This window comes from Sphingopyxis sp. MC1, assembly GCF_000371385.1.
Lineage (GTDB): Bacteria > Pseudomonadota > Alphaproteobacteria > Sphingomonadales > Sphingomonadaceae > Sphingopyxis > Sphingopyxis terrae.
The window spans coordinates 1-115,343 of sequence record NZ_AOUN01000008.1 but is presented as its reverse complement, the minus strand read 5'-3'; the positions used below and the strand labels follow the sequence as shown (position 1 = coordinate 115,343).

At 64.6% G+C, this 115,343-nt stretch carries 92 protein-coding genes, 1 tRNA gene and 1 pseudogene (1 of these 94 running past the window's edge); 52 read left to right on the top strand and 42 right to left on the bottom strand.

Features of this window, described 5'->3' with window-relative positions; all coding sequences use genetic code 11:
* Positions 1–567: the 3' portion of a hypothetical protein gene (locus EBMC1_RS11520; protein WP_040590210.1), read on the top strand. It extends 177 nt beyond the left edge of the window; 567 of the gene's 744 nt are visible here — the last part of the coding sequence; its start codon lies beyond the left edge, outside the window; it ends in the stop codon at positions 565–567.
* Between the two features lie 18 nt (positions 568–585).
* On the opposite strand, the gene EBMC1_RS11515 is transcribed toward EBMC1_RS11520, so the two are convergent.
* Both EBMC1_RS11515 and EBMC1_RS11510 read right to left on the bottom strand, forming a co-directional pair.
* Positions 586–1,359 (bottom strand): LytR/AlgR family response regulator transcription factor, encoded by a 774-nt coding sequence (locus EBMC1_RS11515; protein WP_040590248.1) that lies wholly within the window; start codon positions 1,357–1,359, stop codon positions 586–588.
* A complete protein-coding gene (locus EBMC1_RS11510; protein WP_003046607.1) occupies positions 1,356–2,447 on the bottom strand; it encodes a sensor histidine kinase in 1,092 nt (363 codons plus the stop codon). The genes EBMC1_RS11515 and EBMC1_RS11510 overlap by 4 nt, the downstream gene beginning before the upstream one ends.
* A 152-nt stretch (positions 2,448–2,599) precedes the next feature.
* Between EBMC1_RS11510 and EBMC1_RS11505 the strand changes: the two genes are divergently transcribed.
* From EBMC1_RS11505 to EBMC1_RS11485, 4 genes are all read left to right on the top strand, one after another.
* The gene (locus tag EBMC1_RS11505; RefSeq protein ID WP_081611195.1) at positions 2,600–3,097 is read left to right on the top strand and encodes a helix-turn-helix transcriptional regulator; all 498 of its coding nucleotides are present in this window, start codon (positions 2,600–2,602) and stop codon (positions 3,095–3,097) included.
* 631 nt (positions 3,098–3,728) lie between these two features.
* Positions 3,729–6,584 carry a TonB-dependent receptor plug domain-containing protein gene (locus EBMC1_RS11500; RefSeq protein WP_051066414.1) on the top strand — a complete coding sequence of 952 codons (2,856 nt, stop codon included), beginning with the start codon at positions 3,729–3,731 and terminating at the stop codon, positions 6,582–6,584.
* 345 nt (positions 6,585–6,929) lie between these two features.
* Positions 6,930–13,472, top strand: a complete 6,543-nt coding sequence (locus tag EBMC1_RS17880) for a putative Ig domain-containing protein (protein WP_156001170.1) — start codon at positions 6,930–6,932, stop codon at positions 13,470–13,472.
* A 107-nt stretch (positions 13,473–13,579) separates the two neighbouring features.
* Positions 13,580–14,854 (top strand): tetratricopeptide repeat protein, encoded by a 1,275-nt coding sequence (locus EBMC1_RS11485; protein WP_003046594.1) that lies wholly within the window; start codon positions 13,580–13,582, stop codon positions 14,852–14,854.
* Between the two features lie 51 nt (positions 14,855–14,905).
* Here the strand turns inward: EBMC1_RS11485 and EBMC1_RS11480 are convergent, their stop codons facing one another.
* Both EBMC1_RS11480 and EBMC1_RS11475 read right to left on the bottom strand, forming a co-directional pair.
* Positions 14,906–15,361, bottom strand: coding sequence for a hypothetical protein (locus EBMC1_RS11480; protein ID WP_040590209.1), 456 nt, complete (start codon positions 15,359–15,361; stop codon positions 14,906–14,908).
* Positions 15,362–15,659: 298 nt separating this feature from the next.
* Positions 15,660–16,679 carry an SHOCT domain-containing protein gene (locus EBMC1_RS11475; RefSeq protein WP_003046586.1) on the bottom strand — a complete coding sequence of 340 codons (1,020 nt, stop codon included), beginning with the start codon at positions 16,677–16,679 and terminating at the stop codon, positions 15,660–15,662.
* A gap of 188 nt (positions 16,680–16,867) precedes the next feature.
* On the opposite strand from EBMC1_RS11475, the gene EBMC1_RS11470 reads away from it, so the two are divergent.
* Positions 16,868–17,479 (top strand): hypothetical protein, encoded by a 612-nt coding sequence (locus EBMC1_RS11470; RefSeq protein WP_003046583.1) that lies wholly within the window; start codon positions 16,868–16,870, stop codon positions 17,477–17,479.
* A gap of 43 nt (positions 17,480–17,522) precedes the next feature.
* On the opposite strand, the gene EBMC1_RS11465 is transcribed toward EBMC1_RS11470, so the two are convergent.
* On the bottom strand, positions 17,523–17,993 hold the full coding sequence (locus EBMC1_RS11465; RefSeq protein ID WP_003046580.1) for an Lrp/AsnC family transcriptional regulator: 471 nt from the start codon (positions 17,991–17,993) through the stop codon (positions 17,523–17,525).
* Positions 17,994–18,090: 97 nt separating this feature from the next.
* On the opposite strand from EBMC1_RS11465, the gene putA reads away from it, so the two are divergent.
* Positions 18,091–21,183, top strand: coding sequence for a bifunctional proline dehydrogenase/L-glutamate gamma-semialdehyde dehydrogenase PutA (putA, locus tag EBMC1_RS11460; protein WP_156001168.1), 3,093 nt, complete (start codon positions 18,091–18,093; stop codon positions 21,181–21,183).
* A gap of 64 nt (positions 21,184–21,247) precedes the next feature.
* Here putA and EBMC1_RS11455 read toward each other — a convergent pair whose 3' ends face one another.
* Complete coding sequence (locus EBMC1_RS11455; RefSeq protein WP_196795414.1) at positions 21,248–22,174, bottom strand: tetratricopeptide repeat protein; 927 nt, start codon at positions 22,172–22,174, stop codon at positions 21,248–21,250.
* A 166-nt stretch (positions 22,175–22,340) separates the two neighbouring features.
* Here EBMC1_RS11455 and gdhA point away from each other — a divergent pair, with 166 nt between their 5' ends.
* The 5 genes from gdhA to EBMC1_RS11430 are packed head-to-tail and all read left to right on the top strand — an operon-like array spanning position 22,341 to position 33,451.
* Positions 22,341–23,696 carry an NADP-specific glutamate dehydrogenase gene (gdhA, locus tag EBMC1_RS11450; RefSeq protein ID WP_003046570.1) on the top strand — a complete coding sequence of 452 codons (1,356 nt, stop codon included), beginning with the start codon at positions 22,341–22,343 and terminating at the stop codon, positions 23,694–23,696.
* Between the two features lie 37 nt (positions 23,697–23,733).
* Entirely contained in the window at positions 23,734–25,173 is a 1,440-nt protein-coding gene (locus EBMC1_RS11445; RefSeq protein WP_003046568.1) for a multiheme c-type cytochrome, read from the top strand.
* Positions 25,174–25,177: 4 nt separating this feature from the next.
* On the top strand, positions 25,178–27,157 hold the full coding sequence (locus tag EBMC1_RS11440) for a heme-binding protein (protein ID WP_003046565.1): 1,980 nt from the start codon (positions 25,178–25,180) through the stop codon (positions 27,155–27,157).
* Between the two features lie 3 nt (positions 27,158–27,160).
* The gene (locus EBMC1_RS11435; protein ID WP_003046564.1) at positions 27,161–29,119 is read left to right on the top strand and encodes a hypothetical protein; all 1,959 of its coding nucleotides are present in this window, start codon (positions 27,161–27,163) and stop codon (positions 29,117–29,119) included.
* A 3-nt stretch (positions 29,120–29,122) separates the two neighbouring features.
* Positions 29,123–33,451, top strand: coding sequence for a hypothetical protein (locus EBMC1_RS11430; protein ID WP_003046563.1), 4,329 nt, complete (start codon positions 29,123–29,125; stop codon positions 33,449–33,451).
* Between the two features lie 7 nt (positions 33,452–33,458).
* On the opposite strand, the gene EBMC1_RS11425 is transcribed toward EBMC1_RS11430, so the two are convergent.
* A complete protein-coding gene (locus tag EBMC1_RS11425) occupies positions 33,459–35,552 on the bottom strand; it encodes a RelA/SpoT family protein (protein WP_003046560.1) in 2,094 nt (697 codons plus the stop codon).
* A 141-nt stretch (positions 35,553–35,693) separates the two neighbouring features.
* Positions 35,694–36,029 carry a CC_3452 family protein gene (locus EBMC1_RS17875; RefSeq protein ID WP_003046557.1) on the bottom strand — a complete coding sequence of 112 codons (336 nt, stop codon included), beginning with the start codon at positions 36,027–36,029 and terminating at the stop codon, positions 35,694–35,696.
* A 122-nt stretch (positions 36,030–36,151) separates the two neighbouring features.
* On the opposite strand from EBMC1_RS17875, the gene EBMC1_RS11415 reads away from it, so the two are divergent.
* From EBMC1_RS11415 to EBMC1_RS11405, 3 genes are read left to right on the top strand one after another with little or no spacing between them, the layout of a single operon-like run.
* Positions 36,152–36,661, top strand: a complete 510-nt coding sequence (locus EBMC1_RS11415; protein WP_003046553.1) for a winged helix-turn-helix transcriptional regulator — start codon at positions 36,152–36,154, stop codon at positions 36,659–36,661.
* Between the two features lie 48 nt (positions 36,662–36,709).
* Entirely contained in the window at positions 36,710–37,855 is a 1,146-nt protein-coding gene (locus tag EBMC1_RS11410) for a sensor histidine kinase (RefSeq protein ID WP_003046552.1), read from the top strand.
* Positions 37,852–38,658, top strand: coding sequence for a LytR/AlgR family response regulator transcription factor (locus EBMC1_RS11405; RefSeq protein WP_003046549.1), 807 nt, complete (start codon positions 37,852–37,854; stop codon positions 38,656–38,658). Before EBMC1_RS11410 ends, EBMC1_RS11405 begins: the two co-directional genes overlap by 4 nt.
* A gap of 108 nt (positions 38,659–38,766) precedes the next feature.
* Here EBMC1_RS11405 and ribA read toward each other — a convergent pair whose 3' ends face one another.
* The 4 genes from ribA to EBMC1_RS11385 form a co-directional block, all read right to left on the bottom strand.
* On the bottom strand, positions 38,767–39,837 hold the full coding sequence (ribA, locus tag EBMC1_RS11400) for a GTP cyclohydrolase II (RefSeq protein WP_003046546.1): 1,071 nt from the start codon (positions 39,835–39,837) through the stop codon (positions 38,767–38,769).
* Positions 39,834–40,628 (bottom strand): exodeoxyribonuclease III, encoded by a 795-nt coding sequence (locus tag EBMC1_RS11395; RefSeq protein ID WP_003046544.1) that lies wholly within the window; start codon positions 40,626–40,628, stop codon positions 39,834–39,836. Before EBMC1_RS11395 ends, ribA begins: the two co-directional genes overlap by 4 nt.
* A 387-nt stretch (positions 40,629–41,015) precedes the next feature.
* A complete protein-coding gene (locus EBMC1_RS11390) occupies positions 41,016–41,672 on the bottom strand; it encodes a LolA family protein (protein WP_003046541.1) in 657 nt (218 codons plus the stop codon).
* A gap of 112 nt (positions 41,673–41,784) precedes the next feature.
* On the bottom strand, positions 41,785–44,100 hold the full coding sequence (locus EBMC1_RS11385; RefSeq protein WP_003046537.1) for an FtsK/SpoIIIE family DNA translocase: 2,316 nt from the start codon (positions 44,098–44,100) through the stop codon (positions 41,785–41,787).
* A 139-nt stretch (positions 44,101–44,239) separates the two neighbouring features.
* Here EBMC1_RS11385 and EBMC1_RS11380 point away from each other — a divergent pair, with 139 nt between their 5' ends.
* Complete coding sequence (locus EBMC1_RS11380) at positions 44,240–45,469, top strand: FAD-dependent monooxygenase (protein ID WP_003046535.1); 1,230 nt, start codon at positions 44,240–44,242, stop codon at positions 45,467–45,469.
* A 93-nt stretch (positions 45,470–45,562) separates the two neighbouring features.
* Positions 45,563–46,270 (top strand): sigma factor, encoded by a 708-nt coding sequence (locus EBMC1_RS11375; RefSeq protein ID WP_003046532.1) that lies wholly within the window; start codon positions 45,563–45,565, stop codon positions 46,268–46,270.
* Between the two features lie 4 nt (positions 46,271–46,274).
* Here EBMC1_RS11375 and EBMC1_RS11370 read toward each other — a convergent pair whose 3' ends face one another.
* Positions 46,275–46,925, bottom strand: a complete 651-nt coding sequence (locus tag EBMC1_RS11370) for an LON peptidase substrate-binding domain-containing protein (RefSeq protein ID WP_003046528.1) — start codon at positions 46,923–46,925, stop codon at positions 46,275–46,277.
* Positions 46,925–47,836 (bottom strand): tetratricopeptide repeat protein, encoded by a 912-nt coding sequence (locus EBMC1_RS11365; protein ID WP_040590233.1) that lies wholly within the window; start codon positions 47,834–47,836, stop codon positions 46,925–46,927. The genes EBMC1_RS11370 and EBMC1_RS11365 overlap by 1 nt, the downstream gene beginning before the upstream one ends.
* 225 nt (positions 47,837–48,061) lie before the next feature.
* On the opposite strand from EBMC1_RS11365, the gene EBMC1_RS11360 reads away from it, so the two are divergent.
* Positions 48,062–48,136: transfer RNA gene (locus EBMC1_RS11360), tRNA-Gly, on the top strand.
* Positions 48,137–48,331: 195 nt separating this feature from the next.
* Here the strand turns inward: EBMC1_RS11360 and EBMC1_RS11355 are convergent.
* The 6 genes from EBMC1_RS11355 to EBMC1_RS11330 form a co-directional block, all read right to left on the bottom strand.
* Positions 48,332–48,928 carry a cation transporter gene (locus EBMC1_RS11355; RefSeq protein WP_003046522.1) on the bottom strand — a complete coding sequence of 199 codons (597 nt, stop codon included), beginning with the start codon at positions 48,926–48,928 and terminating at the stop codon, positions 48,332–48,334.
* 117 nt (positions 48,929–49,045) lie between these two features.
* Positions 49,046–52,207 (bottom strand): efflux RND transporter permease subunit, encoded by a 3,162-nt coding sequence (locus EBMC1_RS11350; RefSeq protein ID WP_037553392.1) that lies wholly within the window; start codon positions 52,205–52,207, stop codon positions 49,046–49,048.
* A 17-nt stretch (positions 52,208–52,224) separates the two neighbouring features.
* Positions 52,225–53,487 carry an efflux RND transporter periplasmic adaptor subunit gene (locus tag EBMC1_RS11345; protein WP_003046516.1) on the bottom strand — a complete coding sequence of 421 codons (1,263 nt, stop codon included), beginning with the start codon at positions 53,485–53,487 and terminating at the stop codon, positions 52,225–52,227.
* A complete protein-coding gene (locus tag EBMC1_RS11340) occupies positions 53,484–54,719 on the bottom strand; it encodes a TolC family protein (protein WP_003046513.1) in 1,236 nt (411 codons plus the stop codon). The genes EBMC1_RS11345 and EBMC1_RS11340 overlap by 4 nt, the downstream gene beginning before the upstream one ends.
* 65 nt (positions 54,720–54,784) lie before the next feature.
* Positions 54,785–55,123 carry a hypothetical protein gene (locus EBMC1_RS11335; protein WP_003046510.1) on the bottom strand — a complete coding sequence of 113 codons (339 nt, stop codon included), beginning with the start codon at positions 55,121–55,123 and terminating at the stop codon, positions 54,785–54,787.
* 49 nt (positions 55,124–55,172) lie between these two features.
* Positions 55,173–55,547: a DUF3703 domain-containing protein gene (locus EBMC1_RS11330; protein WP_037553271.1), complete on the bottom strand. Its 375-nt coding sequence runs from the start codon at positions 55,545–55,547 to the stop codon at positions 55,173–55,175.
* Between the two features lie 446 nt (positions 55,548–55,993).
* Here EBMC1_RS11330 and EBMC1_RS11325 point away from each other — a divergent pair, with 446 nt between their 5' ends.
* The 12 genes from EBMC1_RS11325 to EBMC1_RS11270 all read left to right on the top strand — a co-directional run bounded on the left by EBMC1_RS11325 (position 55,994) and on the right by EBMC1_RS11270 (position 71,186).
* On the top strand, positions 55,994–56,356 hold the full coding sequence (locus tag EBMC1_RS11325) for a hypothetical protein (protein ID WP_003046504.1): 363 nt from the start codon (positions 55,994–55,996) through the stop codon (positions 56,354–56,356).
* Between the two features lie 65 nt (positions 56,357–56,421).
* Positions 56,422–57,729 carry a TolC family protein gene (locus tag EBMC1_RS11320; protein WP_037553274.1) on the top strand — a complete coding sequence of 436 codons (1,308 nt, stop codon included), beginning with the start codon at positions 56,422–56,424 and terminating at the stop codon, positions 57,727–57,729.
* 109 nt (positions 57,730–57,838) lie between these two features.
* A complete protein-coding gene (locus EBMC1_RS11315; protein WP_003046498.1) occupies positions 57,839–59,008 on the top strand; it encodes an efflux RND transporter periplasmic adaptor subunit in 1,170 nt (389 codons plus the stop codon).
* A 3-nt stretch (positions 59,009–59,011) separates the two neighbouring features.
* Complete coding sequence (locus EBMC1_RS11310; RefSeq protein ID WP_003046495.1) at positions 59,012–62,254, top strand: efflux RND transporter permease subunit; 3,243 nt, start codon at positions 59,012–59,014, stop codon at positions 62,252–62,254.
* 12 nt (positions 62,255–62,266) lie between these two features.
* Positions 62,267–62,611 (top strand): DUF190 domain-containing protein, encoded by a 345-nt coding sequence (locus tag EBMC1_RS11305; protein WP_003046493.1) that lies wholly within the window; start codon positions 62,267–62,269, stop codon positions 62,609–62,611.
* Positions 62,612–62,692: 81 nt separating this feature from the next.
* A complete protein-coding gene (locus EBMC1_RS11300; protein ID WP_003046490.1) occupies positions 62,693–63,163 on the top strand; it encodes an SRPBCC family protein in 471 nt (156 codons plus the stop codon).
* Positions 63,164–63,353: 190 nt separating this feature from the next.
* Complete coding sequence (locus EBMC1_RS11295; protein WP_003046486.1) at positions 63,354–65,894, top strand: heavy metal translocating P-type ATPase; 2,541 nt, start codon at positions 63,354–63,356, stop codon at positions 65,892–65,894.
* A 44-nt stretch (positions 65,895–65,938) separates the two neighbouring features.
* A complete protein-coding gene (locus EBMC1_RS11290; protein WP_003046483.1) occupies positions 65,939–69,118 on the top strand; it encodes an efflux RND transporter permease subunit in 3,180 nt (1,059 codons plus the stop codon).
* 13 nt (positions 69,119–69,131) lie between these two features.
* Entirely contained in the window at positions 69,132–69,617 is a 486-nt protein-coding gene (locus tag EBMC1_RS11285) for an SRPBCC family protein (RefSeq protein WP_003046480.1), read from the top strand.
* Entirely contained in the window at positions 69,614–70,048 is a 435-nt protein-coding gene (locus EBMC1_RS11280) for a disulfide bond formation protein B (protein WP_003046478.1), read from the top strand. The genes EBMC1_RS11285 and EBMC1_RS11280 overlap by 4 nt, the downstream gene beginning before the upstream one ends.
* Complete coding sequence (locus tag EBMC1_RS11275) at positions 70,045–70,689, top strand: DsbA family protein (RefSeq protein ID WP_003046475.1); 645 nt, start codon at positions 70,045–70,047, stop codon at positions 70,687–70,689. The genes EBMC1_RS11280 and EBMC1_RS11275 overlap by 4 nt, the downstream gene beginning before the upstream one ends.
* Positions 70,690–70,880: 191 nt before the next feature.
* On the top strand, positions 70,881–71,186 hold the full coding sequence (locus EBMC1_RS11270; RefSeq protein ID WP_003046472.1) for a hypothetical protein: 306 nt from the start codon (positions 70,881–70,883) through the stop codon (positions 71,184–71,186).
* A 27-nt stretch (positions 71,187–71,213) separates the two neighbouring features.
* On the opposite strand, the gene EBMC1_RS11265 is transcribed toward EBMC1_RS11270, so the two are convergent.
* The 4 genes from EBMC1_RS11265 to EBMC1_RS11250 all read right to left on the bottom strand — a co-directional run bounded on the left by EBMC1_RS11265 (position 71,214) and on the right by EBMC1_RS11250 (position 75,330).
* On the bottom strand, positions 71,214–71,873 hold the full coding sequence (locus EBMC1_RS11265; RefSeq protein WP_037553277.1) for a class I SAM-dependent methyltransferase: 660 nt from the start codon (positions 71,871–71,873) through the stop codon (positions 71,214–71,216).
* A gap of 47 nt (positions 71,874–71,920) precedes the next feature.
* On the bottom strand, positions 71,921–72,436 hold the full coding sequence (locus EBMC1_RS17870; protein WP_161786522.1) for a helix-turn-helix transcriptional regulator: 516 nt from the start codon (positions 72,434–72,436) through the stop codon (positions 71,921–71,923).
* Positions 72,437–72,736: 300 nt separating this feature from the next.
* The gene (locus EBMC1_RS11255; protein ID WP_003046463.1) at positions 72,737–74,683 is read right to left on the bottom strand and encodes a cytochrome c/FTR1 family iron permease; all 1,947 of its coding nucleotides are present in this window, start codon (positions 74,681–74,683) and stop codon (positions 72,737–72,739) included.
* A gap of 5 nt (positions 74,684–74,688) precedes the next feature.
* Entirely contained in the window at positions 74,689–75,330 is a 642-nt protein-coding gene (locus tag EBMC1_RS11250; RefSeq protein ID WP_003046460.1) for a cation transporter, read from the bottom strand.
* Between the two features lie 70 nt (positions 75,331–75,400).
* On the opposite strand from EBMC1_RS11250, the gene EBMC1_RS11245 reads away from it, so the two are divergent.
* Entirely contained in the window at positions 75,401–75,814 is a 414-nt protein-coding gene (locus EBMC1_RS11245; RefSeq protein WP_003046458.1) for a MerR family transcriptional regulator, read from the top strand.
* Between the two features lie 35 nt (positions 75,815–75,849).
* Here EBMC1_RS11245 and EBMC1_RS18945 read toward each other — a convergent pair whose 3' ends face one another.
* Together EBMC1_RS18945 and EBMC1_RS11240 are read right to left on the bottom strand one after the other, a co-directional pair.
* Positions 75,850–76,077, bottom strand: coding sequence for a GDCCVxC domain-containing (seleno)protein (locus EBMC1_RS18945; protein ID WP_081611194.1), 228 nt, complete (start codon positions 76,075–76,077; stop codon positions 75,850–75,852).
* Positions 76,070–76,327 (bottom strand): hypothetical protein, encoded by a 258-nt coding sequence (locus EBMC1_RS11240; RefSeq protein WP_003046455.1) that lies wholly within the window; start codon positions 76,325–76,327, stop codon positions 76,070–76,072. Before EBMC1_RS11240 ends, EBMC1_RS18945 begins: the two co-directional genes overlap by 8 nt.
* A gap of 174 nt (positions 76,328–76,501) precedes the next feature.
* On the opposite strand from EBMC1_RS11240, the gene EBMC1_RS11235 reads away from it, so the two are divergent.
* Positions 76,502–76,903: a MerR family transcriptional regulator gene (locus EBMC1_RS11235; protein ID WP_003046453.1), complete on the top strand. Its 402-nt coding sequence runs from the start codon at positions 76,502–76,504 to the stop codon at positions 76,901–76,903.
* Positions 76,904–76,987: 84 nt separating this feature from the next.
* Here EBMC1_RS11235 and EBMC1_RS11230 read toward each other — a convergent pair whose 3' ends face one another.
* The 7 genes from EBMC1_RS11230 to EBMC1_RS11200 form a co-directional block, all read right to left on the bottom strand.
* Positions 76,988–77,356 carry a copper-binding protein gene (locus tag EBMC1_RS11230; protein ID WP_003046451.1) on the bottom strand — a complete coding sequence of 123 codons (369 nt, stop codon included), beginning with the start codon at positions 77,354–77,356 and terminating at the stop codon, positions 76,988–76,990.
* Positions 77,353–80,487 (bottom strand): efflux RND transporter permease subunit, encoded by a 3,135-nt coding sequence (locus tag EBMC1_RS11225; protein WP_003046448.1) that lies wholly within the window; start codon positions 80,485–80,487, stop codon positions 77,353–77,355. Before EBMC1_RS11225 ends, EBMC1_RS11230 begins: the two co-directional genes overlap by 4 nt.
* On the bottom strand, positions 80,484–81,710 hold the full coding sequence (locus tag EBMC1_RS11220; RefSeq protein ID WP_003046445.1) for an efflux RND transporter periplasmic adaptor subunit: 1,227 nt from the start codon (positions 81,708–81,710) through the stop codon (positions 80,484–80,486). The genes EBMC1_RS11225 and EBMC1_RS11220 overlap by 4 nt, the downstream gene beginning before the upstream one ends.
* Positions 81,707–82,933, bottom strand: coding sequence for a TolC family protein (locus EBMC1_RS11215; protein WP_003046442.1), 1,227 nt, complete (start codon positions 82,931–82,933; stop codon positions 81,707–81,709). The genes EBMC1_RS11220 and EBMC1_RS11215 overlap by 4 nt, the downstream gene beginning before the upstream one ends.
* Positions 82,934–82,999: 66 nt before the next feature.
* The gene (locus EBMC1_RS18805; protein ID WP_231292908.1) at positions 83,000–83,422 is read right to left on the bottom strand and encodes a hypothetical protein; all 423 of its coding nucleotides are present in this window, start codon (positions 83,420–83,422) and stop codon (positions 83,000–83,002) included.
* On the bottom strand, positions 83,331–83,693 hold the full coding sequence (locus tag EBMC1_RS11205) for a hypothetical protein (RefSeq protein ID WP_003046437.1): 363 nt from the start codon (positions 83,691–83,693) through the stop codon (positions 83,331–83,333). Before EBMC1_RS11205 ends, EBMC1_RS18805 begins: the two co-directional genes overlap by 92 nt.
* A gap of 102 nt (positions 83,694–83,795) precedes the next feature.
* Positions 83,796–84,617 (bottom strand): MauE/DoxX family redox-associated membrane protein, encoded by an 822-nt coding sequence (locus EBMC1_RS11200; protein ID WP_003046430.1) that lies wholly within the window; start codon positions 84,615–84,617, stop codon positions 83,796–83,798.
* 80 nt (positions 84,618–84,697) lie between these two features.
* Between EBMC1_RS11200 and EBMC1_RS11195 the strand changes: the two genes are divergently transcribed.
* Complete coding sequence (locus tag EBMC1_RS11195) at positions 84,698–85,096, top strand: MerR family transcriptional regulator (RefSeq protein WP_003046425.1); 399 nt, start codon at positions 84,698–84,700, stop codon at positions 85,094–85,096.
* A 642-nt stretch (positions 85,097–85,738) separates the two neighbouring features.
* Positions 85,739–87,130: pseudogene (locus tag EBMC1_RS18125) on the top strand (TonB-dependent receptor); the annotation flags it as partial.
* A gap of 8 nt (positions 87,131–87,138) precedes the next feature.
* Here EBMC1_RS18125 and EBMC1_RS11180 read toward each other — a convergent pair.
* From EBMC1_RS11180 to copC, 5 genes are all read right to left on the bottom strand, one after another.
* On the bottom strand, positions 87,139–89,490 hold the full coding sequence (locus EBMC1_RS11180) for a heavy metal translocating P-type ATPase (protein WP_003046419.1): 2,352 nt from the start codon (positions 89,488–89,490) through the stop codon (positions 87,139–87,141).
* A gap of 166 nt (positions 89,491–89,656) precedes the next feature.
* On the bottom strand, positions 89,657–90,334 hold the full coding sequence (locus EBMC1_RS11175; protein ID WP_003046415.1) for a class I SAM-dependent methyltransferase: 678 nt from the start codon (positions 90,332–90,334) through the stop codon (positions 89,657–89,659).
* Positions 90,335–90,471: 137 nt separating this feature from the next.
* Positions 90,472–91,161: a helix-turn-helix domain-containing protein gene (locus EBMC1_RS11170; RefSeq protein ID WP_003046411.1), complete on the bottom strand. Its 690-nt coding sequence runs from the start codon at positions 91,159–91,161 to the stop codon at positions 90,472–90,474.
* A gap of 32 nt (positions 91,162–91,193) precedes the next feature.
* Positions 91,194–92,162, bottom strand: a complete 969-nt coding sequence (copD, locus tag EBMC1_RS11165) for a copper homeostasis membrane protein CopD (RefSeq protein WP_003046408.1) — start codon at positions 92,160–92,162, stop codon at positions 91,194–91,196.
* 6 nt (positions 92,163–92,168) lie between these two features.
* Positions 92,169–92,552 (bottom strand): copper homeostasis periplasmic binding protein CopC, encoded by a 384-nt coding sequence (gene copC / locus EBMC1_RS11160; RefSeq protein ID WP_011542702.1) that lies wholly within the window; start codon positions 92,550–92,552, stop codon positions 92,169–92,171.
* Positions 92,553–92,716: 164 nt separating this feature from the next.
* Between copC and EBMC1_RS11155 the strand changes: the two genes are divergently transcribed.
* From EBMC1_RS11155 to EBMC1_RS11115, 10 genes are all read left to right on the top strand, one after another.
* A complete protein-coding gene (locus tag EBMC1_RS11155) occupies positions 92,717–92,962 on the top strand; it encodes a hypothetical protein (RefSeq protein WP_137870392.1) in 246 nt (81 codons plus the stop codon).
* 2 nt (positions 92,963–92,964) lie between these two features.
* The gene (locus EBMC1_RS11150) at positions 92,965–93,402 is read left to right on the top strand and encodes a periplasmic heavy metal sensor (protein WP_003046401.1); all 438 of its coding nucleotides are present in this window, start codon (positions 92,965–92,967) and stop codon (positions 93,400–93,402) included.
* Entirely contained in the window at positions 93,399–93,983 is a 585-nt protein-coding gene (locus tag EBMC1_RS11145; protein ID WP_003046398.1) for an RNA polymerase sigma factor, read from the top strand. The genes EBMC1_RS11150 and EBMC1_RS11145 overlap by 4 nt, the downstream gene beginning before the upstream one ends.
* A gap of 119 nt (positions 93,984–94,102) precedes the next feature.
* The gene (locus EBMC1_RS11140; protein ID WP_374046507.1) at positions 94,103–95,938 is read left to right on the top strand and encodes a copper resistance system multicopper oxidase; all 1,836 of its coding nucleotides are present in this window, start codon (positions 94,103–94,105) and stop codon (positions 95,936–95,938) included.
* Positions 95,935–97,146: a copper resistance protein B gene (locus tag EBMC1_RS11135; protein ID WP_003046391.1), complete on the top strand. Its 1,212-nt coding sequence runs from the start codon at positions 95,935–95,937 to the stop codon at positions 97,144–97,146. Before EBMC1_RS11140 ends, EBMC1_RS11135 begins: the two co-directional genes overlap by 4 nt.
* 92 nt (positions 97,147–97,238) lie before the next feature.
* The gene (locus EBMC1_RS11130; RefSeq protein ID WP_223181178.1) at positions 97,239–97,628 is read left to right on the top strand and encodes a DUF305 domain-containing protein; all 390 of its coding nucleotides are present in this window, start codon (positions 97,239–97,241) and stop codon (positions 97,626–97,628) included.
* Between the two features lie 58 nt (positions 97,629–97,686).
* Positions 97,687–98,154 (top strand): DUF411 domain-containing protein, encoded by a 468-nt coding sequence (locus EBMC1_RS11125; RefSeq protein WP_223181175.1) that lies wholly within the window; start codon positions 97,687–97,689, stop codon positions 98,152–98,154.
* 26 nt (positions 98,155–98,180) lie between these two features.
* The gene (locus EBMC1_RS11120; RefSeq protein WP_003046382.1) at positions 98,181–98,528 is read left to right on the top strand and encodes a hypothetical protein; all 348 of its coding nucleotides are present in this window, start codon (positions 98,181–98,183) and stop codon (positions 98,526–98,528) included.
* 7 nt (positions 98,529–98,535) lie between these two features.
* Positions 98,536–98,694, top strand: coding sequence for a hypothetical protein (locus tag EBMC1_RS18410; RefSeq protein WP_231292907.1), 159 nt, complete (start codon positions 98,536–98,538; stop codon positions 98,692–98,694).
* 75 nt (positions 98,695–98,769) lie between these two features.
* The gene (locus EBMC1_RS11115; RefSeq protein WP_003046379.1) at positions 98,770–101,241 is read left to right on the top strand and encodes a TonB-dependent receptor plug domain-containing protein; all 2,472 of its coding nucleotides are present in this window, start codon (positions 98,770–98,772) and stop codon (positions 101,239–101,241) included.
* 36 nt (positions 101,242–101,277) lie between these two features.
* On the opposite strand, the gene EBMC1_RS11110 is transcribed toward EBMC1_RS11115, so the two are convergent.
* A complete protein-coding gene (locus EBMC1_RS11110) occupies positions 101,278–102,183 on the bottom strand; it encodes a LysR substrate-binding domain-containing protein (protein WP_003046376.1) in 906 nt (301 codons plus the stop codon).
* A 55-nt stretch (positions 102,184–102,238) separates the two neighbouring features.
* Between EBMC1_RS11110 and EBMC1_RS11105 the strand changes: the two genes are divergently transcribed.
* The 7 genes from EBMC1_RS11105 to EBMC1_RS11075 all read left to right on the top strand — a co-directional run bounded on the left by EBMC1_RS11105 (position 102,239) and on the right by EBMC1_RS11075 (position 111,915).
* On the top strand, positions 102,239–103,309 hold the full coding sequence (locus tag EBMC1_RS11105; RefSeq protein ID WP_003046368.1) for an amino acid ABC transporter substrate-binding protein: 1,071 nt from the start codon (positions 102,239–102,241) through the stop codon (positions 103,307–103,309).
* The gene (locus EBMC1_RS11100) at positions 103,306–105,495 is read left to right on the top strand and encodes an ABC transporter permease subunit (protein WP_081611192.1); all 2,190 of its coding nucleotides are present in this window, start codon (positions 103,306–103,308) and stop codon (positions 105,493–105,495) included. The genes EBMC1_RS11105 and EBMC1_RS11100 overlap by 4 nt, the downstream gene beginning before the upstream one ends.
* Positions 105,488–106,732: a cystathionine beta-lyase gene (gene metC / locus EBMC1_RS11095; protein ID WP_003046361.1), complete on the top strand. Its 1,245-nt coding sequence runs from the start codon at positions 105,488–105,490 to the stop codon at positions 106,730–106,732. The genes EBMC1_RS11100 and metC overlap by 8 nt, the downstream gene beginning before the upstream one ends.
* Positions 106,729–107,481, top strand: a complete 753-nt coding sequence (locus EBMC1_RS11090) for an amino acid ABC transporter ATP-binding protein (RefSeq protein ID WP_003046358.1) — start codon at positions 106,729–106,731, stop codon at positions 107,479–107,481. Before metC ends, EBMC1_RS11090 begins: the two co-directional genes overlap by 4 nt.
* Before the next feature lie 284 nt (positions 107,482–107,765).
* Positions 107,766–110,471 carry a TonB-dependent receptor domain-containing protein gene (locus tag EBMC1_RS11085; protein ID WP_003046355.1) on the top strand — a complete coding sequence of 902 codons (2,706 nt, stop codon included), beginning with the start codon at positions 107,766–107,768 and terminating at the stop codon, positions 110,469–110,471.
* An 11-nt stretch (positions 110,472–110,482) separates the two neighbouring features.
* Positions 110,483–111,187: a PepSY domain-containing protein gene (locus tag EBMC1_RS11080; protein ID WP_003046351.1), complete on the top strand. Its 705-nt coding sequence runs from the start codon at positions 110,483–110,485 to the stop codon at positions 111,185–111,187.
* A complete protein-coding gene (locus EBMC1_RS11075) occupies positions 111,184–111,915 on the top strand; it encodes a PepSY domain-containing protein (protein ID WP_003046347.1) in 732 nt (243 codons plus the stop codon). The genes EBMC1_RS11080 and EBMC1_RS11075 overlap by 4 nt, the downstream gene beginning before the upstream one ends.
* Positions 111,916–111,921: 6 nt before the next feature.
* On the opposite strand, the gene hutC is transcribed toward EBMC1_RS11075, so the two are convergent.
* Together hutC and EBMC1_RS18405 are read right to left on the bottom strand one after the other, a co-directional pair.
* A complete protein-coding gene (gene hutC, locus EBMC1_RS11070; protein WP_051066410.1) occupies positions 111,922–112,656 on the bottom strand; it encodes a histidine utilization repressor in 735 nt (244 codons plus the stop codon).
* 182 nt (positions 112,657–112,838) lie between these two features.
* Positions 112,839–113,150 (bottom strand): alpha/beta hydrolase, encoded by a 312-nt coding sequence (locus EBMC1_RS18405; protein WP_196795413.1) that lies wholly within the window; start codon positions 113,148–113,150, stop codon positions 112,839–112,841.
* Between the two features lie 34 nt (positions 113,151–113,184).
* Between EBMC1_RS18405 and chrA the strand changes: the two genes are divergently transcribed.
* Positions 113,185–114,393 (top strand): chromate efflux transporter, encoded by a 1,209-nt coding sequence (gene chrA / locus EBMC1_RS11065; protein ID WP_003046342.1) that lies wholly within the window; start codon positions 113,185–113,187, stop codon positions 114,391–114,393.
* A gap of 189 nt (positions 114,394–114,582) precedes the next feature.
* Here chrA and EBMC1_RS11060 read toward each other — a convergent pair whose 3' ends face one another.
* Positions 114,583–115,101: a DUF305 domain-containing protein gene (locus EBMC1_RS11060; RefSeq protein ID WP_003046339.1), complete on the bottom strand. Its 519-nt coding sequence runs from the start codon at positions 115,099–115,101 to the stop codon at positions 114,583–114,585.
* Between the last annotated feature and the right edge of the window lie 242 nt (positions 115,102–115,343).

Here is a 115,343-nt window from a genome sequence, read left to right as displayed (position 1 = left end):
ACCGCCGCGGGAGGCTTCGACATCTACCGTTTTTTCGACGGGCTGAAAGCAACGGGGTGCGAACAGAAGAGCGGCCCGTTGCAGATCGTCGAGATTCTGGGGCGGCGCCTGATCGGAACCTCCGGCGGGACGCAACTGCTCTATCGTGCGACCCGCCCCGATGGGGCCGCCGTAATCGGGCTCGTCGATGAAGGGGTAAACGACCAGTTTCCCCGCACTTATTTTGCCCGGTGGATGCAACTCCATGCACCGGGCGGTCGGTTGATCGACCGGCAGGGCAACCGGCTCTATCTGTGCCCGTCGCCCGCCGATGCGCAAAAGCTGGTCCACGCGATCCTTCCGATGGGTGAGCCCGGCACTGCCGATCCGCAGCAGATCAAGTCGCGCGACCGGGCCTTTGCCGCGGCTCGCTGCAGGATTGCCCCCGGCGAATATCGGATCACCGCCGTCGGCGACAGCCAGTTCGTCAGTCTGGGACCGGAGGCCGGAGAGGATTGGACGGCGCTGGTTGCGACAGACAGCGACGGCCGCGAAGTCGGGCTGGTTTACGACGCCTCGGTCATGTGACGCTTTGCTCGTTTCGGATCAGGCGCTCAGGGCGCTGCGGATGGCAGGGGTGTAGGTACGGCCCACGCGTACTTCGGTGCCGTCGGTCAGCACCGCGACGAGGGAGGCGAACGGCATCTGCTTGATGCGTTCGATTGCGGAGCGCTGCACGATCGTGCTGCGATGGATGCGCAGGAACCGCGCAGGATCGAGCCGGCGTTCGAGAGAGGCGAGGCTCTCTTGATAGAGATAGTCGCCATCGGCGATGTGCAGGCGCACATAGTCGCGATCGGCCTGGAAGCGGATGATGTCGTCGGCCGGAATGCGCAGATATTCGCCATGGGTGCGAACCCAAAACTCGCCGTTTTTGCGGTTTTCCCGGCCGAGCGCCTGCTTGAGCGCATGCAGCGTTTCCTGCAGTTCGGCGATGCGGTCCGACTGCAGGCGCGCGCCCGCCGCCGCGCGGGCGCGCTCGATGGCCAGATGGAATCGTCCCGGTTCGATTGGCTTGGTCACATAATCGACGGCATTGTTTTCGAACGCGCGCAGCGCATGATGGTCGAACGCAGTGACGAAGACGACGGCTGGGGGAGCCTCGGCAACTGCCGCCAATATGTCGAAGCCGTCGCCGCCCGGCATCTGGATGTCGAGCAGCATGATGTCGGGCGGGCGTGCCGCGACAATCGCCACCGCTTGCGCGACATTGGCGGCTTCGTCCACGCGTCCGACCCACGGATATTTGGCGAGGAGGCGTAGAATACGCCTGCGCGCCAGCGGCTCGTCGTCGATGACCAGAACCGACATTTCGGTCATGCGGGCCGCCAAGGCAGCGCGATTGCCGCGCGAAAGCGACCATCCGCCGTGATCTCTGACGATAGCGACCCTTGCTCGCGAAAGCGCGCGCGCAAGCGATCCGCGACATTCTTCAGGCCCATGCCCATGCCCGGCGGCCGGGGTCGTCCGTCATCCGCCGCGACGTCGTTTTCGACGACGATCTCCAGCGCTTCGTCGCGCCGCGTAGCGCTGACCGCAATTTCGACTGGGCCGGCCGATCGCCCGACGCCGTGCTTGACCGCATTTTCGATCAGCGGCTGCAGGATCAGACTGGGGACCAGCGCGCCGCCCGCTTCGTCATCAATAGCGATGTTGACAGCCATGCGGTCCGAAAAGCGGGTGCTTTCGATGCCGAGATACTCTCGCTGAAGCGCGATTTCTTCGCGCAACGGGACATCGTGAACGGGGTCGAGTTCCAGTGTGGAGCGCAGGAAAGTCGATAGCGACAGCACCATCCGTTCGGCCTGCGTCGCGGCACCCTCTTCGATCAGACCGGCAATGGAGTTCAACGTATTGAACATGAAATGCGGGCTTATCTGATAGCGGAGGGCCTTCATCTTCGCTTCGAGGGCTTCCTCGCGCACCGCAGCGAGGCGTCGTTCACGATCTCCGACCTCGAAGCTGTAGAACATGGCCGTGTGAAGCGCACACCATCCCAATATCTGGCAGAAGCTGGTGATCAGGACGATGCCGGTATAGCCGGGATCGAACTTTATCGGCTGGGGATAGAGGCAGATCATACCGTTGATGAAATCGAGTACGGCGGCGACGGGAGCCATGACCGCGGCAAAAGCGATCCCCCACAGCGCTTTGGGAAGGAAATTCCCGCTCCGTCGATGGAAAAGGAAGATCGCCAGCCGGTAGCCGATCGCCCCGATGATCGCATAGACATAGAGCTTGTAAGGCGCCGATTCGATCGGATCGACGTTGAGGACGACGCTGAACAGGCTGTCGACGAGAAACATCACGAACCAATAGCCAATAATGAGCCAGATCGTCGCGCGCTTGAGACCGCGGGGAAGCGTGCCGCGTGCGTGGGTCCCTCCGGCATTTTCATGATCGCTCATGATGTTGGCCCCTTGTCCCCGCGCGATGCTGCGTGCCGTTCGTCGGTCGCCAGTAGCCATTGGCAGAAAGCCGGTGCCGATGATCCGACGCCGCGCGCCGTCCATAGGAAATAGTATCCAGCACGGTCCGGCAACCACTTAGTTCAGACGGCATGAGCGATATGCAGCCAGTATCGGCAATGTCGGGGACCGCCGCCGTGCGCAATGGCGTAGCGGCCTCGGTCGGCGGCCGCGTGCCCGACAGCGCGTGCGCGCCGGGGCGGGCGGCAGCGGGACCGCCCGCGAGCGAGGCGGTCCGTTTTCTCGTCGAGACGGATGATCTCCAATTTATACGCCGGGTTGCCGCGCTGTTGCCCGAAGGCGCGAAATTGCAGATTCTTCCGGCTGCCGTGCGGATCGATCGCGCTGCCCCGCCGACAGGACGGTCGGCTGCCGGCGGATTGCCCGCGCTGACCGGGCGACAGCAGGACGTTGCGGCGCTGCTCGTGCAGGGGCTTTCGAACAAGGCAATCGCCCGCGAGCTCGGCCTTTCGCATTTCACCGTGCGCAATCATGTGTCGCAATTGCTTCGGATGCTGGGCGCGACGACGCGGCGCGAAGCCGTAACGCGGCTCGCACCATATTTCGAGAGCGTCTCCGCACCCGAATAGGCCGCGATGTCGTCGGGGCGCGACGCCATTGCATATTCCTTTCCCTACCGCAGCCACCCTTGCCGAGTTCTGACGGTTTGTCATCGTGTCCCATTGAACCGGTACATGGCGACACCCTCTGCGAGAGGCGCTTTCGATCGGAGCGTTCTCCGAAAGAGCCGTAAGATAGCCGACGCCCGGAATCCAAAGATGAGAGACCATCCTGGAGCCCGGGCGCCGTGCAGCAGGCGGAACCCGCTTTGTGACCGGACCGGGATGCCTGATCACGGTTCGATGCTAACCAAGAGTGATTTCGCTGGCTATCAAATATAGGAACCGGTTCAAAACGCCATGTCAAATGGCTCTGCTAAATTGAATCAGTCTTCAAAATATCGGATCTAACAATGCCTATGTTGGAAAAGTGATTTCGCATCACCAAATATAACCGGTACAAGAACCGGTACATCGGCTTCATTGCCATGCACTGTCTGTCCCCTCTAGGTCGTCCATCATCCATTATCTCGTGGTTCGAGTGTAAAGCACCGATCGCGATTTTGGCTGGCATGGTCCGAAATAAACAAGGGGAAAAAAATTGGCAAAATCGCGCATCATTCGCTTGAGGCTCGCAACGGCTCCGATTGCCGTTGCGGCTATGGCGCTGGCGCCCTCTGCTTTCGCGCAGGAGGCAGATGACGGAACCGATGCTGGCACGACCGAACTGGTCGTTACGGGGTCGCGCATCGCACGTACCGACGAAGCCGCGAGCCCGGTTCCGCTCGCTGTCGTGGGCAGCGCGGACATTGCGCTCGATGGCGCGCCGAACATCTCTGACATCCTCAACGAAATGCCGCAAACGGCAATCGGGATTACCCGGACGAACACCAACTTCCTGACCTCGGGCACCGGCATCGCGACGGTCAATCTGCGCGATCTCGGCTCCAGCCGCACGCTGGTGCTCGTCAACGGCCGGCGCTTCATTTCGGGCTTTGCAGGCGACTCTGCAGTCGACCTCAACAATATCCCGACCGACTTCATCGACCGCGTCGAAATCGTCACCGGCGGTTCTTCGGCCGTTTATGGCTCGGATGCGATTGCGGGCGTTGTAAACTTCATCCTGAAGGACAAGTTCAACGGCGTCTCCGTACGCGGCCAATATGGCATCACCGAACATGGCGACAATGGGCGCTATCTCGCCAGCATCACCGCCGGCACAAGCTTCGGTGCCGAAGACCGCGGCAATATCCTGCTGAACTTTTCCTACGACAAGGACATGGGACTGCGCTCGCGCGACCGCGCGATTTCCGCGCAGGACTGTTCAGGAACGGCCTGCGGTCTCGGGGCCTTTTCGTCCTATGCGCCGCAGGGGCAGTTCCGTACGGTCAACGCGTCGGGGCAGGCGGTCAACATCCTGCCGGGCGGTCGCAACACCTTCTCGTTCAATCCCGACAATTCGGTTGCCTATCTCGCCGGCTTCGACACCGGCCAATATGGCTTCAACCGGAACGGCGAGCGCTATATCTCGGTTCCGCTCGAGCGCTATCTTGCGAGCGGGGTCGGCAATTTCGATCTCACCGACAATGTCACCGCCTTTGCCGAAGTCACCTATGCGAAGGTGAAGTCGCGTTCGCGCCTCGAACCCTTCGCGCTCGATATTCTGAGCGACGTCTATTATCGCGATATCGATCCGTACGGCATTCCGATCACCAACCCGTTCATCCCCGCGGCAGTCGCCGCGGCGATCGCTGCTGCCAATTCGGATGCCGATCCGACGAACGACGTCGATGCGATCAACGGCCGTCGTCGCCAGAACGATGTGTTCGATCGCTCGAACGTCGTCAGCCGCGACACCTGGCGCGTTGTCGCCGGTTTGAAGGGCGAACTGGGCCGTTTCAAATGGGACGCAAGCTATGTCTACGGGCACCTGCGGGACTATAATGCCAGCGAAGATATCGACAATAACCGCTACCGCAACGCGCTGAATGCGATCCGCGTTGGGCCGGGTAATGTCGTGGGCGTGGATATCGTCTGCGCCGACGCTGCGGCTCGGGCCGAGGGGTGCATCCCGCTGGACATCTTCGGCTACAATACCGCTGATCCCCGCGCTGCCGCTTATGTGAAATCGGTGGTCCCGAAATCGGAGCTCATCACCAACAAGCAACAGGTGTGGTCGGCGAATATTTCAGGTCCGATCTTCGCGCTGCCCGCCGGCGACGTCGGCCTGGCACTCGGGGTCGAATATCGCAAGGAAAGTAGCGTCAGTGACCTCGACATCCTGACCAATACGGGCGGTAACTCGGGGAACGTCATCCCCGACACGCGCGGCGATTTCGACGTTCTCGAATTTTACGGCGAAGTGAATGTACCGCTGCTGTCGGGTAAGCCTTTCTTCGAATATCTCGGGCTGATCGGGGCGGCACGCCTGTCGGACTATTCGACGGTGGGTTCGACGTTCAGCTGGAATGCGGGTGCCGAATGGTCGCCGCTGCCCGGGCTGCGTTTCCGCGGCGTCTATGCCGAAGCGAACCGCGCGCCGAATATCAGCGAATTGTTCACCGCGCCGTCGGAAACCTTCGCGTCGGTCAGCGATCCTTGCGACGGGATCACGGCATCGACGGGGGGCGATTACGGGGCGGCCTGTCGCGCCATTCCGGCGGTGCAGGCGGCGATTACCGCCAACGGCATCTTCAAATATTCGCTCGCCGATCTTCAGGGTATCAACGGGTTTATCGGCGGCAACACCGCGCTGCGTGAGGAAACGGCCAAAACCTACACGCTCGGCATGGTCTATCAGCCCAGCTTCGTGCGGGACCTGCTGCTGACCGTCGACTATTATAATATCAAGGTCGAAGGCGCGATCAGCACGCTCGGGCGCTCCTACTCGATCAGCCAGTGCGTGTTGACCGGCCTGCCGATCTACTGCGACAATGTGACGCGCGATGCGACGACGGGGTTCGTTACCCGCGTCGACGGGCAGTTGCTAAACGTTGCGGGCCTTTGGTCGGAAGGCGTCGACGTCGGCGTCCGGTATAATATGCCGCTCGGCCTCAGCGCCGACGACAGCCTGGGGTTCAGCCTCAACTACACCTATCTGATCGCGTCGAAGCAACAGGGTGACCCGGCCGATGACGTGATCAACTATGCGGGCACGTTCGGCAATCCGCGGCACAACCTGACCTCGCGTCTGACGTATCGCACCGGCGGCTTCAGCATCAGCTGGCAGGCCAATTACCATGGTGGCGGCGACTATATTAAGGACTATTTCAACGCCAATCCCGCTGTTCAGGCGCTGAACAAGATCGACGGCTTCATGCTCCACAATGCCCAGCTTCGCTGGCAGCCGGGTGAAGACAAGAAGTTCGATTTCTATGTCGGCGTCGACAATATCTTCGACAAGAAGCCGCAATATATTCCCGGCTCGCCATTCGGTACGCCGACGGGGCTCGAAACATCGCCGGTGTTCGATCTCTACGGTCGCCGTTTCTATGCAGGTGCCGTGGTCAAATTCTGATCGTCGACGAGACGACGACCTGGGGGCGGAGAGCAATCTCCGTCCCCATTTTTGTTCGAGACGCCGAAACGTACCGGTGCATTGCTGCGCTGGCGCCCCGCTGGTCCGACGCCCAGAACCGCCGTTCCGAATGTACGGGGGATGGGGGCGATGGGATTTTTGACGCTGCGTCGGCCGTGGATGCGCTGGACGCTCCTGGTGATGATAACCGTCGGGGGCCTCGCATTCGGCGGAGCCGCTCAGGCGCAGCACACATCGCCTTATTGTTCGCCGCGCACCGCAACCGTTGCGTCTGGCGGGGTGGTCGAGGTTGACCTCACATCTTGTGACAATACGCAGATAGGCTTGGGAAACGGTGTCGCGGTGACGCGAAACGGTCCGTCCCACGGAACAGCAACGACATCGGAACGCTTTGTCCCGCCGAGCTCGACTGCATCGATCCTCACATACAGCCACAACGGCGATGCGGCGACGCAGGATATATTCGACATTCAGGACAATGACGGATTCTGGATCCAGGTCACCATCACCATCAGCGCGCCGACGTCGTACATTGTCGTGACCCCCGCGTCGCTTCCTTCGCTGAACGCGGGGACCGCACTTAATCAGGCGCTGAGTGCAACGGGCGGCACCGCGCCCTATAGCTTTAGCGTGTCCGGCGGGACGCTGATCCCCGGCTTGAATCTGTCGTCCAGCGGCATACTCTCCGGCACGCCATCGCGCCGCGGAAATTATACGTTCAGTGTCACCGCGCAGGACTCGCTCGGCGCAACTGCGGTGAAGAGCTATAGCGGAACGATCGGCAATCCGTCGCTCTCGCTGGCAACGGGAACGGTAACGCTGGTTCAGGGCGCGGCGGCATCAGCCCAGCTCGCGACCAATGGCGGGGTCGCGCCCTATATCTATGCCACCGAACCTCCCGGCACCCCCATGCCCTTCGGGCTCAGTCTTTCGACAGGCGGCCTTATTACCGGAACGCCTGCTTCGTCGGGAAGCGCGAGCGTCCAGTTGCGCGTCACCGACAGCAGCAGCGGGCCCGGCCAATATTTCGAGCTCGAAACACTGACGATCAATGTCGTGTCGGCACCCAGCGTTTCGATCGCGGTCTCGCCGGCCTCGGTCAGCGAGGACGGCGCGACCAACCTGACCTATACCGTCACCCGCAGTGCGAACCTGTCGTCGCCGACAACGGTCAATATCACGACCGGCGGCACCGCAGCCGCTGGCGTCGATTATACGGGCAATGTAGCCAGCGTGACGATTCCAGCGGGGTCGACGACGGCCAGCATCACGATCAACCCGACCACCGACAGCATCATCGAGCCAGACGAGACGGTTACGCTGAGCGTGGCCGCTGGCACCGGCTATACGGTCGGCGCGCCGTCGAGCGCCACGGGCACGATCCTCAACGACGATGTGCCGACCGCGACGATCGCCGTATCGCCAGCCACAGTGGCCGAGGATGGTGCACCGAATCTTGTCTACACCGTAACGCTCTCCCAGGCGCCGTCGTCGAGCGTGTCGATCAATTATACGGTCGGCGGAACGGCCACTAACGGCACCGACTATGCGGCCATCGCGTCGCCGCTCGTCATCGCGGCGGGCAGCACATCGGGAACCGTCACGGTCAATCCGACGGCCGATGCGACCATCGAAGCCGACGAAACGGCCATCCTGTCGCTCGCCGCCGGCACCGGCTATGTCGTCGGTGCGCCGAACAGCGCGACGGGCACGATCCTCAACGACGACCTCCCGTCGCTCAGCATCAATGATGTGACCGCGGCCGAAGGAAACAGTGGCACAAACAATTTTACGTTTACGGTCAGCCTGTCGGCGCCAGCGGGACCGGGTGGCGTCTCCTTCGATATCGCGACCGCCAACGGCACTGCCGCCGCGGGGAGCGACTATGTCGCGCGCAGCCTGACCGGCCAGACGATCCCGGCGGGCGCGAGCAGCGCAAGCTTTACGGTGACGGTCAACGGCGACACGCTGAATGAAGCGAGCGAGACATTTTTCGCGAACGTCACCAATGTCGTCAACGCGGTCGTCATCGACGGGCAGGGGGTCGGCACGATCACCAACGACGATCCGCTGCCGGCGATTTCCACGTCCGATGTGTCGATCGTGGAAGGGAACAGCGGTTCGTCCAATGCCATCGTCACGGTCACGCTCGACACGGCAAGCGGCCAGACGGTGACGGTAAACTACGCCACGGCAAATGGTTCGGCGACGCAGCCATCGGATTACGGCGCGGTGTCGGGAACGCTGACCTTCACGCCGGGGCAGACCAGCCGGACGATCGCGATTCCCGTCGTCGGCGACACCGTTCCCGAAACAAACGAGGCCTTCTCGCTCGGCCTGTTCAGCGCCGTCAACGCGACGATCGCCATACCGACGGCGTTCATCGCCATCACCAACGACGATGTTCCGGTTACGCTGTCACCCGGCGCCCTTACCGGAGGACAGGTCGCGGCCCCGTACAGCCAGACGGTCTCGGCGACCGGGGGCACCGGACCCTATGGCTTTTCGGTGACGGCGGGCGCGCTGCCATCGGGGCTGACGCTGGCGCTTGGCGGCCTGTTGTCAGGAACGCCGACCGCAGGCGGCACCTTCAACTTCACGGTCACCGCGACCGACAGCAGCGCGGCACCGGGGCCATTTTCGGGTTCGACGCCTTACAGCCTGTCGATCGCGCCGCCGACCATCGTCCTGCCGGCGACCCCGCTGGCGGCGGGGCAGGTCGGTACAGCCTACAGCGCTACGATCACCGCGGCGAGCGGCGGCACCGCGCCCTATGGCTATGCGGTGACCGGCGGCAGCCTGCCCGGCGGGGTGACGCTCGACCCCGCAACTGGCTCGCTTTCGGGAACCCCCACCGCGGCGGGCAGCTTCAGCTTCCGGATTACCGCCACCGACAGTTCGACGGGCAGCGGCCCCTATTCGGCATTCAATGATTATGCGATCGACATCGCGGTGGCGCCCCCCGTCGCCAATGCCGTTTCGGCGACGATCGGCTATGGCAGCGGCTCCACAGGCGTCACGCTCAGCCTTTCGGGCGGCGCGGCGACGAGCGTCGCGATCGTTACCCCGCCGTCACACGGCACCGCGACGGCGTCCGGAACCACGATCTCTTACCAGCCCGTTGCGGGCTATGCGGGCCCCGACAGCTTTACCTACAGCGCCGCGAACGCCAGTGGCACCTCGGCGCCGGCGACCGTCAGTCTGACTATCGCCGACCCGGCGATCGGCGTCGCCGCCACCGGACCGCTCGCCGCGACCGTCGGCACGGCCTACAGCCAGACGTTCACCTTCAGCGGGGGCGCGCAGCCGTTCGGCAGCTATCAGGTGAACAATCTGCCCGCGGGCGTCGCAATCACGGGTTCGGATGCGAGCAGCGTGACGATCGCGGGCACCCCGACCCAATCGGGCAGCTTCAGCCTCACGGTATCGGCCATCGACAGTTCGACGGGCAATGGCCCTTTCACCGCCAGCCAACCCTTCGTGCTGACGGTCGATGCGCCGACGCTGTCGCTCGCGCCCGGCGCGGGGACGCTCACGGCGCCTTATGGCGCGGCCTTCTCGCAAGCCTTTGCAGCAAGCGGCGGGGTTGGCCCGTTCAGCTATTCGGTCATCGGGACGCTCCCTGCCGGACTGGCGTTCGGCGGCAATATGCTGACCGGAACGCCCAGTGCGCCGGGCGTCTATCCGATCACGGTAACGGCAACCGACTCCGGATCGACCGGTCCGGGGGCACCGTTTGCCGTATCGGTGAACTACAGCCTGTCGGTACCCGCTCCGACGATCGTCCTCGGACCAGCGGCGCTTGCCGGCGCGACGGTCGCCGCCAGCTACAGCCAGACGCTCACAGCGTCGGGTGGGGTCGGCGGTTATGCCTATGCGGTGACCACAGGCGCCTTGCCGACGGGACTGACGCTGTCGGGCGGCGGGGGGCTTTCCGGGACGCCGACCGTCGGCGGCAGCTTCGGCTTCACCATCACCGCGACCGACGCGAATGGTCAGGCCGGTGCGCAGGCCTATACGTTGGTCGTCGCCGCTCCGGCGCTGACATTGCCCGCGACCAGCCTGCCGCAGGGCCAGGTGGGGGCCGCCTACAGCGCGACGATCCTTGCGGCGACCGGCGGCACCGCGCCCTACAGCTATGCCGTTACCGGCGGTGCGCTACCGGCGGGCGTTACGCTTTCGCCAACGGGGCAGCTTAGGGGCACGCCTGGCGCCTTCGGAAGCTTTTCCTTCACCGTCACGGCGACCGACAGTTCGGGCGGAACCGGGCCCTATTCGACGTCGCAGGCGTATACACTGACGATCGTCGAACAGACGCCCGTCACCGGAGCAGTGTCGGCGACCGTTGCCTATGGCAGCGTCGATACGGCCATCGCCCTCGCTATCAGCGGAGGGACGCCGGCAAGCGTCGCGATCACGAACGCTCCGTCGCACGGCACGGCGAACGTGTCGGGGACGGCGATCCGCTACACGCCCGCGGCGGGATATGCCGGACCCGACAGCTTTGCCTATACGGCCAGCAATGCCGGGGGCACTTCGGCGCCCGCAACTGCGACGATCCAGGTTTCGGCGCCTACGATTTCCATCGCCGCCGACGGGTCGCTGGCGGCCATTGTCGGAACGCACTTTGACCGGCGCTTCCTTTTTTCCGGCGGCGCCCAGCCTTTCTCGGCCTATCAGGTCACCGGGCTGCCCGCCGGTTTGACCGTTTCGACAAGCGATGCCGGCAGCGTCGGCATATCGGGAACGCCGACTCAGGCGGGCAGCTTCGTCCTGACCGTTTCGGGCACCGATGCCTCGACGGGAACAGGCCCATTTATCAGGTTGCAGGCATTCACGCTGACGGTGGCGGGGCCGACGCTCGCCCTCGCGCCGCCGTCGGCAAGCTTTGCCGCCGCCTATGCTGCCCCCTTCAGTCAACAGATCAGCGCGACCGGCGGCGTCGGTCCCTACAGCTATGCGGTCAGCGGGAACCTGCCCGCCGGCGTCGCGATCGATCCGGCGACGGGCGTGATCGCGGGGACGCCGACGGCGGTTGGCAACTTCGCCTTTTCGGTGACGGCGAGAGATGACGGCGCCACCGGCCCCGGCGCGCCTTTCACCGCGCAGGGAAGCTACAGCCTGACCGTGGCGGCGCCGACGATCCTCGTGACGCCTGCGGCACTCCCCCCGGCCACCGCGGGCGCGTCCTATTCGGCGCTTCTGTCGGCGACGGGCGGGGTCGGGCCTTATTCCTATGCGCTCGCGAGCGGAACGCTTCCCGCCGGGATCGCGCTTGCAGGCGACGGGACATTCAGCGGAACGCCCACCGTGTCGGGCGATTTTGCGATCGGTGTGACCGCGACCGATGCCAATGGCCAGACGAGCGTGGCCGCGCTGACGCTAACCGTCGCCAATGCAGCACTCACGATCACGCCGGCGTCGTTGCCGAACGCGGTGCAGGGGATCGCCTACAGCCAGCAACTGACCGCGGCGGGCGGTGTTGCGCCCTACAGTTTCGCGGTGTCGGCGGGCAGCCTGCCCGCGGGCATTACCATAAGTCCGGCGGGGCTTATTAGCGGTACGCCGACCGGCTCGGGCAACGCCAGCTTCACCATTCTGGTCACTGACAGCACCGGCGGAACGGCCTCGACCGTTTCGGTGAGCTATGTGCTCGCCGTGACCGCACGGCCCAATCCGGCGAACGATCCCGAGGTGCGCGGTCTGGTGCAGGCGCAGGTCGCCTCGGCGCGGCGCTTCGCCGACGTTCAGGTGGGCAATTTTTCCCGCCGGCTCGAAGGGCTCCGCCATGGCGGAGGCGGCGGATTCCGCAACGGGCTGCGGATCAGCGCGTCCGATCCCTGCCTCGACACGCTGACGGCCTGGACCAACAGCCTGTGTGCGAGCAGTGATCCGGCCGGCGGAGGGCGGGCCATCCCCGGCCGGACAGGGCAGCCGCCGCTTGGTGCCGGCGCAGGCTTCGGGGCGGGGACCGGGACGGCGGCGGATGCGGACGACGGGCAAAACGCGTCGGCGTCGAGCGGCCCGATCGACGCACCGCTCGCGATCTGGGCGGGCGGCGCGATCCGCTATGGCGATCGCGACCCCTCGACCGGCCGGCCGTCGGAGCGCTTCGAATCCGAAGGCATCACGCTCGGCGCCGACTATCGTTTCGGTCCGGATTTCGCGATCGGCATCGGGGTCGGGATCGGCCGCGATACGACCGATGTCGGGCGCAACGGGTCGCAAAGCCGGGGCGAGGCCAAGACGATTGCGCTCTACGGTAGCCATCTGCTGGGCGGCGGCTTCTTCGTCGACTGGCTCGGCGGCTATCAGTGGCTGGATTTCGACCTGCGGCGCTACGTCACCGCGACGAGCGCGCTGGTCAATTCGTCGCGCAAGGGGCGGCAGTGGTTCGGCGCGATATCGGCCGGCGCCGATATCGAGACGGGCGATCTGCGCGTCACTCCCTATGTGCGCATCGACGCGCAGCGCGGCCGGCTCGATGGTTATGTGGAAAGCAGCGGCTCGCTGTTCGACCTGCGCTTCCTCGATCAGGATGTGGCGTTCACGTCGCTCGGCCTCGGCGCGCGGCTTGATTATCGCATCGCGGTCGAGAACGGCTATTTCCTGCCGCGCGTGCGCGTCGAATATCAGCGCGACGTCGAACGGCAGGGCGACGCGCTGGTCGCCTATTTCGACCAGACCGGCGGGCCGTTCAACGCCGTTCCGCTCGCGGGCTACGCGCGCAGTCGGCTGCTGCTCGGCCTCGGCCTCGAAATGGCGATCGGCGAGCGGACGTCGTTCGACGTCGAATATAATAATCGCCAGGCAACCGGCGCGGGTTCCGACCAAGGGGTGACCGTCAATCTCAAACAGGCCTTCTAGGCACGGGACGGATCGTCGGCCCCGACGATGAACTGGTACGTCGACGCCTTTGTCGCAGCGAAAGCCGTGGCTTATCCAGCGGGGCAAGCTGCAGGGAAAGGTCCTCGATGATTGCGCGACTGGCGATGGGGCTCGCCCTGCTGTTTCTTCTTCCCTCCGGGCGGGCGCTCGCCGAGCGTCCGCCCGTTCCCGTTACCGTCCCCTCCGAAATCGGCGGCTACGACTATGATCGCGGGCGTGATGCGCTGATTGCGGGCGAGACGGTGATCGCGCTGGCTGCGTTCGATCGCTCCTGCGCCATGGGAAATATGAAGAGCTGTTATAATGCGGGGCTGCTGAACGAAGACTTGTTCAAAACTGATGCTGACAAGACGCGCCGGACGACGGCTCTCGCCAGCTTCGACCGGGCGTGCGAAGGCGGCTTTCAGCGCGGTTGCGTCGCCGCTGCTGGCTATTACCGGTCAGCTCTGTCGGGGGTGCAGGATCTTCCGCGTGCGCTCGTCCTGTTGCGGCGGGCATGCGAAGCCTGGGAAGCGGACGGGTGCGGCGATCTGGCCGAAATGCTGCATCAGGGCGAGGGTACGGCGAAGGACTTCGAAGCGGCCCGGCGCTTCTTTATCCTCGGCTGCGAGCGGGGCGGCCGCGCGCTCAATTGTTTCAATGCTGGCCTGATGGCGCTGAACGGCACGGGCGGTCCACCTGACCGGCTTGCGGGTTTCGACTATTATCACCGTGCGTGCCGACTCGGTTCGGCGAAGGCGTGCGGCAACCTCGCGCTTGAATATGTGCAGAACGACTGGAATCCGGAAGATTTCGCGATCGGCAAGGGCCTGTTCAAAATGGCGTGCGACAAGGGCGAGATGATTGCGTGCAAGAACCTGGGCTATCTTGCCGAGCGTGCCGATCCGGGGGCTGCGGGAAAGAAACAAGCGGCGCGCCTCTATCGCCAGGCTTGCGACGGCGGCGAGGGAGAGGGATGTCGTTCGCTCGGCATTCTTGCCAGTGACGGAATCAGGGCGGCGGGACACAAGCGCGACGCCCTCGGCCTCTATGTTCGGGGATGCAATCTTGGCAGCGGGCGCTCCTGCTACAATGCCGGCCTTATGTACCTGATCGGCTATCGCGCGCCGACGCAGCTGCATACAGGGCTCGGTTGGTTTGCGGCAGGCTGCAAGATTGGCGATGCGTCGAGCTGCGGCGGTGCGGCGCTGGCGGCGCTGTGGCTGGGCGAGCGCGATGCCGCTGGCGGCGCCGACAAGGCCGCGCGATGGGTGCTCTATGGACGCAATCTCGATCCGGCCAGTCCTCTTCTGGATAGTGTGTCCGATTATCTTGCCAAACGCACGGCCGAACCCCCGACCTTACAGCCCGACCGCGGTTGAGCAATCGCCCTGCCTGTCGGGGGCCATGCTAGCCCCAAAATCGCACAGACATCACATCGAGCATCGGACATAGGCGCGTCTGGGTTTGCCTACTTCCTCGACGATCAGGCGACCGCTGGCTTCCGAAAAGCGGAAATGGACAAAGTGGACGGCCTCGCTTCCGGGTCGAACAAGACTGGCGAGCATGTCGCGCGCATCGGCATAATCTGCGGCACGGGGCGGCGCATCATCGTCGCGATCATGCGACGTGCCGGTATCGACGTAAACCGTCCGGACGGTGAGCGCCTCTCCCGCGATAATTGCGAGATCGGGCTTCAATCCCATGCGGTTCTTGTAGGATTGGCCCACGCAGTTGCCCGAACGGGTAGCCCAGTCGCCCAGAAAGTGCGGCAGGATGGCCGAAGGCGCAATCGGGGCATAGACCGCCCGGTCGGTGCCCGTGGCGGGCTGGACGATCTCGCCGACGCCGTCCTGCGCACCGGGCTTTGCGCTGGCGGACAAGGGCATGGCGACACAGAGCAGAATTGCCGACAGGCCGATTCCTGCCAGCGCGCCTCGCGACAGCCCTTCAAAGCATTCCCGCGTAGCCGGACCTGCTTGGGCGCCGCCTTCAGCCCGCGTGACCCTGCCCGCCATATATTTCCTCCGCGCTTCGAATGTCGGACCAATCAATGTTCCTGTTTCCCCCACCGGCGAAGCGCTGCGATGTACCGGTTCCCTTCGGTCCATCGGGCTTTCGCGCGCGCCAGAGCCTCCGGAGGTGCAAATTTCCATCGATGCCCCGCCATACTGCCAAGCCCGGCGATCAGCAGGTCGGGATCGCGCTTTTGCTCTCCTCGCCGTCAGCGGCTGGCAAGCTGACATAGTGCGTGCCTTTGCGGACGAAATGCTGGGTGATGAGCCGGCTGCCGTCGAAGCGGACATCGAACGAGCGATTGCGCACGACGTTGACGATCGTGCCATCATAGGTCTGCCCACCGTCTTCGGTGGCACCGCTGCTGTCATAATGGGAATCGAAGGTCACGAGAGACCTCGGGCCGGTCGGGGTCAATTCGGTCAGCGTCTTGGCGTCGCAGACATAGCCCTGCCAAACACCGCCCGCGGTGGATTCGATGACGAGCCCATCGAGGATGTCGCGCCGGATTTTCCACTGCGGCGGATTGCCCATTATGCTGCCCGTCACGGCGTCAGGCCATCGACCGGTTTCTGCGAATTTGGCACCGTGCATTTCGCGCAGATAGAAGATGCCGAGCGTCCCGAGGCCCGCAGGATAAGGCTCGCCGTTCCCTTCGACAATCAGGACGGGGCCGAATGAAGCCCAGACGAGTTTGCCCTTCGCATAGGTATAGACAGCGTCTTCGGTCACGCGCATTTCCCGCTCGCCGAGTCCGAAGACGGCATCAAACGCCAGATCCATCTGCTTCTCTTCCGGCAGGCTGCGAATGGCCGACGGAGCAGGCTTGGCCGTTGGTGGCGACTGGGTGGCCGACGCTTTGCGAGCGACCCCCGGCGCCGCATCCGCCATGGCCACGGACGATGTCGCGCCGCCCCGATGCGCCAGCGCCCATCCACTCCCGCCCAGCAGCGTCAGTCCCGCGAGTGCCGCAAACGGCCACCGTCGTTTGCCGGGCGCCCTCCCTTCGCCATCTTGGGCCGGCATGGCCTTGTTTTCCGGGTCTTCCGGCGAGCTTGCTGTCGTTACTGTCGCTTCATGCCATTGCAGAAGCTGCGCCTTTTCCCGGTCGAACTCCTCCGCGCTGAGCGCCCCGGCTTCGCGCAGCCGCGTCAATCGTTCAAGGCGGCTCAGATGATCGTCGGTGGCCATGATCCCTCGCGCTGATAATCTCAAGGGCGTCAGCCTACTCCAGCATCCCCGAAGGCGAGAGGAGGCAATCGCGTACCGGTACATCCCGCGCGTTCGTGCGCTATCATCGGCGGGGTAATGTCGACGAAATTGACGGGAGTTCCGATTTGCGACCCAAGTCTGTTACGAACGCGCTCGCCTTGTGCATCATGGCAGTGATCACATTGGCGGCCTGCGATGGCGCAAATGGCGCCGATACGCATCCGAAACAGGGAAGGGTGGTGCCCGCGCAGTATACGCGGGGCACTGCGGCACCGACATCACTCGACGAGCAAGATCGCAACGCGCTGGAGATGGCCGAGCGCGCCTGTGCTAATCGCGACTTTCAGCAACTTTTCACGGCCATTGCGATATCACCGGCCGTCCGGCGCAAATATAGCGCGCCCACCATCACGTCTGCCGTGCTGGACCCTCAGGGCAGGGTAATTTCGTCGCGCGACGTGCCCGCGAATTCCTACGAGGATTTTCCGGTCCGGCAGGTCGACTTCTATTACAAGCCCGCCAAGCCCCGGTCCCCCGGGGATGAGGACGAGTATCTCGATATCCAGTTCAACCAGAGCCAGAGTGACGATTTCTCGGTCGATTGGGCGCGCGTCCACTATGATGGCCAGTCGGAAGGCGGTGACGATCTGGGGAATATCATCGGCCCCGAGGGCAAACCGCTCCCGCCCGGGACACATCCCGATTCGGATGGGCAATTGCTGTTCCGGCCCATCGGAAATTGCTGGCAGTTGCAGGAGGACATCCGTTGGCTGCGATAGCGCAGCGGTTTGAGCTTCAGCGGCTCCAACGACATTCGGCGGCTCAGCGGGCCGATTCGCAGATCGTTTCCATCGCGACGAAGGTCGAGGTGCTAGCGACATGCGGCAGGCTGGAGATTTTCTCGCCCAGCACGATGCGATAGCGGCGGATATCGGGAGTGCGCACTTTCAGGAGATAATCGAAGCTGCTCGCGATCATGTGGCATTCCTCCACCTCGGGAATCCGGCGCACCGCGTCGTTGAAGCGGCGTAGCGCCTCCTCGCGCGTGTCGGACAGCTTGACCTCGGTAAAGGCGACATGGTCGAGCCCCAGCTTGGCGGGGTCGACGATCGCGCGAAAGCCGGTGATCAGCCCGCTGTCGACCAGCCGCTTGACGCGCTGCTGGCACGGCGTCTTCGACAGGCCGACGCGCTGCGCCAGTTCGGTGTAGGTCATCCGCCCGTCGCGGCCCAATATCGCGATGATCTTGCGATCGAACTCGTCCAGATCGACCAAGATTTTCGTATTTGCCATGCGGATTGCCTAATATGACGCCGATAATAGGTCAAAAGATAATCGGTCGAGCGCGATTGAAGGCGGATTGCCTTTTCGCCGCATGCTATCATGCGCCATGACCCAGCCGACCGACCGCGCCGCCATCCGCGCCCTCGCCCGCCGCTCCGAAGCCGACATCGTCGCCGATCTGCGGACCCAGCTTGCCCGCTCGCCCGCCACCCTCGACGCGGTGACGCGGCGCGGACTCGCGCTCATCCGCAAGGCGAAGGCCGAGGGCGAGCGCGAGACGCTCGTCGCGCAGCTCATGAACCGCTACCGCCTGTCGACCGAGGAAGGCGTCGTGCTGATGTGCCTTGCCGAAGCGCTGCTGCGCGTCCCCGATAGCGCGACCGCCAATGCGCTGATCCGCGACAAGATCGCCGGACGCCATTGGCGCGAGGGTGAGGATGAGGATAGTCCGCTGGTCGTCGCGCTGTCGGCGCGCGGCCTTTCGCTCGGGTCGGCGACGCTGATGCTGGGCGCGATGGGGAGCAAGGCGAACCCGCTCACCCTGCTCAAGTCGATGATCCGCCGCTCGGGCGAGCCGGTGATCCGCCAGGCGGCGCTCGCGGCGATGAAGCTGCTCGGCCAGCAGTTCGTGATGGGCGAAACGATCGACGCCGCGGTGCGGCGTGCCGACAAGGACAAGGGCGAACTCGCCAGCTTCGACATGCTCGGCGAAGCGGCGCGCACCGCAGAGGATGCGCGGCGCTATTATGACAGCTACGCCGCGGCGATCGCGCGCATCGGCCGCGATGCGAAGCCGGGCGATCCATTCGCCAACCACGGCATTTCGATCAAGCTGTCGGCGCTTCACCCGCGTTACGAATATCTGCAGGCCGACCGCGTTCGCGAAGAATTGATCCCCGATGTCATCGCGCTCGCCCGCGCCGCGCGCGGCGTCAACATTCCGCTGATGATCGACGCCGAGGAAAGCGACCGGCTCGAACCACACCTCGACGTTTATGGCGCGCTGATCGACGCGGGGCTCGCCGACGGCTGGACCGGGCTCGGCATCGTGATCCAGGCCTATCAAAAGCGCGCGAGCGAGGCGATCCGCTGGGTTGCCGCCAAGGCGCGCGCGCGGGGCGTCACGCTGTCGATGCGGCTGGTCAAGGGCGCCTATTGGGATACCGAGATCAAGCGTGCGCAGACGATGGGGCTGGGCGATTTTCCGGTCTTCACCGCAAAGAACCACACCGACCTCAACTATATGGCGTGCGCGCAGATATTGCGCGAGCATCAGGATTGCATCTTCCCGGCCTTTGCGACGCACAATGCGATGACGCTGGCCTTTATCGCCGAGCTGTTCGACGGCGCCGATTACGAACTGCAGCGGCTGCACGGCATGGGCGAGGGCGCGCATGATGCGATCGTCGCGTTGTCGCCGCCGCCGCGCCCGGTGCGCGTCTATGCGCCCGTGGGCACCCACCGCGACCTGCTCGCCTATCTGGTCCGCCGCCTGCTCGAAAATGGCGCGAACAGCAGCTTCGTGCACCAGTTTTCGGACCCCGACGTGACCGCCGAAGAGCTGGCGGTCGACCCGCGCAGCATCGCGAGCGTGCCGTCGAAAATCCCGACCGGGCTCCAGCTTTTCGATCCCGTCCGGCGCAATTCGCGCGGCTACGACCTTGGCGAACCCGGCGTGCCCGAGGCGCTGGCGGCCGCGATTGCCGGGGCGCGGGACAGCGGCCGTATCGCGGCGCCGATCGTCGGCGGCACGGCAGCGGCGGGCACCGCCGAAGCGGTGCGCAATCCGGCGACCGGCGCGGTCGTCGGTCATGTGATCGAGGCCGATGCCGATATGGTCGATGCCGCCGTCGCTGGCGCGCGCGCGGTGCAGGGCGACTGGAGCCTCGCCGGCGGCGCCTTCCGCGCCGAACGGCTCGAACGCGCGGCCGATCTGCTCGAGGAACGCGATGCTCTCTTTCTGGGGCTGGCGATCGACGAGGCGGGCAAGGCGCTCGTCGATGCGGTGGCCGAAGTGCGCGAGGCGGTCGATTTCCTGCGCTATTATGCCGCCCAGGCGCGCGCCGATTTCACCTACCCCATCGCGCTGCCCGGCCCGACCGGCGAACGCAACGAACTGATCCTCGAAGGCAAGGGCGTCTTCGTTGCCATCAGCCCGTGGAATTTCCCGCTGGCGATCTTTCTGGGGCAGGTCTCGGCGGCGCTTGCCGCGGGTAACGCCGTGCTGGCGAAGCCCGCCGAACAGACGCCGCTGATCGCGCATGCCGCTATCGAATTGCTGCTCGAGGCGGGGGTGCCTGCCGAGGTGCTGGCGTTTCTTCCCGGTCGCGGCGAAACGGTGGGCGCGGCGCTGACCGGTCATGACGATATCATCGGCGTTGCCTTCACCGGATCGACCGAGGTTGCGCGCGCGATCAACCGCAGCCTTGCGGGGCGCGACGGTCCGATCGCGACGCTGATCGCCGAAACCGGCGGTGCCAACGCGATGATCGTCGATTCGACCGCACTTCCCGAGCAGGTCGCGCGCGATGCCGTCGCCAGCGCGTTCCAGTCGGCGGGTCAGCGCTGTTCGGCGCTTCGCCTGCTTTGCGTGCAGGAAGATGTCGCCGAAACCATGATCGACATGGTCGCGGGCGCGATGGCCGAACTCAATATCGGCGACCCGGCGATCCTCGCGACCGACGTCGGTCCGATCATCGATGCCGAGGCGCAAGCGAACATCGCGGCTTATATCGCCGAAGCGCGCGCCGCGGGCCGGGTGATTGCACAGGCGGCGCGCACCGATTGGCCGGCGGGCGGTACCTTCGTGCCGCCGACGATGATCCGCCTCGACCATGTCACCGACCTCAAGCGCGAGATTTTCGGGCCGGTGCTGCATGTCGCGACGTGGAAGGGCGGCGAGCTCGACGCGCTGATCGACGCGATCAACGCTTCGGGCTATGGCCTGACATTGGGCGTCCACACCCGCATCGACGGCGTCGCGGCGCATGTCGCGGCGCGCGCGGCGGTCGGCAATGTCTATGTCAACCGCAACCAGATCGGCGCGATCGTCGGATCGCAGCCCTTCGGCGGCCGCGGCCTGTCGGGCACGGGGCCGAAGGCCGGGGGGCCGCATTATCTGCACCGCTTCGCCGAGGAAAAATCGATCTCGACCGACATCACCGCCGCGGGCGGCAATGCGGCGCTGATGGCGGGGTAATTCCTGCCTCTTTTGTTATTGGCGTATCCCCGCGAAGGCGGGGGCGCACAGGTTGTTCCGACGCCTAAGCCCCCGGCACCCCGAGCATCTGCGCCTGCGCCTTCAGCCGCGGTGCCGCACCCGGATTGGCGGCGAGGGCGTCCTTCAGTGCCTGCGCCGCCTTTGCGGTTTCGCCGAGCGTCATGCGGCTGCGCATCAGCATGATCCAGCGGTCGACGTCCGCCGGATTCGCTTTCAACTTGGCCTCCAGCCCGTCGACCATCCCCGCGATCATTGCGTCCTGCTGCCCCTTGGGAAGCTGCGAGGCGGCTTCCATATCGGCGCGGCTGGGGCCGGGGATCGCCCGCGCGGCGACAGGCATCTCGTCGGCCTTGAGCGCGCGCGGCTGCGTCGCGGCGAGGCGCGCGGCGACGTCGATCTTGTTGATCGCGCCGACCTGTTCGATCGTGCGGCGCAGGTCGGCCTCCCACGGCGCGCCCTGCGGCGTGTCGGCGAGCAGCGCGAACCATTCGTCGATCGCCCCCTTGTGATCGCCGGCGATATCCTTCTTCACCGCCATGAAATAGCGCGCGCGCGGATCCTTGGGATTGAGCGCGATCGCCTTGTCAAAGGCTTCGGCCGCGGCGGGGGGCATCGGATCGCGCGGACTCGCCATGACGCGCGCCTCGCCAAGCGCCGACCATAGCCCGGCCGACTCGGGCGCGATCGCGACCGATTTTTCATAAGCTGCGGCGGCGCCGGGATAATCGCCGAGGTCGAAACGCGCGGCGCCGAGCGCCATCCATGCGTCGGCGCTCTGCGGTTCGCGCCGCGTCCGTTCCTCGATTGCGGCAAGCTGGGCATCGGGTGACGCTGCGGCCGTCGGCGCGGGCGCCGCGGCATTATTGGCGGAATCGCGCCAGATCGCATAGCCGATCGCGCCGGCTAGCAGGAGGAAGGCGGCGATTAGGATCGCACGGTTCGTCGTCGACATACCCTTGGTTTCGCTCATTCCATCCCCCGAATATCCGCCGCGGCGAAATCGCGCGCGACGGTGCCGCGCCATATTGCCTTTGGCGGGCAAAGGTGTAGCCTCTGTCGGGCGAGGTCGGTCAACGATAAAATCGTAAAACAGGGGGTCGCACCGGTTTTCCCAAGTCTTTGCGTGGGAGGGGTGCATGGCGGTAGCGGATCACGTCGATTTTCCGACGTTCATGGAAGGGGTGAAGCGGCGCAACCCGGGGCAGCCCGAGTTCGTCCAGGCGGTGCAGGAAGTCGCCGAGGATATTTTCGACTTCATCGCCGACAAGGAAGAATATCACGCGCAGCAGATATTGCGGCGCATTGCCGAACCCGACCGGGTCGTGTCCTTCCGCGTCTGCTGGGAGGACGACAACGGCAATATACGCGTCCAGCGCGGCTGGCGGGTTCAGAACAACAATGCCATCGGCCCCTATAAGGGCGGTATCCGCTTTCACCCGAGCGTGACCGAAAGCGTCCTCAAATTCCTGGCGTTCGAACAGACGTTCAAGAATGCGCTCACCGGCCTGCCGATGGGCGGCGGCAAGGGCGGATCGAATTTCAACCCGAAGGGCAAGAGCGTGCGCGAGATCATGCGCTTCTGCCAGAGCTTCATGACCGAGCTCTATCGCCACATCGGCGCCGACGTCGACGTGCCGGCGGGCGACATCGGCGTCGGCGGGCGCGAAATCGGTTTCATGTTCGGCCAGTACAAGCGCATTACCAACGAATTTACAGGGGTGCTCACCGGCAAGGGCCTCGAATGGGGCGGTTCGCTGATCCGAACCGAGGCGACGGGCTATGGCGCCGTCTATTTCCTCGCGAACATGCTTGCGGCGAAGGGACAGGATCTCGTCGGCAAGAGCGCGGTGATTTCGGGATCGGGCAATGTCGCGACGCACGCGGCGGAAAAGATCGTGCAGCTGGGCGGCAAGGTACTCACCCTGTCCGATTCGGGCGGCTTCATCCACGATCCCGACGGCATCACCCAGGAAAAGATCGACTGGGTAAAGGCGCATAAGACGCATCGGCGCGGCCGGATCGAGGATTATTGCGCCGAGTTCAAGAGCGCCACCTTTACCGCTGGCAAAACGCCGTGGGCGGTGCCGTGCGACGTCGCGCTGCCGTGCGCGACGCAGAACGAGCTGAATGGCGATGACGCGAAGATGCTGGTGGCAAACGGCTGCATCGCGGTGAGCGAGGGCGCGAACATGCCGACCGACCTTGCCGGTGTTCATGTCTTCAAGGACGCAAAGATCATGTTCGCGCCCGGCAAGGCGGCCAACGCCGGCGGGGTTGCGGTTTCGGGCCTCGAAATGAGCCAGAACAGCGGCCGGCGCAGCTGGAGCGAAGCCGAGCTGCAACAGATGCTCAAGGATATCATGGCGGGCATCCACGAACGCTGCCTGACCTATGGCGATCAGGGCGGCGGCTATATCGATTATGTGAAGGGCGCGAACATCGCCGGCTTCAAGAAAGTCGCCGACGCGATGCTGGCGTTCGGGGTCGTTTAGGGTAAAAGGCCCTCAGGGCAAAAGGGGACTCGTGGGAATGACGACGCACGCTGGCATCGGGCGCGGCGATCGGTCGTGGGCGGCGGTGGCGGCACTGGCGTTGCTGCTTGCCATGCTTGCGATCGCCGCGACGCTTTCGGCGCCTCCGGCGCGCTCGCAGGGCGAAAGCGGCGGGCGTTTCCTGGGTGTTGCGTCCTGCGCGGGATCGACCTGCCACGGCCGGATGGAGGGCGACGGCGTCGTTGTCCGTCAGGACGAGTTGATGCGCTGGCAGGAACCCTCGACCCCCGGCGGCGCGCATAGCCGCGCATGGGCGGTGCTCAACACCAGCCGCAGCCAGTTCATTGCCCGCAACCTCGGCATCGGCGATCCGGCGCGCGCGTCGATGTGCCTCGGGTGCCACAGCGATGCGGCGACGAGCCGCGGTACCGCGCCGATCGAGGACGGGGTCACCTGCGAATCCTGCCACGGCCCTGCGGGGGGCTGGATCGCGAGCCACTATGCCGGGGTCGGCGACAACCCCAGCCCCGGCGGCGAAATGCGCGAGAAGCATCTCGCCAATCTGCGCGCCGGCTTGCGCCGACTGGAGGATCCGGTGGTGCGCGCGGGCGTTTGCGTCGATTGCCATTTCGGGGCCGCGGGCGAGGGGCAGTTCGTCACCCACCGCATCATGGCGGCGGGGCATCCGCGCATTTCGTTCGAGCTCGACCTCTTCTCCTCGCTCCAGGCGCATCATCAGGAAGATGCCGATTATGGCTGGCGCAAGTTCGGCGCGGCGGGCGCGCGCACCGACCATGTGCAGATGTGGGCGGTGGGGCAGGCAACCGCGCTCGAACGCAGCCTCGCGCTGTTCCAGTCGAAACGCGGGACCGAGGGAATGTTCCCCGAATTTTATTTCCTCGACTGCCACAGCTGCCACCGCCGGATCTACGATCAGGCGAAGCCGGTGAAGACCAGCGTCGACAATCCGGCGCGGCCGGGCATTCCCGAAGGCATGCCGCCCTATAATGACGAAAATCTGATCATGCTCTCGGCCGCCGCGCGTATGGCCTCGCCCGCGCTTGCCGAACAGCTCGGCGCGCGCAGCGCCGCCTTCCACCGCGCGATCGCGACCGACCGCCCCGCGGCGGTTCGCGCCGCCGCCGATCTGGCGCAGACGGTCGCGGCGCTCAAAAGCGCCTTCGCGGCGCGCGCCTTTTCGGGCACCGACGCCTTTGCGATGGTCGATGCGATTGCGGGCAAGGCAGTAAACGACCGCTTCACCGACTATGCGGGGTCGTCGCAGGCGGTGATGGGGGTCGACACGCTGCTCAACGCCATGGTTTCGTCGGGGCGGATCACCATCGGCGCTGCGGCGGGAATCCGCGCCGACATCGACCGTGCCTATGCCTCGGTCAAGGATCCCAACGCCTATAAGCCCAGCGATTTCCAGGCCTCCTTCGGCAGCGCAGTGCGCGCGATTCAGGCGCTGCGGTAAGCCGATGCGGACCCGATCGCGCCTCTTTCGCACCGCCGCCCTTGTCGCCGGCCCGGCACTGCTCCTCGCCTCGTGCGGCGGCGGAGGCGGCGGCACGCCGACCCCCTCACCAACTCCCACGCCGACGCCGACTCCCACTCCGACCGGCGGCCTCTATACCCCGCCCGCGAGCCAGTCGCTCAGCGTCGCCGACGTCCAGACCGTACTCGCCGGCGCGATCGCCGAGGCGCAGGCGCGCGGCCTGCCGTCGGTAATCGCGGTGACCGACCGCGTCGGCAATGTCCTCGGCGTCTTCCGCATGAACGGCGCGCGCGCCACCGCGACGACCTCGGCGGCGCCCAACGGCGACAATATCGACGCGCAGAACGTCACCTTCCCTGCAGAAGCGGGCGCCATCGCGAAGGCGATCACCGGCGCCTATCTGTCGAGCGGCGGCAATGCCTTTTCGACGCGTACCGCGAGCCAGATCGTCCAGGAGCATTTCCCGCCCGCGCCGACGACTGCGGGGCTGGAAAGCGGGCCGCTGTTCGGGGTGCAGTTCAGCCAGCTTCCGTGCAGCGATCTTGCCGCGCGCTTCGGCGCCATGGGCGGCGGCGCGCTGATCGGGCCGAAGCGCTCGCCGCTCGGCCTCGCGGCCGATCCGGGCGGTCTGCCGCTTTACAAGAATGGCGTGCTCGTCGGTGGCATCGGGGTGATGGGCGACGGCGTCTATGGCAGCGATCCCAACATCCTCGACATCGACAATGATGTCGAGGAGTTCATCGCGCTCGCCGGGACGCGCGGGTTCGAGGCGCCGGCGGCGATCACCGCCGACAAGATCACCGTCGACGGGACGACGCTGCGCTTTTCGGACGCCACCTATGGCGGCTTGCAGACGAGCGGCGGCGCGAGCTTCGCCAGTCTGAACGGTACCGCCGGCAATCTGGTCGCGGTCATCGGCTATGCCGCCGCGGCGATCGTCGCGGGCACCGCCTATGGCAGCGAAGCGTCGGGAATCCGCGCCTCGACCGCAGCCGAATTTTCCAACCGCGATGCCTTTGTCCTGACCAATGGCAGCGGCACCAACCGCTTCCCGATCCGTGCCGGCACCGATGCATCGACCAACAGCGCGCCGCTGACCCAGGCCGAGGTGCGCGCCGTGCTCGAAGATGCCTTTGCGGTGATGAGCCGCGCGCGCGCGCAGATTCGCCGCCCGCTCGATAGCCGGGCGCAGGTGACGATCAGCCTCGTCGATACGCATGGCGCCGTGCTCGGCATCGTGCGCGCGCCCGACGCGCCGATTTTCGGCACCGACGTATCGCTGCAGAAGGCGCGCACCGCGGCCTTTTTCTCGGGCGCCAACGCCGGAGCGGAACTCAGCGCCAACGCCAGCGCCGACGTGCAGCATTTCGTCCCCGCGGTGCGCAGCTTTCTGAACGATCCGAGCGCGCTCACCGGCACCTTCGCCTTCGCCGACCGGTCGGGGGGCAATCTGTCGCGCCCCTATTTCCCCGACGGCGAGGTCGGGCGGCCCAATGGCCCGCTGTCGCGCCCGATCGCGCAGTTCAATCCCTTTTCGACCGGGCTGCAATCGGCGCTTGTCATCGGCAATATCGGCGCGCACCTCGGCTTCGTATCGGGCGCCAGCGCGACCGACACGCCGCAACGCTGCACGACCTTGCCCGACGTGGCCGCGGGGCAGAACCGCCTGCAGAACGGTATCCAGATTTTCCCGGGTTCGGTGCCCATCTATCGCGGGACGCAGCTTGTCGGCGCGATCGGCGTGTCGGGCGACGGCATCGACCAGGACGATATGATCAGCTTCCTCGGGACGCATAACGGCGGCGCGCGCGTGGGCACGATCGGCAACGCCCCGATCGACAAGCGTGCCGACAATATCGTCGTCACGCTGTCCGATGGAAAGACAGTGCGCCTGCGCTACATCAGCTGCCCCTTTGCGCCCTTCCTCGACACCAGCCAGCAGAATGTCTGCCAGGGGCTATAGGCGATGAGCGCGCTTGGAAGCAGCCTGCTGCCGATCATCGCGACGCTCGCGGCGCAGGGCGCGCCCGCGGCGGGGCAGGCGCTGCCGCCGCCCCCGCCGCCGCCCGAACCGCCCGCGCCCGATGGCGCTGCGTTGGGCGCGGCGCCGGCTGCGATCCCGGCACCCGACGGCGAAGCGCTGATCCCGCCGCCGCCCCCGGTCGACTGGAAGGATGTGTTGAAGGACGATCTGGTCACCCAGATTATCGAAGGCCGCCGCCGCCCCGGCTACACGCCCGATCTGCCCGACCAGATGCGGCAGAACAATGTCGGCGCGCTGCGTCCGCCGCCGCCGCAGGCCTTTCCGGGGATCGAGGATCAACTGCCGGTGCCCGACCGCTGGCGCCTCATCGAATCGCTCGGCGTGGTCAAGGAACGCTGGTTCGATCCCTATCATCAGAACACGCTGAAGGGCGACCGGCCGATCGACCGGTCGAAGGTGCCGTGGCTGCCGATCAGGGGCGACGACTGGTTTTTCGTCGCCAGTGCGGTGTCGGATACGGTGTTCGAACCCCGCACCTTTCCGATTCCGGTCGGCGTCCAGACCACCGAGCGGCCGGGCAGCCTCGACGTGTTCGGCAAGAACCGCAGCTTCGTGCTGTCGCAGACGCTGATCGCGGGCGCCGCGCTCATCAAGGGATCGACCGCCTTCAAGCCGCCCGACGTCGAATATCGCGTTACGCTGGCCTATAATTTCAACTATGTCGACGTGCCCGAACGGCGCGTGCTCGACGTGCGCCCGTCGCAGCCGAGCCATCGTTACGACAATTTCCTGGGGGTGCAGGAATTGTTCGTCGACAAGCATCTGGGCAACGACAGCGACCGTTACGACTTCCACTCGATCCGCATCGGCATCCAGCCCTTCCAGAGCGATTTTCGCGGTTTCCTGTTCAACGACAGCCAACTTGGCATCCGCCTGTTCGGCAACCGCGACAATAACCGCTTTCAATATAATGTCGCGGCCTTCTGGCGGCTCGAAAAGGACACCAACAGCGGGCTCAACGACATCACCCAAAGCCCGCGCGACGATTTCATCTTCACCGCGAACCTCTATCGTCAGGACTTCCCCTTCGTCGGGCTGACGAGCCAGGTCAGCGTCACCTACAATCGAAACCGCGAAAAGAACGACATCCAGATCGACCACAACGGCTTTCCGGTGCGCCCGGCGCTTCTCGGCGATCTGCGCGGCCGCGAATATGACGTGACCTACCTCGGCTACAGCGCCGACGGGCGCATCGGACGGATCAATCTGACCGCCAGCTTCTATGCGGCGCTGGGCGAGGACCGGAACAGCTTCTTCACCAGCAAGCCGGCAAAGATCCGCGCGGGCTTCGGCGCCGCCGAACTCAGCTACGATCACGACTGGATGCGCTTTCGCCTGTCGGGCCTCTACGCCACCGGCGACAGCGATCCCTATAACAATGTCGAGGGCGGCTTCGACGCGATTTTCGAAAATCCGATCTTCGGCGGCGCCGACACCAGCTACTGGATTCGTCAGACGATTCCCTTTGCGGGCGGCGGGCGCGTCATTTCGATCAATGGCCGCAACGGCATCCTCAATTCTCTGCGCTCGTCGAAAGAAGAGGGGCAGTCGAATTTCAACAACCCCGGCACCGTATTCGTCGGCGCCGGCGCCGATTTCGACCTGTCACCCGAAACGCGCGTCAGCGTGAACGCCAATCATCTGTGGTTCGACGATACCGCGGGTTTGCAGGTGCTGCGCAGCGAAGGGTCGATCCCCAAGGATATCGGCTGGGATCTGTCGGTGGCAGGCATCTGGCGGCCCAAGGCGACGCAGAATATCGTCGGCCGCCTCAGCGCCGCGGTGCTGCTGCCCGGTGACGGGTTCAAGGATCTGTTCGAGAATCGCGAGCGCGACCGGGCTTATGTCTCGGTCCTCGCCAATCTGATCGTGAGTTTCTAGACGATGATGCGCAGGCTCCTCGCCCTCCTGATCTTCCTGTTGATGGCGATGACCGCCGGTATGCAGGGCGCGCGCGCGTCGGAAGGCGAAAAGCCGGTCGCCGTCACCTATCGCTTCACGCCGCCGGCGCCGCGCGAACAGAGCGAGGCCGACGTCGAGGCAAAGTCGAAGGGCTGTTACAGCTGCCACACCCAGACCGACCGGCCGTCGATGCACGCGACGCCTGCGGTGCGCCTCGGCTGTACCGACTGCCACGGCGGCGATTCGCAATCGCCCGCGGCGTTCGGGCGCCCCGAACTCGGCTACGACAACCCCTATAATCTGGCGGCGATGAAGCTCGCGCACCCCCAGCCGACGCTGCCCGGGGCGTGGGGCGGCACATCGGCGAACCCGAAGCGCAGCTACACGTTGCTCAACAAGGAAGCGCCCGAATATATCCGCTTCGTCAACCCGAGCGACTACCGCGTCGCGCGCGAGGCGTGCGGGTCGTGCCACCTCGAGATTATCGAGGCGACCGAACGGTCGCTGATGTCCACGGCGGCGATGTTCTGGGGCGGCGCGGCCTATAACAACGGCATTGTTCCCTATAAGCAATATCTGTTCGGAGAGGCCTATACGCGGGATGGCGATCCAGCGTGCGTCCTCTCGCCCTCGTCGCAGCTGACGGCGGAGGAATATAAACAGGCCTGCAAACCCGACTTTCCGTCCGACAAGATATTGACGGCACCGGAGACCAAGCGGGGAGCGCTGGCGCGGCTCTATCCGCTGCCGCGCTGGAATGTCATGCCGCCTAGCGATGTGTTTCGCGTCTTTGAACGCGGCGGGCGCAATATCAACACGCAGTTTTCCGAAATCGGCCTGCCCAACCCGACGGGCAGCATCCAGCGCCTCGAGGAACCGGGACGCCCCGACCTCAAACAGTCGAACCGCGGCCCCGGCACCGGCCTGCGCGTCGCGATTGCGGTGCTCAATCTCCACAAGACGCGCCTCAACGACCCCTATATGTGGTTTATGGGAACCAACGACCAGCCGGGCGATTATCGCCAGTCGGGGTGCGCCGGCTGCCATGTCATCTATGCCAACGACCGCGAACCGCGGCACAGCCTGACCTATGCGCAATATGGCCGCGATGGCGAAAGCGCGACGATCGATCCGACGATCGCGGGGAAGAAATGGAAACCCGATGATGACGGGCATGGCGGCGGACATGGTGGGGGCGCCGGCGACGCGCATGGCGATGCGGAGAAACATGCGCCGTCGCCCGGTGGCCATGGCGCGCTGATCGACCCCGAAGCCGCAAAAGCCGGACCGCAAGCCGCACCCGCGAAGGAGCGGCGCGAATCGGGGCATCCGATCAACCACGCCTTCACCCGCGCGATCCCGACGGCGCAGTGCATGAATTGCCATATGCACCAGCCCAATATCTTCCTGAACTCCTACCTCGGCTACACGATGTGGGATTATGAATCGGACGCGCCGCAGCTATGGCCCGGTCCCGACAACACCGCACCGCGCCCACCGGGGATGAGCGACGAGGAATATCAGAAGAAATACAAGCAACAACGCTATCCGACCGCGGCCGAAGTCCACAAGGTTCTCGAACGCAATCCCGAAGGCGCGAGCCCGCGCGGCCTGTGGGCCGACGTCGAGTTTCTGCGCGACGTCTATGACGTGAACGACAGCAACAAGGACACCCAGTTCGCCGACTATCACGGCCATGGCTGGAACTTCCGCGGCATCTTCAAGCGCGACCGCAGCGGCAATCTGCTCGACGCCGACGGCAATATGTCGACCTATGGCACCGACAAGGCGCACATCGTCGATCCCCAGGATCCCGAAAAATGGCGCAAGAGCTGCGCCAGCTACAGTGACCCGGCGCAGCGCGACCTGTGTCTCGCCAGCGCCGATCCCGCCAAACCCGGTGTCGAGGGCAAGTTCGTGCCGCCCGGCATCAACCCCGGCAAGGCGGTCCATATGATGGACATTCATGCCGAAAAGGGGATGCAGTGCGCCGACTGCCACTTCGCGCAGGATGCGCACGGCAATGGCTATATCCAGGGCGAAGTCGCGAACGCGGTCGAGATCGGGTGCAAGGATTGCCATGGCACCGCCGATGCCTATCCCAATCTGCTCACCTCGAACGTCGCGGCACGGCCGCAAGGGACCAATCTTGCGCTGCTTCGCAATTCGGACGGCCGGCGCCGGTTCGAATTCCAATATGACGACAATGGTGAAATCACGGGGCTGATCCAGCGGTCCATCGTCGATCCGAAGCTCCAGTGGCAGGTCAGCCTGGTCAAGCAGGCGGTGACGCCGGGGCCGCATTTCAACGCGAAAGCGGCGCGCGCCAAACTGATGTCGCGCAGCGGCGCCGACGATGGCAGCTTTGCGTGGGGGCCGGGCGTGGCAAGGGAAGATCGCGCGCACGGCGACGACAAGATGGCCTGCTTCACCTGCCATCTGTCGTGGACGACGAGCTGCGGCGGCTGCCATTTGCCGATCGAGGCGAACTGGAAGACCAGCATGCACCATTTCGAAGGGGAGGAGACGCGCAACTTCGCGACCTATAACCCGCAGGTGGCGCGCGACGAGATGTTCCAGCTCGGCCGGCACATGCTGACCAAGCCCGGCGAGCCCGACGCCGACGGCAATCCGCGCGGGATCATCGCGCCGATCCGGTCGACATCGGCGCTGGTCTTGTCCTCGACGAACCTCAACCGCGAACGCATCTATATCCAGCAGCCGCCGATCTCTGCTGCGGGCTTCTCGAGCCAGGCCTTCGCGCCGCATTTCCCACATACGGTGCGGCGTCAGGAGACGAAACAGTGCACCGACTGCCATCTGTCGCAGGCGGACGACAATAATGCGATCATGTCGCAGCTGCTCCTGATGGGGACCAATTTCGTCAATTTCGTCGGGCTCAATGTCTGGTCGGGGCTGGAGGACGGCTTTCAGGCGACGCGCGTCACCGAATGGGACGAGCCGCAGGCGGTGATCGGCAGCTATCTGCAGAAATATGCCTATCCCGACTATTGGCGCCTGCACGTCGATCAGAACCATCGCGAGCTCAAAAATTGGGTGCGCGGCAAGACCTTCGACAAGAAGGGGTCGGGCGAAAGCCATGCGCTCGAGGAATTCGCCAATATCGTCCAGGGGACGAGCGGCCGGGTCAACTGCCTGCAACTGCGCGGCGAATATATGTATGTCGCCGAAGGCAGGGGCGGCTTTCGTGTCTATGACGTCGCATCGATCGGCAACAAGGGCTTCTCCGAACGCATCACCCGCGCGCCTTTTTCGCCGCTGGGGCACGATACGCATGTCAAAACGACGAACGCGACCTGCATGGCGATCGGCACGACCCAGCCGATCAGCATGGCCCGCAACGAGCATATCCGTAAGGATTTCCCAGAAAATCACGAACAGGCACTGCACCCGCTCTACCGCTATGCCGTCATCACCGACAGCGTCGAAGGCCTGATTCTGGTCGACATCGACACGATGGCGGACGGCGAATTCCGCAACAACAAGCTGACCCGCGCGCTGACGTGGAATCCCGACAATGTGCTTACCGGGGCCCGCCACGTGACGCTTGCGGGCGACTATGCCTATGTTACCACCGATGCCGGGCTCGTCGTGCTCGACCTGTCGACGCCGCTCGAACCGAAGGTTACGGCGCAGCTACCGCTGACCGATGCGCGCGCGAGTGCCGTGCAGTTCCGGTACCTGTGGGTCACCGACGCGGAGGGCGTGAAGCTGTTCGACATCACGCATATGGACCGGCCGGAACCGGTGCCGGCGGGAACGGTGCGGCTCGCCAACGCGCGCAAAATCTATCTCGCGCGCACCTTCATGTACGTCGCGGCCAAGCAGGACGGTCTGGTGATCGTCGACGTGACGCGGCCGATGGCGCCGGCCGTCTGGCCCGCGATGACCTTCGGGGGGGCGCTCAACGATGCAGAGGATGTGATCGTCGCATCAACCAATGCGTCGCTCTTCGCTTATGTCGCCGACGGACGGAACGGCATCAAGGTGCTTCAGCTTACCAGTCCGGACAATCCCGGCCTCTATGGCTTCTCGCCCGCGCCGACCCCCGAACTGATCGCCTGGGCCAAAACTCCGTCGCCGGCGCTCGCGCTGTCGAAGGGGCTCGACCGCGACCGGGCGGTCGACGAAACGGGGGGGCAGATGGCGGTGTTCGGCCGCGTCGGCTCGCGCCCCTTCACCCGGCCCGAAATGGAGAAGCTGTTCCTGAACAGCAAGGGGCTGGTCTACAAGGTCAGCGACACCGTCGATCAGGCGGCGTGGCGGCCGCCCTTGGCCTACCCGAACTGACGTTTCGCTAGAGCCGCTCGGCCTGCACGACGCTGTCCGACGCGCGGAGCGCGGACAGGATACGCATCACATGCTGAACGTCGCGCACCTCGACGACGACGTCATAGGTGTGGAAATCGCCCTCGCGGTTCGACAGCCGCAGATTGGTGATATTCGCCGAATTGGCGGCGAGGATGCCGGACATTTCGGCGAGCGTGCCGGTTTCGTTGAGGATGACGACGCACAGCCGCGCATTGCCGCCTTCGCTGTCCTCCTGCCACCTGAGGTCGATCCAGTCGGCGTCGATGCCGTCGGCCAGGCTGGGGCAGTCGATAACATGCACCTCGATCCCCTCGCCGGGCCGGGCAAGGCCGACGATGCGGTCGCCGGGAACGGGGTGGCAGCAGTCGGCAAGCTTGTAGGCGACGCCGGGGGTCAGCCCCTCGATCGACACCGCGGCGCCCTGGCGCAGCTTGCCCGGCTTCGATTTCATCTCGGCGGTGATGCCGGGAACGAGCGCTTCGAGAATCTGGTCGTCGGACAATCGCCGCCGCGCGATCGCGACATAGAGCGCGCTGTCATCCTCGAGCTTCAGCCGCTCGCGCGCCGCGGCGCGCGCCTTGTCGCCGACCTTGTTGGGCAGGCGGCGGGAGATCTCGTCGTACATCTTGCGACCAAGGGCGGCGAGTTCGACCTTTTCCTTCGACCGGACATGGCGGCGGATCGCGGCGCGCGCCTTGCCCGTCACCGCAAAGCCCAGCCACGCGGGCTGCGGCGTCTGCTTTTCCGATGACAATATCTCGACGGTATCGCCGTTGACGAGCTGGGTGCGCAGCGGCACGAGCCGGCCGTTGACCTTGGCACCGACGGTGCGGTCGCCGAGCCCGGTGTGGACGGCATAAGCGAAATCGACCGGCGTCGCGCCCTTGGGAAGCTGGAACAGGCTGCCCTTCGGGGTGAAAGCGAAGATGCGATCCTGATACATCGCGATGCGCGTATTTTCGAGCAGTTCGTCGGGGTCGTGCGTCTGGTCGAGGATTTCGAGAAGGTCGCGAATCCACCCCGCCTGTCCGTCGGGTGAGCCGCCGCCCTGCTTGTAGGCCCAGTGCGCGGCAAAGCCGAATTCGGACTGCTGGTGCATCGCCTCGCTGCGGATCTGGATTTCGATCCGCATATTTTCATTGTGCATGATCGTCGTGTGCAGCGACTTGTAGCCGTTGCGCTTGGGGGTCGAGATATAATCCTTGAAGCGACCGGGGACCATTTTCCACTTGCGGTGAAAGACGCCAAGCGCGGCATAGCAGTCGGCATCGCTGCGCGTGATGACGCGAAAGGCGATGATGTCGGTGACCTGTTCGAAGCTGACGTGGCGTTCCTGCATCTTGCGCCAGATCGAATAGGGATGCTTTTCGCGCCCCGACACGTCCGCCTCGATCCCGCTTTTCGCGAGCAGCTCCTTGAACTCGCGGCTGATCCCGGCGACCTTGTCCTTGCCGCCCGCGGTCAGTTTGGCGAGCCGGCCGGTGATCGTCGCATAGGCCTCGGGCTCGAGCTCGCGAAAGGCCAGAAGCTGCATTTCGCGCATATATTCATACATGCCGATCCGCTCGGCAAGCGGGGCATAGATGTCCATCGTCTCCTTGGCGATGCGGCGCCTTTTGTCCGGATTCTTGATGAAATGCAGCGTGCGCATATTGTGCAGCCGATCGGCGAGCTTGACGAGCAGCACGCGGATATCGTCGGACATGGCGAGCAGGAATTTGCGCAGATTTTCGGCGGCGCGCTCATTCTCGGTCTGCGCCTCGATCTTGCTGAGCTTGGTGACGCCGTCGACCAGCCGCCCGACGTCGGCGCCGAACAGCCGCTCGATCTCTTCGGGCGTGGTCAGCGTGTCTTCCAGCGTGTCGTGGAGCAGCGCGGTGACGATCGTCTCGCTGTCGAGATGGAGGTCGGTCAAAATGCCCGCGACCTCGACCGGATGGCTGAAATAGGGGTCGCCCGACGCGCGCTTCTGGCTCCCGTGCTTCTGTACGGTGAAGACATAGGCGCGGTTCAGCAGCGCCTCGTCGACGTCGGGATCATAAGCGCGCACGCGCTCGACAAGTTCATACTGCCTCAGCATCGCATCCAATGTCGTTCATGCGATGCCAATTGCAATATATTTGTATCGGTGGACCAGCGAAGCCACGGGCGTCGCCGGCACAACAAAGGGCCGCGCGGAGCAGAGGGGAGAGCCGGCGCGGCCCTTCTTGCGGGCGAAGGGTCAGCCTTCGCCGTTGCAGCGTGCGAGGTCGGCGTCCTCGAGCGGCTTGCCGTCGACGGTGAAGCTCGCGACGCGGCCAGCCTTCTTGGCGAGCGCGGCGCACATCATCAGCGGGCGGCTGGTGCCACGGCCTGCCGTGCAGGTCGTGCCCTCACACACCCAGACGACATCGCGGGCGACGAAGCGCGCGGTCTTCGCCGCGTCGGCCAGTTCGGCGCGATAGAAAGGGCCGCCAGCGGCGGCGGCGGGAACAGCGGGGAGCGCCGCGGCGCCGATCGACAGCGCGCCCGCCAGGGCGAGTATCGGGGTGCCGGGGGAAAGCCGGAAATGGAACATGGGAGCCTCCTTTTTTGACAACCGGAAGGTTGCGCTTCGCGATCTGGTGCGTCCGTTGCGAAATGCAACCGAGGCCCTATATTTTTTTGGCACGGCGGCGATTTTACGTTAGGGCATGGCCTATGGGAAAATTACGCGAAAAACTGAACGATCTTGATGGGGGCAATTGCGCCTTGCCGCTCGCGCTGGAGGCGATGGGCGAACGATGGTCCTTCATGATCCTTCGCGCCGCTTTCAACGGTGTCCATCATTTCGAGGAGTTCCAGCAGGAGCTCAATATCGCGCGCAACATCCTGTCGAACCGGCTGTCGAAGCTGGTCGATCATGGCATCATGGCGCGCGAAGTGATGGCGGAGGATCGCCGCAAGGTTCTGTACCAGCTTACCCAGAAGGGCGTCGAACTGCTGCCCGCGATGATCGCGCTGCGCCAGTGGGGCGAAAAATGGGGGGCGGGAGTTCCCTCGACCCCGGTGCTCGTCGATTCGCATGACGAACAGCCGATCGGCCCGGTGACGATCACCGCGCACGACGGCCGGCCGCTCGAATATGGCGAGCTTGTCTGGAAACATCGTTCGGAACTCCAGCCGCTCGGCCAGGCGCGCGTGCGGATGGCACCGGTCGCGGCCGAATGATCCTCACTTCGCGGACGGCGCGCTCGTCCCCTGATTTCGGCGGCTGACATGGCAAGCCAGACTTCCCCGATTCCGCTGTTCGGCTTTTCCTCGCCCGGGCCGTTTTTCGGGAACAAGGTCCGCGCCTTCTGGAATCTCCAGATCCTCGGCTGGCTCGGCTGGTTCGGGCTGCGCGTCGTGTCGGGGCTGGCGGGCGGCCAATCCTTCGATTTCCTTGTCCTTGTCGTTGTTTCGGCGGTTACGGGTTTTTCGCTGACGCTGCTGCTTTCGGTTTGCTACCGCGCGCTGATCAACCGCCGCACGATCCTGATGTGGGGGGCAAGCTTCGGCCTCCTGGCCTTCGCCACCGCGGTATGGGCATTCATCGACGCCTGGCTTTTCCAGATATTGAAGCCCGACAGCGAGACGAGCTTTACCGGCCTGCTGCTGGTGTCGATCTATATCGACGCGACGACGCTCGCGGCCTGGTCGGCGCTCTATTTCGCGATCAACTATTTCCTGCAGCTCGAGGAACAGAATGACCGCGTGCTGCGGCTCGAGGCGCAGGCCGCATCGGCGCAGCTCGCGATGCTGCGTTACCAGCTCAACCCGCATTTCCTGTTCAACACGCTCAACAGCATCTCGACCCTCGTCCTTTTGAAGCAGACCGAGCCCGCCAATGCGATGCTGTCGCGCCTGTCGGCCTTTCTGCGCTACACGCTCGCCAACGAACCGACCGCACAGGTAACGCTGGCGCAGGAGGTCGAGACGCTGAAGCTCTACCTCGATATCGAGAAGATGCGTTTCGAGGACCGGCTGCGGCCGCATTTCCAGATTGATCCGGCGGTGCAGCGCGCGCGCCTGCCTTCGTTGCTGCTTCAGCCGCTGATCGAAAATGCGATCAAATATGCGGTGACACCGCAGGAAGAAGGAGCCGACATTACGCTGACGGCTCAGCTTGCCGGTCAAAATGTTCGGATTACCGTGTCCGACACCGGCACGGGATTGTCAGCCGATGGCGTCGACCCCACCACCGGGATTGCAACGGAATCGACCGGTGTGGGTTTAGCCAACATCAGGGACCGGCTGGCCCAGGCCTATGGCGACCAGCAACGGTTCGAGGTGCAATCGGGCACCGATGGCGGATTCACGGTGATTATCGAGATTCCGTTTCAGCCCGATGGACAAGCGACGATTGGAACCGAACGCACATGACGATCAGAACCATCCTGGTGGATGACGAGAAATTGGCGACCCAAGGCCTGCAACTGCGGCTTGAAGCGCATAGCGATGTCGAAGTCGTCGACACCGCGCAGAACGGCCGGGAGGCCATTCGCAAGATCAAGACGCACAAGCCCGACCTCGTCTTCCTTGATATCCAGATGCCCGGATTCGACGGTTTTTCGGTGATCCAGGGACTAATGGAAGTCGAGCCCCCGCTCGTCGTCTTCGTCACCGCCTATTCGGACCATGCGATCCGCGCCTTCGAGGCGCAGGCGGTCGATTATCTGGTGAAGCCCGTCGAGCCCGAGCGGCTCGCCGATGCGCTCGACCGCGTTCGCCAGCGCCTCGCCGAAAAGCGCGGCGTGGCCGAGGTTGAGCGGCTGAAGACGGTGCTTGCCGAAGTCGCGCCCGACGCGGTCGAGGAATATGATGCCGAAACGGCGGCCGATGCGCCCGCCGCCGACCGCTACGAAAAGATGATCAACATCAAGGATCGCGGGCAGATTTTCCGCGTCGATGTCGACAGCATCGAACGAATCGACGCTGCCGGCGACTATATGTGCATCTACACCGCCGACAATTCGCTGATCCTGCGCGAAACGATGAAGGATCTCGAAAAGCGGCTCGACCCGCGCAATTTCCAGCGCGTGCATCGCTCGACCATCGTCAACCTCAGCCAGGTGAAGCAGGTCAAGCCGCACACCAACGGCGAGTGTTTCCTCGTGCTCGGTTCGGGCGCGCAGGTGAAGGTCAGCCGCAGCTACCGCGATGTGGTCGCGCGTTTCGTGCACTAACCCCCGACAATAAACATCGTCATTGCGAGGAGCGAAGCGAAGCGGCGATCCGGAGCACGCGTAAACCGCCCTGGATTGCTTCGCTGCGCTCCTCGCAATGACGAGGCTTTACAATTGATGTCCCGTGCGGTCGCGCTTGGTCGCTAGATAGCGTTCGTTGTGCGGGTTCGTCGGCAGCGCGAGCGGGATGCGTTCGACGACGTCGACGCCCTCCCTTTCCAGTCGCGCGACCTTTTCGGGATTGTTGGTCATCAGGCGGATGCGCGGGATGTTGAGCAGCGCGAGCATCTGGCCGGCGATCGCAAAATCGCGCGCCTCGACGGGGAAACCCAGCCGCAGATTGGCATCGACCGTATCATAGCCCTGATCCTGCAGCGCATAGGCGCGCAGCTTGTTGACGAGGCCGATGCCGCGGCCTTCCTGGCGCAGATAGAGCAACACCCCCCATGGGGCGTCGGCCATCGCGTGGAGCGCCGCATGCAGCTGCGGTCCGCAATCGCATTTGAGGCTGCCGAGCACGTCGCCGGTCAGGCATTCGCTGTGCAATCGCACCACGGGCGGATTGCCGTCGCGCTTGCCGATGATCAGCGCGACATGGTCCGACGCTTCCTCGGGGCTGCGAAAAGCAACGATCTCGGCGGTTTCGCTCGCCGCGACAGGCAGGCGGGCGCGCGCCGCGATTTCGAGCCGCGACGGGTCGAGCAGGGCGGCGACGTCGGCGGTAGAACAGGCGGTTTCGGCTTCACCCCCGGCCGCGCGCACGAAAAAGGCGGGGAGCAGGCCCGCGTGGCGCGCCATCGTCATCGCGGTCGCGGCTGCCGCCTCGCCGCCGCTCGCGATCGTGCGGAACGGACCTTTGAGCGGATTGGCGAGGTCGAGCGCCGGGTCGGCGATCGCCAGCGCCGCGGCGACGCTTGCGGCGCCGTCCGCCAGTCGCACCGGCCCCGGCGTCGCGGCGGCGCGCTGGTTGGTAAGCTTCAGCGTGACCGCGCGCTCGCCCGAGATCAGCAGGTCGGCGCTGCCGAATTCGGCCAGCGCCGCATCGCGCGCGCTTTCGACGGCCAGCAGATCGAGAGCCCCGTCGGCGCCTTCGATCCGAAAGGGCCAGCCGCGGCGCAGCGCGTCGATCGCACGCGCGGCGCGGCGGGCGCCGCGGTCGATGGCCGGCGCGTCGCTCAAAATGCGAACTCCGTGACGAGCGGAATATGGTCTGACGGGCGTTCCCAGCTCCGCGCCGGCTGGACGACGCGGTGGCTCTGCGCCGCGTTCCGTATGTCGGGCGTGACCCACATATGGTCGAGCCGGCGACCGCGGTTCGACGCTTCCCAATCTTTCGCGCGGTAACTCCACCAGGTGTAGAGCGGGGTCGGCGGCGCCACGAACTGGCGGCCGAGATCGATCCAGCCGGCCGCGGCCTGGAGACGGGCGAGCGTATCGACCTCGATCGGCGTGTGGCTGACGACGTCGAGCAGCGCCTTGTGGTTCCATACGTCGCTTTCGAGCGGCGCGACGTTGAAATCGCCCGTCAGCACCGTCGGCGTATCGGCGAGCGCGCCCGCCCATTCGGTCATGCGCCCCAGAAAATCGAGCTTCTGCCCGAATTTCGGGTTGAGTGCGCGGTCGGGGATGTCGCCGCCGGCCGGGATATAGACATTGTCCAGCCGCACCCCCGACGGCAGCGTCACGCCGACATGGCGTGCCTCGCCATTGGCTTGCCAATCATATTTGCGCACATCGGTGAGCGGCAGCTTGCTGACGATCGCGACCCCATGGTGCATCCGCTGGCCGTTGGTGACGATGTGACGATAACCCAGGTCTTCGAACATCTGTTTCGGGAACAGCCCGCATTCGACCTTCGTTTCCTGCAGGCAGAGGACGTCGGGCGCCTCTTCGCGCAGGAATTTCTCGACGATGCCGATGCGCGCACGCACGCTGTTGATGTTCCAGGAAGCAATGCTCGTTTGGGTCATGGAGTCCGGCTCTATCGGTGCGAAGCCTTCACTGCAATCGTTGCGGGCTGGTGCCGCCTGCACCGACGCGCCGGACACGCCGCGCATAAACATAAACCCCCGTTCCAGGGGCGGTGGAACGGGGGTTCAAGGTCAGCGTTCGTCACGCTCTTGAATGAAGACACCTGGCAATCCGGTTGGGGCAACAGGGGGAAACCCAAAATCCGGAGGCCGTGTCGGCGCCTTCGAGAGATGAAATAGCCCCTCTTCCCTGTCGCCAAGCTGAACGAAAATCGGCGGCTGTCGGCGACATTTGCAGTTCGTCGATGCCGAACGTCGGTTGGGCGGAAAAAGGGCGCCGAATCCCCTTGGGGAAACGGCGCCCCGTTCATAAAAGTCGCGCTGGCGTCAGACGCGGCCGCGCTGTTTGGGGCGCGGATCGGTCCAGCGGAAAGCCGAATCGGCGACCGGCACGTTGAAGCGCTGGTTCGACAGATCGATCCGCGTCCGGTTGTTCTGCGAATCGAGCGCGACCCAGCCGCGCAGTCGCAATCCGCCCGGCGCCCCCGCATCGCGGATGAACACCATGGTGATCGTCCCATATTCGGGGCGCTTGGGGTCCTTGACCTCGACGCTCAGCACATCGCTGTTTCCGGTCGGGACGACCTTCGCATATTTGGCGAGATCGCGATCGGGATCGAGCAGCGCGCCGAGCGGCGAATTTTTCACCGGCCAGCTCTGCACCTGCTTGACCTCATAATCGATCATCGTCAGGCGGCTGCCGTCGCCGACGATCAGCAGCGGGACGCCCTTCTGATACTGGAAGCGGATCTTGCCCGGACGCTTCAGCGTCAGCTGTCCGCTCAGCCGCTGACCGTTGCGATCCGTCTGCACGAAGTCGGCGGTCATCGAACTGGTCGACTTGAGGTGCGATTGCACCGCGGTAAGCGCGCTCGCCGATTGCGCAATGGCGGGCGCGGAGAGCGTCAGGCCGAGGGCGGCGGCAGGCGCGAGCGCCAGCGCGGCGGCGCGGGTCAGGAAATGGCGGTCGATCGTCAGGGTCATCGGGCTCTCTTGTCTGTTTCGGTCGATGCCGGCTTGTTGCAGGGCGGCATTGAACCCGCCCTGAACCCGGCCTTTAGACGCTGTTCAAGTCGTTGGCGGAGCGAAAGGTTCCCTATCGCGGCTGCCCATATTGGTCGGTCAGCACGTCGCGGCGGCCGACATGGTTCGGCGGGCTGACCAGCCCTTCGTCCTCCATCCGCTCGATCAGGCGCGCCGCGCTGTTATAGCCGATGCGCAGCTGGCGTTGCAGCCAGCTGGTCGATGCCTTCTGGCTTTCGACCACGATCTGGCAGGCCTTGGCATACATGCGGTCCTCGGCGCTGTCGCCGCCCGCAGGTGCGCCTTCCATAGCGAAGCCGCCGTCCTCGGGATCCTCGGTGACGCTTTCGACATAGTCGGGGCGCCCTTGGCCGCGCCAATGATCGGCGACCGCGCGGACTTCGTCGTCGGACACGAAAGGACCGTGGATGCGCGTGATCTGCTTTCCGCCGGGCACGTAAAGCATGTCGCCCTTGCCCAGCAGTTGTTCGGCGCCAGCCTCGCCCAAAATGGTGCGGCTGTCGATTTTCGACGTCACGTTGAAACTGATGCGGGTCGGCAGGTTCGCCTTGATGACGCCGGTGATGACGTCGACCGACGGACGCTGCGTCGCAAGGATCAGATGGATGCCCGCCGCGCGCGCCTTTTGCGCCAGGCGCTGGATGAGGAATTCGACTTCCTTGCCCGCGGTCATCATCAGGTCGGCCAGCTCGTCGACGACGACGACGATCTGCGGCAGCGGCTGATAATCCAGCGTCTCTTCCTCATAGACCGGCTGACCAGTGTCGGGATCGTAGCCCGTCTGGACGCGCCGCCCGAGCGACTTGCCCTTGGCCAGCGCGCCGCGCACCTTGTCGTTGTAGGACGCGAGGTTGCGCACCGAGAGCGATGACATCATCCGGTAGCGGTCCTCCATCTGCTCGACCGCCCATTTGAGCGCGCGCACCGCCTTCTTGGGTTCGGTGACCACCGGGGCGAGCAGATGCGGGATATCGTCATAGACGCTGAGTTCCAGCATCTTGGGATCGATCATGATCATCTTCACCTGATCGGGACCGAGGCGATAGAGCAGCGACAGGATCATCGCATTGAGGCCGACCGACTTACCCGACCCGGTGGTGCCGGCGATCAGCAGGTGCGGCATCGGCGCGAGGTCGGCGATCACCGCGTCGCCGCTGATATTCTTGCCGAGGATGATGGGCAGCGCGCCGCTATGTTCCTGAAACAGCCCGCTGCCGATGATCTCGTGCAGCACGACGGCCTCGCGGTGCGCGTTGGGCAATTCGATGCCGATGACGGTGCGCCCCGGGATCGGCGCGATGCGCGCCGACAGCGCCGACATGTTGCGCGCGATGTCGTCCGCGAGGTTCGACACGCGGCTCGCCTTGGTTCCGGGCGCGGGCTCGAGCTCGTACATGGTGACGACCGGACCGGGGCGGACCGCAGTAATCACGCCCTTGACCTGGAAATCCTCGAGCACCGATTCGAGCAAGCGCGCGTTGCGTTCGAGCGCCGCCTTGTCGATCTGTCCCGCCGGCGTGTCGGGGGCCGGGGCAAGCAGGTCGATCGAGGGAAGCTGGTAATTGGTGAACAGCTCGGTCTGCGGCTTCGCGCGCGGCTTCGACGGCGCCGAGCGCTGCGCCGGGTCGGCGATCTCGGGCGGGGCGCGGTCGCTGGGTTCGGCGCGCGGGCGCGGCCGGATCACGCGCTCGACCAGATTGGCGGGGCGCGGCGCATCGGCCGGGACCGCGCGCGCCGGTTCGACGACGCGGCTTCCTTCGGCGGCGGGCAGTCTGAGCCGCCCGAGCCAGCCCTTTTCGAGCCGCAGCGAGCGCATCGCGAGCCAAAGGCCGACAAGGATGAGGAGCAGGATCGTGCCGAAGCGGATCAGCGCCGCGGCGGGATCGCCCGCCAGCGCAAACAGCGGGGTGATCGCGCTCCCCGCGAGCAGGGCGAGCAGGCCGCCCCACCCCGCGGGCATCGGCGAACCCGACGCTGGCGACCAAAGCTCGGCGCCCATGCCGACGAGCAGGATGCCGGCAAAGCAATAGGCGAGCTGACGCAGCCAATAGGGCTGCGGCTCGGCCGCCCACAGCCGCCACGCCATGATGCCGAACAGCGGGACGAGCAGTGCGATCGGCGCGCCGCCGACCGACAGGCCAAGGTCGGCGAACCAGGCGCCCGCATGGCCCATCCAGTTGGCGGCGCTGCCGCCCGCTGCGGTGTTGAGCGCTGCGTCGGTGCTGTCGTAGGTAAGCAGGGCGAGCGCGAAAAACAGCGTGAAGGCGGCGAGCGCCACTGCCGCGGCGATCACCAGCGATCGCGCGATGCTTTGTCTGAAAACGGTGCGCCAGTCGGCCTTCGCCGATGCGGCCTTGCGGCTTGCCATGCGGAATGCGGTCCTCGATCGATTAACCACGGCGATATGCGCATGGGGCGGACTCGTCGTCAAGCGGCGCCCGGCGCGCCGATGGTCCGCGTGCGCCTGCCCGCTTCCCAAGCGCGCCGGGCCGGAGTAGAGCGGCGGCATGAGCGAAGTATTGCGCAGCGATGTCCTGATCTCCGGCGGCGGGCTTGTCGGCCAGGCGCTGGCGATCGCGCTTTCCCATCATGGTCTGTCGTCGCAGATCGTCGACCCCGCCGATCCGGTTGCGACGATCGCGCCCGGCTTCGACGGCCGCGCCTCGGCGATCGCCAGCGCGGTGTGGCAGATGTTCGGCGTGCTCGGCCTTGCCGATCGGCTTGCGCCCTACGGCTGCCCGATCCGCGCGATCAAGGTCAGCGACGGGGGACAGGCGGGCGAGCTCGATTTCGTCGCCGATGCGGATGCCCCCGCGCTCGGTACGATGGTCGAAAACCGCCAGCTTCGCCTCGCGCTCGCGGCGGCGCTCGCCGAAGCGCCGCTGGTGCGCCTGTTCATGCCGGCGAAGGTGGTCGCGCGCGATGTCGACGCGCATGGCGTCACGCTGACCCTCGCCGACGGCACGCGGCTCGCGGCGCCGCTGCTCATCGTCGCCGAAGGGCGCCGATCGCCGACCCGCGATGCGGCGGGCTTCACGATCGCCAACTGGTCCTATCATCATCACGCGATGATCGGCGCGGTGGCGCATTCGCGCCCGCACGATCAGGTCGCGCACGAAATCTTTTTCCCCTCGGGGCCCTTCGCGCTGCTCCCGCTCGTCGATGATGCCGAGGGGCGGCATCGTTCGGCCTTCGTGTGGACCGTATCCGAACAGGACGGGCCGGGTTTCGCCAAGCTGGGCGACCGGGGCTTCCTTGCCGAACTCGGCAAGCGCGCGGGCGATATTCTCGGCACGATGGAACTGGTCGCGCCGCGCATGACCTATCCGCTCGGCTTCCATCACAGCGCGCAGATCGTTGGCGACCGCATCGTCCTGGTCGGCGACGCCGCGCACGGCATCCATCCGATCGCGGGGCAGGGTCTCAACCTGGGGCTGCGCGATGCCGCGGCGCTGGCCGAGGTGCTCGTCGATGGCGCGCGGATTGGGCTCGACCTTGGCGATCCGGCGCTGCTCGCGCGCTATCAGCGCTGGCGCGGGCTCGACAATCTGATGGTCAGCCTCGCGACCGACGGACTGACGCGGCTGTTCGGCATTCCGGGACGCACTGCCTCCTTCGTCCGCCGTACCGGGCTCGGCGCGGTGCAGCGCATGCCGGCGCTCAAACGCTTCTTCATGGACGAAGCGCGCGGCGAAGCCGGCGATCTGCCGCGGCTGCTCGCCGGTACCGAAATATAGGTAGTCCTACTTAGGCGCCCGGTGCGGCCGCGCTAACCATCGCGGCATAGCCTGATCCCGCGCGGCCATTCTGCCGCCGGGAACAGGGGACAAATGATGTCGGACAGGAGCCAGGCATTCGAAAGCGCGGTCGGCGCGCTGATCGCGGCGCACACCGCGGCAGAGGCGGCGCCGGGTGCGCGGGCGCGGGCGCGGATCGATCGTGCCTTTGCGCAGCTGCTGGCGCTCGCGGCGCCGCGCATTCGCTATTTCACGCGCGCCTACGGGCTTGGTGACTGTGCCGATGACGCCGCGCAGGCGTGCGCGATCGCGCTGCACCGCGCGGCCGAACGCTATGATCCCGCGCGCGCTCGCTTTACGACCTATGCCAATTGGCAGATCCGCGCCGAGCTTCAGGCGCTGCGCCTGCGCCTGCATGGCGATCCGCGCTGCGCGGGTCGGCGCGGCGCCGTGACGCTGTCCTATGATGCACTGGTCGACGACGGCGCCGGGGACTGGCTGGCCGATCCCGCCGCCGAAGGCGCGACCGAAGGCGGTGCGCGCGATGCGCTCGCTGCGCTGTGCGTCGACCGGCTCGTCGCCGAATGGGCGCAGCGGCGCGGCAAGGCGCTTGCACGCGGCGCGCGCGGCGGAGCGGCAGGAGCGCGCGCGGCGACGCGGCTCGCGCATGAACGGGCGCTCGTCCGGCGCCACCTCGCGCATGTCGATTCGCTCGTCGAACGGCTCGGCGAAAGCGACCGTCACATCGTCCGCCGCGCCTTTGCCGATATGGCGCAGGCGGCGGGCGGCAAGCCGCACTGACGCCCTATTGCAGCGTGGCGCGCCCGTCGTCGCCGTCGAAGCGGCCGAAAAACTGCATCAACTGGATCACCAGCTCGGCGCGCATTTCGAGCGGAGAGGTTTCGAGCAGCGCCTGCTTGGCCGCGGCGTCGAACGGTGCGACCTGCGCGATGCCGTTCACCAGCGTTTCGTCGTCAAGCTGCCCGACCGAGGCCCAGTCGACGACATAGCCCTGCCGCTGGGCAAAGCGTTTCGCCTCGCGCTCAAGGCTCGCGCGCTCGATGCTCGACAGCACGGCTTCGTCCTCGACCTCAGCCTCTATCTCTGCCTCGACCTGGCGAAAGGGTGTCGTGACGTCGAGCTCGCGGCGGACGCGAAAGCGCGCGACGCCTTCCAGAACGATGTTGAACCGCCCCTCGGCCAGCGCCTCGACGTCGATGATGCGCCCGACGCAGCCGACATCGTAAAGCGCGGGGGGCTCGCGATCCTCCTCGCCGGGGATCTGGCGCGGCTGGATCATCCCGATCTGGCGGTCGCGCGCCAGCACTTCCTGCACCATCGCCTTGTAGCGCGGCTCGAAGATGTGGAGCGGCAGGTGCAGCCCCGGAAACAGCACCGCCCCGGGCAGCGGAAAAATCGCGATCCGCTGAATGGTCAGGGGCGCGTCGGTCGGCATCAGCCGAACAGGATCAGCGACAGGCGGCGGCGCTGCGCGGCGACCCACGGATCTTCCAGCCCCACCGCTTCGAACAGCGACAGCAGTTTCGCGCGTGCCGCGCCGTCGTTCCATTCGCGGTCGGCGGCGACGATGTGGAGCAGATTGTCGGCGGCGGCATCGCGCTGTCCCGCGCCGATCTGGGCCACGGCAAGATCAAAGCGCGCCTGATGGTCGTCGGGATTGTCGGCGGTCGCGGCCTCCAGCGCCGCGAGTTCGCCCGCGTCGGGGGCATCTGCGGCGAGTTCGAGCGCGCTTTTCGCCTGCGCGATCGCGGGATCGCCCGCAATGTCGGCGGGGACGGCGGCCAGCGCCAGCGCCGCGCCTTCGCTGTCGCCTGCGGCGAGCAGCGCGCGGATCAGCCCGCCGTGCGCGGCGGCGCTGTCGGGCGCCATTTCGGCGATCTGCGAAAAAATGCCGACCGCGCGCGGGCCGTCGCCTTCGGCCAGAACCGATTCGCCCATTTCGAGCAGCGGGGCGATCTCGACCGCGCGTGCACCGGCGTCGCTTTCGACCGGCAGCTGGGCGAGCAGCTGGTCGAGCATCGACTTGAGCTGGCTTTCGCTGCGCGCGTTGGTCAGGTTGGCGACCGGCTGGCCCTGAAAGATCGCGTAAACGGTCGGGATCGACTGGACCTGAAACTGGCTCGCGATGAAGCCGTTCGCATCGACGTCGACCTTCGCCAGCACAACGCCCTTGTCGGCGTAATCGGCGGCGACCTTTTCGAGCACGGGGGCGAGCTGCTTGCACGGCCCGCACCATTCGGCCCAGAAATCGAGGATGACGAGCTTCGTCATCGACGGTTCGACGACGTCGCGGCGGAAGGCCTCGACGGCTTCCTTTTCCTGCGGGTTCAGCCCCAATGTCGCCACGCTCATGCTCCTTGCCGGTTGTTTCGCGCCATGCTGGCGGGCTGCAATGGCCCTCTGCCGACGCGAAAAGAATCTCTTCGCCGCGTTATGTGGGAATTGTGCGCCGGATGCCAACCCTTCGCCCGGCGCCTGTAAGAAAAGTACAAGGGGGGGCTTGCCGACTCCAAAAGCCGGTGCTAATCGCCCGCCTCACCCGCTGGCACCCACCGGTCGCCAGCCGCCAGAGCGGGCGTAGCTCAGGGGTAGAGCACAACCTTGCCAAGGTTGGGGTCGAGGGTTCGAATCCCTTCGCCCGCTCCAGTTTTCCTAACAATTTCAGACACTTACGCCGAATGGCGGCGTAATACGCGTCGTTACGTGGGCTCGATTTTTGCCTCGCGTAATAAGGACGTAATATGATGGGAGCGAGCTGTCGGGTGCCTCTAGGGCAGGATCGGCGACGTTGTTCGCAGAGGTCCGAACATTCTTCCGCCGATCCGACACGCCTCACATGCTCTAATCTTTCTGCTGTTTGGCCTCTTGGCGGGCGTCGCGAAGGATTTCGATGCCGCCCTTGATCGCGATCAGCGCAGTCGCAAATCCAACCAGAAGGTCCGGCCAGTTCGTACCGAGCCACCAGACGAGGACACCCGCGATCAGGATGCCGCCGTTCGAGATGAAGTCGTTGTAGCTGAAGGTTGTCGCGGCTCTGAGGTTGACGTCCGGATCCTGAATGCGCTGCAAGAGCTTCAGACAAGCATAGTTCACCACCGCAGCGACGGCCGACATGATCATCATTGTCGGACCGATCGGTTCGCTGCCTTCGAAATAGCGCCGTCCTACATCGAACAGGACGCCGGCCGCGAAGACCAGCAGCATGACACCCGATGCCGTGGCAGCACGGGTTTTCCATTTCAGGCCGTGGCTGAGCGCAACGAGGCTCAAGGCATAGACCGCGGCGTCGGACAGATTGTCGAGCCCATTGGCGATGAGCGCGCTCGAATCGCCGAGCCCGCCGGTTACGAGGAAGGCGATCGCGATAGCCGAGTTCAGGACGAGAACGATCTGGAGCGTTCGCTTTTCGCGTTCGCTCCCGGATGCTTTTTCATTCATTGCAAGCTCCTCAATCCTCACCATCCCTAAAAGGAGGCGGAACCCGCTTGGGTTCCGCCCCAGTCAGCACTCTCGGTTGCCGCCGACAGGGGGGAATGGCGGCCATCCGGGAGTGTCTCAGCCTTCGGGGCTGGGGACGCTGCTCGGGCGCGCCAGCTCTTCCTCTTCGGCCTTCGCGGTCCGTCGATGGACCAGGAGGTACAGGGCCGGCAGCACGAGCAAAGTCAGGATCGTCGACGAGATGATCCCGCCGATGACGACAGTTGCCAGCGGCCGCTGCACCTCGGACCCAGCCCCGACATTGAGCGCCATCGGTACGAACCCGAGCGACGCCACCAGCGCCGTCATCATCACCGGTCTGAGGCGGGTCAGCGCGCCTTCGCGGATCGCCTCGACGAGCGCTTTTCCGCGTTCGCGCAGATCCTTGATGAAGGATAGCATCACCACGCCGTTCAGCACCGCGACCCCGGACAAAGCGATGAAGCCGACGCCCGCCGAGATCGATAACGGAATGTCGCGCAGCGCCAGCGCCGCGACCCCGCCCGTCAGCGCCAGAGGCACGCCCGAGAAGACGATCGCAGCATCGCGCACCGTGCCGAACAGCATGAACAGCAGCCCGAAGATCAGCAGCAGCACCAGCGGCACGACGATCTGGAGGCGCTCGGTCGCGGACTGAAGCTGCTCGAATGTGCCGCCATATTCGATGTAGTAACCATCGGGCAGCACGACCTCAGCTTCGACCTTTTGCGTGAGCTCGTCGATGAACGAGCCCAGATCGCGCCCACGAACATTCGCCGTGATCACCGCGCGGCGCTTGCCATTTTCGCGGCTGATCTGGTTCGGCCCCGCCGCGAGCGATATCTCCGCCAGCTCCGAAAGCGGCACGAAGCCGCCGGCCGGAAGTGCAACGGGGAGATTGCCGAGCGACGCGAGATCGGTGCGAATGGCCTCGGGAAGCCGGACGATGACGTCGAAGCGGCGGTCACCCTCGAAAAGCTCGCCGGCCTGACGGCCGCCGGTCGCTGTCGAAACCGCATCCTGCACCGTTTCCATGCTGACACCGTAGCGCGCGAGCTTGTCGCGATCGGGCGTGACCGAGAGCATCGGCAGGCCGGTGACCTGTTCGAGCTTCACGTCCTGCGCGCCCGCAATCCCGCCCGCGACTTCCTCGATCGCCTGCCCCGATTCGAGCAATTGATCGAGGTCGTCGCCGAACAACTTGATCGCCACGTCGGCGCGAACGCCGGCGATCAGCTCGTTCATGCGCATCTTCACCGGCTGGGTGAACTCATAATTGTTCCCTGGCACCTCGTTCGCCGCCTTGTTGAGTTCGGCAACGAGCTGGTCGCGCGTCTTTCTCGGATTGGGCCATTCCTTCCGGTCCTTGAGCATGATGAAATTATCGGCGACCGACGGGGGCATCGGATCGGTCGCTACCTCGGGAGTGCCGATCTTCGCGAACACCCGCTCGACTTCGGGGAACTGCCTGATCCTCTTCTCCAGCGCCTCCTGCATCGCGATCGACTGGGTGAGGCTCGTCCCCGGAATGCGCATCGCGTGCATCGCGATATCGCCTTCGTCGAGGTCCGGGATGAACTCGGACCCGAGACTGGTCGCCGCCACGCCGCTCAGCGCGACAAGCGCCAAAGCACCAGCCAGCGCAGCCTTCGGCCAATTGAGGACGCGGTCGAGCATCGGGCGGTAGCCCTTGCCGAGCCCGCGCATCAGCCAATTTTCCTTTTCTTCGACCTTGCCGGTCACGAACAGCGCCACCGCGGCCGGAACCAGGGTGAGCGACAGCAGCAGAGCGGCGGTAAGCGCGAGGACGACGGTGATCGCCATCGGATGGAAGGTTTTGCCCTCGACGCCCTCGAGCGCGAAGATCGGCAGATAGACTGCGGTGATGATAATAATGCCGAAGATGCTCGGCTTGATCACTTCTGCGCTTGCGGAAGCGACTAGGCCGAAGCGCTCGTCGCGGTCGAGCAGGCGTCCGAGCCTGTGCTGAGCCTCGCCGAGCCGGCGGAGGCAGTTCTCGACGATGATGACGGCCCCGTCGACGATGAGGCCGAAGTCGAGCGCCCCGAGGCTCATGAGGTTTGCCGATGTCCGCGTCTGGAGCATGCCCGTCAGCGTCATCAGCATCGCGACCGGAATGACCGCCGCCGTGATCAGCGCGGCCCGGAAATTGCCGAGCAGCAGGAACAGGATCACGATGACGAGCAGCGCGCCCTCGGCGAGATTCTTCTGCACCGTCGAAATCGTCCGCTCGACGAGCGCGGTGCGATCGTAGAGCGGCTTGGCAACGACACCCTTCGGCAACGCACGCGAGGCTTCGACGAGGCGTTCGGCCGAGGCCTGCGCCACCACGCGCGGATTCTCGCCGATCAGCATCGAGACCGTCGCGAGGACGACTTCCTTGCCATTTTCGGTTGCGGCGCCTGTGCGGAGCCCCGAGCCGATCGCGACATCGGCGACGTCGGCGATCCGGATCGGAACCCCGCCGCGGGTGGTGACGATGATCTGCGACAGGTCACGCTCATTATTGGCCTGACCCGGCACGCGGATCAGAATCTGTTCGCCGCTGCGCTCGACATAACCGGCCCCGCGGTTGGCATTATTGGCCTCGAGTGCGGTGACGACATCGTTGAGCGAGAGATTGAGCGAGGCGAGCGAGGCCGGGTTGGGTGTCACATGATATTGGCGGGCATAGCCGCCGATCGTGTTGATCTCGGCGACCCCCGGAATCGTGCGCATCTGCGGCCGGATGACCCAATCGGACATCGTCCGGAGGTCTTCCGCCGTATAAGGCGTGCCGTCGGGTTTTCGCGCGCCCGGTTCGGCCTCGATCGAGAACATGAAGATTTCGCCGAGGCCCGTCGAGATCGGGCCCATTTCGGGCTCCATCCCGGGCGGAAGCTGGCCGCGCGCGGCCTGGAGCCGCTCGTTGACCTGCTGGCGCGCGAAATAGATGTCGGTCCCGTCCTCGAAGACGACAGTGACCTGGCTCAGGCCATAGCGCGAGATCGACCTGGTATAGTTGAGGTTCGGGATGCCCGCGATCGCGGTCTCGATCGGATAGGTGATGCGCTGCTCGGACTCGAGCGGCGAATAGCCTTCCGCCTTGGTGTTGATCTGGACCTGGACGTTGGTGATGTCGGGAACGGCGTCGATGGGCAATTTGGTCGCGCTCCACGCGCCGATCGCGCAGAGGAGCGCGACCACCGCGAGGACGAGCCATCGTTGCCGGATCGAAAAGCCTATGGTTCTGGCTAGCATGTTATCCTGCTCCCCGATCAATGGTCGTGGCCCGCGCCGGACTTTTCGATGTCGGCGCGAACGAGGAAACTGCCCTTGGTGACATAGGCGGTGCCGGGCTTGATGCCCGACAGGACCTCGGTCCATTCGGGCGACGAACGGCCGAGCTTCAGCATCCGGACCTCATAGTCCTGCCCGAAATTGGCATAGACCACCTTGAAGTCGCGGAAGGGCTGGATCGCCTCGGTGCGCACGGCAAGCGGCACGGTGACGGGGTTGACCATCACGCGGCCGCGCAAGGCCATGCCAGGGCGGAGCGTTCCCGAGCGGTTCGGGATGGTCGCGCGGATGAGCGCAGTGCCCGCCTCGACATTGCCGTCGGGCAGGAACTGCCCGAGCGGCGCGGTCGCGATTTCGGCGCCGTCCTGCGTCTCCACCGTCACCCGCATGCCCGGACGTATGATCGCGAGGTCGCGGGGGAAGATGTTGAAGACGACCGTGGTCTGCGCCGGGTCGGTGACCACATAGAGTGCGCGCCCGTCGGTGACGTCGCCGGGGTTGGCGTTGCGCTCGGCGATCACGCCGCCGACCGTCGCATATACCGGATAGACCTGGAGGCTCTCGCTCGACTCGATGCGCGCGAGCAGTTCCCCACGGCGGACGCTGTCGCCCACCGCCTTGGTCACCGAGACGACGCGGCCGGGGAACTGGCCGCGAATTTCGGAGCGGGCGGTCGGCGACAGTTGGACGGTGCCGTAGAGTTCGCGCATTTCGCCCACCGTCGCCGGTCCGACGACCGCGGTTTCGATGCCTCCGGCCTTGGCGGCGTCAGCCCCGATCCGCGTGCGCCCTTCGGGGTTCGCATATTTCCAAACGTGCCGCTTGCCGCCCGTCACCGCGACAACCTCGACGTCGAAGCTGTGCGGTTCGGTGACGACACCTTGCCCTGCGAGGAATTTGCCCTGCGGGCGGAAGGTGAAGCGATCGACGTCGCCGCCAAGCCGCGTGAGGGTGATGGCGAGCTGGACATCCTTCGGGTCGACCGGTTTGCCGTCCCGCGTTGCGAAAACGCGGAATTGCGGCTCGGTGCCATTCTCGAAGATTATGACCTCGACCGCGAAATCGCCATTCTTGAGCAATTTGCCACCGTTCGGGCCTTTGGCATCTTCCTCGCCTTCGCCCTCAGCGTGGCTTTCGCCTTCTTCATGCTTGTCTTCGCCCTCGGCTCCGCCACCGCAGGCAGCGAGAGGCACAGCAAGGAACAGCGCCGCAGCCGCGGCGGGAAATGGAAACTTCTTCATGGAATATTCTCCGCAAGGGGAGCCGCATCGAAGCGGCCGGTCAGGCGATCGATCTCCGCGAGCAAATCGCGGTAGCGTGTCATGGCCTCGGCCCACTGACCCTGGATCTGGATGATGACGTCGGCGGCATCCTGTACGTCGGCGAACAGGAACCCGCCGCGGGCATAGCCTTCGCGCACCTGGCCGAGCGTCTTCACCGCCTTGGGATAGACGTCGTTCATGATGCCCTCGGCCCGGACGCGTGCGGCGTCGGCATCGGCGCGCAGCGACGCGAGGCGCCGCAGCCGCTCGAGCCGGCTCGCTTCGGATTGGAACTCGAGCTGCCGCCGTTCGGCCTGCGCCCGGGCGATATTGCCCTGGTTGCGGTCGAACCGTCCGAGCGGGATCGAGATGCCGCCAAGAACGGCGACATCATTGGTCTCGCGAAGAAAGCGCGTGCCGCCCGAGACCGTATAGTCTTGGTGCGCACGGCTCTGCTCGACGACGACCTGCGCGCGGGCCCGGTCGACGGCGGCGTCGAAGACCGCCGCGTCGGCTTCGGCGAGCGGCGGATCGCGCGGATCGGGTTTCTCGATCCCCTCGGCGATAACGAGGCTGTCAGGCGTGCCGCCCCAGAAGGAGGTGAGCAATGCGCGTGCGGACTGCCGCTTCGCCTGGGCTTCCTTCAGGGCCAGTTCGGCTTCGAGAATGCGGGCATCGGCGCGCGTCTCGACGAAGAGCGGATCCTTGTAGCCGCGCACGCGCCTGATCGCTTCGGTCCGCATCTCCTTTTCAAGTTTGACGCGATCCTCTGCGATCCAGACCATCTGCTCGGCGATCTGGACGTCGATATAGGCGCGCTGCACTTCCTGGGCGATGTCGAGCCGGACGAGCCGCCACTGCGCCTCGGCGAGAACGACACCGCGCTCGGCAAGCGCCATTCGCGCCTCGCGCTTGCCCCCGCGTTCGAGCGGCTGCGAATAGGTGACGGTGAGTTCCGATTGCCGGAACAGGCCATAGCCGCCCGTCCCGACGCCATTGTCCATGTCGACCGACACGGTCGGATTGGGACGGACGCGGGCTTGCAGCTGGTCGGCGCGCGCGGCGTCGACCCCCGCTTCGCCCGCTCTAAGCTCGGGCGATGCAGCGATGGCCCGCTCGACCGCCTGGTCGAGCGTTAGCGGCTGGGCCCAAACGGACCCCGCCAGCAGCGCAGCCCCGGCCAACAGGGCGGCGCGCATATGGATATGCATGAATGATCACTCCTGAACGATTCGACTGAGCGCAGGCCGAAAAGGGGCCGCGCGGCAGGCGGCGTTCAGGCGAGGGGAGGGTTCAGGGGCGGTGCGAGCGCGCGCGAAGCGAGGCGCGTCGCGGGCAACGCAAAGTGCAGGCCGCCGGAAAAACAGGACAGATCGTCATGACCCGAAAGGGCCTGATCGGATGCGACCGGGCAATTATGGTGACTGCCGTGGAGGTCGGCGTCCTGCTGACCTTTTTGCGTGTCCTTGTCCGACGCATGGCCCGGCTCGACATGGTGCGAAAGATGCGAATCCGTCGCATGGTGCGTCATGCCCGCCATCGCCGGCGCAGCATTGTGGAGCCCGCTGAGCAGCAGGATGAACACAAGCAACAGGCGAAGGGTAGCGCCGGACATGGTCGCGCCCCTAACAGCGAATGACCCGTTCCGGAAGTCCAAAACCGGATCAATCGGTTCGCGCAGCGCGGCTCTCCGTCGACCGGGCCGTTTCGATCAGCGCTTCGAGGGCCTGCGGCATCGGCATCGGCTCGAAGGCGCTCACCCGCGCGCGACCATTATTCCCTGCGGGGAGGCGGCCGGTCAGCGAACCGAGCGGGACGAGCAGGAACCGCATTGCCTGACCGGTAGCTTCACGGGCATCGCCGAGCTCGATCGCATAGCGAAACATGTGCCAGTGGGAGGCGAGATGCGCGCCCATATAGGGCTGGCTCAATATATGTTCCCATTCCAGCGCCTGCCACGCAGCGGCTTCATCTCCGATTCGGCGTGATTCGCAAAACAGGCGATATTGCTCGCGCAGCAGCGGCTCGATGACGGCCATGCTCACGGGATTTACTGTCGGCGGCACCATCCTCTTTCCCCCTTTTTTGTGCAGGGCAGGCTCTTGCACCCTGTAGTAGATACAGGGTCAAGCCCTGATGTTCCGGCAGGACGCTGTGCCGCTCTGCGTCCGATTTACCCCCTCGTCTCACGGGAAGCATATCGCTCGAATGTCGTCCCGAACAAAGGAGGCGGGAGCCAATAGCGAAGCGATAGAAATAAGAGTGAAAGACAATTGTAGAATTATTGTGCTTAACGCGTGATTGTTCGGCCGATATCCTGTTTCTTGAGGCGCATCTGCAACTATAGAGGGGCAAGGTGCACTGCTCTCTTACCTCCATGAGATAAAATTACGGAGCCGGTTCGGGGGTTCGAAGAGTGCCGCCGAAGTTGATTGAAAATCTTCTACTTTTCACCGCGCCGTTTCGATGCTAGGGGCCGGTTTCAATGCGACGGGTGATCCTCTTCCTCCTGACCCTTCTCCTTGCATCCGGAACGGTTGCGGGGTCGCTCGCACATGCGACCGAGGATCGGGCCGAGGCGAGCCTTTTCGTTGCTGTGATCGAAGCCGGCTGCGTTCCCGCACCGGCGATCGAAGGCGCCGAAGTCGACAAGAAAAAATCCTCTCCCGGCGAAAAGCAGCAGGTGCCTGCCGCCGCTCATGGCTGCCACGGTCACCATTCGGGCGTCCCGGCGGAATCGCTGTCGGCAGCGACCGAAACGCCTGCCCCTGAAGCGCATACGCGCATCCTGACGGCCGCCTTGCCGCCCGTCGCCTATATCGGGACGTTCCGCCCTCCAATCGCCTGACGCTCTAGGTCTGCGCGTGCCCTTCGCGTGCGCTTCTCCCTGGAAACGTCAGGAGTCTCCTTTTCATGAAATCCATAGTTGTCGCCGCGAGTCTCGTGGCGCTCGTTGCAGGCTCAAATTCCGCGCCCGCCGCTGCCCAGTCGGCAGCGACGGAGCTGGTGGGACCGCCTTCTTCCGCAGGCGAGGCCGTGCGTACCGGCCCGCTTCCCGCTCGATTGTCCCTCGCGCAGGCGATGGAGGAAGCCGACGCGCGCTCGCCGCGCGTGGTTGCCGCCGAAGCCGAAGTGGAGGCCGCTCGCGGTCGCCAGCGTCAGGCGGGCTATCGCTACAATCCGACGCTCAATGTCGATGTCGAGAATTTCGCAGGCACCGGCCCCTACTCGGGCCTGAACGGTCTCGAAACGACCGTGTCGGTCAATCAGCGTCTCGATATCGGGGGCCGGCGCCGGTCGCGCATGACGCTCGCCGACGCCGAGTTTCTGGCCGCGAAGTACAAGTTGGAGATTGCACGCGCAGATCTTGCGCTCGATGTCCGCAACCAGTTCGCGACCGCTCTCGCGGCCCGCGATAGCCTCGCGCTCGCACGCGAAAATGAAGCGCGTGCCCGCGAACTCGTCCGCGTGGCACAGGCCATGGTCGATACCGGCAACGAGCCGCCGCTCCGTGCGTTCCGCGCCAATGCGGCTCTCGTTCAGGCCACCGCCGAGCTACGCACGGCCGAGGCCGAAGAAAGGACCGCCCGGCGTTCGCTCGCGGCGCTCCTTGGAAGCTCGGTCCCGCCTGCCGAGTTGATGGAAGGCGATATGTGGGTGGCACCGGAGACGGTGGACTCGCTCGCGACGCTCGACGTTCGCTTGGCAGAAACCGAGAAGCTGATTGCTGAAGCGCGGCTCCAGGGGCAGCGCGCCGATGGCCGGCTCGATCCGTCGGTCGGCTTCGGGGTGCGTCAGCTTCGCGACACCGGCGATCGCGCATTGATCGCCAATGTTTCCGTGCCGCTCCCCGTCTTCGACCGCAACCGCGGCAACATCTCGGCAGCCAAATCCGATGTCGCCGCCGCCATTGCGCGGCGCGAGAATGCAGTGGTCAATGCTCAGGCGGAGATCGCCAATGCGCAGGCCGAACTCGAAGCCGCAGAGGCCCGCCTCGCGGCGCTTGAGGGTAGCGGCATCGAGCAGGCGCGCGAAGGTGTCCGGCTCGCCGAACTCAGCTACCGCGCCGGCAAGTCCTCGCTCGTCGAATATATCGACGCGCAGCAGGCCTATGCGGCAACGCAGGCCGAACTGATCGCGGCGCGCCAGGCCCGGGCCGAAGCCCGCGCCATCCTATCGCGCCAGGCAGCCGCCGACGGCGATGCGGATCATCAGCCATGAGCGCGCCGAGCCTTCCAGTGGACGGAGGCGCCTTCGCCATCGTCCTTCCAAGTCAACAGGGGTGCGCCGCCGGTCGGCGCGCGAACCGCATCAACAGCGGAGATAGAATATGATCACCAAGGACAAGCGTCTCCTCGGCACTGTCGCGGGCGCCATGATACTCGCTGCCGTCACGGGCTTCGGCGTTGCACGCTGCACCGCCGACCCGGCCGCCGCGCCGGCTGCCGAAGGCGAAAAGGAAGCGGCGAGCGAAGCCCTTCCGAGCAGCCTCGCCATCACGCCCGAAGCGATCAAGGCCGCCGAGATCGGCGTCGAGACGATCGGCGCCGGCGGACTCGGTTCGGAAATCATCTCGCAAGCGACCGTTACCGCCGCGCCGAGCGGCGAGGCGATCGTCACCGCCCGCGCGGGCGGCGCGGTCACCCGTCTCTTCAAGCGGCTCGGCGATCCGGTCAGCGCCGGTGAGACGATCGCGATCGTGCAAAGCCGCGACGCCGCCCAGATTGCGGCCGAACGGATTGCCGCCGATGCGCGCTCGACGCTCGCGCAGAAAAATCTCCACCGCGAGAAGACCCTGTTCGACCAGAAGGTGTCGGCGCGCGTCGACTATGAGCAGGCGCAAGCCGAAGCCGCGGCCGCCGCGGCCGAAGCGCAGCGCGCGCGTGCCGCAGCGAGCGCCGCGCAGGTCACGCGCGATGGCAGCAGCGTCATCGTGGCAAGCCCGATCTCGGGACGGATCACGGCCGAGAACGCCAGCCTTGGCGCCTTCGTTCAGCCCGAAACCGAATTGTTCCGCGTTGCCGATCCCAGCAAGGTGCAGATCGAGGCCGCCGTCGGTCCGGCCGATGCCCAGCGGCTCTCGCCCGGAGACCGTGCGATCATCGAACTTCCCGACGGACGGACGATCGATGCCCGCGTGCGCGCCGTCACGCCCGGCCTGTCGGGCGACACGCGCTCGGCAACCGCCGTGCTCGACGTACCCGGGGCGCTCCAGCCGGGCTTGGCGGTCCGGGTGCGGCTGCTTCCGAGCCGCGGCGCCGAAACCGGTGGGCCGGCCCGTATCGTGATCGCGGACGAAGCCCTCCAGACGCTCGAAGGCCGCGACGTGGTGTTCGTCCGCACGAAGGACGGCTTCCGCGCGCAGCAGGTGACCGTCGGCCAGCGCAGCGCGGGCCGTGTCGAAATCCTCGCCGGGCTGAAGCCGGGCCAGATCGTCGCGACCAAGAACGCATTCCTGCTCAAGGCCGAACTCGGCAAGGGCGCGGGCGAGGAGGAATAAACCGTGATCGCGAAACTGATGGCGCTATCCGTCCGCGCGCGCTGGGCGGTACTCTTTCTCTTCCTCGTGATCGCGGGACTCGGCGTATGGCAGCTCACCAAGCTGCCGATCGACGCGGTTCCCGACATCACCAACAAGCAGGTGCAAATCAACACGATCGATCCGCGTCTCTCGCCGGTCGAAATCGAGAAGCTCGTAACCTATCCGATCGAAATCTCGCTCGCCGGCATTCCGGGGCTCGAGACGACACGCTCGATCTCGCGCAACGGCTTCAGCCAGGTGACGGCAATCTTCACCGATGAAACCGACCTCTATTTCGCGCGCCAGCAGGTGGGCGAACGGCTTCTCCAGGCGGGCGAGAATCTTCCCGACGGGGCCCAGCCGCAGATCGGTCCCGTCACGACGGGTCTCGGCGAGGTCGTCATGTACACCGTCGGCTACAAAAATCCCGACGGGAAGGGCGCCAAGAAGGTCGCGGGCCAACCAGGTTGGCAACCCGACGGCAGCTATCTGACCCCCGAGGGCGATATCCTCACCGACGAGATCGCCAAATCGGGCTATCTTCGCACGGTCCAGGACTGGATCGTCAGCCCGCAATTGAAGTCGGTCGGCGGCGTCGCCGGCGTCGACTCGATCGGCGGCTATGCCAAGACCTTCGTGGTCGAACCCGATCCGACCCGCCTCACCAGCTACGGCATTTCCTATAGCGAACTGGGCGAAGCCCTTGAACGCGCCAACCTCGCGGTCGGTGCCAACTACTATAACCGGGCAGGCGAGGCCTATCTCGTGCGCGTCGATGCACGCGTCCGCTCGGTCGACGAAATCCGCAACGCCGTCGTCGCGACGCGCGGCGGCGTGCCCGTGACGGTTGGACAGCTCGCCAATGTGAAGATCGGCGGCGACCTCAGAACCGGTGCGGGCAGCATGAACGGCAAGGAGGCGGTCATCGGGACCGTGCTCATGCTGATCGGGCAGAATAGCCGCACTGTTGCGGAGGATGTTTCGGCGAAGATCGCGCAGGTGTCGAAGACCCTGCCGCCCGGCGTCGAAGTGAAGGTGGTACTCGACCGCGCCAAGCTCGTGAACGCAACCGTCGGCACGGTTGAAAAGAACCTCACCGAAGGCGCGCTGCTCGTAGCGGCCGCGCTCTTCTTCCTGCTCGGCAACTGGCGCGCCGCGATCATCGCGGTGCTCGTCATTCCCTTCTCCTTCCTGATGATGGCGATGGGCATGAACGCCTTCCGGGTCCCCGGTAACCTGATGAGCCTCGGCGCGCTCGACTTCGGTCTGATCGTCGACGGGGCGGTGATCATCATCGAAAACTGCCTCGCCAGACTGGCGCACCGGCAGGAGCATGAAGGGAGATTGCTCAACCTTCGCGAACGTCTCGAGGAGACGATGCGCGCGAGCCAGGAGATGATCAAACCGACCGTCTTCGGCCAGGCGATCATCCTACTGGCCTTCGCGCCGTTGCTGATGTTTACGGGCGTCGAGGGGAAGACCTTCTCGCCGATGGCCATCACCATCATGCTCGCGCTCGTTGCGGCCTTCATTCTCGCGATCACCCTGGTTCCGGCGCTTGTCGCGCTGATGATTCGCGGCAAGGTTGCCGAGAAGGAAGTCTGGGCGATCCGCAAGTCGAAGGAGCGCTACCTGCCCTTGCTCGACAAGGCGCTCGCCAAGCCGTGGGCTTTCATCGCCGGCGGCTTTGCCTTCTTCGTCCTTGCGATCCCGGCGTTCGGACTGCTCGGCTCGGAATTCATTCCGCAGCTCGACGAGAAGAATATGGCGCTTGCCTCGACGCGCGTGCCTTCGGTGAGCCTCGAACAGTCTCTGGTCATGCAGCGCAACGTCGAGACGGCGATCTCGAGCCTGCCCGAAGTCGAGCTGATGTTTTCGAAGACGGGTACGGCCGAGGTGGCGACCGACCCGATGCCGCCGAACATCTCCGACGGTTTCGTGATCCTGAAACCCCAGGATCAGTGGCCGGCAGGTGTCGATTCGAAGGCCGATGTCGTCGAGCGTATCGAGAAAGCCGCTGGCGGCCAGCTCGGCCAGCTTTATGAAGTCAGCCAGCCGATCCAGCTTCGTTTCAACGAACTGATCGCGGGCGTTCGCGGCGACGTGGCCATCAAGCTCTACGGGGACGACCTCGACAAGATGTCGCTCGCGGCGAACGAGATGGTGCGCGTGCTCCAGGGCATACCGGGTGCGGGCAGCGTCAAGGCCGACCAAGTGGGCGGCGCTCCGACGCTCGACGTGAAGCTCGATCGCAATGCGATCGCGCGCTACGGTCTCTCGGTACAGGAGGTTGCCGATACGGTGTCGGCGGCGCTCGGCGGGCGGGAATCCGGCCTGCTCTATGAGGGCGACAGGCGCTTCGACATCACGGTTCGCGTCCCCGACGCGACCCGGGTCAATCTCGACGACATCCGCGCGCTGCCCGTGTTGCTGCCCTCCGAGGGCGGCAATCGCGGACAGATACCGCTCGCCCAGGTGGCGCAGATCCGGCTGACCGAAGGGCTCAACCAGATCAGCCGCGAAAATGGCAAGCGGCGCGTCGTCGTGCAGGTGAACCTCGAAGGCCGCGATGCGGGATCCTTCGTGGCCGAAGCGCAGGCGAAGATCGCCAATGTGAAGCTTCCGGCGGGCTATTACCTCGAATGGGGCGGGCAGTTCGAAAGTCTGCAGGCCGCATCGCAGCGGCTCTCGATCGTGGTGCCGCTCTGCTTCGCGGGCATCTTCATCCTGCTTTACATGGCGCTCGGCACGTTCGGGCGCGCGACCGCCGTGTTCCTCGCCGTGCCGCTTGGGCTCGCGGGCGGGGTGTTCACTCTCGCGCTTACGGGCATCAACTTCTCGGTGTCGGCGGCGGTGGGCTTCATCTGCCTTGCCGGCGTCGCGGTGCTCAACGGTCTCGTCGTCATGACGGCGATCCGCGAACGGCTCGAGAATGATGTCCCGCTCACGGAGGCAATCCGCGAGGGCATGACCGAGAAGATGCGTGCGGTGATCATGACCGGCTTCGTGCCCGCGATCGGCTTCGTGCCGATGGCGATCGCGACCGGCACGGGTGCCGAGGTGCAGAAGCCTCTCGCGACGACCGTCATCGGCGGTCTCATCGCGGCGACCATCCTGACGCTGCTCGTTCTCCCCGCGATCGCAAAAGTCGTCCTCGGGGCGAACTGGCAGCCGAAGTTCCTCAAGCGAAAAGCGGAGTCGGCGGTCCAGCCGGTCACGGAATAGGGAGAGACTGTCATGACAAAAGCATCCAAGCTCTTGCGCATCTACACCGATGAATCCGCCTTCTTCGGTGATCAGCGGGTCTTCGAGTTCATTTCCGAACTCGCTCGCCAGCAAAAGCTGGCAGGCGTTACGGTGCTCGAAGCGGTTCTCGGTTTCGGTCGCTCGGCGCATCTCCACCGCAAGCATGCGCTGGAGAATGACCGGGCGGTCGTGATCGAGATCATCGACGAGGAGCAGCGGCTCCGCGACTTTGCGGCGCAGCTGACCGAAATACCGGACATCGGGCTCATCACGCTCGAAGCGGTCGAAATCCTCGGCGGGAAATCCGCCGCGGAGCCCCCCGATGTTCAGAGCTGACCGGCATCTTGCCGGTCTACACCGCGGCGCAGGTCCCCGGCCTGCGTCGCGGACCAGCTCGTGCGAGCGAGGAGGTCTCCGATGTTCTCGGTAGGCACCTCGCTCCGCTTGCCGGTCCCGATCGGGCGGGTCTGGCGACTGCTCGTCGATATCGAGCGGTACGACGACTGGCATCCGACGCTCCGTTTCACCGATCGTCCGGGAGATGATGAGCGCGTAGGCTATGTCTATTCTCCGCGCGGGAAGCGGGGTCCGGAATTTGCATCCGAGGGGCGGATAACCGGCCTCGACTGGCTGACGGGCTTCTCCTGGCGGACAGGCACGCGCGGGCTGCTCGTCATCGAGGAGAGCTACCGGCTCGAAAAGCTCGGCCAAGGGGTGGAGGTTACCCATCGCCTGGAATGCGCGGGTCTCTTCTCATGGCTCGGCTATCCCATTCTGCGGCGGGTTTGCAGCGTTTTTCTCAAGCGCTCGAACATGGCGCTCGAACAGCAACTCCGTCGCACGACAGTTCAGTCCCGCTACGCGCGGCCAAGCGGGCGCCGCGCATGATCTTGAATTCGAAACCTGGCCGTCGGAGGCCCCTCTCAATCGCCCCCCTCACCACGGGCAGGGATTTCCGGCTGTCAGGGAGGTGCGGGAGCCGGGTCGCATCCCGCAATGGCTCCCGCACCTCATCCTGCCGCGCGTTTAACATGCGCCCGGATCGCATTGCCGACCGCCAACAGAAAAGGATGGCATCATGAGTGACCAGTTGCGGCTCGATATTCCGCTTCTCCTCCCCGAAGTCGCCGATACCGCCGACCGCTGCGTCGCGCGCCTGACGAGCGAACTCGAAGGACGCGAAGGCGTCGACAAGGTCCATGTTGTCCGCTCAAGCGACGGTTCGCCGCCACAGCTCTGCATCCATTACCGTCCGGATATTCTCCCGCTCGAACGCGTGCGGCAGCTCGCGCGCAGCGCCGGTGCCGAGCTCACCGGCCAGTATCAGCATCTCTTCTGGGATGACCTCGAAGGCGTCGGCCACGCCCGTCGCGCGCGGACGATCGGACTGAAGCTTCGCGAAATGCCGGGCGTGATCGAGGCCGAAGTCGGCGCCGCCGGTACGCTGCGCGCCGAGTTCCAGCGCTCGGAGACCTCCATCGAAATGATCAGAAAGACACTCTCGGATATGGGCGTCACTCAGAAATCGACTGCCGTCGCCGCGGCTGCCCCGGCACAAGCCGCCCACCAACATGGCGATGATGGCCATGACCATGGTCCGGATCACGCGCATGGGCCAGATCACAAACATGGCCATACGGGCGAGGATAGCCACGACCATGGCCATGATCATGGCGGCATCTTCGGCGAGCGGACCGAGCTGATCTTCGCGCTGCTGTGCGGTCTCGTCCTCGGCATCGGCTTTGCGATCGAGAAGCTCGCCGCGGCGCCGGAGTGGGTGCCGCTCGCATTCTATATTGCCGCTTATGGCTTCGGTGGCTGGTTCACTGTCCGCGAGGCCATCGAGAATCTGAAGCTCAAGCGCTTCGAGATCGACACGCTGATGCTCGTCGCCGCGGCCGGCGCTGCCGCGCTTGGTGCGTGGGCCGAAGGCGCGCTGCTCCTCTTCCTCTTCAGCCTCGGCCATGCGCTCGAACATTATGCCATGGGCCGCGCCAAGCGCGCAATCGAGGCGCTTGCGGAGCTGGCGCCGCAGACCGCGACGGTGAAGGATGCCGACGGGACGGCTCGCGAAGTCCCGGTCGAGCAGCTGGCGATTGGCGACACCGTCATCGTCAAGCCCAACGAGCGTCTTGCCGCCGACGGCTTCGTCGTCGTTGGCCGCACGGCGATAGATCAGGCTCCGGTGACCGGCGAGAGCGTCCCCGTCGACAAGGAACCGGTGGCCGATCGTGCGCAGGCCGCGGCAAAGCCCGATGCACTCGACGCAAAATATCGCGTCTTCGCGGGCACCATCAACGGCTATGGCGCGATCGAGATCGCGGTAACCCGTCTTGCGGCCGATACCACGCTCGCTAAGGTCGTGAAGATGGTGAGCGAGGCGGAAACGCAGAAATCGCCGACCCAGCGCTTCACCGACAAGTTCGAGCGCATCTTCGTGCCGAGCGTGCTCGCGCTTGTGTTCGTCCTGCTCTTCGCCTGGGTCGTTGTCGACGAGCCGTTCCGCGACAGCTTCTATCGCGCCATGGCGGTCCTTGTCGCGGCAAGCCCGTGCGCGCTCGCGATCGCGACGCCGAGTGCCGTCCTGTCGGGCGTTGCGCGTGCGGCGCGCGGCGGCGTGCTGGTCAAAGGCGGTGGCCCGCTCGAAAATCTCGGCTCGCTGACCGCGCTGGCGTTCGACAAGACGGGAACGCTCACCGAAGGAAAGCCGCGCATCACCGACGTCCTGCCGGCCAGCGGCGTGCCGAAGGAGGAACTGCTGCGGATCGCGGTGGCGGTCGAGCGGCTGAGCGATCATCCGCTTGCCGCTGCCATCGCGCGCGATGGCGAGGCCATGCTGACGTCGACGCGCGTACCGGTGGCGGACGACCTTAACAGCCTGACGGGTCGCGGCGTCACGGCAAAGGTCGAGGGCGAAACCGTCCTGATCGGCAAGGCCGAAATGTTCGGTGCCGACGGCATCGCGCCGATCGGCGGCGAAGTGGCGGCTGCGATCGCCGGCCTCCGCGAGCAGGGCCGCACGACGATGGTCGTTCGTATGGGCGACCGCGATCTTGGCGCGATCGGTCTGATGGACACGCCGCGCGAAGCGGCGCGCACCGCGATCGCCAAACTGCGCGAGCTCGGCATCGGCCGGATGATCATGATTTCGGGCGATCACCAGAAGGTCGCGGAATCGATTGCCGCCGAGGTCGGGATCGACGAGGCCTGGGGCGACCTGATGCCCGATCAGAAGGTCGACGCCATTCGCGACCTCAAGGCGCAGCAGCCGGTCGCCATGGTCGGTGACGGCGTCAATGACGCACCGGCGATGGCGAGCGCCACCGTCGGGATCGCGATGGGCGCCGCGGGGTCCGATGTTGCCCTCGAAACCGCCGACGTCGCGCTGATGGCCGATGACCTCGCTCATCTGCCGTTCGCGATCGGACTTAGCCGCCAGACGCGCCGCATCATCCGCCAGAATCTGGTGGTCAGCCTCGGCGTCGTCGTGGTCCTCGTGCCGGCGACGATCTTCGGACTCGGAATCGGTGCGGCGGTCGCGGCGCACGAAGGCTCGACCCTCGTCGTCGTCGCCAACGCGCTTCGCCTGCTCGCCTATCGCGATCGCAGCATGGGCTGAGGGCGCACAGTCGCGGTGGGATCGAACCGGAAGGGGGAGAGAGGATGAACTTCAAGAATATCTCGGCCTGGTCCATCCGGAACCCGATCCCGCCGCTCGTCATGTTCTTCGGTCTGACGGTGGCGGGCATCGTCTCCTTCCTCATGATGGGGGTCCAGAGCGATCCCGACATCGATTTTCCGGGCGCCATCGTCATCATCGCCCAGCCGGGCGCCGCGCCCACCGAACTCGAAACGCAGGTCACGCAGCGTGTCGAGGCGGCGGTGCGGACGATCGAGGGGATCGACGAGCTCAATTCGACGGTTACCGAAGGCCAGTCGCAGACCTTCGTCCAGTTCGCGATCGGCACGCCGATCGACCGGGCGGTGACTGACATTCGCGACAAGATCACCCAGATCCGCAGCAACCTGCCGAACGGCATCCTCGAACCGCAGGTTATCCGCCTCTCTACCTCGGGCAACACGCTTGCCTATTGGTCGGCTTCGGCCACCGATATGACGCTCGAGGAATTGAGCTGGTATGTCGACAATGTCGTCGCGAAGCGGCTGATCGCGGTCCCCGGCATGGGCGACGCCTATCGCCGGGGCGGCGTCAGCCGCGAAATCCGCGTCATCCTCAACCCCGAACGCATGCGCGCCTACGGCCTTACCGCCGCCGCGGTGAACACCCAGCTCGTCCAGCTCAATGTCAATGCGGCCGGCGGCCGGATGGAGGTCGCGGGCTCCGAGCAGGCGGTGCGTATCCTCGGGAACGCGAGCAGCGCCAACGCGCTCGGCGAGACGCTAATCTCGGTCGGGACGAACCGGACCGTGCGCCTCGCCGATATCGCCGAGGTCAAGGATCTCTACGCCGAGCAGCGCTCGGTCTCGAAGCAGGACGGGCGGCAGGTGCTGACCTTCGGCTTCGAGCGCGCCAAGGGCGCCTCGGATGTGACCGTCTATGACGCTGCGGTCGAGGAGCTGCGAAAACTCGAGAAGGAAAACCCCAAGGTCAAATTCACCGAGCTGTTCAGCGATATCGAATATACCAAAGGCCAATATCATTCGGCGATCAATGCGATGGTCGAGGGCGCGATCCTCGCGGTCGTCGTCGTCTTCCTTTTCTTGCGCGACTGGCGGGCGACGTTGATCTCGGCGCTCGCCATCCCGCTGTCGGCGGTCCCGACCTTCCTGTTCATGGACCTCATGGGCTTCTCGCTCAACATGATGACCTTGCTCGCGCTCAGCCTCGTTGCCGGCGTGCTGGTCGACGATGCGATCGTCGAGATCGAGAATATCGTGCGCCACATGCGGATGGGCAAATCGGCCTATCAGGCCTCGATCGATGCGGCCGACGAGATCGGCCTCGCGGTGCTCGCGACAACCATGACGATCGTCGCGGTGTTCCTGCCGGTCGGGCTGATGCCGGGCGTCGCCGGGCAATATTTCAAGAATTTCGGACTGACGGTCGTGGCCGCGGTGCTGATGAGCCTCGCGGTCGCGCGCATGATCACACCCATGCTCGCCGCCTATTTTCTCTCTGCGCAGGGTCCGCAAAAGCATGGCGAGGGCCCGCTGATCGACACCTATATGCGCATCTTGCGCTGGAGCCTCGACACCAGCGGGGCCGCTGCCGCGCGTGCGCGCGGCGGGCGCTGGAAATGGCTCGGTTACATCAAGGACCATCGCGTCTGGGTGGTCGGCATCGGTGTGCTGGCGCTCTTTGCGACCATTTTCAGCTTCTCGCTGCTCCCGATGACCTTCCAGCCGTCGATCGATTCCGACACGAGCCGCGTGGCCATCCAGCTCGCCCCGGGCGCAACGCTCGAACAGACCGAGGCAGTGGCCGACGAGGTGACCGATCTCATGAAGCGCGACCCGCTCGTCGAATCCGCCCTGTCGCGGATCGATGTCGGCACGGCGACGGTCTATCTGAAATTGCGCAAGGACCGCGAGCTGACCTCGACCGAGTTCGAAAAGGACCGCGCGCCGCGGCTAGCGCAGGTTCCCGATGCCCGAATCAACTTCCAGTCGCAGCATGGCGGCGGCGGCGGCAGCAGCCGCGACATCTCGATCACGCTCGGCAGCGACGACCCGAAGAAGCTCGAAGATGTCGGCAACCGGCTGCTTGCCGAGATGGCCCGCGTGAAGGAAATCCGGTCGCCGCGTGTCGAGGGCAATCTTCAGCGCCCCGAGATCGTCATTCGCCCGCGCTTCGCGCTCGCGGCGCAGCTCGGCGTGACGACGCAGGCGCTCAGCCAGTCGATCCGCGTCGCGACATTGGGCGAGATCGACCAGAATAGCGCGAAATTCTCGCTGTCCGACCGGCAAATCCCCGTTCGCGTCGCGCTTGCGGAAACCGCGCGCGAGCGGCTCGATACGCTGCGCAATATGCCTGTTCCGACCCGGAACGGGGGAACGGTGCCGCTCTCGGTTGTGGCCGAGATCGGCTTCGGCGCCGGCCCGACCCAGATCAATCGGACCAACCAGGTGCGCCAGCTCACCATCGGGGCCGACCTGGCTCCGGGTCTCGTGACCGGTCAGGCGATGGACAAGGTCGAGGCGCTGCCGGCGCTCAAGGCGCTGCCCGCCGGGGTCACGCGGCTGGTACTCGGGAGCGCCAAGTGGCAGGCCGAGATGCTGCGCAACTTCGCGATCGCGGTCGTATCGGGGATTTTTCTCGTGCTCGCTGTGCTGATCCTACTCTATCGCAAGATCATCCCGCCCTTCGTCAACATGGGCTCGCTTCTGCTCGCCCCGCTCGGCGGGGCGGTCGCGTTGCTGCTGACGGGCTATCCGCTCTCGCTTCCCGTGTTCATCGGCGTGCTGATGCTGCTCGGTATCGTCGGCAAGAACAGCATCCTTCTCGTCGACTTCGCGATCGAGGAAATGGCGTCGGGGGTGCCGCGCGACGAGGCGATTGTCGACGCCGGACACAAGCGCGCGCAGCCGATCCTGATGACCACGGTCGCGATGGTCGCGGGCATGATCCCGACCGCGCTGTCGCTCACCGGCGACGGCGCATGGCGCGCGCCGATGGCGGTCACGGTGATCGGCGGGCTCATCCTGTCGACGATGCTGACACTGCTGATCGTGCCGGCGTCCTTCAGCCTCGCGGCGGGCTTCGAACGCCGGATGGTCCCGCGCTTGCGCCGCTGGTTCACGACGGGCGGCGCGCACGCCGACCCATCGCCTGCGGGCGTCACCGACATCGGCGCGGGGCAAAGCCCGGCGGCCGATCGATAGAGGAGTTAAGCTGATGGAGTTCGAGCGGGAGCATGACCTCCCCTATAGTCCGGAGCAGATATGGGCGGTCCTCGGCGATTTCGAGAACCACCGGATCTGGAATCCCTATGTCCGGATCGAGCAGCTTGCCGAGGACCCGATCGCGATCCGCTATTCGATGCGCATGGATCCGCACAAGCCCAAGTTTCTCGAAGTCTCCGCGGCGGTGCTCTCCGCGCGCCCGGGCGAGGAGCTGATACTCGACGTCAAGCCGAGCTTCATCCTCCAGTTCGAGGAGAGTTATATCCTGACGCCGACGGCGAGCGGGACGAAGTTCGTTCACCGCTATCGTTGCCGCGGGCCCTTTGCCTGGCTCCGGCTTCCCGGCATCAAGACCAGCTTCCAGCGAATGATCGCGTCGATCGACGGCATCCTGCTCAGCTACCTCAAGTCCAAATACAGCAAGCCGCCACCGCCGCCGCGACGGCCCAAGTCCAAGTTCAAAGGTGGCCGGCGATGACGAGCTTTCCGCTGCTCGCGCCGCACAAATGGCGTCCGCTCGGCGCGGCCTGGGCAATCGCCCTCCTGTCGAGCCTGGCCGTCCTCTTCGTCGGCGAGGTCATGGGCCAGGCGCCGTGCGACCTCTGCTGGTTCCAGCGTAGCTTCATGTTCCCGCTTGCGATCATTCTCGGCATCGCGGCGTTCAGGTCGGACCGCGCCATCGTTCCTTATGGGCTGGCGCTGGCTGCGGGCGGTGGTCTCGTCGCTTTCTATCATAGCCTGCTCTACGTCGGCGTCATTCCGGCCCCGATCGTCCCCTGCACCGGCGGTCCATCATGCTCGGGAGAGAGCATGGCAATCGGAGGCGTGCCGCTGCCCCTCCCGTCGCTGACCGCGTTCGCGCTCATCCTCACCCTCTTGCTCAACTTCCAAAGGAGACTGAAATCATGAACAAACGCATCGGAGTGGTGGCCACGCTTGTCGTTTCCGCACTCGCTTTCACCGGCGGCGCGATGCTCTACAGCGGAACCGCCGAGGGCGAACCCACGAAGAAGGTCGTGGCGGGGCCCGTCGACAGCCTCATTCGCCCGCATTCGCCGATCATCGGACCGAAAAATGCCCCGGTCACCATCGTCGAATTTTTCGACCCGTCGTGCGAGGCCTGCCGCGCCTTCTATCCCACGGTGAAGGGCATCGTTGCCAAATATCCCAAGGATGTGCGTCTCGTTATGCGCTACCTGCCGCTGCACCCCGGCTCGGCCGAGGCGATCGTGATCCTCGAAGCCGCCCGCGTCCAGGGCAAGCTCGAGCCGGTGACGGCCGCCCTGCTCGAAGCGCAGCCCGAATGGCACGACGGCAAGATGGACGGTGCCTGGGCGGCCGCCGAGAAGGCCGGCCTCAATGTCGCGAAGGCGCGCGCGATGCCGACAACCGATGCGATGGCCTGGATGGAGCAGGACATCGCCGACGCGCGTGCGGTCGGCGTCCGGGGCACGCCGACCTTCTTCGTCAATGGCGAGATGCTCGTCCAGCCGAGCCCCGAACAGGTCGAGGCCCGAGTCCAGGCCGCGGTAGCGGCAAAGGGCAAATGAGGGCCCGCACCCGTCCCGCTTCGTCCACGCGGGACGGGTGCCCACCATGCGGCGCGATACTGTCTCTCCCGCCATCGGCCTGTCGCATGGAGACGCCGGGTCACCGTCCGATCGGCAGCATCGGAGCCAATATTCACAGCGCATTCAAACATGAAGGGGGATTTTGAACGCCACGAAAAGGAGAGACTGACATGCGAAAACTGATGACGATCGCGGCCGCGATGCTCGCCTTCGCGCTCCCCGGAACAGCGCTTGCCCAGCACCATGGCGATCGCGGGGGATATAGCCGCGGACATGACGCGCCACGTGGTCATGACCGCGACTATCGTTCCTCACGCCACGGCGTGCCCAATTATGGCTATGATCGTGGCTATCGTGGCTACGATCCCTACTACCGCGGCCATGATCGCCGCTATGAACGGCGGGACCGCTACGAGCGGCGCTATCAGAAGCGCCGGATGCACCACCATCACCGCGGGCGTCACTGGCGCGGCTAGCCGCGACCGCGCGGGCCGGGCGAGAAACTACCGCTTCGCCCCATAGATTGAAATCGAGCCGGTCGGCGTCGGGATGACTCTCATCTCTTCGACCGCCTCGAAACCCGCGGCTTTAAGGATCACCGGGACGCAGCCCTTAGCGTTGGGTTCGGTATATTCGAACCCGTCGAGCAGCTGGATCTGTCGAAAAAGCATGCGCATCAGCAGCGAGCGCTGCTCGCCATAGTCGGCTATGAAAAGGGTCCCGCCCGGCCTCAGGAGCCTGAACATCTGCGCGGCAATCGCTTCCTTAACGGCCATCGGGCACTGGTGAAGGACCAGGCTCGATACGATCTTGTCGCATTGCCGGAGTGCGTCGATGCCGTCCAGCTCGTCGCCCATAGCCTCGAACCATCGAATCTCGGCATCGGCAACCTCAGCCTTGGCGCGCGCGATTTCCAGCACGGCGGGGTCGGGATCGACCGCCAGAACGATGCTCTCCGGCGCCGCCTGCTTGAGGGCGATCGCAAAGGTTCCCGTGCCGCACCCGATATCGACGATCCGCTCGCCCGGCCGCGGTTCGGCGAAGCGCAGCAAGTCGCTTCGCCATCTTTTCTCTCTGGTCATGAGGGCTATGGCGGCATCGTAGCGGTCGAGCGATCCGCTCTTGCCGAGTGCCGGGACGAAGTCTCTGTGTGCGTCTGACATGATGCGCCTCTACCAGGCGCGATCACGCACCGGCTTGAACGGAGAGGCTATGATTCGATGAAAAGGTCGCTTGCCCGGATACCGAACATCGCCTTGATCGTGCGGGCGAAATGCGCGCTGTCGCTGAACCCTGCCATGTGTGCGGCCTCGGTCGCGCTGCGGCGCATTCCCAATTCGTCGAAGGCGATAATCAACCTTCGCCAGAGCACAAAGCGCTGGAAGGGCATGCCGATCTCGGCGGCAAAGAGATGCCGGAAGCGGCCGAGCGAAAGGCGGCTCTCCTCCGCCACAGCCGCGAGACGGACAGAGCCCATGGGGATCAGGCGGTCAATCGAGGCGGCGGCGCGGGTGATGCGCGGATCGAGCGGGGGTCGGGCGCCTCGCGTGAGCCAGTTTTTCCAGAAGGACCGCTGTCCCGGCAGCGCGACATGAATCGGATCGGAGCAGATCAGCCGGTCTTTCAGATCTACCGGCGGACCGAAGACCACTGTCGGCTCGACGAACCATAATTCAGCCGTGGGCGCGGGGAGCAGCCGGTGCACGGTATCGGGTTCGATGAGCAAGCAACGCCCCGACAGGCGCGCGCCATCAGCATCGACCACGGTAAGCGGCTCGGCACAAAACACTGCCTGCGCCGCAAAATGGCGGTGCGCGGCGGCATCGCCAACCGAACCCGACCAGAGAGCATGATAGTCGCCGAGGCTAAGTCGGCCGTTCCAGTTGGACGTTTCGGGCATCGGGTCGCAATAGCAGGCCTAACTCGTGTGCGTAACGGGCGCCGGGTAAGCACTCTGGCTCGGAGGCTCTTTTCGGAAGCCGTCTTACGGCCAAGGAGGAGTGCGCCGACCCCGTGATGATTCCCCTCATCGACCGGGCGCTGTCTCGATGCGGCGATGTTGCCGACTGTTGTAACGATAGCCGATCCAGAGGATTGCAAGCGCGAGAAGCTGGAGCAACAACGGTTCGAGCGAAGGAAATATCCCCATCGCCGGGAAGCGGGGAAAATGAGCTAGCGGGGTGATGCCGAGGAGGCCGGCTTCCTGTAGCGCGCCCGCGCCCTTGCCGGCCAGGACAACCGCGAGGATAGCGATGAGCGAAGAGCTGTAAGCGAAAAATCTTCCGATCGGCAGGACCCGGCTGTAACGAAGCATGACCCATGCGATTGCTGCCAGGATCACCACTGCGGTTCCGGCTCCGGCGGCGATCGCGCTGCGGCTTCCTTGCGCGGCGAGAGCTGCGAAAAACAGGATGGTCTCAAAGACTTCCCGATAGACCACGAGGAAAGCGAGCCCGAACAGGAACCAGGCCGAGCGACGTGAAAGCGCTTTGCCCATCGCTTCGCGAATATAGCGCTGCCAGCTCTCCGCATGTGACTTTCCGTGCATCCAGATGCCGACCCAGACGAGAACGACTGCGGCGAAAAGCGAGCCAAATCCCTCTGTCAACTCGCGGTTCGCTCCGCTGATCGAGATTGCATAGGTCGCGACTGCCCAGGTTGCGCCGCCGGCTGCCAGGGCTGCGATCCAGCCGCCATGGACATAGGGTAGGACCTCAGGCCGTTCGGCCTTTCGTAAGAAAGCGATCATCGCCACGATGATCAGAAGCGCTTCGAGACCCTCGCGCAGCAAGATGGTAAGCGCCCCGACAAAGGTCGATGCGTCGCTGGCTGCATCGGGAGACAGTGCAGCTTCGGCATCGGCGAAAAGGGTTTCGACTGCGGCGGCTTTACCCGCGACCGCATCGACCGGCACACCTCGCGCGATGGACACGCGATAATCGGACATCGCGGATTCGATTTGCGCCATAAGGGCGGAATCGCGCGTCGTCAGGATCGGCTCAATCGGTTCGAAACCGTCGAGATAGGCGGACAGCGCGAGACGCTCTGCCTCGCTCCGATTTCCCTTGCGGTACGCGGCAAGGCTTTGCGCCAATTTGTCACGGGCAACCGCAAGCGTCGCGGGCGAAGCGGTTGTCAATGCTTGGGGATCTGAGCGCAAATAGGCGGTAAGCGCGTCGGCCTGCTCCGATCCCAGCCCACGACCAAGCACTTCCGGGCTGAGACTCGTGAAGGCTTGCAGGTCGGGGACCAGTTCGCGCGCCGCAGGGGTCTGGTTCCAGACACGCCGGCCGGCTGCGACGTCGCGAAAGGCAAATCCACCGGCATAGGCTGCTACCGCCCAGCGGTCGTCGGAGGGCAAATGGGCAAAACTGGGCATGGACGTGCCTTCGAGCCCCTGTCCTATCACCTGATAGAGCGCGAACAGACTGCGCTTGCGAGCGCGTCCGGCGTCGGTGAAATCGATAGGTGCCGGGTCGAGCCCCTTGGCCTGAGGTCCATTGCCATCGCCGCGCGCGCCGTGACAGCTGGCGCAATTTTCCAGATAGACTTGGGCTCCGCGCCGGGGATCTGGAGCGTTGCGCGGCGCGAGGGGCACAGGGTAGGCGGCGAGGAGGTCCGCCGCGAGTCCGCGCGCCTGGCCAGCCACCTTGCCGGGGTCCGCCTTCGATGCGATCGCCGTCTGGAGTTGTCCCGCTTCACTGACAAGGCGAGCCCGCGCCGGGGATACCGGAAGCGCTTCGATCCCCTTGCGAACGGTGGCGGAAAACTCGGTCATCTCGGCATATTCGACCGTGCTCGTCACCGCGCCATTCGAGACCGCTCCACCATAGTCGACCGCAACATAGTCCAGCAGGCGCCAGATGGTCTGGACTTCGCCGGCATCAGTGCGGGCCTGTGCCGTCGGCACGACGAGGCCGCAGATTGCAGCGAGCGCGATCAGCAGAGAGAGAAAGCGGCGGGCGGGGGGCATTGGCCCTATTGTCCGGGCACAGTCGACAGTTCGCGCAATTCGGTCCGCGCGCTGCGTAGAATCTCATAGGCCGAATGCAGGAAAAGCGTGGCAATGATGGCGGCGACTGCAAGGTCGGGCCAGGCTTGCCCGGTCCATGCGACGAGGCCGGCGGCGATGATCACCGCCACATTGGCGATCGCGTCGTTGCGGCTGAACAGCCACACCGCCCGGACATTGGCGTCGCCTTCGCGGAACCGCGAGAGGACCGCGGCCGAGGTGAGGTTGACGAGGAGGGCGGCGGCGCCGATGCCGCCCATCAGCTCGGCTTCGGGCGGAACCGCGGTCAGGGCACGCCACAGCGCGACGCCGATGACCCCTATGCCAAGCGACAGCAGGAACAGGCCTTGGGTTAAGGCGATACGCGTGCGGGCGAGCGCAGTCCAGCCTATCGCGACGAGGCCGGCCAACGTGATCGTGCCGTCGCCGATAAAGTCGAGCGAGTCGGCTTTCAGCGCCTGGCTGTTGGCGATGAACCCGCCGACGATCTCGATCGCGCCGAAGCCGAGATTGAGAATTACGACGATCCACAAGGCCCTTCGATAGGCGGGATCGCGTTCGGCCCTGACGGTGTCGCCCGTGCAGCCGCAATTGCTGTCGTTGCTCATTCCCCTGTTCTACATTCTACAGTAACTGTAGAAGCAAGCTGAAATCGAAACGAGACTGAGAGGAAGGGAGATGGCGCGCGACACGCGGCTGCCGATCGGCGGCCTGGCGAAACGCACCGGCACCAAGGTAAACACGATCCGCTTCTATGAGGATATCGGATTGCTGCCTTGCGCAGCGCGCACAGCCTCTGGCCGGCGCACCTACGGGGATGAGGATGTCGGGCGCCTCGCATTCATCCGCAATGCCCGCGGCCTCGGCTTTTCGATCGATGAAATCCGGTCGTTGACGGCGCTGGCCTTGGGGCCGGGGCAGGACTGCGCCGAAATCCGCGCAGTTGCGGCGCGTCACCTGCTCGATGTCGATGAAAAGCTGGAACGGATGGCGCGGCTCCGTGCTGAACTTGCCCGTATCGTCCAGCTCTGCGATGGCGGGCCGGTGTCGGATTGCCGGGTCATCGAGGCCATCGCCGCCGGAAATGCCTAGCCGCCGCGCTATCGGGACTGTCGGCGGCTTGCGGCTCAGCCGCAGCAACTGCCCTTGCCGCCGTCAACCTGTATTGGCGGGCAGGGTACCGTGCCATAGGAACAGAAGACACAGCAGTCTCCTGGCAGCGGCTTGAGCAGCGCGCCGCATCCCTTGCAGTCGTAGAAATACTGACACGCATCGGTGGGCATGATTTCGTCGGCGATTTGACCGCAGAGCGGACACGTCAGCGTCGATTGCAGGACCGGCGAGGGATCAAGCATAGCGATAGCCGAGCCAGAGGAGGACGGCGGCGAGGAGCAGTCCGATCAGGGTCACAAAGCGCAGCGACGCGGGCACGCACAGGCCATCGGCGCCGCAGCGCGCCGCGCGCATCTGCTGGCGCGCCAGCAGGACGCCACCGGCGACGAGCGAAATTGCGCCGAATGCGACGAACCAGAGCCGGTAGGGCGCGGCCGGGACCGCTATGCCGACGAGCCAGGCGGACCCGAGCCCCGCCGAGGCCAGCAGCATGGGGAGGGCGCAGCAGGTGGCTGCGAGAAAGCCCGATGCGATCCCGCCAAGCGCCAGCGAAATGGCCCCAAATCCTTTTGGACGCCTTGCATCTCCAGCCAAATTCAAACTCCTTGTTTCGCGGTAGCGGCAAGTCTACCATCTGTAGTGACTACAGATGCAAGCGGAATCGCAATGGCCCCCTCAAGCACCATCCCCATCGGCGAGCTTTCTCGGCTTACCGGCTGCAATATCGAGACGATCCGCTATTATGAGCGCATCGGCATTCTGCCCGCGCCGGTCCGGTACGGGCGATTTCGCCGTTATGATTCAGCTGGTGTGCGGCGCCTTGCATTTGTGCGCCGCGCGCGCGAACTGGGGTTTCCCCTCGATACGGTCCGGACTTTGCTCCTTCTTGCCGAAGGCGGCGGCCATAGCTGCGATCAGGCGCGCCATATGGCCGAGAGCCAGCTTGCCGACGTCCTCGCCAAGCGCGCCGACCTCGACCGGATGGCCGCTGTCTTGGGCGATCTTGTCGAGGCGTGCGGCGCCGGCGATGCCGGGGGCTGCCCGCTTCTGGAGGCGCTGTCCGACTAGGTTCGAGTACAGCCGTCTTCCGCCAGCGCCCCAAAGCAGCCATTGCGCGCGGCAACTAGGGCCACCGCGCGCAATGGCGGCGCGTTACGGCGCCTTGTCGAGCTTGGTGATCGTCCCGGCCTTGCCGTCCCAATTGAGCTCGAACGCGACCTTGTCGCCGACCTTGATGTCCTTCAGCAGCTCGGGTTTCGCCGCAAAACCCATCGTCATCGGCGGCCATTCGAGTTCGGCGATCGCGCCATGATCGAGCGTGACCTGGCCTTTTGCCGTATCGATCGCGGTCACGGTCGCCGTGCCCTTGCCATGCTTCGTTTCGGCCGGGGCCGCCATGGTCCCTGTGTCATCGGCCATCGCGGCCTTTTCTTCCGTCTTCGGTGCTTCGCCTTGCTTGCCGCAGGCGACAAGTCCAGCGCCGAGCGCAAGGCTGAGCGTAATCGCAGTGAGTTTATTCATGTCGTTTCTCCTTCGGGTTGGACGGGATGAGCCGCACGCCTTCGCATCAGCAGATAGGCGGCGGGAATGATAAGCATCGACAGCAGCGGCGCGGTGAGCATGCCGCCGATCATCGGCGCGGCGATGCGGCTCATCACTTCGGAGCCGGTGCCGGTCCCGACGAGGATCGGGAACAGGCCCGCGAGGATAACCGCAACGGTCATCGCCTTCGGGCGGACGCGGAGCAGCGCGCCTTCGCGAACCGCGGCCAATATGTGGCCGTCGCTGCGATCGGCGAGCGCATGCTTGAGATAGATGAGCATGACGACCCCGAACTCGGCGGCAACGCCCGCAAGCGCGATGAACCCGACCGCGCTCGCGACCGACTGGTTATAGCCAAGCAGATAGAGGAGCCAGAGCCCGCCGGTGAGCGCAAAGGGCAGGGTCGCCATGATGAGCAGCGCCTCGTCCCAGCGGCGGAAGGTCAGGTAGAGCAGCAGGAAGATGATCGCGAGCGTGACCGGCACGACGACCTTCATCCGCTCGGTCGCACGAACGAGGAACTCGAACTGCCCGGTGTAGGAAACGCTGACGCCGGGCGGCAGATCGACATCGCGCGCGATCGCCCGCTGGATGTCCTGCACGAGGCCCTGCAAATCGCGGCCGCGGCTGTCGACGTAGATCCAGGTCACCGGGCGGCCATTCTCGCTGCGCAGCATCGGCGGCCCGTCGCTGACCTTGACTCTGGCCACCGTGCCGAGCGTGATCTGCTGGCGCGACGGCGTCAGGACCGGAAGGCTCGCGAGCTCGCCGATACTGTCGCGCAGCTCGCGCGGGTAGCGGACGCTGATCGGATAGCGGGCGAGCCCCTCGACCGTCTGGCCGATCGTCTCGCCGCCGATCGCGCCCGAGACGATCGCTTGCACGTCGGCGACATTGAGGCCGTAGCGTGCTGCGGCGGCGCGATCGATGTCGACATCGATATAGCGCCCACCAGTCAGCCGCTCGGCCAGCGCCGACGCTACGCCGGGTACGGTCTTGACGACCGCTTCGATGCGCTTGGCGGTGCGATCGATCCCGGCAAGATCCGAGCCCGCGACCTTGATGCCGACCGGGCTCTTGATCCCGGTCGCAAGCATGTCGATGCGATTGCGGATCGGGGGAATCCAGAAATTGGCGAGCCCCGGAACCCGGACCCGCGCGTCGAGCTCCTCGATCAATTTCTCCTCGGTCATGCCGGGGCGCCATTGATCCTTCGGCTTGAAGCGGATCGTGGTCTCGAACATTTCGAGTGGCGCGGGGTCGGTCGCGCTGTCGGCGCGGCCCGCCTTGCCGAAGACGCTCTCGACCTCGGGCACCGTCTTGATCAGCCGGTCGGTCTTCTGGAGTAGGCTCGATGCCTTTGCAGCCGAAATGCCGGGAAGCGCCGAGGGCATGTAGAGGAGGTCGCCCTCGTGCATTTGCGGCATGAACTCGCCGCCGATCTGGGTCATCGGCCAAAGGCTGGTCGCGAAGACGAGGCCGGCGATCATGAGCGCCTTTTTCGGCCGTTCGAGTACCCAGTCGAGCGCGGGCCGATAGGCGCGGGTGAGCCAGCGATTGACCGGATTACTCTGTTCGGCGGGGATCTTTCCGCGGATCAGCCAACCCATCAGCACCGGGATGAGTGTGATCGAGAGGATCGCGGCTGCCGCCATCGCATAGGTTTTGGTGAAGGCTAGCGGCGCGAACAGCCGACCTTCCTGGCCTTCGAGCGTGAAGATCGGAAGGAAGGAGAAGGTGATGATCAGGAGGCTGAGGAAGAGCGCGGGGCCGACCTCGGCCGCGGCGTCGGTGATGACGTGCCAGCGTTCGGCGCCCTTCAGCTCCTCGCCCGGGTGATCGCGTTCCCAATGCTCGAGATGCTTATGGGCATTTTCGATCATCACCACCGCCGCATCGACCATCGCGCCGACCGCGATCGCGATCCCGCCGAGCGAGAGGATGTTGGCATTGAGCCCCTGCAGCCGCATCACGATGAAGGCGATGAGGATGCCGAGCGGCAGCGTCAGGATCGCGACCAGCGCCGAGCGCGCGTGCCAGAGGAACAGCGCGCAGACGAGCCCGACGATGACGAACTCCTCGACGAGCTTCGAGGTCAGATTGTCTACCGCGCGGTCGATCAGTCCCGACCGGTCATAGGTGGTGACGATCTCGACCCCGGGCGGCAGGCTGCGCTTAAGCTCCTCGAGCTTGGCGCGCACGCCTTCGATGACCTCGCGGGCATTCTTGCCTTCGCGCATCACGATCACGCCGCCCGCAACCTCGCCCTTGCCGTTGAGTTCGGCGATACCCCGCCGCGTGTCGGGGCCGATCTGGACCGTCGCGACGTCGCCGACGGTGACCGGGAGCCCGCCGCCGGCGGTGCGGATCGGGACGCTGCGGAAGTCGTCGAGCGATTTGAGATAGCCGCTCGCGCGGACGATATATTCAGCCTCAGCGAGTTCTAGGGAGCCGCCGCCGCTTTCCTGGTTGGCGCGCTTGAGGGCGTCGGCGACGTCGGTTGCAGTCACCCCGAACGCGGCGAGCTTCTGCGGATCGACGATGATCTGATACTGGCGCACCATGCCGCCGATGCTCGCGACCTCGGCGACGCCGGGAACCGATTTAAGCTCGAAGCGGAGGAACCAGTCCTGAAGACTGCGGAGTTCGGCAAGATCGTGGCGGCCGCTTTTGTCGACGAGCGCATATTCATAGATCCAGCCAACCCCGGTCGCGTCGGGACCGATGCTCGCGCGCGCGCCCTCGGGGAGACGGCTTTGCACCTGGCTCAGATATTCGAGCACGCGGCTGCGCGCCCAATAGGGATCGGTGCCGTCGTCGAACAGGACATAGACGAAGCTGTCGCCGACGAAGCTGTAGCCGCGCACCACGCGCGCGCCCGGCACCGAGAGCATCGTCGTCGTGATCGGATAGGTGACCTGGTCCTCGACGATCCGCGGTGCCTGTCCCGCATAGCTGGTGCGGACGATGACCTGGACGTCCGACAGGTCGGGCAGGGCGTCGACCGGAGTCGTGCGCACCGCGGCGATCCCGAGCAAGGTCAGGATCAGCGCCGAAGCGACGACAAGCCCGCGCGCCGCGACCGAGGCGCGAATAATGCGTGCGATCATTGCGCTGGCTCCAGCGGACGAACCGTGAGACCGGTCAGGCTCGCCTCGGAATCGAGCAGGAACTGGCCCGACGCGACGACCTTCTCGCCGGGGGCGAGCCCTCGCAATATCTCGGTCTTGCCGCCGCCTTCGCGTCCGGCGACCACTTCGGCGGGATGGTAGCGTCCGTCGCCCTTCTCGAGCATCACGATGCTGCGCGTGCCGGTGCGGATCACCGCTTCGCTTGGCACCAGCAGCGTTGGCTTGGCGTCCCCGCCGAGCGCGACGACGGCGAACATGCCGGGGCGTAGGCGACCGCCGCGGTTGGCGAGCTCGATGCGCACTGTCAGCGTCCGGCTGTCCGCCGCTGCGGTCGGCAGGATCGCGACGACCCGCCCGGTAAAAGCCTCGCCGGGAAAGGCGGTGAGGTTCGCGGTGGCAGGTTGGCCGATCTTCACCAGTCCGGCCTGCGCTTCGGGGAGCGCGGCATTGAGCCACACCGTTCCAAGTCCCGAGATTTCGGCAAGTGTCTGCCCCGAGGCGAGAGTCACGCCTGCACGGGCATTGAGCGTCTGGACCACGCCGCCGATCGGCGCGCGCACCGTCAGTCTGCCGCCGGTCCGTCCGCTCCGGTCGACCTCGGCGATCACGCCTTCGGGCATGCCCATCAGCCGCAGCCGCTGCCGCGCGGCCGCCGTGAGTTCAGGTTTGCCGAGCTTCTTGACGCTCAGATATTCGGTCTGGGCGCTGCCCCATTCAGGCAATTGCAATTCGGCGATCGGCGCACCGGCGCCGATGACATCGCCAGGCGCGAGGCGATAGACGCGTTCGACGAAGCCGCCCGAGCGCGCCTGGACGATCGCGACATCGCGCTGGTTGAAATCGATACTGCCGTTGACGTCGAAGGTTGCGGCAAGGCTCCCCATTTCGGCCGCGACCACTCTTATGCCGAGGCTCTGACGCGCCGACGGGTCAATCGACACGCCGGGCGCCGCGCCGCCACCCTCGTCGGCATATTTGGGCTCGAGCTGCATGTCCATGAAGGGCGACTTGCCGGGCTTGTCGAACTTCTGGTTCGGGAACATCGGATCATAATAGTAGAGGATCTTGCGCCCGCCGCTTGCCGTCTCGGTTGGTGCATCGCTCTTGCCGCTCTGTCCCAACCAATAACCGCCGCCGCCCGCGATCAGCACCGTGGCCAGGATTGCGACGCGCCAGCGCGCCGCTGATGTTGCATCGGTCATCGACCTGCCTCCCCATAAATATAATTGATCCGGATCGCGTCGCGCGCGACCTCGGCTTCGCGCGCCAGCGCATCGACTTCGGCCTCGGCAAGCGCGAGAGTCGACAGGAGCGCGGTCCCGAGGTCGAGCTTTCCGGCGGCGTAGCTTGCAAGATCGAGCTCGGCGCGCTTCTTCGCGAGCGGCACGAGCCGCGTACGTGCATTGGCGAGCTGCTCATGATGCATGCGGTGATCGGCGAGATCGGCGTCGAGCGCTGCCGCGATGTCGCGCTTGGCAGCCTCGCGGTCGAGCCGGGCGCGCATCGCCTCGCTGGCGCGCGCGGCGATCTTGGGGTCCTGCCGCTTTTTCGAGAAGAAGGGCAGGTCGACGGTGACCCCGACCGTGACGAGATCACCGTAATTGGGCTCGCGGCGCCCATAGGCCGCGTTGACGCTCCAGTCGGGTCGCTTGTCGGCGCGTGCGAGACCGGTCTCGGCGTCGGCGGCGAGGGCGCGGGCATCGAGTGCTCTGAGCTTTGGCAGGGCGTCGATGCCGGCGCGCAATCCTTGTTCGTCGATCGACTGCGGCGGCAAGTCGCCGAGCGTGTCGGCGGCGGGGTCGCCGGTGAAGCGGGCGAGCTGCGCGCGGGCGCGGGCGATCTCGGCGGCGAGCGCGCTGCGGCGATCGTTGATCGCGGCGCGAAGCTGATCGGGTTCGAGCGCCTGCGCCGGGCGCGCCGCACCGCTGGCAAGCCGCGCCGTCACGGTCGATTGAAGGTCCTCGAGGCCGCTATCGAGCAGGTCGAGTTCCTTCAGCTCCTTCTTGGCATAATAGAGATCGACCCAGGCGAGCGCGGTCGCGAGCCTGATGTCCTGCGCGGTGACCGCTTCGTCGGCGCGGGCGATTCCAATGTCGGCCTGCGCGCGGGTCGCGCGCGCGCGGCGTTTGGCGGGGTTCGGAAAATCCTGGCTGACGCCGATGACCTGCATCGTGAAATCGTCGCGATTGAACCGGCCCGCGTCGGGTCCGGTCACCGGGAAATCCTGGAGGACGATATTGAGTTTCGGGTCGGGCAGCCGGTCGGCGGCGATCGCCGCCGATTGGGCGGCGTCGACGCCCGCTTCGCGGCTTTGCAGTTCGGGTGCCTCCGATGCTGCTCGGCTGAGCGCCGAATCGAGCGTCATCGGCTCGGCGTGAAGAGCCGAGGGCAGCGCAAGCAAGGCTGCCGTAAAATATGGGCGCATGATGTCCCCCTGCTGTGGACTGGGCGAAAGCCTCCCCGGCGTCTGTACGCCGGGGAAGAAAGACCGTTACCCTTGCGGGGGCATCCTTTGGTCGCCGGACATATTCTTCATGCAGTCCGCCGGACTCACCTTCATCATGTCGCAGTCGCAATGCGCCATCTGTCCCGGCTTGTCCTTGACCCAGACGCGGACTCGCGAGGTGGTATTGGACTTGTTCGGCCCTGGCACCTGGCGGGTCTGCCATTCATGATGGCCGCCGGACGGTTCTTGGGCGAGGACGGGAGCGGCAAGCGTTGCTGCCGCGAGCGCGGCAACGGCAAAAAACGGTTTCATGTTGAATTCCTTGATTGAAAAGCGTGAAACCGCGCGCCGGGACGAGCCGGTGCGCGTCGGCAATTCAGGCAAGAAATAGGGGCGGGTCGGGTTCGGGGCCGAATGTTCTTCCGGCGAGGCGCCGGACAGGAAGCGGATCGAAAGAGCCGGCGACAAATGTCTTTTCGGCAAGGGGGGTAGCCGGAGAGACGACGGCGGGCGGTAGCGCGCAGCCCATCTTGGCGATGCAGTCGAGCGTGAGGCCCTTGCACGGAGCGCTCTTCTGGGATTTTTTAATCCCCATCATCTCCGCGCATTCGTCGCTCATCGCCGCCGCGAACGCCGTCTCGGCCGACGGGAGCGCGGGCGCCGAGGCGAATGCGGTCTCCTGCGCCAGAAGGCCGAGTAAGGCTCCGACAAGAAGTAGAAAGGTGAGCCAGCGTTTCACGGTCGAAGCATGATCCTTGTCAAACTTGGCGTCAATCTAAACCGGGGTGGAGATCCCGCTCACTTGTTCGCCGACTGTCCCGTCGTGGTTACGCCGGACCCGTTAAGAATGGCCCATTGTCATGGCGGCGGGCGCGACCAGCATCCACAGCGCCATGGCGATCATCATCAGATTTTCGGTCAGTGAGATGAAACCCAGCGGCACATTGCTGTCGCCGCCGACGCAGGCGCATTTGAGTTCGCGCTTGTCGATATACACCGCCTTGAACACCGACACGGCGCCGATGATCCCGATGAACAGCGCCACCGGAATCGATATCCAGTTCAGCGCGCCAGAAATCATCAGGATGCCGGCAAGACCCTCCGCAAAGGGATAGATGGTAGCATAGGGTACCCAGCGTTTGGCGAGCAAGTCATAGTTCAGGAACATGCTCGAGAAGCTCTCGATGTCGCGGAGCTTGAGGAAGGCAAGCAACGCCATGCTGAACCCGATAAACCATTCGGCGGCACGGATTGTGAAGGGCGTGCCCGACACCGCTTGGCTGGCGGCCAGCGCCATCAGCGCGGTGATAGAGAAGAGCGCGATGACGGGCTTATAGGTAAGCGCCTTAGGATCGCGGACTTTCAGACCGAGATGGCGCCTCAGATCGTCAAGACCGCCGATCCGCTCGCCTTCGATGAAGGTCTGCGGCGTCGTCGCGACGCCATGTTTCGCCTTGAATGCGTCGGTTTCCTCGCGGGTCGTCAGCCAGACATCCTCGACGTCATAGCCGCGGCTGCGCAACAGATGCAGCGCCTTCAGGCCATAGGGGCAGATATGCTGCTCCATCACCATGCGATAGATGGTCGCCCGCGGCTTGCCCGAAACCGCCGCACCAGTGTGCGCTGGCGCGCTTTCGTTCGCGCGCTGAACCTGCATATTCATCGATTCGCCTTTCTTGATTCCCGATCGCTTCCCGCTATATAGGCTCCGTACCATAGTACGGAGTCAAGGCCTTGCGTGACATGACCATCGGCCAGCTTGCCCGGCAGGGCGGCGTCAATGTCGAGACGATCCGCTATTACCAACGCCGCGGCCTGTTGCCCGTTCCGCCTCAGTCGGCCAGCGCCCCGTCGGAAGGCCGAGTCCGGCGTTACGACGAGGCGGTTCTGCGCCGTCTGCGCTTCATCAAATCGGCACAAGCAGCGGGATTTACGCTCACCGAGATCGCCGAACTGCTCGAACTCGACGCGTCGAGCGATCGCGCGCGAGCGCGCGAACTGGCCGATGCGCGCATCGCGGCGATCGAAAAGACGATCGCCGAACTCGATGCGGCGCGGCGCGCGCTCATGGGCCTGTCGCGCCAATGCGCTGCCGCCGACACGCTCCACTGCCCGATCATAGCGGCGTTCGAGCAGGTCTAGCCCGACTGGCCTTGGCGGCGGATGGTGCTGACGGCCGGTCTCACCTCCCAACTGGTGTCAATCGGTCGCAAATGGTTCCAGCATCCCGGCTACAAGCGATGGGATGGTAATTCCGGCTGCGACATCGAGCAGAAGGCTAGCGCGGATCGCAGCCGCAGGTCTCGCCGCTGCCGCGTCCGGAGTTGCGACGGCCGTCCGAAGTGCCTGGGTCAGGCGCCATCGAATCTCCGCGGCTAGGACCGGCATCAGAGCGAACAAATAGGCTTCCACGGGGAAGACCTGACCATAGGGTCAAGCGAGCGATTGCGTCACGTGCACGGCGCCGACCAAGGCTCCGACGAGGGGCAGAAGCGAAAAGCGCCGCTTCTGGATGAAGGTAGGAGCCTTTGGGCGTTCCGGATCAACTTCATCCTGGCGATCTGAACAAATCGGGGAGCCCAATTCCAATGGTTTTACGTCGCCCGAACCATTTTTGAGGGATGAGTCGTTCTGGTGCGTAATCAATGTCAGTAGGGGATGTTGGGTGCTTGAACTCGGAAGCCGTAAGCAGCGGCTTCCGGGCATGCATGTTTTTGTCCTCGACTTCCCCGAAACTCATTTGGGCTGCGCGAAAGGGCAGTTCTTCGAAACAGGGGAAGCATAATGAACAAATTATACTGTTATTCGTCGACGAAGCGCGCAATGCAGCGAAGCTCGATGGCGGCGATTGCGGTGGCGGTCGCGTTTCCCGCGCAGGCTCAGGAAGTCCAGTCGGACGGCCTCGCCGAGATCATCGTAACGGCGGAGAAGCGCGAGGAAAATCTGCAGTCCGTTCCCGTCTCGGTGACAGCGATGACCGGCGAGGCGCTTACGGCAACGGGCATATCAAACGTCGAAGACCTCCAATTTTTTGTGCCGGGCGTGTCGATCACCAACGATTCCATGGCGATCATCAATATTCGTGGAATTGGCACCTCGGCGTTCGGCGTTGCGACCGACCCCAGCACGACAGTCCATTATGACGGCGTCTACATCTCGCGCCCGACCACAAGCTATCAGGATTTGTTCGACGTCGAACGCATCGAGGTGCTGCGCGGACCGCAAGGCGTTCTCTTCGGTCGCAACTCCGCCGGCGGCACACTCAACATCATTTCCAAAATGCCTACGGAGGATTTGACTGGCGCGCTGGGGCTCACCGTCGGAAATTACGAGAAGCGCTCGCTGAGCGGCACGATTTCTGGACCGCTTGGAGCGGGCGTCCGAGGCCGCCTCACCTTGCTTGCCAACCAGCGCGACGGCATCTACCGCGACGTCGTCTCGGGACGGCGATACCAAAACGAAGATAATCTCGCTGGACGACTGACGCTTGCGATTGACGCGAGCGACCGTCTTGAGATCGTGTTGCGGGCGGATGCCAGCCGTGATCGCGAGACCGGCGCGCGGTCTGTTCGGCCCTTTTATCCGCAAGGCTTCGTCGATGCGGGGGCGACGATCCCGGCCAATGACAAAGAGGCCGCACTCGACCGCCTGCCGCGTTACGATGTCGATGCCTGGGGCGTGTCCTCGACCATGAACTGGGACGGCGGCCCGGTCACGCTCCGCTCGATTACGGCGCTGCGCAAGAGCAAGGTCGTCCAGGCGCTCGACGTTGACTCGACTGACCTCTTCCTCCGCGATATCGAATTTTACGAACGTTCCCGCAGTTTCACGCAAGAGTTCCAACTTCTCAACAACGATGCGGACAAGCTGCGCTGGATCGTCGGAGCATTCTATCTGAATGAAAAGGGCAACGACGAAATACGGATCATCGAACCGGGTCGTCGGCTCGCGATCCCGGAAAACAATACGACGAATGCATTCGCGCTCTTCGGACAAGCAAGCTACGAACTCATCGACCGCCTGCGATTGACCGGAGGGCTTCGATACTCATACGAAAAAAAGGATTTCGGATATCGTGTCCTGCTGAACGGAAATCAGGTCGATGCCGGTCAGCCCAAATCATCCTGGACCGCCTGGACTCCGAAAATTGGGATCGATTACGACCTTGCCGATGACGTCATGGCTTATGCGTCGGCAACCCGCGGGTTCAAATCGGGTGGATTCCAGCTGGGAGACGGGCGGCCTTTGGCAATGACGCTGACGGACGAGAGTGCCATTGCAGCGGCGGCAATGACCGGCGAGAGCAATAGTCCGAAAATCGGATAGAGCACGCCCGCAGCGACGGGAATCCCGGCGACATTATAGGCGAAAGCGAAGAAGAGATTCTGACGGATGTTCGCCATCGTCGCATGGCTGAGATGCCGCGCCCGCACGATGCCCAGAAGGTCGCCGCGCAGTAGCGTCACACCCGCGCTTTCGATGGCGACATCGGTTCCCGAGCCCATCGCGATGCCGACGTCGGCGGCGGCGAGCGCGGGGGCGTCGTTGACCCCGTCGCCGGCCATGGCGACGATCCGGCCCTCTTCGCGCAGCCGCTGCACGACCGCGCTCTTCTGGTCGGGGAGGACATCGGCCTCGACGTCGTCGATGCCGAGGCGCCGCGCGATCGCCTCGGCGGTGACGCGATTGTCGCCGGTGAGCATGATGACCTTGATTCCGGCTTCGCGCAGCGCAGCGAGCGCGTCGCCCGTCGTTTCCTTGACGGGGTCGGCGATGGCGATGACCCCGGCCGCCTTGCCATTGACCGCGATGTAAATCGCCGTCGCGCCGTCTGTGCGAAGGCGGTCGGCTGCCTCGGTGAGCGCGCCCAGATCGACGTCATATTCTTCAAGAAAGCTCGCATTGCCGAGGACTATCGCCTTGTCGTCGACGACCCCGACGATACCCTTGCCGACCGGCTGGTCGACCCCCGATGGCTCGACCAGCGCGAGGCCCCGGTCCTCGGCGGCCTTGACGATCGCGGCCGCCAATGGATGTTCGCTGCTGCGCTCGAGGCTCGCGGCAATCCGGAGCAGATCCTGCTCCTCGAAGCCGCCGGCGACTTCGATGGCGACGACCGAGGGTCTGCCTTCGGTCAGCGTCCCGGTCTTATCGACGACGAGCGTGTCGACCTTCTCCATCCGCTCAAGCGCCTCGGCATTTTTGATCAGCACGCCGGCTTCGGCGCCGCGCCCCACGCCGACCATGATTGACATTGGCGTCGCGAGGCCGAGCGCGCAGGGACAGGCGATGATGAGCACCGAGACGGCGGCGATAAGGCCATAGGCCATGGCGGGCGCGGGCCCCAGAAGCGACCAAACAACGAAAGCGACAATGGCGACGACGATGACGCCGGGCACGAACCAGCCCGAAACGGTATCGGCGAGACGCTGGATCGGCGCCCGGCTGCGCTGCGCGTCGGCGACCATTTGTACGATCCGCGCGAGCATCGTGTCGCGCCCGACCTTCTCGCTGCGCATGAGCAGGCCGCCCGTCTGGTTGATCGTTCCGCCGATCAGCGCCGCGCCGGCCGCCTTGGTCACCGGCATCGATTCGCCCGTGACCATCGATTCGTCGACCGTGCCGCGGCCTTCTACGACGATGCCATCGACGGGGACTTTTTCGCCCGGACGGATGCGCAGCATGTCGCCGACCGCGACTTCCTCGAGCGCTACCTCCTCGTCGCTTCCATCGCTGCGGACGCGCCGGGCGAGCTTCGGTGTCAGGTCAAGGAGCGCGCGGATCGCGCCGCTCGTCGTCTCGCGGGCCCTGAGTTCGAGCACCTGCCCGAGTAGCACCAGCACCGTGATGACCGCGGCGGCCTCGAAATAGACCGCGACCGAGCCATCGGCGGCGCGGAAGGCTGCCGGGAAGATTTGCGGGAGAATCGCCGCGATCATGCTGTAGCCCCAGGCAACGCCCGTCCCCATCGCAATGAGGGTGAACATGTTGAGGCTCTTGTTGCGGATCGAGAGCCAGGCGCGCTCGAAGAAGGGCCAGCCCGCCCATAGAACGACGGGGGTCGCGAGCAGCATCTGGACCCAGTTGTTCGTCTGGCGGCCGACATATTGGTGGAGGCCTGTCAGATGGCCGCCCATTTCGAGCGCAACCACCGGGAGTGCGAGAAGGAGCCCGATCCAGAAGCGCCGCCGCATATCGCGATATTCTTCGCTGGGGCCGCCCGATGCTGTCGGCATGACGGGCTCGAGTGCCATGCCGCAGATCGGGCAGCTTCCGGGGCCGGCGCGCTGGATCTCGGGATGCATCGGGCAGGTCCAGATGGCGCCTTCGGGTGCATCGGCTGCGGCCGGCTCGCGTTTTGCGGCATAAAGATCGGGATCGGCCTCGAATTTGGCGAGGCAGCCTGCGCTGCAGAAATAGTGATGCTTGCCGCTATGCGTCGCGATATGAGGTGTGGTGGCCGGATCGACCATCATGCCGCAGACCGGATCAGTCGTGCTCCCGCTGCCTTTTTCTGCGCCCTGATGATCGTGCATCGCCGCCGCTCCCGTATGTGTCGGATGCCCGCCTCGCGGCGGGGCGGTCCAAACGCCACCGGTCGAGTTCGCCGTTGGCGTCGTTCCTGGCGGTTCCAGAATGGAGCCGCTTCTATCGATACGCAAGAAGAGCGGTTATCCCTTGGATTTTCTTTGCCCCGTGCCGTCAGGTCCCGGGCTTTCGGGCCTCGATGATCCCGATCGCACCGGTTGGCGTGCGGAACGTCTCAAGCTCGCGAACATCGCAAAAGCCTGCCTCTCTCATCAGCACCGGGAGCAATCCATCGGCGTTGGGCTGGGTGTCCTGGACGCCGTCGAGCTGCTGGATCGTGAGGCGGAACAACAACCGCATGAGGCGGCTGCGCTGTTCCCCATAGTCGGCAACATAGAGTTTGCCGCCCGGCGCGAGCACCTGCCGGGCCTCGCGTAGCAGACGTGCCTTTTCCTCAAGCCCGACCTGATGAAGGACGAGGCAGATCGCAATCTTGGCAGGCGGGGGCCAGTCATCGATCGCCGAAGCCGCGAAAAAGCCAACTCGAAACTCCGGCGGTGGAACAATCTGCGCGGTCTTCGTTCGGGCAATTCGCGTCGCTGCCTCGTCGGGGTCGAAACCAAGATAGCGGACGTCCCGGCTATGGCGAGCGATCGCCAGCGCAAGATTTCCCGTACCCGAGCCGATATCGAGAATGACGTCACCCTCGCCGAGCGCCATATGGCGAACGAGACGGTCGCGCCACACGCGCTCGCGCGTTGTCACCGCGACGCCGAAATCATAAAAGGGCGTCAGGAAGTGATATCCTGCCGCTGGCGTGTAGGATCTTGCTACGGGTTTCGGGTCGGGCATGGCCGTCTCCTTTCGACGCTTTGGCTTGCCGCCGGATTGCGGCCGCAATCGCCGGTCTCGACGAGACGCTTAAGGGCAAACAGGCGCGGCAGTCTTGAATGTTTCGCCGGGGCGACGCGGTGCGAGGCGCATCCGGCTCAGGGCACGATTTCGAACGCGAAGGCACTAAGGCCGGCCGAAGGCGTCACGCCTAGCCATTGAGCGCAGCGGCGCGTGAAGTGCGACTGATCGGCGAAGCCTCCCGCCGCCGCGGCGTCGGCAAGACCTCCGCCGCCGACCAGCGTCCGCACGGCGCGTTGAAGCTGGAGCCATTGCAGCAATTTGGCCGGAGGCACGCCGAAGTCGCGGCTGACGATTTCGCGGAGGCGCGAGGGCGAAAGGCAGGCGACGTCGGCCAAGGCGCGCGCGGTCGACAAATCGTCAGGGGCCGCGAGCACTTCGGACAGGCGGGCATCCACCGGACGCGCCTGCGAGCGGTCGAGATAGTCGGACGCCCAGCGCTTCGCGTCCGCGCCGCTTGCGATGTCACCTAGTCCGGCTGTCTCTATCGGCGTCAACAGGACAGGCGCCGATCCGGCGGACAGCCGGGTGCCGGCACGAAAAAGCGGGTCGAGATAAAATGACCGCACGAGGGCGCCCGGCGGCCCGAGGCGGTGCCGGACATGCGACGCTATCGCAATGGCGTGTCCGGCGGGAACTATCAGGTCGGCATCACCGGAAATTTCGAGGTCGCGTTCGATGGCGAGGCTGATCTGGTGCGCCACATGGTTATGGGGACGGCTGCTCCCGATGCGCGCGTCAATGAGCGCCCAGCCGGTCCCGAGCATGATCGAACCCGACCAAGAGGCGGTGCTTGGGGTCAAACCGGATCGGCGGTGACGAAGGGTTCGAGCGTACCGAACCAGGCAACCAGCGCGAGTATGGCGAGCGCGGCCGACGCTTCGATGATGAGGCTTCTGCGCATGGCTGCAATCGCGAGGTCGGGGTCGGCGTCGACATTGTCGGTATCGGTCCCCGGGACGGCGGCCGCGAGCGCCGGGGTCAGCCGCCAGCGGTTCGCCGCCGCGAGCGCCAGCATCAGTCCGAACAGCGCAAGCTTGGCGAGAAGCAATTGTCCATAGGGCGAGCCGAGGGAACGGCCGAGATTCTCGGCGCCGACGATCATCTGGCTGTTGACGAGGCCGGTGGCGGCGATGACGAGGACGCAGATCGTACCGACGCGCGAGAATTGATCGAGGCTCCGCGCCGCAATTTGGAGTCCGCCCGGCCATTCGCGGACACGACGTGGTGAGATCAGGATCAGGAAGGCGCCGATCGCGCCGATCCAGACCGCCGCTGCAATCAGGTGCAAGATGTCGCTGATCCGGTGCACGGTGCCTGCGGCGCCTTCGGTCGCGCCGGCGTGGCCGGACCAGACCAGACTCGCGACGGCCACCGAGCCCGCGGCCGCGAGTACGGCGGCCGAAGTTGTCGGCCAGCGGACCATCCAGATCGCGACTCCCAGCGCGAGCAGCAGCGCTGCGCTCCGGTAGACCCAGGCTGTGCCGACCTCGGTCTCGCGAACAAGGTCCCAAAAAGGCTGGAGTTCCAGGGAGAGGAGCCCCACACCCTGCATCGAAGCCGCGAGCACGCCCATCCCCAAGATGGAGAGAAGCAGTCCGGCGGCGCAGAGCCATCGCTCTGCGCGCCAGATCGAGGCCATCATCGACTGCGGCGCAAGGCGTTCGCTCCGTGTCAGCGCAAAAAGCGGGAACGCAGCAAGGCCGGCGATGAGCATCAGGTCCGCATAAAGTGCGAACCTGATGCCGATCAGAACGGGGTCCCCCACCGTCTTTTACTTTACGGTGAAGCTGAATTCGCTGCCCATGCGGTGGGTATCAGCGCCCGCCGCCGACCATGTGACCTTGTAGGTTCCGGCTGTCAGCGGCCGCTTGAGCATCAGCATCGCCGACTTGCCCTCTTTGCCCATCATCGACGAGTAAGGCACCTTCATCGGGGCATGATTGGCCATGCCGGGCATGCCGGTCATGACCAGCTCGGTCTTGAGGGTCGAGGCGACGATCTTTTCGTTGAACTGAAGATTGACCGACGTGACCTTCGAAACGGTCGAATTGGCGGCGGGCGTCGAGCTGACGAGCTTGGTGTGCGCGCTTGCCGTGGCCGGCATGAGAAGCAGAGCGAAAGCCGCCGCTGCAGAGGGGAGAAGAGACTTGAACATGAACACCTCCAAATGCGTGTCTGTCCTGCTAATACGCAGGATATCGGCATGGCCCTCAAATATTCCGGAATAATATTCTGGTGTGAGGGGTGAGGCGCTTCGGCGCGTATGTACAATGATGGAAAGGTTTGAAGAGACGATCGATGGATAAGGAGCTTCGCATTTTGAACAGGATCGATCTGCCCGCAGCGCTCGATGCGCTCGATGATCGCATCATGGGCGCATTGGCGATCCGCCGGCGCGAAGCGGTAGCGATGCGCCGCCTGATGGCGCTCGCGGCCTTTGTCTCGCTCGGCGGCGGTGTCTTTGCGGGGAGTGCGATTTCCCAGCCGGCGGTCGCGGCAAGCCCCCTGACCCCATTCGGCCCGCCTAGCGCATTGGTGCCTTCCACCTTGCTGGATGTACAGTAGCGATGCCGTCGCGCCGTCTTCTTCTCTTGGGGCTCATTGCCTTCGCCGCGGCGATTGCCGGCGTGTTCATCGGCCGTCTGGTAGCCGATGCGCCCAAAGCCAGCGAAACCGAACTTCATGCGCTTCTCCACGGCCAACTCGACCTGACCCCGGAGCAGGAAAAGAAACTCGAGCGGATCGAAGCCGACTTCGCCGGTCGCCGCCAGGCGCTCGAACTCGAGATGCGCGCCGCCAATGTCCGGCTCGCGCAGGCGATCGAAGCCGAGCATGGCTATGGACCGCGCGTCACCGAGGCGATCGACGAGACGCATGAGGTGATGGGGACATTGCAGAAGGAAACGCTCCAGCATCTCTTCGCGATGCGCGGGGTTCTCAACCCCGATCAAGCGGAAATGTTCGACAAAAGCGTGGTCAAGGCGCTGACCGCCGATGCGCGGTGAGCGCCGACCTATCGCAATGTAGCGACCAGGATCTGGCGGCCTTTGCGCGCGCGCACCGCGAAGACGCCTATCGCGAGTTGCTGCGCCGTTACAAAACGGGCGTCTACCGGCTCATCGTAAAGCAGATCGGCGATGCCGACGAGGCGATGGATTTGACGCAGGAGACGTTCGTCTCCGGCTTTTCGGCGCTCGATCGCTATGATGGCGAACGCCCCTTCCGCACATGGATCGCCCGTATCGCGCTCAACAAATGTCGCGACTGGGCACGACGGCGAAAGGTGCGCGCCTTTTTCTCCCGCGCGCTCCCGCTCGAAAATGCGCATCACGTAGCAAGCGATGGTCCTGGGCCCGATTCCGCGGCGACCGACAGGCGAGAGCTCGCCAGGGTTCGCGGGGCGATCGATCAGCTGCCGCAGAATTTGCGCGAAGTGTTGCTCCTCCGCGGTGTCGACGAGGTCAGCCAGGCCGAAACAGCGGTCATTTTGCGGGTCAGCGAGAAAACAGTCGAAACGCGCCTCTATCGAGCGCGGACCAGGCTCCGGGAATTGCTCGCGGGAACATCTGCGAGCGCCGAGGGTTGAGGGTTCGACCGCTCGTTCAGGCGGCATCTCCTCATCGTCCGGCATTTTTATTGAGGGGCAGGCGTGCCGCCTGCGTATAGCTTTAGGAACAGTCAGTAACGGTCGGAAAGAATATGCAGATGGAAAGGCGTCGGTTCGTCAGTGGAGCTTTGGGTGGAGGGGCTGCTGCGGCGATGGCCGCATGGTTCCCGGCCTGGGCCCAGCCGGTGTCGTCCGGCATCACCGCGCCGCTTCCGACCGTATCCGGCAATGACATAACGCTGCGCATCGCGCGCCAGACGATGCGCATCGACGGCAAGGTCAGTCGCGCGATCGGGATCAACGGCACCGTGCCCGCGCCGCTCGTCCGGCTGAAGGAGGGACAAAACGCGCGCCTCACCGTCGTCAACGATCTCGACGAGGACAGCTCGATTCACTGGCACGGCCTGATCCTGCCGTTCCAGATGGACGGCGTGCCCGGCGTCAGCTTCCCCGGGATCAAGCCGCGCTCGAAGTTTGTCTATGAATTCCCGGTCGTTCAATCGGGGACCTATTGGTATCACAGCCATTCGGGGCTTCAGGAACAGCTCGGCCATTATGGCCCGATCGTCATCGATCCCGCGGGCGCCGACCCGATCGGCTACGACCGCGAGCATGTCGTCGTCCTGTCCGACCACAGTCAATTGTCGCCCGAGGCGATCTTCCGCAAGCTCAAGGTCAATCCCGGCCATTTCAACATGCAGCGCCAGACGCTGGCGGGCCTGCTTGCCGGCAAGGATCAACCGCTCAAGGAGCGGATCGATTGGGGCAAGATGCGGATGGACCCGACCGACGTCGCCGACGTCAATGGTTCGACCTACACCTTCCTCGTCAACGGCCATGGTCCGCGCGACAACTGGACCGCGCTCTTCAGCCCCGGCGAGCGGGTACGCCTGCGCATCGTCAATGCGTCGGCGATGACGATCTTCAACGTCCGTATCCCGGGCCTCAGGATGACCGTCGTCCAGGCTGATGGGCTCAATGTCGTGCCGACCGAAATCGACGAGTTCCAGATCGCGGTCGCCGAAACCTATGACGTCATCGTGACCCCGGTCGAGGACCGTGCTTATACGCTCGTTGCCGAGGCCAATGACCGCTCGGGCATGGGACGCGCGACGCTCGCACCGCGCGCTGGCATGGTCGCCGAGGTGCCGCCGCTCCGCGAACGGCCGCTCGCGACCATGAAGGACATGGGCATGGGCGACATGTCGGGCGGCGCGATGGCGGGTATGGACCATTCGGGCGGCGATATGGGCGCCATGCCCATGCCGGCGAGCGACCCTTCTTGTCCTCCCGAACATGCCAAGATGGGCCATTGTACGCCAGCGGGGGAAAGCGGCGCGATGGCGGGCATGGATCATGGATCTGGCGGAGGCATGCAGCACAGCATGCGCGACTTCAGTGTCGCGCCGCAGGTCAAGCGCGATCCCAGCGTTCAGACGATCTCGCCGATGCCGATGGATCGCATGGGCGAGCCGGGGCAGGGACTGGAGAATGTCGGGCACAAGGTGCTGACCTACCATGACCTTGTCGCGCTCGAGCGCAACCCCGATACCCGCGCCGCCTCGCGCTCGCTCGACATCCATCTGACCGGCAATATGGAACGCTTCATGTGGTCGTTCGACGGCATCAAGATGTCCGACTATCACGAGCCCATCCCCTTCATCGAGGGAGAGCGCGTGCGGATCAACCTCATCAACGATTCGATGATGAGCCACCCCATCCACCTCCACGGCCATTTTTTCGAACTGGTGACGGGCAAGGGCGACCGGTCGCCGCGCAAGCATACGGTGCTTGTCCAGCCGGGCGGCATCGCGAGCTTCGATTTCACCGCCGACGCGCTCGGCGACTGGGCGTTCCATTGCCACCTTCTCTATCACATGCACGCGGGGATGATGCGCGTCGTCAGCGTCCGTCCGAAGGGAGACGGCGAATGACCCGGGTCGCGCTTCTCCTCGCGGGTATCGCCCCGCTGGCCTTTGCTGTGCCCGCCGCGGCGCAGTCGATGGATCATTCGATGCATGGTGCGGCGCCCGCGCCGACACCCGCTCCCTCGCCAACGCCAGCACCCGTAGCGCAGTCCGCGCCCGAAGCGCCCGCCGAAGGGTCGATGGAGCAGATGGACCATGGGAACATGCAGGGCATGGACATGGAACCCGAGGCTTCAAGCTGCCCGCCCGAACATGCGGCGATGGGTCATTGTACGCCTGAGGCGGAAGCTCCAGGCAAGGGCGCTTCGGACATGGGTGCGATGGATCATGGCGCACCGCAGCCGTCCGATCCCGATTGCCCGCCCGAACATGCCAAAATGGGCCATTGCACCCCGAAGGGCGGATCTGCGGACGCGATGGCGGGAATGGAAGGCATGGCGACCACGAGCAGCGCTAGCGGCACCGATTTGCCGCCGGGCGATGCTACCGCGCCTGCGCCTCCCGGCGACTGGTATGCCGATCGCATTTATCCCCAAGCCGAAATGGAGCATTCGCGCCACGACATGATGAAAGAGAATGGTGCGCAGACCATCGCTTTCATCAGCTTCAACCTTGCCGAATATCAGGCGCGCAAGGGCCGCGACGGGTTCCGCTGGGACGGTGAGGCTTGGTACGGCGGCGACATTAACCGGCTGACGATCAAGAGCGAAGGCGAGGGCGTGTTCGGCGAAGGCATCGAGAGCGCCGAGGTACAGGCGCTCTACAGCCGGGCGATCGGACCCTATTTCAACGCGCAGGCGGGTATCAGGCAGGATCTTGGGCCCGGCCCCGACCGCACCTATGCGACGATCGGCTTCGAGGGGCTCGCCCCCTATTGGTTCGAAGTCGAGGGCGCGCTGTTTCTTTCGAACAAGGGTGATCTGCTCGCCCGGCTCGAAGGCTATTACGACCAGCGCATCACCCAGAAACTGATCCTCCAGCCGATGGCGGAGGTCAATTTTGCGCTCCAGGATGTCCCCGAGACCGGCGTTGGTTCGGGGCTTTCGGATTTCGAGCTCGGGCTTCGCCTGCGTTACGAGGTCGTGAAGGAATTCGCGCCTTATGTCGGCGTCGAATGGGCGCGCAAGGTCGGCGATACCGCGCGTTTTGCCCGCGCCGCGGGCGAGGATGCGAGCGGCGTCAGCTTCGTGATGGGGGTGCGGGCCTGGTTCTAGAAGTTTCGCGGGGTGGCGACACGTCGAGGAGAAATGCCGTGAAACCAGCCTATCGCAGCCTCGCGCTGCAGACGATCGTCAGCGGCGTCATCATGTATCTGGTGATGTTCGTCATGATCGACCGCCTCTCGAGCTTCTACAATAATCTCAACATGCTCTACATGACGCTGATGATGGTCTCGCCGATGGTCGTGCTGATGATCGTCGCAATGCCGGGCATGTTCCCGTCGAAACGTCTCAATACGTTCCTGCTGCTGGGATCGGCAGTTGCCTTCTTCGGGAGCTTCGGGCTCATCCGGACACAGACGACGATCGGCGACACGGCCTTCTTGCGTTCGATGATCCCGCATCACTCGGGCGCGATCCTCATGTGTGAACAGGCTTCTCTCAAAGATGCCGAGATACGCGAACTCTGCCGCGGCATCATCGCGGGGCAGGCGGCCGAAATCGAACAGATGAAATCCATTCTCGCGAGGAAATGACATGAAAAATCTGATGACGCGCCGTCATCTTTTCGGCCTGATTGCGGTCGGATCGGGGATGGCGCTTGCGGCATGCAATTCTGCCTCGGGCCCGGCGGCGACCAGCGATAAGAATGGCGCGGCGCCCGCGCCGGGCGCCGAGACGTCCAGCCCCAAGCGAATGCTCGTTTATCGCGATCCCGAATGCGGCTGCTGCGAAGCTTGGGCGGATATCGCACGCAAGGCCGGTTATGATGTGACTGTCGAGAACCGCGCTGACATGGCCGCCGTAAAGACGCGATATGGTGTGCCTGGCCAGCTGGCGTCGTGCCACACGGCCGTGATCGGCGGCTATGCGATCGAGGGTCATGTGCCGATGCGGCATGTTGCGAGACTCCTCCACGACAAGCCACGCGACATTCGCGGAATCGCCGTGCCCGGCATGCCGCGCGGTTCTCCGGGAATGGAAATGCCGGACGGAAGCGCGGACGCATTCGAAGTGATGGCATTCGGCAGCGACGGCAAGGTTTCTGAATTCCGCGCATGACCTGCCGACACGAAGAGGAGACAGATATGACGAGATTCATTCCCCTAGCGAGCGCCGCCGCGCTGATATTTGCTCTGGCAGGATGCGGCACTGAGCCCGCGCAGCAGAGCGACGTCACACCGGAACAGAGTGAGGTCACTGCCGGTGAGCCGCCCGCAATGGTCGAGACCATGCCCGTAGCGGACGAGCCGCCCGCCGCGTCTGCCCCGGCGGCGCCGACCGAAGAAGCGATGCCTCCGGAGAAATCCCGCCCCAAGCAAGAACCCGCCGCGAAGGCCGCTGTGCCGCCGCGGGCAAAGGCCGCGCCGGAAGCGCCGAAACCTGTCGAACCCGAACCCGATCCTCATGCCGGGCACGATATGGACAAAAAATAAGGAGCATGTGCCGACGCGGCATGTCGCCCGGGCGGTCGAGGACAAGCTGCGCGAAGTGTCCGGCATCGCCGCGCCCGGCATGCCGCGCGGTCGGGCGCTGCTCGATGCCGCAGCGAGAGATATAACCATATGGAATAACCATCTCGTTTATAGCGATGAGTGGTGATTATTTCTGGTCATGCCAAGGCCGCGAAGATAGCTCGGTGGCGAAGCCGAGAGCTTTCGCAAATGGGAGGGGACCATGAGAAAATTGCTTCGCACGAGTGGCTCGATTATCGCCGTCCTGGCAGGCATGTCGGCCGCCGCCGCCTTCGCGCAGGATAACGCCAAAGAGGCGCCGGGGCCAGGCGCGTCGCAGGGCGAAATCGTCGTGACGGGTACGCGGCGGAACGATCTCAAGGCGGCCGATTCCGCTCAGCCGATCGACATCATCACCGGTGCCGAACTGCTCGAAAAGGGCACGGCCGACATGAATGATCTCCTGCGCACCGAGGTCCCGTCGCTCAATGTCCAGCGCCTCGTCAGCAACGACGGCGCCGTTTTTACCCGGCCTTTCTCGCTGCGCGGCCTGCCGCCGGACCAGACGCTGGTGCTCGTGAATGGCAAGCGGCGCCATCGCGGCGCGACGGTCCAGTTCACCAATGTTCCCTATATCCGGGGATCGCAGGGACCCGATCTTTCGGCGATCCCGTCGATCGCGATCGGCCAGCTCGAGGTTCTGCGTGACGGCGCGTCGGCGCTCTATGGATCGGATGCGATCGCCGGCGTCCTCAATTTCGGTCTGCGCCGCGACCGCGAAGGCGGATTGCTGATCGCCCGCTATGGCCAATTCTATAAGGGCGACGGCGAGGATTTCCTCGTCCAGGGCAATGTCGGGCTTCCCTTCACCGACGCCGGTTTCGTCAACATCAGCGGCGAATATGTGAACGCCAGCACGACGTCGCGCGGCATTCAGCGTCCCGACGCGCAGGCGCTCATCGATGCCGGCGTTCAGGATGTCCCGGTCCCGGCGCAGCGCTGGGGAAATCCCGAATCCGAGGCGGCGCGCATCTTCGTCAATGCCGGCATCGAACTGTCGGACGAGATGGAATTCTACACCTTCGGCAACTATAGCTGGAGCCGCGGCACGACGGCCTTCTTTTACCGCAACCCCGATGCCAGCTTCATTTCCACCTCGATTCCGCTCACCAATACGCCCGGAGGACAGCGGTTCAGCTTCCGCCAGCTCTTTCCCGGCGGTTTCACCCCGGATTTCGGTGCCACGGTGACCGATGCGGCGCTGGCGGCCGGCCTCAAGGGCGAATTCTCCTCGGGCCTGACCTATGACCTCAGCGCTTCCTATGGTCAGAACCATGCTTCCTACCGGATCGAAAATACGGTCAATCCGTCGCTTGGCCTCGCGTCGCCGACCTCCTTCAAGCCGGGGCAGCTCGAGCAGCGCGAACTCGCTTTCAATCTCGATCTCACTTACCCCATCGCGATCGGCACCTCCGATCCGCTGACGCTTGCAGGCGGTCTCGAGTATCGGCGCGAGACATATGAGATCACGGCCGGCGACATCGCATCATGGCAGGTTGGTCCTTTCGCGTCGGTCATCGATCCCGATACCGGAAACCGCGTCGGACTGCCGGTCGGCTCGAACGGCTTCCCGGGCTTCAGTCCCATCCAGGCGGGCGAGTTCGCGCGCAGCAACTGGGCCGCCTATACGTCGCTCGAAGGCAATCTCACCGACGCGCTCCAGTTCGGCCTTGCCGGCCGCTACGAGAATTACTCGGACTTCGGCTCGAAATTCACCTGGAAGATCAACGGGCGATATGATTTCTCGGACGTCTTCGCGGTGCGCGGATCGGTCAACACCGGCTTTCGGGCGCCGACGCCGGGCCAGTCGAACGCCTCGCAGGTCCAGACCAACATCGACTCGATAACCGGGGCGCCGCTGACCGCAGGCATTATCGCGCCCAACAATCCGGTGGCGCAATTCTTCGGCGCGACGCCGCTTCGGCCCGAGAATTCGTTCAACGTCGCCGGCGGCATCGTGGTGAAGCCCTCCAATCGCATCACCTTCACGCTCGACTATTTCAACATCAAGGTCGAAGACCGGATCGCCGTATCGGGCAATTTCAATCTCACCCCGGCGCAGCGTGCGCAGCTCGCGGCGCTTGGCATTCCCGGTGGGGATTCCTTCCAGCAGGTGAGCTTCTTCACCAATTCCTTCGACAGCCGCACCCAGGGCGTCGATGCGGTGCTCACCGTGGGCTTCGACCTCGGCGACGGCAAGGCCACGCTCGGCCTCAACGGCAACTATACCAAAACCGATGTCATCAAGGCCTCGCCGGTGATCACTGCGGACCGCGAGCGGCTGCTCGAACTCGAGGGCTTCGTTCCGAAGTGGAAGGGCAATGCGTCCTTCACTTATGCGGGCGAGCGCTTCGGCTTCGTCGCGCGCGCGAACTATTATGGCAAATGGACCGACTATGGCGCCGCACCGGCTGCCGACCAGACGGGCGGCGCCGAACTGCTGGTCGATCTCGAGCTGTCCTACAAGGTTAGCGACATGCTCAAGCTCGCGGTCGGCGGCGAGAATATCTTCGACAATTACCCCGACGTCGAGGCGCGGCAATCCCAGATCAACAACGGGATCCGATATCTCCGCTTCGCGCCGACGGGGTTCAACGGGGGCTTCTGGTACGTCCGCGCGACCGCCTCCTTCTGATCGGTGGCCGTGAGGGCCGTGCGGCGTCTTGTGTCTTCAGCTGGCGTCGGAGCCGAACATCGCGTCGCGGTGGGATTCGAGCACCGCGATAAAGGCCGCAGCGACTTGGGACATCGGCCTCAACTTCGGCGTGAAGAGCATATATTCGAAATGGACCTCCGGCGCGAAATCACGGACCGTAAGGCCCCGCTCGGCATAATCCGCTGCGGTCACGGGGTTGAGAATCGAACATCCGACCCCCTGCATGACAAGCGCGCAGATGGTCATCGCATATTGGGTTTCGATGACCATCTCGCGGTGGACGCCCGCGTCCTCGAAAATGCGGTCGATGCGGTGACGCACGCCGTCCTCGAGCGCGAGCGAAATGAAGGGCTCGCCCTCGAGATCGGCCGGCCGGATGACGTCCTTGACGGCCAAGCGGTGGCCGGCAGGGAGAACGCAGGCGCCGGGGCAGCGCAGGAAGCGCTCCATCCTTATGCCGGGCAATTCGCGCGCCGGCGTCGCGAGCCCGATGTCGAACTGCTGGTTCGCCATCCATTGCCGCACCGTCGAGGAACTGCGGGTCTGGAGCTGAACGGTGACGCCGGGATGTGTCTCGCGAAAGGCCGCGATCACACGCGGCAGGAAACTGACCGCGAGCGCCGGAAGGGCGGCGATCCGGAGCGTGCCGGTCGCCATGTTGCGGATGTCTTCCGCTACCCGCTTCAGGGCCGCAATGCCCGAGAAGCTCCGCTCGACTTCGTAGAAAAAGGCGTCGGCTTCGGGCGTCACGGTGAGCGCGCTGCCGCGCGATCGCAGGAAGAGCTGAAAGCCCAGCTGATGCTCGAGCTCGGCAAGCATCTTGCTCACCGCGGGTTGCGACAGGTTGAGCGACTGCGCGGCCTGGGTGACCGATCCCGAGAGCATCACGGCCCTGAAGGCTTCGAGGTGACGCAGGTTCATCGGACATCGCTCCCTATAGCTATTTCTTATGGCGCTAGCATTGAAAGCCTCGTTTATGAATAGGTCGCACGCATCGCGCCGCTGGTTACCGGCGCTGCTCGCCGCAGGCGCCCTGTTACTCGGCGGCTGCGGCCGCGAGCCCGCCGGCACCGGTGGGCATGAAATCGCCGCGGCGAAGGGATCGACGCTTGCGCGGATTCGCGCGCGCGGAACGCTCAATTGCGCAATTCATACGGGGCAGCTCGGCATGTCCTATCTCGACAAACGCGGACGCTGGCAGGGCTTCTTCGTCGATTACTGCCGGGCGCTCGCCGCTGCGGTCCTCGGCGATGCCCGCAAGGTCCGGTTCATGCCGGTCGCCTCGAACAAGCGCTTCACGATCGTGCAGACGGGCGAGGCCGACGTCCTGTCGCGGACGACGACATGGACGCTGACGCGCGACACCGACCTCGGGGTGAATTTCGTCGGCACCATGTATTATGACGGGCAGAGCTTCCTGGTGCCCCGGCGATCGGGTGTGCGGCTTCCGACGGATCTCGATGGCGCATCGATCTGCATCACCAAGGGGACGACCTCCGAACTCAACACCGCCGAATATTTCGAGCGCAAGGGGCTGCGTTTCCAGTCCGTCGTGTTCGAGAATCCCGAGGAAGCCAAGCTCGCCTTCTTTGCCGGGCGGTGCGACGCAATGACCACCGATGCCTTCACGCTGACGGTGATCCGCCTGGCCGACACCGCGCATCCCGACGATTATGTGGTGCTGCCCGAGCGGCTCACCAAAGAACCGGTCGGCCCAGTCGTGCGCAGCGACGACGAGCAATGGTACGAGATCAACAAATGGGTGCTGAACGCGCTCTTCGCTGCCGAGGAAATGGGGGTCACCCGCGCGAATGCCGCGCGCATGCGGATGGCCTCGCGCGACCCTGAAGTGCGCAAGATGCTCGGCGGCTTGCCCGGATTCGGCAAGTCGCTCGGCCTTGACGATGACTGGGCGTACCGGGCAATCGAGGCGACCGGCAATTATGGCGAAATCTTCGACCGGCACATTACGCCGCTCGGCGTCGAACGCGGACAGAATAAGCTCTATCGGGACGGCGGGCTGATCTACCCGTTGCCGATGCGATGACTCATAAACACAGGCGGCTTGCCATCGCTGCGTTACCCTGGCTGCTGATCGCGGGCGGGCTTGTGGTCGCCTACGGCCTGTTTGCGACATTGGCGGACAATCTCGCGGACCGAAACATCCGGACGGGGTTCGGTTTCCTGTTCGACCGGGCGGGTTTCGCGATTGGCGAAACGCTGATTGCTTACGCGCCGGGCGATTCCTATGCCGCGGCGCTGGCGGTGGGTCTTCTCAACACGCTCCTGATATCGGCGCTCGGCATCATCTTCTCGACCTTGCTCGGCCTCGCGGTCTGCATGGCGCGCCTGTCGTCCAACTGGCTGCTTGCGAGGCTCTCCGGCCTTTATATCGAGCTGGTTCGCAATATTCCGCTGCTGCTCCAGATGTTCGTCTGGTACGCCGCGCTGCTGTTCGGTCTGCCCGGACCCGGCCCGGGCGCCGTCGGACCGTTCGACCTCGATAATCGGGGATTGCACCTCCCCGCGCTCTCCTTGGCCGATCCGGGACGGCCGGTCTTTCTCATCGCGATCGTCGCCTGTGCGATCCTGCTGGGTGCCGTGCGGCGAGGAGCCGTTCGCACGCGCACTGCGCTGGCCTTCGCCGGCATCTCCCTGGTGCCGCTCTTGCTGTGGGGCGGGATCGATCTGCCGCGGGCGGGGCGCTTCGGAACCGTCGGCGGATTGTCGCTCTCCACGGAGTTTCTGACGCTGGTCGCCAGCCTTTCGGTCTATGCCTCGGCCTATCTGGCCGAGATATTCCGCGGCGCGATCCTCGCCGTTCCCGCAGGGCAGAGCGAGGCCGCCAAAGCGCTCGGCCTGTCGCCCGCGCAAACAATGGGACGGATCGTGATGCCGCAAGCGCTGCGCATCGCCATACCGCCGATGACGAGCTGGCATCTCAACACGATCAAGAACAGCTCCCTGGGGGTCGCGATCGGATATCCCGAATTTGTCTCGGTGGTCGATACCGTCATCAGTCAGACAGGGCAGGCGATCGAGGGCGTCGGCCTGATCGTCGCGACCTTCCTGCTGCTTTCGCTATCCTTGTCGTTCGTCACCGGCCTCTATGCCCGCCAGTTGGGCTGGAGCGTCGCCGGGCAGCCCGGCCGGAGCATCCAGTCGGCGCCCCTCGAACCCTTTCCGCTGCGCTCGGCGACCGCCTGGCCGTCGTGGATACGGCGCAATCTGTTCAGAGGAGGACGCCAGTCGATACTCACCATCGCGATCCTCGCCATGACCGCGGCTTTCGCCGGCAAGGGGCTCTCGTGGCTGCTGTTCGACGCGACCTTCGCCGGGGGCGCGGCCGATTGCCGTTTGGCCAGCGGTGCTTGCTGGCCATTCCTCCGCGAAAATGCGCGGCTGATATTGTTTGGCACCTATCCCGAAGCCGAGCAGTGGCGGTCCGCAGCAGCGGCGGCCGCGCTGCTTTCATGCCTTGCCTTCTCCTTCGTCCCGCGATTCTGGCGCAGCCGCCTCGGGCTTGTCTGGCTCGGCGCAATCGCCGTGGCGGTACTTCTGCTACGAGGAGGATTCGCGGGCCTTTCCTATGTCCCGATGGAGAAGTGGAGCGGCCTGCCGGTCACATTGCTGCTCGCGAGCCTTGCGGTGGTCGGCGCTTTTCCATTGGCTATACTCCTCGCGTTCGGCCGCAGGTCGGCGCGGCGCGGCATTCGCTGGCCGAGCGTCGCCTTCATCGAGCTGGTTCGCGGAACGCCGCTGATCGGAGTGCTCTTCCTCGCTGCGGTCCTGTTCCCGCTGTTCGTGCCCTCCTATCTCTCGATCGACAGCCTGCCGCGCGTCCAGCTCGCGCTCATATTCTTCACTGCCGCCTATATGGCCGAGGTCATCCGGGGCGGCCTGCTGGCGGTTCCCGTCGGGCAAGCCGAGGCCGCGCATGCTCTTGGCCTCACCAAATGGCAGGCGCGGCGCCATATCCTGTTGCCGCAGGCGCTGAAAGTCAGCGTGCCGGGGCTGGTCAACACTTCGATCAGCGAGGTCAAGAACACGACGCTCGTCCTCATCGTCGGCGTCTTCGATTTGTTGCAGACGACCCGCCTCTCCTACGTCGAGGCGCAATGGCGACCCTATTTCGCCGAAGCCTATCTTTTCACCGGGACCATCTTCTTCCTCCTCTGCTTCTCCCTGTCCCGGCTCAGCATGAAGATCGAACGGAAATTATCCTATGCATGAACAAGACCCAGCATCGCCCCGCGAGCGGGCTGAACCCGCCGGGGGCGCCTGGCAGGATCCAACCCGCGCCGTTCACGCCGGCCCGCGCGCGAGCGATCAGCGGGGTCTCATCAATCCTCCCGTCGATCGCGCCTCGACGATCATCTACGACAGCGTCGAAGCCTATATGGATCGCCACCGGGGGCTTTATGACGAGGTCATCTACGGCCTGTATGGCACGCGCACGACCTTTGCGCTCGCTGAGGCCGTCGCCGAGCTCGAGGCCGGCTATGCGACGGTCATCACCTCCTCGGGAACAAGCGCGATCGCGCTCACCCTCACGGCGTTTGCGGGCGCGGGCGATCATCTGCTCGTCGCCGACTGCGTCTATGGGCCGACCCGAAAATTCCTGACCGATGTGCTCGCGCGTTTCGGGGTCGAGGTCGAATATTTCCGGCCCGATATCGGCGCGGAGATAGCTGACCTGTGCCGCAGCAACACCCGCCTCATCTATATGGAGACCCCGGGCTCGCAGACATTCGACATGATCGACGTGCCGGCGATCGCGGCGGTCGCGCGCGGCCGTGGCATTTTGACGGCGGTCGACAACACCTGGGCGACGCCGCTCTTCTTCAAGCCGCTGGCTCATGGCGTCGATGTCTCGCTCGCGTCGGCGACCAAATATCTCTCGGGGCACTCCGATTGCCTGCTCGGCACGATGACCGCGGGCAGCGAGGCCATCTATCGCCACCTCAAGGATGCGGCGGCGCGCTGGGGCAATTGCGCGAGCCCCGACAATTGCTATCTGGTCCACCGGGGCATCCGGACGCTCGACGCGCGTCTCGAGCGCCACCAGCGCACCGCGTCGACCCTGATCGACTGGTTTCTGTGTCAGCCCGAGGTGGTCGCGGTTCGCTATCCGGCTCACCCCGCCGATCCGGGCCACGCGATCTGGAAGCGGGACTTTGCGGGGGCGTCGGGATTGTTCGGCGTCCAGCTCGATCGTCTCTCCCCGCCGGAGACCAGCGCATTCTTCAACAAGTTCTCGCTATTCCAGCTTGGGTCGAGCTGGGGCGGTTTCGAAAGCCTTGCGGTCCCCGCGTGGCCGGCGCCGATCCGCGACTTTCCGAATGGCGAGGCCGAAGGTGCGCTGATTCGTATTCATGCAGGGCTGGAGGCGCCCGACGATCTAATCGCCGATCTCGATGCGGCCTTCGGGCGGGTGCGGATGATGCGGAGCGGAAAGCGGGCGTCATGACGGACGCTTCGATTCCGGCGGCTGTCAGTCTGCGGCAGCTCGAAAAATATTACGGCGGCTATCACGCGCTTCGTTCGATCGACCTCGATATCGCGCCGCGCCAACGCGTTGTGATTTGCGGTCCCTCGGGCTCCGGTAAGTCGACCCTGATCCGCTGCATGAACATGCTCGAAGCGCCGGACGCCGGAGAGGTGCTGATAGAGGGCGTCAGGATAAACCGGGTGTCCCGCGATGCTGCCGCGGCGCTCCGTGCGGTCGGCATGGTTTTTCAGCAGTTTAATCTGTTTCCGCACAAGACGGTGCTCGAAAATTGCACCCTCGCGCCCGTCCTCGTCGGCGGCGTCGCGGTCGAGGATGCCGAGGCGCGGGCCATGTCCTATCTGGACAAGGTCCGGATCGCAGATCAGGCGAGCAAATATCCCGGGCAGCTTTCGGGCGGGCAGCAGCAGCGAGTAGCCATCGCGCGTGCGCTGGCGATGGAACCCCGGATTCTCCTCTTCGACGAACCGACATCGGCGCTCGATCCCGAGATGATCAAGGAGGTGCTCGATGTGATGACAGCGCTGGCCGGCGAGGGGCGGACGATGGTGTGCGTGACGCACGAGATGGGATTCGCGCGCGAGGCAGCCGATCGCATTCTTTTCATGGACCAGGGGCAAATTGTCGAGGACGCGAGGCCGTCCGACTTTTTTGCGGCTCCCAAAAGCGAACGCGCACAGACATTCCTTGAACAGATACTTTCGCACTGAGCAGTCGCTTGTGAGCGGCCCCGAATGGCTTCGATCTGCGTCCCCTGTCATTTCATGAGCAAGTCGAAGGGGAAGGCGGTCGGCTCCTTGCGCGAATGGGCCGGACCCTGCAAAAAAATTTCAAAATCGATGAGGGGTGAGGCGTCGGCATGCGTATTAGACAAGTATGATGCGCGCCGAATTTGGCATTTAACTAATTGATATATTTCGATAAATTCCTGTTGACCTGTATATACATTTAATGCTCTCTGAGGGAAATCGGCCAACCAACAGGGGGTTTCGCTATGATGATCAGAACATTTTTGCTCGCCAGCGTCGCGGCAGTCGCGGTCTTGGCAACGCCGGCACTTGCGCAGGACGAATCGTCAGGGCAGCCGCCCCTGGCCACCGACGCGCCGAATGGTTCGGACATCGTCGTGACGGGTTCACGCATCCGCCGCCAGGACCTCGCGGGCGTCGGACCCGCCACGGTCGTCTCGGCTGAGCAGATCGAGAATACCGGGATCGTCAACATCGAAACGGTATTGCAGCGCCTTCCCGCCAATGCAGGCTTTGCGGGCAACCAGACCTCGGCCTATTGGACAAGCAACGGCTATGGCACGGCGCAGGTGAACTTGCGCGGGCTTGGCATCAAGCGCACGCTCGTGCTGCTTAATGGTCGCCGTCTCGTGGCAGGCGGCACCGGCGCGAACTCGTCGCCGGACCTGAACATGATCCCGGTCGTAGCGCTGGCACGTACCGACGTGCTGAAGGACGGCGCGTCGGCAATTTATGGCGCGGACGCGATGGCGGGTGTTGTCAACCTGGTCACCCGGACCGATTATGAAGGTCTTGGCCTGAGCGCGCGCTATGGCATCACGGGCGAGGGCGACGGTTCCGATTTTTCCGCCGACCTGATCTGGGGCATCCGCAATGATCGTGGTGGTGTCATGATCGCCGCGACGTATCAGAAGACCAGCGCGGTCAATATGGCGACGCGCGCGCCCTGTTCGCTCGCTGAGGTCACGCCAGGTTCGCTATCGTGCGTCAACAGTGCCTCGACGATCGGCGGCCGCGCCGTGTTGCCCAACGGGCAACAAATCAACTTCAATCAAACTCCCGGCGGCGATGGCGACTTCTTCGAGCCGTACAGCGCGGCGAAGCATAATTTCAATTCGGCGCCCTTCCTCAACGCGGTCAGCCCCGTCGAACGCATCAGCACGGCCTTCTTCGTCGACTATGACCTCAGCGACAGCATCGAGGCTTTCGGCGAGTTTCTCTATACATTCCGCAAATCCAATCAGATTGCGACGCCGGGCACGCTCCGCAACCTGTCCATTTCGGCGAGTAATCCGACCAACCCAACCGGGCAGGACATCGTGCTCATCCAGCGCCGGCTTGCCGAACCAGGGCCGCGTCAATTCTTCCAGGAAACTGATACCTGGCAGGGTACGTTCGGCCTGCGCGGAAAATTGTCCAACGATTGGGCGTGGGAAGTCGCGGGGGCATTCGGACGCAACACGGCGATCGACGGATCGACCAACATCGCCAACCTCGAACGCATTCGCAACTCGATCGACCCGAGCAAGTGCAGCGTGACGGTTGGAGCTGCGATCCCCTGCGCTGACTATCTGGGCGCCGGCGACCTGACCCCCGAGGTTCTCGACTATATCCTTTTCACCTCGCGCGATCGCGGCGGCAACGAACTGGCGACGGTCACCGCCGATCTCAACGGCAGCCTGTTCAACCTTCCAGCTGGCCCCGTCTCCTTTGCGACAGGGGTCGTCTATCGCAAGGAAAAGGGCTGGCGCGATCCCGATCCGCTGACCGTGCTCGGTATTGCCAACACGAACCAGCAGGATCCGATTTCGGGTTCGACCACGGCGAAGGAAGCCTATCTCGAGCTGTCCGTGCCGATTCTCGCGGGCAAGCCTTTCTTCGAGGCGCTGACGCTGGACGGCGCGGTGCGCTATTCGGACTATAATCTGTTCGGCAGCGACTGGAATTACAAGGCCAGCCTCGACTGGATGATCAGCGACAGCTTCCGCCTGCGCGGGACCTATGGCACCGGCTTCCGCATTCCCAACGTGCCCGAACTTTACGGCGGCGTATCGGAAGGCAATCTGACCACCACCGATCCCTGTTCGCGCTATTCGACGAGCGGTAATGCGACGCTGATCGCCAATTGCCAGGCGTCGGGTGTTCCCGCCAACTATGTGCAGCTCGGCACGACGATCCTCACCACGGTCGGCGGCAACGAGAATCTGAAACCCGAAAGCTCGACGACCTGGACCGTCGGCACGGTGATCTCGCCCAAAGGGCTGGTTCCCGGTCTGTCGCTGACGGCCGACTGGTTCGACATCAAGATCAAGGATGCGATTCGCGCCATCCCCGGATCGACCAAGCTGTCGATATGTTATGCGAGCCAGAATCTGTCGCACCCTTTCTGCGACGATTTCACGCGCAGCCCGCTGACGGGCGAAGTGACCTTCCTATCCGCGCAGCCGATCAATACAGGGCGCGAGGAGATGAATGGCCTCGATCTGGGGCTCGTCTATGCGGGCGGCATCGGCAGCGTGAACATCTCGCTCGACGTCAACCTGACTTATCTCAACAAATATGTCGTTCTGCCGTTCCCCGGCGGCGACCCGATCGATTTCGACGGCTTCATCGGCGGCGGCAATGGCGGCTATCCCAAATGGCGCGGCTATGGCGTGCTGACCGCCGAGAAGGATGGCGTCAGCGCCACCTGGTCGACCCAATGGATCGGCAAGGCGACCGACTTCAATGCGGCGCCCGGCGAAATCGGCTACAGCACGCCGAACGTCTTCTACCACAATCTCCAGGTCGCCTTCGAGATTGACGAGAAGACGCGCTTCCAGGTCGGCGTCGACAATGTCTTCGATCGCAAGGCGCCCTATATCCAGAGCTTCACCGATGCGAACACCGACACGATGACCTACGATCTGCTCGGACGGCGCTTCTATGTCGGTTTCCGCACCGCCTTCTGAGGAACCAGGAGATGGCGATACGTTGGCCGCTGCTCGTTCGGCGAACGCATAAATGGCTGGCGCTGGTCGTGGGTGTCCAGGCTTTGCTCTGGACGTTGACCGGCTTCTACATGGTGGTCGTTCACATCGACACCATCCACGGCGATCATCTGGTGCGCTCCCCGGTGGCCCAGCCCTTCGACCTCGATGGCCTCGCAGCGCCGTCGAAGGTCGTCGCGGCCGCGCCGGGGGTGTCCGAAATCCGTCTCCAGCGCTTTTTCGGCCAACCGGTCTGGCGCGCCGAGACCCCTGAAGGCGCGCGCCTGTTCGACGCGCGTTCGGGTGCGCCGCTGCCTGCCCTGACCGAGTCCCAGGTCCGCGAACAGGCACGGCGCATCTACACGGGTGACGGCAAGATCGTCTCGGTGCGACTTTTGACCGAGGCACCTCAGGAAATGCAGGCGCGCAAGCCACCATATTGGCAGGTCGAGTTCGAAGGCTGGAACCGGCCGACGCTCTATCTGTCGCCGGCGACGGGTGAGCTCATCTCGCGCCGCCACGCGCTGTGGCGCGTTTTCGACTTCGCGTGGATGCTGCATATTATGGACTATGACGAGCGGACCGACGTCAACAATCCGCTGCTCCGCGTCGCGACCTGGAGCGCCTTTGCGATGGCGCTCTCCGGCGCTTGGCTGCTGATCTGGTCTTTCAAACGCCGCAAAAGGAAGCAGGCATGAAACGCATCCGGCTGACCCCGCTCTTTTTCCGGCGTATCCATAAATGGGTGGGGCTGATCCTCGGTCTGCAGTTCCTGCTCTGGGCGCTCAGCGGTTCGGTGATGGCGCTGCTCGACAAGGACAAGGTCGGAGGGCACGGCGGCGGCATGTCGCACGCGCACGCGCTGCCCGCCGGCGAATATTTCGATGTCGCCGCCCTACCGCGCGGCGAACCCGTCACTGGCGTGGTTCTGCGCGATCTCGGTGCGCGGCCGGTCTATGAGGTCCGCGCCGCCGGGGGCACACGCCTTGTCGATGCGACGAGCGGCGAGGATATTCGGGTCGACGAGCAGGTCGCCCGCGATGTCGCGGCGATGATGAACGAGGCGCCGATCCGCAACGTAAGTGTGCTCGCCAAACCCAATCTTGAATCGCGCGACCATGAAGGCGCGATGTGGCGCGTCGATTTCGCGGACGCCGAAAACAGCAGTGCCTATGTTTCGCTCGACACCGCCCGTTTCCTGGTGATGCGTGGCGATACCTGGCGGACATGGGACTTCTTCTGGATGCTCCACAATATGGATTATATCAACCGGAAGAGCTTCAATCATCCGCTGATCATCTTCGTCGCCTTCGGCGTACTCTGGCTTTCCGGAACCGGCTTCTACCTGCTGTTCAAAAGCTTCAGTCGCGCCGATTTCCGCTGGCTACGCCGTCGCAAACCTGTGGTTGTCGCTCGAACCAGCTGATCGGCGTCAATCGTCGATCGAGAAGGCGGCCGACAGTTCGAACCGGGTGCCGGGGTGTGTCAGCCAGGCATGCGACACGAGACGCGACCGGCTCCATGTCCGGCGCGTCATCTGGAGTACCGGTTCGCTCGCGGACAGCCCTAACATGCCGCGCATTCGTTCGTCGGGCATCGTCGCACAGACACGGTGCTCGACCCGTTCGAGCGGCGCGATGCACGTCAGATATTCGTTCGGTGTCATCCGTGTGAAGTCGAGCGTGCCATAATCGGGCGCGATCGACGCGAGGACGAAACGCTCCTCGATCTGAATCGGGAATTCGGCCTCGTGATGGACGATGATCGAATGGAATAATTTGGTCCCTACCGAAACTTCGAGCAGCGCCGCCGTGTCGACATTGGCGCGCTCTTCCCGGTTCTGGATCACGCGGGCACGATAGGCATGACCTCGCTCGCGGATTTCCTCGGCGATGTTGCGGATTTCGATCATCTGGCCGATCGGCCTCGGCTCCGCGATGAACGAGCCACTTCCAGCGCGCCGCACGACAACTCCGGCAGCCTGTAGCTCGCGGAGAGCACGATTCGCCGTCATGCGCGAAACGTCGAATTGTTGAACTAGTTCTGCTTCCGAGGGAACACGGTCGCCTGGTTGGAGGCGACCATCGCGAACGGCGTCGGAAATACTCTGCTTGATAACAACGTAGCGTGGTGTCGATTCATCACCGGCATGGTCGAGGGAAGGCATTGCCTCTCGGGGCTTGGGCATTGAAACTTTGGGCTTCCGAGTGGGCGAAGGACTCATAGGTCGTCTATACAACTTCACGGTTTCCCAGCTAGTTAAAAGAGAAGGCTGCCAATCGTCGATGTCGCAACGAAATGACGAGCGTCCTTGTCCGCTCGTCGAGCGCAGCGGCGTGCTCCTTTTTTTCAAAGAAACCTGGCTCGGCAAAGGTGGCCGGGGAACATCGCGATGGCAAAATCAGGCCGGCTGCTCCCTGTGTCTGTTTCGTCGACCGGCTCATAGGCTGCTTCTAATATATTGCTGGTCTGGGCGACCACATACCCGCCGGCTGAGAAGCCTATGACACCAATCTTATGGGGACCGATCTTGAGTTCGTCGGCGCGCGAGCGGACCAGGCGGATCGCACGCTGCGCGTCCTGTGGTGCATGGAGGTGCTTGATGGGCCGCTTTACATTGCCGCTAGCACCAATCCGCGGAGCGGTTTGTGTACCGGCCAATTGAGTTGAGAAGACAGTGAGACTAGTTGGAGGCATGGATGATATATCGGGCAACGAGCGGCCATCTGTTCGCGCTGGCAGTGCCCGCGAAGTATTTGCGGCCTTCCTGAAGCTCGGGGTGACGTCGATTGGTGGGCCGATTGCACATCTGGGCTATTTTCGTGACGAGCTTGTCATCCGTCGTCGCTGGATCGACGACAGCGGTTTTGCCGAGTTGCTGGCGCTCTGTCAGTTCCTTCCTGGCCCCGCTTCGAGCCAGGCGGGGTTTGCGCTCGGCCTGATGCGCGCAGGTCCGTTGGGCGGGCTTGCCGCATGGACGGCATTTACATTTCCTTCGGCAGCGCTGATGTTTGGCTTTGCCGCGATGGCCGGCCATCTCGAAGGCGACATGGCGACTGCAGTGCTGCACGGCCTGAAACTTGCCGCAGTTGCCATTGTGGCTCAGGCGCTTTTCGGGATGGCGCGGACCCTTGTGCCCGATTGGTCTCGCCGAACCATCGCTTTGGCCGCGGCGGCGGGGATGCTGGTTCTGGCGTCGCCTGTGACGCAGATCGGATTCATTGCGCTTGGCGCTCTTTCCGGGCTGCTTGTTTGCACGCCGAAAGTCCGGTCCAGCATAGGGAATGGCGGGTGGATTCCGACGCGCAGAGCCAGTTTCCTGATGCTGACGGGGGCTGCCACTATTCTTCTCCTTCTCCCGGTTGCCGGGCGGGGCGGCTCGCTCTTCGAGCTTGCGGGTATTTTCTATCGCGCCGGGGCGCTCGTATTTGGGGGCGGTCACGTCGTTCTGCCGTTGCTCCACGCTGAACTGGTCCCGGGTTTCGTGGACGATACGGCTTTCCTGACCGGTTATGGCGCGGCGCAGGCTCTGCCAGGACCATTGTTCGCACTGTCGGCCTATCTCGGAGCCGTCGGCTCACCGGATGCGCCACTCGCAGGCGGACTGATCGCCATCGTCGCAATTTTTCTGCCAGGGCTGTTGCTCGTCGCGGGCGCGTTGCCGTTTCGCGCGGCGATCGCAAAAAATGCTCGCGCGCAGGCCGCGATCATGGGGGTCAATGCGGTCGTCGTCGGCATTCTGGCGGCCGCGCTTTATGACCCGCTCTGGACGTCCGGCGTAAAATCTTTCGCCGATGCTCTAATAGTGGGCGTCGGATTGCTGATTGTGCTGCGATTTCGCTGCCCTCCGCTCGCGCTCGTTGCTGGGACCGTTGGAGCCGCGCTGGCACTTGCAGTCATATAGTTGCGATACATAATCTCGGACGCGAATCTGGCGCGAACAAGCTCGGAGATGAAATAATGGGGATGGCGCATCCCTGCGGTACGAATGGCGGTTGATGGCTGCTCGGCATTTTACCCAGCTGTGCCGGCATCATCCGGTCTCGCAAAAGATGCGAGATTTGCCGCCGGACCAGATGATTTTGCGCTGGATCTATCGCTCCCTGTAATCGGGCAGCAACGGCGCGTCTGCGGCAATCGGATGCCGCTCGAGATCCACTATCAATGCCTTCATCTTATCAATTTCCCGAACCTGCGCCTCGATGATGCCATCGGCGAGCTTGCGGACCCTGGGATCGCGAATCTTCGCCCGTTCGCTGGTCATGATGGCGATCGAATGATGCGGGATCATCGCCTTCATGTAGGAAACATCGTCGACGGTTTGCTGGCTGCGAACGAGCCATAACGAGGTTGCGAAGACGATCAGGCTGGCGGCCACGATGATCGCATTCATTCGGCGGTTATTGTACATCGACCACATGAAGCCAAGCATGATGATGGCCATCACGGCGCCCATATAGACCGCCATCCAGGTTCTCGTCTGGCTGTAGTAAATATGATCGAGTGCGTAGCTGTTCAGATACATCAGGCCGAACATGACAATGGTCGACGTCGCGATCATCGCCGCAAACCGGCCGTAGCTCGATCCATGCTTTTTCATGTCGCCGTTCATGGCTCTTGCTCCTTTCGTATGATGCGGCAAAGCAATTCCGATTGCGGGTTATGGAATGAATGCCGGACGACCGAACTCTGTTCCCTTTCGGCGATCATTCTTCACCGCGAGTCGCGTCCTGGTGGGCCAGTTCTCGATCCGCGAAGTTCTTCCAAATGCTGACCGATCTTGCCGGATTCCAGTCTGAACACTGACGGATGGCTAGTGGCCAATGGCTGTGTGTCAAACGGCGTTCAAAAGGG

Coding starts and splice junctions, on each gene's coding strand:
- EBMC1_RS11415 (WP_003046553.1), top strand. CDS start 36,152: ATGGGAAAATTACGCGAAAAACTGAACGATCTTGATGGGGGCAATTGC.
- EBMC1_RS11470 (WP_003046583.1), top strand. CDS start 16,868: ATGGCAGTGATCACATTGGCGGCCTGCGATGGCGCAAATGGCGCCGAT.
- EBMC1_RS11315 (WP_003046498.1), top strand. CDS start 57,839: ATGATCACCAAGGACAAGCGTCTCCTCGGCACTGTCGCGGGCGCCATG.
- EBMC1_RS11440 (WP_003046565.1), top strand. CDS start 25,178: ATGCGGACCCGATCGCGCCTCTTTCGCACCGCCGCCCTTGTCGCCGGC.
- EBMC1_RS11235 (WP_003046453.1), top strand. CDS start 76,502: ATGGCCCCCTCAAGCACCATCCCCATCGGCGAGCTTTCTCGGCTTACC.
- EBMC1_RS11265 (WP_037553277.1), bottom strand. CDS start 71,873: ATGTCAGACGCACACAGAGACTTCGTCCCGGCACTCGGCAAGAGCGGA.
- EBMC1_RS11085 (WP_003046355.1), top strand. CDS start 107,766: ATGATGATCAGAACATTTTTGCTCGCCAGCGTCGCGGCAGTCGCGGTC.
- EBMC1_RS11285 (WP_003046480.1), top strand. CDS start 69,132: ATGGAGTTCGAGCGGGAGCATGACCTCCCCTATAGTCCGGAGCAGATA.
- EBMC1_RS11445 (WP_003046568.1), top strand. CDS start 23,734: ATGACGACGCACGCTGGCATCGGGCGCGGCGATCGGTCGTGGGCGGCG.
- EBMC1_RS11515 (WP_040590248.1), bottom strand. CDS start 1,359: ATGACCGAAATGTCGGTTCTGGTCATCGACGACGAGCCGCTGGCGCGC.
- EBMC1_RS17875 (WP_003046557.1), bottom strand. CDS start 36,029: ATGTTCCATTTCCGGCTTTCCCCCGGCACCCCGATACTCGCCCTGGCG.
- gdhA (WP_003046570.1), top strand. CDS start 22,341: ATGGCGGTAGCGGATCACGTCGATTTTCCGACGTTCATGGAAGGGGTG.
- EBMC1_RS11255 (WP_003046463.1), bottom strand. CDS start 74,683: ATGCCCCCCGCCCGCCGCTTTCTCTCTCTGCTGATCGCGCTCGCTGCA.
- EBMC1_RS11275 (WP_003046475.1), top strand. CDS start 70,045: ATGAACAAACGCATCGGAGTGGTGGCCACGCTTGTCGTTTCCGCACTC.
- EBMC1_RS11475 (WP_003046586.1), bottom strand. CDS start 16,679: ATGGCCACCGACGATCATCTGAGCCGCCTTGAACGATTGACGCGGCTG.
- EBMC1_RS11225 (WP_003046448.1), bottom strand. CDS start 80,487: ATGATCGCACGCATTATTCGCGCCTCGGTCGCGGCGCGCGGGCTTGTC.
- EBMC1_RS11175 (WP_003046415.1), bottom strand. CDS start 90,334: ATGCCCGACCCGAAACCCGTAGCAAGATCCTACACGCCAGCGGCAGGA.
- EBMC1_RS11110 (WP_003046376.1), bottom strand. CDS start 102,183: ATGAACCTGCGTCACCTCGAAGCCTTCAGGGCCGTGATGCTCTCGGGA.
- EBMC1_RS11230 (WP_003046451.1), bottom strand. CDS start 77,356: ATGAATAAACTCACTGCGATTACGCTCAGCCTTGCGCTCGGCGCTGGA.
- EBMC1_RS11125 (WP_223181175.1), top strand. CDS start 97,687: ATGGCGCTTGCGGCATGCAATTCTGCCTCGGGCCCGGCGGCGACCAGC.
- EBMC1_RS11405 (WP_003046549.1), top strand. CDS start 37,852: ATGACGATCAGAACCATCCTGGTGGATGACGAGAAATTGGCGACCCAA.
- EBMC1_RS11305 (WP_003046493.1), top strand. CDS start 62,267: ATGACAAAAGCATCCAAGCTCTTGCGCATCTACACCGATGAATCCGCC.
- putA (WP_156001168.1), top strand. CDS start 18,091: ATGACCCAGCCGACCGACCGCGCCGCCATCCGCGCCCTCGCCCGCCGC.
- EBMC1_RS11505 (WP_081611195.1), top strand. CDS start 2,600: ATGAGCGATATGCAGCCAGTATCGGCAATGTCGGGGACCGCCGCCGTG.
- EBMC1_RS11335 (WP_003046510.1), bottom strand. CDS start 55,123: ATGTCCGGCGCTACCCTTCGCCTGTTGCTTGTGTTCATCCTGCTGCTC.
- EBMC1_RS11465 (WP_003046580.1), bottom strand. CDS start 17,993: ATGGCAAATACGAAAATCTTGGTCGATCTGGACGAGTTCGATCGCAAG.
- EBMC1_RS11080 (WP_003046351.1), top strand. CDS start 110,483: ATGGCGATACGTTGGCCGCTGCTCGTTCGGCGAACGCATAAATGGCTG.
- EBMC1_RS11090 (WP_003046358.1), top strand. CDS start 106,729: ATGACGGACGCTTCGATTCCGGCGGCTGTCAGTCTGCGGCAGCTCGAA.
- EBMC1_RS11180 (WP_003046419.1), bottom strand. CDS start 89,490: ATGCACGATCATCAGGGCGCAGAAAAAGGCAGCGGGAGCACGACTGAT.
- EBMC1_RS11195 (WP_003046425.1), top strand. CDS start 84,698: ATGACCATCGGCCAGCTTGCCCGGCAGGGCGGCGTCAATGTCGAGACG.
- EBMC1_RS11220 (WP_003046445.1), bottom strand. CDS start 81,710: ATGACCGATGCAACATCAGCGGCGCGCTGGCGCGTCGCAATCCTGGCC.
- EBMC1_RS11300 (WP_003046490.1), top strand. CDS start 62,693: ATGTTCTCGGTAGGCACCTCGCTCCGCTTGCCGGTCCCGATCGGGCGG.
- metC (WP_003046361.1), top strand. CDS start 105,488: ATGCATGAACAAGACCCAGCATCGCCCCGCGAGCGGGCTGAACCCGCC.
- EBMC1_RS11320 (WP_037553274.1), top strand. CDS start 56,422: ATGAAATCCATAGTTGTCGCCGCGAGTCTCGTGGCGCTCGTTGCAGGC.
- EBMC1_RS11100 (WP_081611192.1), top strand. CDS start 103,306: ATGACTCATAAACACAGGCGGCTTGCCATCGCTGCGTTACCCTGGCTG.
- EBMC1_RS18945 (WP_081611194.1), bottom strand. CDS start 76,077: ATGCTTGATCCCTCGCCGGTCCTGCAATCGACGCTGACGTGTCCGCTC.
- EBMC1_RS11410 (WP_003046552.1), top strand. CDS start 36,710: ATGGCAAGCCAGACTTCCCCGATTCCGCTGTTCGGCTTTTCCTCGCCC.
- EBMC1_RS11135 (WP_003046391.1), top strand. CDS start 95,935: ATGACCCGGGTCGCGCTTCTCCTCGCGGGTATCGCCCCGCTGGCCTTT.
- EBMC1_RS11290 (WP_003046483.1), top strand. CDS start 65,939: ATGAACTTCAAGAATATCTCGGCCTGGTCCATCCGGAACCCGATCCCG.
- copC (WP_011542702.1), bottom strand. CDS start 92,552: ATGTTCAAGTCTCTTCTCCCCTCTGCAGCGGCGGCTTTCGCTCTGCTT.
- chrA (WP_003046342.1), top strand. CDS start 113,185: ATGGATGATATATCGGGCAACGAGCGGCCATCTGTTCGCGCTGGCAGT.
- EBMC1_RS11355 (WP_003046522.1), bottom strand. CDS start 48,928: ATGAATGAAAAAGCATCCGGGAGCGAACGCGAAAAGCGAACGCTCCAG.
- hutC (WP_051066410.1), bottom strand. CDS start 112,656: ATGCCTTCCCTCGACCATGCCGGTGATGAATCGACACCACGCTACGTT.
- EBMC1_RS11345 (WP_003046516.1), bottom strand. CDS start 53,487: ATGAAGAAGTTTCCATTTCCCGCCGCGGCTGCGGCGCTGTTCCTTGCT.
- EBMC1_RS11510 (WP_003046607.1), bottom strand. CDS start 2,447: ATGAGCGATCATGAAAATGCCGGAGGGACCCACGCACGCGGCACGCTT.
- EBMC1_RS11215 (WP_003046442.1), bottom strand. CDS start 82,933: ATGCGCCCATATTTTACGGCAGCCTTGCTTGCGCTGCCCTCGGCTCTT.
- EBMC1_RS11280 (WP_003046478.1), top strand. CDS start 69,614: ATGACGAGCTTTCCGCTGCTCGCGCCGCACAAATGGCGTCCGCTCGGC.
- EBMC1_RS11435 (WP_003046564.1), top strand. CDS start 27,161: ATGAGCGCGCTTGGAAGCAGCCTGCTGCCGATCATCGCGACGCTCGCG.
- EBMC1_RS11350 (WP_037553392.1), bottom strand. CDS start 52,207: ATGCTAGCCAGAACCATAGGCTTTTCGATCCGGCAACGATGGCTCGTC.
- EBMC1_RS11075 (WP_003046347.1), top strand. CDS start 111,184: ATGAAACGCATCCGGCTGACCCCGCTCTTTTTCCGGCGTATCCATAAA.
- EBMC1_RS11395 (WP_003046544.1), bottom strand. CDS start 40,628: ATGACCCAAACGAGCATTGCTTCCTGGAACATCAACAGCGTGCGTGCG.
- EBMC1_RS11150 (WP_003046401.1), top strand. CDS start 92,965: ATGCCGTCGCGCCGTCTTCTTCTCTTGGGGCTCATTGCCTTCGCCGCG.
- EBMC1_RS11425 (WP_003046560.1), bottom strand. CDS start 35,552: ATGCTGAGGCAGTATGAACTTGTCGAGCGCGTGCGCGCTTATGATCCC.
- EBMC1_RS11200 (WP_003046430.1), bottom strand. CDS start 84,617: ATGAATATGCAGGTTCAGCGCGCGAACGAAAGCGCGCCAGCGCACACT.
- EBMC1_RS11330 (WP_037553271.1), bottom strand. CDS start 55,547: ATGGCCGTCATCGAGCCGCTGCTGCGCGAGCAATATCGCCTGTTTTGC.
- EBMC1_RS11340 (WP_003046513.1), bottom strand. CDS start 54,719: ATGCATATCCATATGCGCGCCGCCCTGTTGGCCGGGGCTGCGCTGCTG.
- EBMC1_RS11500 (WP_051066414.1), top strand. CDS start 3,729: ATGGCGCTGGCGCCCTCTGCTTTCGCGCAGGAGGCAGATGACGGAACC.
- EBMC1_RS11380 (WP_003046535.1), top strand. CDS start 44,240: ATGAGCGAAGTATTGCGCAGCGATGTCCTGATCTCCGGCGGCGGGCTT.
- EBMC1_RS11130 (WP_223181178.1), top strand. CDS start 97,239: ATGTATCTGGTGATGTTCGTCATGATCGACCGCCTCTCGAGCTTCTAC.
- EBMC1_RS11295 (WP_003046486.1), top strand. CDS start 63,354: ATGAGTGACCAGTTGCGGCTCGATATTCCGCTTCTCCTCCCCGAAGTC.
- EBMC1_RS11375 (WP_003046532.1), top strand. CDS start 45,563: ATGATGTCGGACAGGAGCCAGGCATTCGAAAGCGCGGTCGGCGCGCTG.
- EBMC1_RS11485 (WP_003046594.1), top strand. CDS start 13,580: ATGATTGCGCGACTGGCGATGGGGCTCGCCCTGCTGTTTCTTCTTCCC.
- EBMC1_RS11245 (WP_003046458.1), top strand. CDS start 75,401: ATGGCGCGCGACACGCGGCTGCCGATCGGCGGCCTGGCGAAACGCACC.
- EBMC1_RS11325 (WP_003046504.1), top strand. CDS start 55,994: ATGCGACGGGTGATCCTCTTCCTCCTGACCCTTCTCCTTGCATCCGGA.
- EBMC1_RS11430 (WP_003046563.1), top strand. CDS start 29,123: ATGATGCGCAGGCTCCTCGCCCTCCTGATCTTCCTGTTGATGGCGATG.
- EBMC1_RS11370 (WP_003046528.1), bottom strand. CDS start 46,925: ATGCCGACCGACGCGCCCCTGACCATTCAGCGGATCGCGATTTTTCCG.
- EBMC1_RS11060 (WP_003046339.1), bottom strand. CDS start 115,101: ATGAACGGCGACATGAAAAAGCATGGATCGAGCTACGGCCGGTTTGCG.
- EBMC1_RS11140 (WP_374046507.1), top strand. CDS start 94,103: ATGGAAAGGCGTCGGTTCGTCAGTGGAGCTTTGGGTGGAGGGGCTGCT.
- EBMC1_RS11480 (WP_040590209.1), bottom strand. CDS start 15,361: ATGCCCTTGTCCGCCAGCGCAAAGCCCGGTGCGCAGGACGGCGTCGGC.
- EBMC1_RS11455 (WP_196795414.1), bottom strand. CDS start 22,174: ATGAGCGAAACCAAGGGTATGTCGACGACGAACCGTGCGATCCTAATC.
- EBMC1_RS11240 (WP_003046455.1), bottom strand. CDS start 76,327: ATGCTGCTGGCCTCGGCGGGGCTCGGGTCCGCCTGGCTCGTCGGCATA.
- EBMC1_RS11390 (WP_003046541.1), bottom strand. CDS start 41,672: ATGACCCTGACGATCGACCGCCATTTCCTGACCCGCGCCGCCGCGCTG.
- EBMC1_RS11385 (WP_003046537.1), bottom strand. CDS start 44,100: ATGGCAAGCCGCAAGGCCGCATCGGCGAAGGCCGACTGGCGCACCGTT.
- EBMC1_RS11170 (WP_003046411.1), bottom strand. CDS start 91,161: ATGCTCGGGACCGGCTGGGCGCTCATTGACGCGCGCATCGGGAGCAGC.
- EBMC1_RS11250 (WP_003046460.1), bottom strand. CDS start 75,330: ATGAGCAACGACAGCAATTGCGGCTGCACGGGCGACACCGTCAGGGCC.
- EBMC1_RS11115 (WP_003046379.1), top strand. CDS start 98,770: ATGAGAAAATTGCTTCGCACGAGTGGCTCGATTATCGCCGTCCTGGCA.
- EBMC1_RS11120 (WP_003046382.1), top strand. CDS start 98,181: ATGACGAGATTCATTCCCCTAGCGAGCGCCGCCGCGCTGATATTTGCT.
- EBMC1_RS11105 (WP_003046368.1), top strand. CDS start 102,239: ATGAATAGGTCGCACGCATCGCGCCGCTGGTTACCGGCGCTGCTCGCC.
- EBMC1_RS11270 (WP_003046472.1), top strand. CDS start 70,881: ATGCGAAAACTGATGACGATCGCGGCCGCGATGCTCGCCTTCGCGCTC.